This window comes from Arenibacter catalasegens (genome assembly GCF_002909235.1).
Taxonomy (GTDB): Bacteria; Bacteroidota; Bacteroidia; order Flavobacteriales; family Flavobacteriaceae; genus Arenibacter; species Arenibacter catalasegens.
Window position 1 is genome coordinate 1 of record NZ_PHQQ01000025.1, and the last position, 103,763, is coordinate 103,763.

The window sequence follows — 103,763 nt, forward strand, 5'->3', positions numbered from 1 at the left end:
CATTCCAAGGCTTCCTGACCATTTTTATCCGGCAAATCCAACCAAGGCCGGTTCTCCGAATGGCTCCGTAAAAACAACCTACTAGGGTCAATATCTTATACGTAGAGCACTTCTGCAACGGCCACCAACCATTAAAAGAACCATTATGAAATTTAACAAATTATTCTTGACAATCGCCATAACTATTGGAGTGTGCGTATCTAGTCAAAATGCATTTTCGCAAACTACAGAAATTGCGGTAGTGGATAGTACCTCCAAAACGGAAAATAGATTGAAATTTGGCTTTGGATTTGGACTAAGTTTTGTTGGGGGCACCAATATTAGCTTAGCTCCCAATTTAATATATGCTGTAAGCAATAAAGTGAGTCTTGGTGGTGGAATCCAAGGGAGTTATTCCGCTATTAAGGATTTACAGAATACAACCACATTTGGGGCCAATGTAATAACCCAGTATAGGCCTATTAAACAATTGACTACTTTATTGGAATTTGCAGAATTAAAAGTGTCCACCAAAACAGAAACCGACACTGGAAAAATCACTGATAATTATTGGGACTCAGCCTTGTTTGTTGGCTTAGGTTGGAATATTAATGAAAAAATATCTGTAGGAGCAAAATATAATCTACTTTATAAGAAAGATGAAAGTGTTTATACCAGCCCTATACTACCGTTTGTAAATATTACTTTTTAAATGGCTCATTACCACTCTATGTTTATCGAAACTTTAAGATGAAAGTATCATATTTGTTTTGAACTATGAGGTATACTTAAATTATTTAAAGGCACTAGCAACTTAATTCCATTATGATTAGATGTAGGAATTATTTAACCGCAAACAAGAATGAATTAACTTAATTGTACTCGATATTAACATTTCTATAAGATTCATTTTTATTCTAAGGATAAAATAGTACATAAATTGGAAAATCTACTTGTTTTAATAATAGATACCTCTCTATAATTTTGTACGTGTATTATTTAAAATACTTCGTTATGAAAAATATGAATTTTTATCCCAAGACTTGGCAAGTGGTTCCTCATATATCCGACAGGTACCAATTGGACTACGAAGGAAAATGTATAAAGGATTTGGTATTGCGCAATTCCTATTCCACGGATATGAAAGTGACGGAAATGTATTTGAACATTAATAGGTTTTCTGCCATAGATAATAAGGGGCAAGAGCATTTCATTAGTGACTTCCCTGGTCAGGCTTCAATACCCATTAAAGGGATGCATACCGGTCTTTTTCTAAAATCTAAAAGTGTGCTTACTTTGGAGCCAGGTACTTATGTTGCAATCCGATTTTATCTTGGTAAATCCGGTAACCGTATTATATATAGCGATCGCTTGGAAGAACGTGTGGACGGAATCAAATTCCTGGATTTTGAGATTGCGGACGAACTTATCATAAAAGGGGATGAGTCGCCGGAAGCTATTCTCCGATTTGATTTTGTACCTTTTAATCGAGGTGGACTTTTTAAATGGATTGGACAATTGGTACAAGGGCCGACTGCCTTTACAGGAAAGCTCGTCAACTCCTTGAGTCACTAATGGAAATGAATTTAGGCTATGGCTTTACTGATTAAAGTGGCCAATTAATTTAAATTTTCTAGTAAAAAAAATTTTATAATAACAGGAGTGAAGACCTTCCAAGTCGAAATTGGAGGCAGAAAACACTGTAAATATTTCTCTGTAATCAGAAAATAGCCTTTTTTATGGGGCTCAACTGAGTTCTAAAAATTAGAGGAAATAGAAAGTAAAGTCTACATAAGTTAACCCTCAAAACAAAGTTTTAATGTTTTGAGGGTTTATTATTTTATAACAAGCTCTTCATTTGGGAATGGACCAACTACTTCTCAAGTCGATATTTGTTAATTTTTTCCTAATAAAAACAGGCGAAACCTTCCATTTTAAAAACAAACGAAATCTTCCTTAATTACAATTGCTCATATAAAGGTTCTGGAGCACAAGGTTTTAAGTTAAATAATCTAGTAGACATCCCAAAATAGTATAAAAATTTAGGAAAGACGTTAATAGTCCTATTTTCTAAAAGATGATAATTCTCATATTAGCCTCCTTTATATATCAGGAGTTTTGCATCACAATACTAAAGAATAATATTATGATGAGATTCAATTTGAGCAGAATCGTAACAGGGGTTTTATTTGTGTTTTTACTTTTTAGCAACAGCCTTACGGCTCAAAAGTACTATGTATTAAATGGGGAATCGTCCTTATTAGTACTAGGTACTTCAAGTTTACACGATTGGGAAATAAATGCAGAAAACCAGTCGGGAGTCTTGATATTTAAAAATACTGAGACCGGGGAATTGGAACAGCTAAGTCTAGAGGTAGATTCTGAAAGCTTAAAAAGCGGAAAGTCTTCTATGGACAAAAACACCTACAAGGCATTAAAGACCAAGACACATAAAAAAATTGTCTTCCAACTGGTAGAAGTTAAAGAAGTAAAACCCAACGGTAACGGGAAATTCAAAGTAAATGCTCTTGGAGACCTGACAATTTCCGGCGTAAAAAAAGCTATTTCCCTGGATTTGGAAATGACATTGACAGGCAATAAGGTAACCCTTACGGGAGTAAAGAAATTAAAAATGACCGATTACAAAATTGACCCGCCCAAAGCATTACTGGGAACTATAACCACAGGTGACGACATCACTATAAAATTTAATACAGTCTTAACTAAATAGAATTATTATCAATTAAATATACGAATATGACATCATTTCTTAAAAATGTAATTTGTGCAACACTAGTAGTAACAGGAATAGGTCTAAATGCACAGGACCGTAAACTGGATAATTTCAGACAACCCGATAAAAGTGGGATCAATGTATTTGAAGCACCAAAGGATACAGTTTCTGTTTTCGATGGGGTGAAAGTAAGAATAGGAGGGTCATCCACCCTGCAATATCAGGCCGTAGATCATAGCAATTCAGGGGCTGTAGTCCTTAAGGATATCGGTTATAATTTTAATTTGGCTACCGCTAACTTAGATCTTGATGTTGCTTTGTATGATGGGATAAGAATGCACTTGAGAACATATTTGTCCTCAAGACACCATCCTGAACCTTATGTTAAGGGAGGGTACTTCCAAATAGACAAGCTGGATTTTATCCGTGAAGGATTTATGGAAAATGTTATGCAGTATGTAACTATTAAGATTGGGCATATGGAGAATAACTATGGGGACGCTCATTTTAGGAGAACAGATAATGCCCAGGCCATGTACAATCCTTTTGTAGGTAACTTGATCATGGATGCCTTTACCACAGAGGTAGGAGGGGAAGTATATTTCCGTAAAAATGGATTTATAAGTATGTTAGGTATTGCAAATGGTAAATTAAATCAGGCGGTCAACAAAACCGACGGATCAACTGGTGGTGCCTCCTTCTTGGCAAAATTGGGATACGACAAACAAGCCAATGACGATTTAAGATATCGGATCATGGGGTCTGTTTATACCACAGGTTATGTGCCAAATTCATATTTGTACAGTGCAGACCGTGCTGGATCTAGGTACTATTTTGTTATGGAAGATGAAACTGCTTCCACCAGCGGTAATTTCAGGTCAGGAAGGTATAATCCTAACATGAGGAACCAAGTAACAGCCGTTATGATCAATCCATTTGTAAAATATAGGGGATTGGAGTTTTTCGGAACTTTTGAGCATACAAGTGGAAAAGCCGATATTGAAACTTCCAACAGAACGGCAACTCAATACGCCGGGGAATTGATCTACAGATTTGGGAAAGATGAAAATTTATATTTGGGAGGTAGGTATAATATGGTAAATGCGGAGGAAAGCACTGGGGATGACATTGATATCTCAAGATTTCAATTGGGAGCAGGATGGTTTATGACGAAAAATATCCTCGCCAAAGTAGAATATGTAAACCAACAGTATGATGATTTCCCAACAACAAGTATCTTAAATGACGGCGAATTTAAAGGATTGATGCTAGAAGCGGTAATTAGTTTCTAAGTATTATAGAGTCTATCCTAAGACTTAAATGATATTATAGTTTGCCCGGGCACAAGAGTGTAATATGGCTCGGGCAAACTTTAAAAAGCAAATGACAAACTCCTAAATACAGATAATGAAAAAAGTATTGGGCTTTACTACAATTTTTTTATTACTTGCTTTTAATTTCAAGGACTCCCCTGTTAACGATTCGGTAGTTACTATTGCACCTGAAAGTAGCTTGACGATTTCGGGGACTACCAATATAAATTCCTTTAGTTGTGCTTTTGACATTGATAGAATAAAGGAATCTATTCCTGTTCATTATGAGAATATTGGTGGGAAATATATTTTTAAAAAGGCTGCTTTGGTATTGAACAACATGGGTTTTGACTGTGGTAGTAGAGGAATAAATAGGGATTTCAACGAACTTTTACAATCTGGAGATTACCCGCAGATATTGTTAAAACTAAAGGAAATTGATGGGAACATACTACAAGATTCATCATTAAACGCGGGAGTAGAAATTAAGATTGCGGGAAAAACCAATACCTACAAAATTCCAGTATCCATGGACGAAAATAAAACTACATGTGTTTCAGGTGCATTAAAAATAAGTTTGGGCGACTTTAAACTCAAAGCACCAACAAAAGCTTTAGGCCTTATTGTGGTCCATGACTCCATTACTATTAATTTTGATTTGGTATTACAAATGAACTAGAATACTTTATCTACTAATCGCCCAAAGAAAAAAAATGTATAGATAAGTTCCATGTTCCAATGGAGTCACTTTTATTCCCATTTCTCAGATATGTATTTACAACTTTTATAACCATTGGTGAGGACTGCAAAAGTTAACCCTCAAAAGTCTACATAAGTTAACCCTCAAAACAAAGTTTTAATGTTTTGAGGGTTATGTAATTATTATCAAATTGGTTGGAATGGAACAAATACCTTCGTGCCGTCGGGTAACTGATATATATCATTGTTAATCCACCACGATTGCCGAACTTTGATAATTGGTCTTATCCTAAAATTGTCAACTAAAAAGTGAGCATGTGGACAGTAATTTTTTTTAGTCTTTATTTATTAATCGCCATATCCATCATTATAAGTATCCTTTTGCATGGTGCCAAACCCTCTAAAAGTCTGGCTTGGCTTTTGGCCATTTTCACTATTCCTGTTGGTGGTATGTTTTTATATCTTCTTCTGGGAAGAAACCGCAGAAAGAATAAGCTGTTGAAATTAAAAAAGAAGGCGTTCCTAAACTTGCCAGAACCCTTAATGCAACATACTGCATCTATGAGCGGGAAGTACCGTAAACTAATGACCTTGGTTTACCGTAATTCACATTTTCCTCCCACGGAATACAATGAACTTGGATTGTTAAAAGATGGAAAAACAACCTTCGAATCTATTTTCGAAGCTTTGGAAAATGCCCAATACCGTATACATCTTCAATATTATATTTTTGAGGAAGGAGAACTTACAAATCGGTTACTACTTCTCTTTGAACGTAAAATTGCACAAGGGGTAGAGGTTAGAATGATTTATGATGGTGTGGGTAGCTTTTCCTTGAGCAAGGCCTATTTAAAGAAATTGATGGCGGTTGGGGTAGCGGTTTATCCATTTCTCCCTTTTAAGTTCGGGCGTTTTTTTTCATCCTTAAATTATCGAAACCATCGCAAGATCATAGTAGTAGATGGCATAGTGGCGTTTACAGGAGGAATAAATGTATCGGACAAATACCTGAAAGGAGATGTAGAATTGGGCAATTGGCACGACATGCATTTGAGGCTCGAAGGTACGGCAGCAAGTCATTTGGATTTTGTATTTGCAATGGACTGGTACCTGGTTTGCCAAAAGACCATATCATTACTACCCTTGGATCTACATTTGGATACCGATGGGCAAAATGTAGGAAAACTGGTCCAGATTGTATCCGGGGGTCCAGATGATGATTTTCCATCCTTGGAACAGACTTATTTTACAATTATAAATAAGGCGAAAGATTACCTTTTTATTACGAATCCTTATGTTATTCCCGGACATGCCATTATGCAGGCCTTACAGACTGCTGCATTGGGAGGTGTGGATATACGATTGATGGTTTCTGAGAATGCCGATAACAAAATAGTAAGCTGGAGTGTACGGTCTTATTTTGAGCTTATGCTTAAATCGGGTATAAAGATCTATTTATTTCCTGACGGATTTTTACACAGTAAGATTATGGTAAGCGATGATGCCATTACTACTATAGGTACAGCCAATTTGGATGATAGGAGCTTTGAACAGAACTATGAAGTGAATGCCATTGTTTATGATGAGCCATTTGCGAAATTGTTGAAAGACGATTTTCTAAAAGACGCTAAACTTAGTAAGATGCTCACCTATGAAGAATACCTTCAAAGACCTTGGGGAGAAAAACTAAAGGAAGGTTTTGGTAAGGTTTTTAGTCCTTTGTTATGAACTGATAATCTCAAGACCTAATTCGTTTTTACATACTTTGCCTGCTTCCCAACTATTAAGATTCTCAAAAGTAACCTCGGCTATATTGGTCAAAGCTTCCTTGGTTATGAAACCTTGATGCGGTGTAAGTAATACATTGGGTAATGACAATAATGTTTTTAATTGTTCATCTTTGATCCCTGTAACGGAATTGTCCCTAAAGAAGGTCCCCTTTTCCTTTTCATATACATCCGTACAGTATCCCCCGATTTTATTGTTCTCTAAAGCGATGATTAATTCCTTGGTTTCTACTAGAGCTCCCCGTGCCGTGTTGATCAGAATAACCTCTGCTTTCATGAGATCCAGTTTTTGTTTATCCATCATTAAATGATTTTCTTGGGTAAGCGGAATATGAAGGCTAATAATATCCGATTTTTCGCATAAGTTCTCCAATGAAGTGTAGGTAAGATCGTATAATTGAACCAGTCTGTAATCCGGTTTAATATCGTTGGCCAAAATTTCACACCCAAAACCATGCATTATCTTGGCCATAATACTGCCAATTCTGCCTGTTCCGATGATACCTACGGTCTTTCCGTTTAAATTGAATCCCATAAGATTGTTTTGCAGAAAATTATAGGAATGTACCTGCCTATCGGCCCATATTATCTTTCGATTAAGTGCTTGTAATAGTGCTACGGCATGTTCGGCAATGGAGTGGGGGGAATAATCAGGCACATTGGCAACCTTAAATCCGTATTTTTTTGCCGTTTTTAGATGCACGTTGTTATGCCCGGCCGAACGCAAAGTAATATAACGCACACCCAAATCCCATAATTTTTCTAGAGTAAGTGACGAGGCATCATCTCCTGAGAATATGGAAATTGCCTTATGACCAACTGCTTGGATTGCAGTTTCAGAGTCTAGGGCATCTGCGGTATAGGATACCTTGTGAGCATTCTTATTGGCGCTAATTAAAAAAGGGATTTCAAAATTTTTAGCACTATAGACCAGTAATTTCATTTTTTTCTTCTTTCATGAAAATTAAATCTTGGTCTTCCATGGCCAATACAACAAGCTTTATGTAATCTTTAATCGTTTTTTGGATGTTTTTGGGATCTGCGATATCTATACTACCTCTCCAAATCATTGATCTCTCCTTGCCCTCGCAGATGCAATATAAAGTGGTTTCAGCGTGGTAGACGGTAAATTTATCATAGTATCCCTGATCATAATAAATGTCTTGGTTGTTTAGATAATCATCATTGAATCTGCCTTGGTAATTATTCCATCTGGAAATGGATTTTAAAAAACTCTGCCTGTCCTCCGAACCGGTAATTTTAGTAAAAAGTATGGCATCAAAATCTTTGTCCAGTAAACTTTGTTCCACATCGTCAAGTTCTTTTTCCGTTTTTCTTGAATCGGTAAAGGAGACGTCAAAAACATCAAGACTACGCATGGCTTCAACATTCCTTTTGCTAAACTCATTCTGTAGGTTTGTCTCGAAATCTACCCTGGCTTCAGGGTTTTGGGCCATGCCTACAATCAAAACTTTATTGGCATGGAAAAGTACAATATCGGGGTTTTTCCAATTTTCTACCAAACTTGTAGAGGTGCAGCCTGTTAGAAGTATTGCGAGTAAAATAAATGCTTTTTTCATAATGTAATTTTTATTGGAATAATAGATGTATTATTTTCCAAGAGAACCAGGTAATAATTATTAATACGCTTTTAATTATTAATTAATATATGGAATGGTGGTGAAGATAACCGATGTGGTGAAGAAAAAATATGACGTTGGTCAGTTAGATCATTATTACCCTTCCGAGCTGCGCGTTTTTAAGATGCCTCCGGCATAATTGAAGATTTCTGATTTAAGATTTTGAAAATGTTCGAGGCACTCGTCCACTTCGGCCTGCAATTTATCACTTCTTTTGTTATCGTCTGAACCAAGAGTAGGGGTGGTACGGTCCCAATCGCCTCCCAAATCGTTTTCGTGGATGGATATAGCGGTTTTTATCTCTTGACTTCTTATATTCAGGCTCTCAATGCGGGTCCCATAGTTTTGAATCCGTTCAAACAGGTTAGGGGTGTTGGTCTTAAAAGCACTGGATTGTAATAACCGGGTTATAAATAAAATTTCATCTTCCATAAACTGAAGGTGTGATTTCCATTGCTGGATTCTCCAATGTAATTGGGCCAATTGTTCCTCTTTATCCATTATTATTTTAATTTTTATTTACGCTGGCTTTTGAGTAAAGTTAGCTACTATGAAAAAAGTAAGCAATGAGATTTGTCATCTCCTTTTATATCATTATTTCTTGTACTTCGTTTAATTTTGGCAGGTGTACCCTCCATCCATAAAAATCCTTAATTTTAACTCTAAAGGCATCCAATGAAGTAGGTTCGCCATGAATAAGGAATACAGTTTCAGGAATATTTTCTATGTCCTTCAACCAATGCATTAATTCGCTTTGATCGGCGTGGGCCGATAGACTTTCCAAATGATGGATTTTTGCCTTGACGGGATAGTATTTGCCGAAAAACTTAAGTTCATGGGCACCTTCCAATAGTTGCCGGCCACGGGTTCCTTCTGCCTGAAAACCAACCAACAAGACCGATGTTGAAGATACATCGATCAACTGTTTTAAATAGGTGAGTACCCTACCGCCTGTAACCATCCCACTACCGGCAATAACAATTTTAGGTCTTGGGTCATCAATGGTCTTCCAAGTGTCGGCATAGGATGTTATGATGTTGAAATGGTTGCACATGGCATGGTACTCGTTCATTGGTAGCTTATGCCAATTAGGAAATTGTTCAAAAACAGATAAAACATTATTGCCCATAGGGCTATCAATAAAAATGGGAATATTGGGAATTTTGTTTTTTTTGTACATCTGCCAAAGTAAGTACATAATAGATTGCAGCCGCTCCACGGCAAAGGACGGGATGATGAGATTTCCTCTTTCTTGAACAGTTGTTTTAATGAGGTTACTTAGTATACTTTCCACATCTTCCTTAGGATGTAATTTATTACCATAGGTGCTTTCCATAAATAGATAATCGGCCCATTTTGGGCGTTCCGGCACCTCTAATAGATTGTCCTTAAGTCTACCAATATCACCAGAAAAAACGAATAATTTTCCGAAGATTTCCAACTCTATAAAGCAAGCACCAATAATATGGCCGTTAAACCTGTATTTGAAGCGAATGTCTTCCGATAGGGAAATCCATTGGTCCTTGTCTGTGGATTTAAACAAATCAACGGTACGCTCCGCTTCTTTTATTGTGTAAAATGGCAATGCGGGCTTATGCTTGCTATAGTCCTCTTTATTGGCTTTTTCAGCTTCTTCTTCATGAATCTTGGCACTGTCCAATAAAATAATCCTTGTAACCTCCAAGGTAGGTGCAGTTCCTAATATCTTCCCTCTAAACCCTTCTTTTACCAATCTTGGTAAATATCCGGTATGGTCCAGATGACCATGGGTCAATAGGACCAAATCTATTTTACTTACATCTATAGATAAGGGAATCCAGTTTTGTTGCCGAAGCTCCTTTACACCTTGGAACATTCCACAATCGATCATAATATTCAAATCCGGTGTTTCCAAATAGAATTTGGAGCCAGTTACGGTTCCGGAAGCCCCTAAGAAATGTATTTTGATAGTATTCATAATCTAGTGATTACAGAGTTGTTTAATTTCATCCAGAATTTTTTCCTTTCTGGATTGGGAGATGCCTAAATGATCCAAATAGAATTTATCCTTCCATAATTGTCTGCATAGCACAATATCCCTACTCAACAGAAACTGTTTTTCCCTATTAGTAAGTAGGGCGGAGACCGTAATGGGATATAGCCCTAATCGATCAATGCGGTCCTTAAGTCCGTCCTTTAAAGGGAGGTCCCAACTTAAAAGATACAAGCCCGCGCATTTGCCATAGGCAATGGCGTCTCCAGTAAAACGGGTATTGGTTACTAACCAACCATTATCAAGTTTCCTTTTTTCATTTTTCTTGGTGGCCCAATGCGCTTTTACATCATTATATCTGGAGTGGATATAGAGGGGGATTTTAACATTGCAATTGCGACCCTCTTCTGAATGGAATTTACATTCGATGACAGTGACTGTTCCATTTTTTTCAGCAATTACGTCAATTTCATGGGTAACGCAGATGCCGTTCATTATTTCATCTACACGTGTCGTGTAACCCGAATATTCCAAGATGGCTGCCACAAAACGTTCAAAAGGAAACCCTGTAGGTCCCAATTCGTATAAGGCTTTTTTAAGTTTGTATTTTGAGGCAAAAATGGATTTGTTCTTTTTCAAAAGGGCATAGGCCCTATTGTATATTTCATTAGTGGAGATGCCTTCATAAAGTTCCTCTTTTACCTGGCCAACAATTTGTTCTACTACATTAAGGTCGGCACCGCTTCGTTTAAGGGAATTTCGAAGTTTATCTAGGGAAAACTTAGCTCGTTCTCCAGAGGATTTTAGAATTTCAATGTCCAATTCTTTTTCCATATCATTGTTTTAGATGAATATCCATTTCTGGTATTTTTAGAAGCTGTAGGGTGCTTGAGGCAAGCGTTACCTTACCATCTGTGGCGATAAGTTCTAGCACTATTTGCTCAAATAATTCATGCTTTGTAACCCGTCTTAATTTATAATCTGTGATATACCTTAAATTTATGGCTATCCAGTTGTCAGTTGGGCTAATGGCCAAGGTAGGGGCTAGTTTGGCATTTTCTATATAATATCGCTCCACCATTTCCTCCCATTTTGCCAAGGAATTTTTGGTATAATCCGATAGGAGTTCCGTAGCTTTTTCAAGAATCAGTTTCTTGGCCAGAGCAACATCCGAATCATAGGTTATAAGTATATTCAGTTCATCCCAAACAAAGGGAAAGTCCATGGAGTAATTCTTAATTGGGCCCTTAAAAACAAAGGCGTTACTGATTTTAACGATCCTGCCCGAATAATTGTCACTACTGACCCATTCACCTATTTCCATTAGCGTAGTATAGATGCTATCTATATCAATTACATCTCCTTTAATTCCGTTGATTTCAATACGGTCTCCAGGTTTATAGACCCGGACAAAAAAAATATAAAACGATCCCGCAATACTTAATATCAATTCCTGTAAGGTGAAAGTTATTCCTGCTGTAAACAAACCAATAATAATGGTGTAGTCTTTAAGGTTCTCAACTGTAAATGCCATTAAAACTAGTATGGCTATTAGGATGTAACCAATAATTTCCACTCCTTTCTGAGCCTTATATCTAACAGAGACATTTTCTATTCTTTTTTTTAGAATCCTGCGAAAAATGCCTATTAAAAGCACAATGGCCAGTATCCATATTAAAAGCTTTACAAACCGTAATATAACTGGGTCGCTAATGAAGTCCAGGGGACTACTCATGAGTAAATGATTTTATTAAGACCGCCAAAACAAAATTTGTTTTGGCGGTCTTTGAATTAATGATAACCAACTATTTATTTTGGGCAAAAAAGTCCCTAACCAAGGCTTTGGTCTGGTTTTCTGTCATGCTGTCCGCTTTGGTGACTGCTTTTAATTTATCCGCCAGCCCTTTATGGTGTTCCAATAATTCTTTTCTAAACTTTTCATTGGTATCCCCTGGGCCAAAAAGCGCGATGGCATCCGCATTACCTATGGTATCTGCAAGTTTTTTGAAATACGTTTTAAGTTGTGCTTTTTCCCTTTCCAAATAGGTGCGTTCATGCCTAACGTCCTGGGTAACCCCAGATTTGACCCTAGGTCCCGATGTACCCTTGCGATTAAAAAACTCGACTTCAGAAAAAATGGTTTCCAAGTTTTCTTCATTATTATCCAAACGGACGATATGGGCTTTTTCCCTATCTAACCAAATTCCAATATTTTTCATAATACATTGTTTTTAAGATTCGTTTAAAGCCAAAATAGGAACTGTAGCATCATAGCCAATTGCTTTGACCAATGGCTTAGAAAATATACTGTTAAAAAGGAAATGTTTCTTGTTGATGAACGCGATCATATCGCTGTTTCTACTTTCCACAAAGGAAGTTAATCCGCTAGCCACACCCTTACCCGATAGGGTATGGAAGCTATGGTCAACAATTCCCAGAATATCATTTAAGAGCTGTTTATTAGTCTCTTGATCTTCGTCTAGTGCAATTTCCTTTTTGAAGTGAAGCACACGTATAGCCGAATTGTGCATTTTCGCTATTTCAATCAAATAATTTAGTTCCTTATGCTTAAATGAGGATTTATAATTAGTGGGAAAGACAATTTCCTTCGGACTTGAAAAACGCACATCTTCCGGAATAGCCATTACCGGGCATTCCTTAATTTTCTCCATGGCATTTACCGTATTACTTCCAAAAATAACCCCTTTGGTACGTGTGGCTCCTTGGGTACCCATGATGACTAGATCTATCTCTTTGTTGGTTATGGTCTGTTTAATAGCCTCCGACAGAAAATTGAAAGTTGAAATAGTGTGATAGGTATGTTTGGGGTTGTCGTGGTGAAGCGCCAACATGTTTAATAATTTAGCGAACCCTTCCTCTGATTCATCTTTGGCCGTTTCATATTCCGCACTTCCCGGCTCTGGCATGGTCAAGGTATTGGTGGTGTAATTATCCAGATGGAAAATGTTTAAAAAGTAGAATTCGCAGTTGAGCTTTGCATAAAGATCCAAGGCATAGCGCGTAGCATTGATCGCGTTTTTAGAGAAATCGGTAGGAATTAATATTCTTTTGTCCATAACGAGTTTATTTTAGATTGCCTAACTAAATATAATATGCTACACCCACAGTTACTATGACAATTGTCATTCTAGTGGGGGAAGGATTAAAAATGGAATATCGGAATACATGCTTAAGTCTTTCACTATGGGTTCACGGGTGAGTTTTTCAAAAAGGTTCCGTTTTTCGTGCACCATGGCGTACATATCTACTTTTAGTTTTTCCAAAAAAACATCTAATACCTTGGCCTTATCGTCATAGTTCTTTATCCATTGGAAGGAATGTCCTAAGGTACTTAGAACTTTCTCCAAATTTTTTCTGTTCTCCTCCTGGGTCTTGTTCAAAATATGTTGTTCATGAACGTGCACAACCCTAATGGATGCTTGGGATAAGGACGCAATGTAAAGCAGCGGGGCAAGTGTTTTTTGGTCACAATTCTTTCTCAAGTCGGTCACAAAGGCGATTTCCTTTGGTGGGTGGAAATCCATTTCCCCAGGAATGGCCAACAATGGGCATTCCTTTAGATTATCGGCCACCTTTATGGTATTGCTCCCAAAAAATATGTCGGCAGTATCTGTTAGCCCTTTATTCCCCATGGTTATCAGGTCAATATTGAGTTCTTTGACCTTTTGCTCTATGATATCGACCAAGTCTCCTTTTAGGGAAATAGTTTTAAAGGTGTGTAGGGGGTTTTCGTTGTCCAAGACTACTTTGTGCTTAATATGTGTAATCTTTTCCTGGGATTCCAATTCCAGTTGTTTCAAATATTTTTTAATCCCCAAGACCGGAAACGTTTTATCTGAAGAAATGGTAAGCTCCGAATAGGTGTTCAAAATGTAAAATGTACAGGACTGGGATGCTAAAAGTTTTGATGCATAGAACAGGGCGCAATAGGCATTGTTAGAAAAATCGGTCGCAACTAGTATATTTTTCATTCTCTATTATTTTAATTGTGGAATAACCATAAAAGGTATGGTGACATGAAAACCAATTTTTTTAATAACGGGTTCAATAAAAAGTCGCTCGAAAAAAGTATGTTTGTTCTGGACCATGACCAAAAGATTAATTTTTTCTTTGGCTTGGAAGTCATTGATGGCATTTATAATGTCATTGCTGGGCACATCGTGGAACAGCGCCTTTTTTGCTAAAATCTTTTGAAGTCCATTCTTTTGTTTTTCTTGATCTGCAGTCAGCTCATATCCTGTGGATACATGCAGTACATTAATTTGGGACCCATGCTCCTCTGAGATGTCTAAAAGAGGCGCTAACAATTCCTTATTGTATCCTATTTCAAAATCTGTTGGGAATAATATTTCCAATGGTTTCTCGTACTCAAAATTAGGGGGTATAACGAGAACGGGACAATTGGCTTTTTTTAGTACATGTACGGTATTTGTCCCAAAAAAAATTTCCTCCGCTCCGGTGGCTCCTTTAGTGCCCATAACCACTAGACCGATGCCTTCGGATTCAACGGTTTCCATAACCTCGTTCAAGAGGGTATTAAAGGCTGTATGTACGATAAAACTATGCTTGGAATTATTATATTCCTTCTGCAGACGATTTTTTAGTTTTTCCAGTTGCGTCATAGATGTTTCCTGCATTACATCGCCCAGGCCTATTAGTCCAGGGCTTCCAATTAAATATTCGGCGTTGTACACTGGGGGTAAATAGGTATGCATGAGGTAAAAAGTACATTCTTTATTTTTGAAACTTTGCAAAGCGTAATCTATAGCCTTAAAGGAGTTATTGGAAAAATCGGTGGGCAGCAAAATCCGTTTCATAATATTATTTATTCTTTAGTTTTGTAAAGCTAAATCAGAAGATTATCGTAAACCATGATATTGGTCAGTTCGAGTTTCTCTTTGTTTTGGTAATTTTACTTGTCAATAAATTAAATTATGAAGAATAGTTTTAGTAATATCATCAACTCAGAAACGCCAGTTTTAGTCGATTTTCACGCCGATTGGTGTGGCCCATGTAAAATGTTGGCACCAATTCTGAAACAGGTCAAGGACGAAATGGGCAACGCTATAAAAATTGTGAAAATTGATGTGGACAAAAACCAAACTCTAGCCAGCACCTATCAAGTAAGAGGAGTACCCACTATGCTTCTATTTATAAATGGAAAACAGGTATGGCGGGAGTCTGGCGTGCTACAAAAGAACGACATCGTAAATGTTATTAAGCAGCATAGTTAATTCAAGGTATTCCTTGTGCAACGTTTACTCGTGTACTATTAGAAATGGAATCTTGGTGTGGTAACTAATTTTTTCTACCGCAGGTTTAAAGAGAATTCGCTCTAGGAAGTTTAAATTTTTCGCAACCATCACAAGCATGTCTAAGTCCCTGCTTTCTACAAAAGCTTGTACGGCATCATCCAATTTTTTTTCGGTAAGGGTATAAAAGGAGTGCTCGGTTTCCCTGAAATAGTTTTTCAAAAATTCTTGATTTTTCATCTGTATCTCGCTAAGGTCTTCTCCTTTTTGGGCAACATATAAGAACCGTAACGCTGATTTATGCATAACGGTAAGTTCCTTTATTTGGTCTAAGACTTTTATATCATAGTTTAATTGGAAATCTGTAGGAAATCCTATTTCCCTTGGGGAATTGTACTCGGCATTTTCTGGGACGGCCAGGACCGCACATCTTACCTTGGTGAGTACATTGCCAGTATTGCTTCCCAAGGAAACAGCTTTAAGGCCAGTAGCTCCTTTGGTTCCCATGATAATCAAGTCGATATTTTTTTCATTAACTATTTGTTTTATGTGATCTGTGAAAAAACCATACCGTGCAGAGGTATGAAAGGTATGTTTGGTGTTAAGAGGCAAACGTTCAATATCCTTAATTAAATGGTCCAATTTTTCTTGACTTTCCTTTAATAGAGTTTCTTCCAGTAATTCTGGTGTTATATACATAGCAGCTTCACCACCGGAATTGTAGGAAATGGGATTAACATGAACGATATGAAAAGTGCATCTGGTTTTATGGTACATTGCCGTTCCGTATTTTATGGCGTTCCAGGCGTTGTCAGAAAAGTCCGTGGGTATTAATATATTTTTCATGATAGTTTTATTATTAATTCAATTCCAATGATTAAAAGTAGAGGCTCTGCAACTGTTTCCAAATGACAAATATCATGTTGGTCTAATTTGGTGTAAAATGCTATTCCGGATCTAGGATGCTATCAGAGGGAAGATTAAAAACGGAACTTCCGTGTTAAAGGCCACCCTCTTGATAACATTTTCCTTGATAAGCTTTTCAAAAAAACTATGCCAATAATTGACCATGGCGATCATACCTATATTTTTGTGATCACGGGCATAGCTATTTATGGCGCCAGAAATATTGGAATACCCATTAATCTCTTCAAAACTGTATTTAATTCCACGAAATCTTTCCGATATAAGATCCTTAGCTGTTTTTTGATGTGCCAATAATTCCTTCCCCGTATTTATATGAACAATGGCAATCTTGGAGTTCCATAATTTAGCCAAACTTATGAGTGGTATCAATTCTACCTCACTGTAGATATGTTCAAAATTTGTGGCAAAGGCTATCTCATCGGGAAGGTCAAGATTGTAATTTTCAGGTACGGCGATGATAGGGCAGAAGTCGATATTTTGTATCACCTTAACCGTGCTGCTGCCCATAAAAACTTCTTTCAAGGCCGAAGAGCCTTTGGTTCCCATAAAAATGTATTGTATTCCTTTATTGACAGTGGTTTTACCGATAGCGTTTACTAGGGGATCAGCAATACTTAATCCATCAAAGGTGTGCAGGCTATTTTTATTGGACGATTCCAATTGGCTTATTATTGATTTTATGTCTCTTTCGGATTCCTCCTTTATTGCCCTAAATAGACGTGTGTCCTTTGCTTTTCCCATGGTGCTGCTCAGACTGGATGCACCTACTTCAAAGGCATGTAAAATGTGGAAAACGCATTCCTCCTTTTCAAAGAGGAAAATGGCATAATCTATGGCATTACGTGCATTGGCCGAAAAGTCTGTAGGTAGTAGAATATGTTTTGCTTTCATCTTTCTATAAATTTAAAATAACATTTAGGCTATATTGGCAGGGATTGTTGCGGAAGGAACAATACGGGCACCTTGGAATGAAATGCAATTTTTTTAATTACTGGCTCACCGATAATTCTTTCCCAAAAACTATGTTTATACCTGGACATGGTCAATAGGTCTGCCCGTGTTTCTGTTACATACTGCTCTACACTCTGGGCTATGTTAGCCTCAAAAATTACCTGGTGAAAGGAATATTCCGTTCCACTTAGACGCTCTTCTAAAATTTTGATGTTTGTTTTCTGTACATCACTGAGTCTAAACTCAACGGCCACGTGGATCACTTTTATTGCGGATTTCCAAAGTTTTGCAAATTCAGTCATAGGTAGTAGTTCAAACTTTTGGTACAATCTGCTGTAATCCGTTGGAAATACTAAAGACTTTAATTCTTGAAAGTTATAGTCCTTGGGCACCACTAATATGGAATTATTTTTTATTTGTTTAAGGACTTTCACTGTATTGCTCCCTAAAAAGAATTCTTTGGCACCGGTAGCGCCTTGGGTACCCATAACAATAAGGTCTACGTCTCCAGCAGACACCAATTCCTTAATGGATTCCTCTAAGGTGCCCAACTTGGAAATCCTTTGAAAAGTATGGTTTGGGTTGTTGTGATTTATATTAAGGTAGTCCAGTATCTTATCTAGTTCCTGTACTGAATACTTTTCCAAGGAGTCGTAAATGACTCCTAATCTTTGTTGACTTTTCTGTCCTAGTTTATTCAAGGCACTTGGTTCATAAGCATGAAATATGAGAAATTTGCACTTCACATGGGCATAGAGTTTTAAGGCCGTAAAAATGGCATTCCATGCATTATCGGAAAAATCGGTGGGCAACAAGATCTTTTTCATGTTTTATCTTTTTGAGGGAGACTTATGCCAGTATCAGGTATTACCAAAAAAGGAATCCTCGAGTGGTATCCAATAGCGTCTACCGTAGATCTGGTAATTAATCGTTCTAAAAATGAATGCTTACGATTCATTATGGCCAAAAGACCAACCCTATGTTTCTCTACATATAGATGGAGGGCATTGGGCATTATTTCGCCCTTAACCTGCTCAAAGCAATGATTCACTGGTTTAAGAAACACATCCAGCGCTTTTTTATTTGCCTGTTGATGCTCATTCAACACAAAATCGTCTTTTACATTCAACACGATCAATTTTGCCTTTAACAACTTGGACATATTTGCGATGAAGCCCAATACCTGCATGTTATAGGGTGTACCATAATCCGTTGGAAAAACTATGGTATGGATGGCTTTAAAGGTATAACCGCAGGGGATGGCCAACACTGGTATACTCGCTTTTCTAATGACATGGACGGTACGGGTTCCTAAAAAGATTTCTTTGGCTCCAGTTGCTCCTTGGGTTCCCATGGCAATCAGGTCTATTCCTTCTCGTCCGGTGACTTCTTGAATCTCATCGGTCAAAATATTAAAGGAGGATAGCGTTTTGAACTGATGGTTTTTATTGGGATAGTTATTTTTTATATCTGTGAGCGTTTTTTCCAGACCTTCTTGTGCCAATTCAACGTCCTTATCAGGGATGGCACTATTTACAGGACCGCCCATCATATAATCTACCCTATAAAAAGTAGGGGTAAAGGTGTGTAAAATATAGAAAAGACACTTTTCATCTTTAAAATAGTTGAGTGTATAGTCTATGGCATTACGGGCATTATCGGAAAAATCGGTAGGCAATAAAATTTTTATCATCTTTGGGTCATTATGGTTTATCTAGGCAGATTCTGCAATACTAAAAAAGGAAGTTTTAACCGTAGTCCAATTTCGTCTACTGTAGATCTATAAAGCATGTCCTCTAGGAAAGAATGTCGGGAGTTCACCATGACCAAGAGGTGCATATCGTTTTTGTTGATGAAATCCATGATGGCCTCTGCCTTGTTTGTGGTAGGACATCTTTCAAAATATAATAAGGCGTTTGCCAAAGTTTCCCTTAAAAAGCGCTGGTTGTCTATTTGTCTTGGGCTTAAATCTTCAAAGTCTGAAATGTATAGGCAGTGTATTTTCGATTTAAATTCGGACGCCAAGGTGTCCAATAACTTTAATTCCCGACGCTTGTAGGGCAGCATATAATCTGTTGGAAATAGTATTTTCTTTGGTTGATGAAACTTGCAATCCAAAGGAACAGCCAATACAGGGCATTGCACATATTTAAAAACTTGTACGGTATGGCTACCGAAAGTAATTTTTTTGCTGTCGGTTTGCCCTTTGGTGCCCATAATCACGAGGTCCACATTTATTTTATTGACCCAATCGTTTACCGCATCAACTAGAGTGTCAAATACGGATAGTGTTTTATAGGTGTGTTTTGGATTATGCTCCCTTGCAGCCAGGTTTTGGGTTAGGTCTTGCAGGGATTTATCTATATTATTTTTAAGAGTTTCCTTTTGATGTTCAAAAGTGGATTCCCCATTGGTCTTATAGGGGCCATAAACTTCGTCGGCATAAGCATGTAAAAAGTAGAAATTGGCCCGTTCACATTTATATAGATTTAAGGCATAATCAATAGCATGCTTGGCACTGCTGGAAAAATCTGTAGGAATCAAAATGGTTTTCATAGGTTTTCTTTTGGATTCCTACCAAAGTTATTGGTAGTGTCCTATAAAATCTATGACATTTATCAGTAGCTCGCAATGAAGGTGTTGGTGATAGGTTACTCGTGTAATACCAGCAACGGAACACTAGTTTGAAAACTAATTTTTTTTATGGCAGTGTCCAATAGTAATTGTTGTAGAAAATTTAGATTTTTGGCCACCATGATAACCATATCGATATTCTCGCTGGTTACAAAACCCGCAATGGCGCTTTTGACACTTTCATCTTTAAGCTGATGCATAGTATGCGATTTCTCATGTACTTCAAGCAAATAGTCCTGTAAATAAATCATGTTCTGAATTTGAGCAGTATTTAATTTTACCTTGGGCTTAGAGACATTTACAACATTTAATCGGGCTTTAGAGATACGAAGTATTTTTGTCATGGCTTCCAAAATAGAGTGCGAATAGAAAATATTATAATCTGTGGGAAAGGCAATATTTTCAGGGATAGCCGGCTCGGCTTTTTCCGGTATCACCAAGAGATTACAGGGTACTTTGGTTATGGCATTTCCAGTATTGCTACCTACTATGGCACCTTTAATCCCAGAAGCCCCTTTGGTTCCCATAACTATTAGGTCAACTTTTTTGTCCAATACGGTCTTTCGAATTATATCGATTAGGTTTCCGTAATCATGTAGGGTAATAAAATGATGTGCTTTGTTCCTACTAATTGTCTGGATAAGTCTGTGGGTATATGTTAGATTATCTTCAAGGGTTATATCTAAAGTATTGGTAGAGATAGCAAACGAATTGTGCATTAAGTCCGATTGGATTAAAGGGTCCACATGGAGTATGTAGAAATTACATGGGACGTCTCTGAATAGCTTTACGGCATATTCCATGGCGTTCCATGAATTGTTGGAATAATCTGTGGGAAGCAATATGTTTTTCATTCATTCAATTAACTACATTTCTACAAAATTAGAGCTATAGCTATAATTGAAATATGACATTGGTCATTTTATGGGAAAAGATACTTTAAGAATCCAAATCAATTCTAATTAATAAATTGAAGGGCCTTTAATTCCTTGATACGTATATTTCGGCCTTCAATCTCGATCAAACCCTCTTTTTTAAAGCCGGAGAGGGTTCGTATAAGGCTTTCCGTGGCAATACCCGCCACACTGGCTAGGTCGTTACGGGAAATTTTGATAGGGTCTTCTGTTTTAGTATTCATGACTTCTGCAAATTGCAATAAGGTCTGTGCCGTTTTCTTTCGTACAGAACTATAGGCCATTTGCAACAATTGCTGTTTAATATCCTTTATATTCCCTGAAAGAAGTTCCATTAGTTCAAAGGAGATATTATGGTTATTCTCTAAAACCTGTTTTAAACTTTCTTTTGATATTCCGGCAACTTCTACCTCTTCAATGGCCGTAGCCGATTCCTGATATGGAATATTGTCTATAAAAGAGGTGAATCCCAAGAAATCATCTGCTCTATATAAGGACGTAATCAGTTCCTTACCATCCTCATCCATGGAATGGGATTTAACCACTCCCCTTAGGATAAGGTAAATTTTATGGCAGTATGAACCCTCTTGGTATATAGTACTGCCCTGTGTAAAAGTTGCAGGCTCACCGTTGTCGTCAAAAAAGTTCTTTAGCTCGTTTAAGGTGCGTATGGGATTTTCTGAGGCTTGTAGATTTAATAATCCTTCTTGCGAGGTACGCCTCAATAGTTCCACTTTCGCCATTCGACTCTCAATGGCACTTATTAAATCCTCTTCTTCAAAAGGTTTGGTTAGATAGTCGTCCGCACCCAGATCCATTCCCTTTCGTATCTCTTTGTGTTCTGTTTTGGCAGATAGGAATATAAACGGAATATGTTTGGTCTTTTCATCAGAAGACAGATCTTTTAATACTCCATAACCATCTACCTCTGGCATCATTATGTCACATACCACAATATCTGGTAATTTTTCTTTGGCCATTTGAATACCAATTTTTCCGTTTGGGGCCGATGTTACCGAATAACCAGAAAGTTCCAAAAGCTCTTCTGTGTTTTCGCGTAATGCCCTATCGTCCTCGATCAATAAAATAGTCTTCATTGTTTTCTTAAGTTTTGTGTTCAAGTGGGATAATTATCGTGAAATTGGACCCTTTATTTTCTTCACTGGTAAATTGAATAGTGGCTCCTAGATTCTCCAAATGTTGTTTGGCTATGTTAAGGCCTATGCCTGTACCTTGGTTCAATAAGGCATTTTCGGCTCTAAAATAACGATTGAAAATATGTTTTTGGTCTTCAGCAGGAATCCCAATACCATGATCAATGACCTGTATTAGAATATTACCGGCACCATTACTCACAACCAGGTCTATGGTTGAATCTTCTGGAGAGTATTTAATTGCGTTGTGGATTAGGTTGGACAAGGCTAATTCCAAGGTTTTTTCATCAAAATCGATGAAAATGTCGTCGATGTTTTCTGGATACGAAATTTTTTGTCCCGACTTAAGTAGCATATTGGCGCCATAAACCACTTCGTTTATTATTTTACTCAGCGGAAAAATTTCTATTTTGTAATTTATCTTTCCTGAATCTAAACGTTCTACTGAAAGAAAATCGGTTAGGATGGTATCCAGATACCGTACTTTGTTCTTTATAGTATCTACGTGCTTGTCACGTTTTTCCTGCTGGTTTCCCTCAGTGTATTTTGCCAACAAAGTTATAGAGGTAAGAATGCTGCTTAATGGGGTCTTAAATTCATGGGAAACCAAGGAAAGGAAACGTGTTTTCAATTCGTTCAGTTCTTTCTCCTTTGCTAGGGCATCTGTAAGTTGTTTGGTACGTTCCTGCACCGTTTTTTCCAGTTTTTCCGTATAATTTTTTCGTTCTGTTATATCAAGTATAATAGCAACAAAAACTTGTCTTTCACCAAGAATGGATAATTGAAGGTGTACCTCTACTGGATAAACTGAGCCATCTTGCCGTTGGTGGTCAGTTTCAAATTTAACCTTATCCAATTCCCCTTTCAATAATGGCTCTATTAGTCGCTGAAATTGTGCTGTATCCATATGGGGTTTAATATCCAATGGAGTCATGGTTTTAAACTCTTTGAGATCATAGCCCATATTTCGCTGCGCCTCTTTATTGACATTCGAAAAATGTAAGGAAATTGCATCGAACACATAAATCTCGTTAAGTGACTCATCAAATATCCTGGCCCAATGGCTAAGTTCCTTTTCCTTGATCTTACGTTCCGTAATATCAATAATCAGGGCCATTACATAGGTTTCATCATAAAGTTTAAAAGGATTAAGTCCAGCTTCCACAGGAAATTCCTCTCCATTCTTGTGGACCCCATGTAAGTCCCTTCCTTGGCCCATTTGCCTCCGTTGACTTTTTTCAATAAACTGATCTACATGTTGACCATGGTTATGATGATACCTCTGCGGTATTAAGGTATCCAAGGGTTTTCCTAAAAGTTCTCCCTTATTGTATCCAAACATCCGATCGGTAGAGGAATTGGTGGCAACAATTAATTGTTCGGTATTGACAACTATAATACCTTCAGATACACCTTCGGCAAGGAGATTGAATATTTCGCTGTTTTTTTGGAAGGAATGCATTAGCCAAAGATAAAATTTTAAAACTGATAATTGTCATAGAACTTAAATAGGTCGTTTTCTAAATTTAATCAATGGATTCAGGCACAAATTAAAATATAAAATATGATGAAAACAGCTAAGACGTTCTATGAAAACTTGGGAAAATTGTTCTATTCGGTAGCTATGGCAGACTCCCGGGTCCATAGAAATGAGATAGTTAAATTAAGAGCTTTTATTCGCCAATTTTGGCTAGATGTGGATGAACTTGAGGATGAATTCGGTACAGATGCCACCTTTCAGATAGAATCGGTGTTCGATTGGCTAATGGCTAATGATAAGGACGGGAATGAGTGTTTTGAGGAATTCAGGGAGTTTTATAAGGAGAATGCTACTATTTTCACCCCATTTATTAAAGTCTTGATTATGGATACGGCCAATGCAATTGCCAATAGTTTTTCAGAAAAAAATAAAGCCGAATTGGTAGTGTTGGGAAAACTGGAACTTTTATTAAAGCAATAATACGGCGCACCTAGTCCAATATTCCAATACGTAATCAGATCTTAAATGTCAATACTGGTAATCTAGTGTGGTTGGCAATATCCTCACCAATACTTCCGAGCAAGAAATGGTCAATACCTTTTCTGCCATGCGTAGGTAGGGCCATTATATCAAATTTTTCTGTCTTAGTGAAATTCAGTAAACCGCTTTCCACACTATGATCATTGTAAATTTCCACTTTATAGTTGGTCTCCTGGGTCTTCGACATAAAATCTGCTATACGTTTCTCGGCTTCAGGGGTACTTAAGAAATCCTCAAAGGGGGTATTGATGTATACCAATTTAAGTTTTGAGGAAAATTTATGCGCTAGTGACTTAACATTCCTATAGGCCAATACCGTATCCTCAGAAAAACTACAGCCAAATAGTATGTTCTTTATAACAAAATTGGAATTTTGCTGCTTTATTATCAAAACGGGGACATCGGAAGTGCGTACTACCTTTTCGGTATTGGATCCTATGAAAATCTCGTTGAAACCAGTACTACCATGGGAGCCCATTACGATTAGATCTATATTTTGTTCCTTGACAACATTGTTAAGTTCACTAAATACCTTATAGTTTTGCACTATTTTATGTATTGTAATATCCTTTAAATAAGGCTTGTCCAAGAAACTTTTAAATCTTTTTTTGGCCAGTCCCATGAAGTATTTGGCTTCCTCGTACCCTAAAAATTCCTCCTCGGCTATAACCGCCTCCGAAATGCCCATCATATGAATTGCGGTAATCTTGGCATTCTGCTGTCTTGCTATACTGGCGGCAACCTCTAGCGCATTCGCGGAATGTTTTGAAAAATCTACAGGAACCAATAGGTGCTTCATCTTAGGAGTCTTTATTATTTACTATAATACATGGTCGCTTTGTACGGTCTTTGCCATCTATTATTAAAGGCATTAATGGCTCTATAAGACTTGGATTACAGTGCCTTGTTCCCATTTAAGTATTAGGAACAAAAGTAAAGAGTATCAAAAACACCTGACATGATATTGGTCATTCGACATGGATTTTAATTCGGATTTCTTTAAGAATCTATAATAGCAAGGAAAGCTTCATTCCAAATAGCTATTTAAAAATTCCCTTCCTCACAAGGGAACATTTTTTTTGGAATTAATAATGCTGATTAATTATGGGTTACTGACATCGGTCATTTTATAATGATATTCTGTAGCCTACTTTAGAGGACACTAAAATTCAAAGTCATGAAAAAATATATTATTACGGCATTATTCGTAATGCTTATGCTTCCCAACGTATTTTATTCCCAAACTATTAAAAACATTGATGAAATAGCTCCCTTTAGCGAGGGCTTGGCCGCTATTAGACAAGGTAATCAATGGGGATTTATTAATGAAGAGGGCACAATGGTTATTAATTTCCGAAGCGATATTTATTGGAACAAGGATGCGGACACCTCTAAAAAAGATATTTCTGGGGTACGATATCCTATGTTCAATGAGGGTAGGTGTCTTATAACCAAAGAGGTAGAGGAGGGTGTTCCAGTTTTTGGGTTTATAGATGCCAAAGGAAATGTGGTGGTTGAGCCCCAGCTACTAAATGTTTATCCCTTTAAAGATGGTTATACCACTGGCGTTCTTTTTGAGAAGTCCTTGAAGGGCGAAAATGAATTCAGTCTTAAGATCTACGAGTTCAAATTTCACGATGTCATGATGGACACCTCAGGGGAAATGGTTGAATATTTCAATAAAAGGGACAATATCCAAATGACCAAAAAAAGATATCAGATGCCTGCAATCGGGGTAAAAAAGCTTTCGGATGGCCTAGTTGCCGTCTATACCAAGGACCAAGGTTGGGAAATTAGAAAAATAACATTAAATAAATAAACATGGAACGATTGAAGGATAAAGTAGCTATAATTACTGGCGGTGCAGGAGGAATAGGAATTGCCACAGCAAAAATGTTTTTGGAAGAAGGGGCCAAGGTGGTTATTGTAGATATAATCAAGGAAGTTCTGGAAAAAGCCAGCTACGAGTTGGATCATGAGAATCTGTCCTATTGTGTGGCCGATGTTTCAAAAGTTAAGGACACCGAGAAATTTGTAGAAACAACCCTAGAGGTTCATGGAAAGATCGATATATTCTTTGCCAATGCAGGTATAGAAGGTACTTCCAAACCCATTGCCGAATATCCGGAAGAGATTTTTGATAGGGTTATTGCCGTGAACCTAAAGGGGGTATGGCTGGGATGCAAGCATGTAATCCCGAAAATGACGGAGGGCGGTAGCGTTATTATTACTTCTTCCGTGGCAGGTTTAAAGGGTTTTGCCGGACTTGGGGCATATGTTACTAGCAAACATGCTGTGGTGGGTATAATGAGGGTAGCGGCGCAAGAAAATGCGGCAAGAAAAATTCGTGTTAATACCGTTCACCCGGGCCCTGTCAATAATAATATGATGAGACGTCTAGAAAAGGATATGTCTCCTGGAAGTCCTAATGACATCATGAAGGGCTTTGAAGCCGCTGTGCCCTTAAAGCGATATGCCGAATCTAGCGAGATTGCCGCTATGGTCCTTTTCTTGGCATCGGACGAAAGCAAGTATATTACAGGTACCACCCATGTGGTAGATGGAGGTATGCTCAGTTCATAAGGTACCTTGTTAATCTTATACTAAATCCCGACGGAAAACTATGGTTTTTGGTGCTGTGGTATTTGCTAATTAAGGTGTTGACCGACAACTGCATTCCTACCAACATATGATATTTGTCATTGTCAAAGTCGGGCTACGGGAATATCTTCATCAAAATATTAGTTATGAAGGGTTTTTTAAAGTTAGGCAAAGTTGCAGGGATACAATTGGAGGTACATTGGACATTTGCCTTATTGTTGATTTGGGCCGGATTTGTTGAATTTCAGAATAGCGGTAACTTCGAAAGGGTAGCCATTAATCAGGGATTTATTTTGGTGTTAATGGCTTGTGTAGTGCTCCATGAATTGGGACATGCGCTGACTGCCAGAAAATTTAATATAAAGACCAAAAGAATTATTCTTTTGCCTATTGGTGGAGTGGCAACTTTGGACAAAATGCCAGAAAAACCAGAGCAGGAATTACTAGTGGCCTTGGCAGGTCCTGCAGTCAATGTTGTCATTGCTATTATTTTATCTTTAATAATTCCTCTCAAGAGCTATTTTAATTTTGATAATGTGGTTGTGGAAGAGATGCTCTATGAACCCAACTTGCAAAATTTCCTTTTCTATTTGTTTATTGCAAATGTCATGTTGGTAGTGTTTAATCTTATTCCAGCTTTTCCGATGGATGGGGGCCGGGTATTAAGAGCTTTATTGGCATTTAGATTAAGTAGGGTGCAGGCTACAAATATAGCCGCAGGTATCGGCCAGACTTTGGCCGTTGTATTCTTTATTTTAGGCTTTTTTGTTAATCCTTTTTTGATTTTGATTGCTTTTTTCATATTCTTTGGTGCGTATGGTGAGAACCAAATGGTGAAGCGAAACTCCTTGTTACAGGGGCACTTGGTAAAGGAAGCCACCTTGACCAAGATTACGGTATTACGTCCCGATAATAATGTACAAGAGGTAATAGATATCCTTTTAGCAGGAACTGAAAAGGATTTTGTAGTAGCACTGGACAAGGAAATACTAGGGATAGTGACCCAGAATGATGTTATTAAGTATGCCAAGAACCCCTCTATTTTAGTCAAGGACATTATGGATAAGAACTTTACCATTATTGATGAATCCACTGAAATAACCAAGGTTCTAGAACTTGTAGGCAAGGAAAGGAAGCACTTTTTTCCAGTGACAGGTAATAAAAAGTTGATCGGAGCCATTGACATGGTAAACATTAGCGAGTTCATTTTATTGAAATCAGTATCTTAGAACAAAATAGATAATTCATGATTATTCATAGCTTAGGGGAAGGTAATTCACTATTGAACAAATTTGTAGCTGAAATTAGGGATACCAATACTCAGAAAGATAGCATGCGTTTTAGGCGCAATATAGAACGTATTGGAGAAATACTCGGCTACGAGCTGAGTAAGGCGCTAAGCTATAGGAACTGTACGGTGCAAACGCCTTTGGGGACCAAAGAAATGTCTTTACCGGCTGATGATTTGGTACTGTGTTCGGTTTTGCGTGCGGGACTCCCCTTGCACCAAGGGCTTTTAAATTATTTTGATGACGCTGAAAATGCCTTTATTTCCGCCTTTAGACACCACCGTGGAGATGAGGATGCTTTTGAAGTGATTGTAAAATATTTTGCGGCTCCCTCCTTGGAAAATAAGACCTTGATCTTAACAGATCCCATGTTGGCCACAGGAAAAACATTAGAAAATGTTTTAAAGGCCTTAAAGGATCATGGTGAGCCAAAGCAAATCCATATTATTTCTGTGATAGGATCCCAATCGGGAATAGAGCACCTTATGGAAGTTTTTCCCAAGAATACACATTTGTGGATCGCGGCAATCGACTTCAAATTAAACCATAAGGGGTATATAATACCAGGCATAGGAGACGCAGGGGATTTGGCATTTGGGGAAAAGCTATAGAGGCTTACTATTTATTTGCCTTTCGCCCTTTTCACCAATTTCACTATTTCATACCATAGTACAGAGATCATGCCTACAAAGACAGAAATTCCCAGTTGCTGCCCACTTAACCTTTCAAATTGAAAGAAATTGGTCAAAGGAGGCACAAAGAGCAATAGGGTGGCCAAAGCTAAAGTAACGCCAATAATTATTGGCACTAGATTGTTCTTATATTTTAAGGTGGTCCAAACGGAATAATAGAAAGAGCGGTTTACCAAGGTTAGAAAGATATTGGCAGATATCAAAACCATAAATACCATAGTCCTAGTAGTGGATTCATTAGATTCTTCAAAAACAGCATATTGATAAATGAATAAGGCTCCCAAAGTAATTACTAAACCCTGTATGACACTGGTTATCAACTCCTTGAATTTGAAAAATGAGGTTGTAAACGGCCTTGGTTTTTTAATCATCGCATTTTTTTCCATGGGTTCGTTTTCGTAAATGATAGAGCAGGTAGGCCCCATAATCAATTCCAATAAAATAACATGGGAAGGCGAAAATATAGTAGGGTAGGCCCATCCCAGGGCCAAGGGAATAAATACGGTTAAGATGATAGGGATATGAATTGAAATGATATACTGTATGGCCTTTTTTAGATTGCTATAAATTTTTCTACCCATCGCAATAGCATCGACCATTTTGGAGAGGTCGTCATCGACCAAAATCAGGGATGCCGCTTGTTTTGCAATTTCGGTTCCTTTTTTACCCATAGCAATACCGATATGCGCGGCCTTAAGCGCTGGTCCGTCGTTGACTCCATCACCGGTCATAGCTACTATTTCATTATTGGCCTTAATGGCATTTACGATTCTTAGTTTCGCTTCGGGGAACATACGGGTAAAGACTTGGGTAGACTTTACCTTTTTTTGCAATTCAGTGTCTTCCAATAGCATAAGTTCATTACCGGTCATTGTTTTTTCGTAGCCAAGAAAGTCTATTTGCTTAGCTATGGCCATTGAAGTGACAGTATTGTCGCCTGTAACTAGTTTTACTTGGATTCCTGCCCTGTCAAAATCTTTAAGCACCTCTCGAATATTTTCTTTCGGAGGGTCATAAAAAGCCACAATTCCTTTAAAATTAAACCTAAAATCCTGCTGTATCTTGGGGAAGTCAAACCCTTTAAAATCTGCTTGTCCAACTCCAAGAACGCGGTAACCTTGGCTTCCCAAATTGTTTAAGATGTCCGTTAGCTGTTTTTTTTCGGCCTGTGTCAATTTAGAAACTTCCATTATGGCTTCAGGGGCACCTTTGGCGGCAATAATTCGATTCCCGCTCATATCCTCGAAAATATGGGTCATCATTGGCGGTTTTCCACTCAAGGGATACTCGTGAACCATTTTAAATTGTGGCCTTAGGTCCACGGGAACTACCTTGGCATAGGCCCCATGCAAAGCTTTTTCCATTGGATCGAACGGTATGGGCTCGCTTGCCCACATCGCCATGGTGACCAGTTGTACCTCTGATGTGTCCCCCTGGCCATCTGCAGGACATATCTCTCCTGTTTCCAAGGTGAAAAGTTTGGCCAATTCCATCTTGTTTTGGGTTATGGTACCCGTTTTATCGGTACAAATAACAGTAGCAGCGCCTAAAGATTCAACTGTTTTCATTTGTTTTACCACGATACCCATTTTCATTAACCTATAGGAGCCTAAAGCCATAAAAGTGGTAAAGGCTACCGGTATTTCTTCGGGCAGAATACTCATAGCCAAGGTTAGGGCTTTTAACAAACTGTTTAATACCTCGTATGTTTGGAAATAGTTTATTCCCCAGACCATTAGAAATATGATACCTCCCCAAATAGACATATTTTTAACGAAACTGGAAATCTGTCTTTCCAAAGGTGTCTTTTCTTCTTGGATACTTTCCAAGCTTTTTCCAATTTTACCCAATTGGGTATTGTTGCCAATTTCGGTAACGGTGGCAATGGCAAGGCCACTAGCTACTGTTGTGCCGCCAAAAATTTTATTGTCCGATGTTGAGCTATCTTTAAAAACAGAAAGGGATTCACCCGTGAGTATGGATTCATCAATGGAGAAATCGTTGGAATGCACAATGGTTGCATCCGCTGGAATAGTATTGCCTTCCTCAACCATCAGACTATCACCTACAACCAACTCCTCACTCGGTATTTCTAGGACCACTCCATTCCTAATGACTTGGCTATTGGGTTGGGTGAGGTTTTTTAATTTTTCCAAAGCCATTCTACTTTTGGAATCCTGATAAAGTGAAATTGAGGCCACCAAGACAATGGCAGAGACCATAAATATTCCATCACCATTATTTCCTGTTATAAAGTAAATGGAGGCAGCCACCATCAAAAGGATAACCATAGGCTCCTGGGCAACACTTTTTAGGGCATCCAAAAAACTATTTTCCTTTTTGTAGCTCAGGCTATTTTTTCCATGCTGCTTTCTGGAGTGCTCTACAGCCTCATCGGATAGTCCTTCAATACCAAAATCACTAGGGTTGATCATATAATCTAAATTAAGAAATTAATAAAGAATCAAAGTAAGTCCTCATAATCCAACATAACTTCCTTAATAGGGTGACTTAAAAAGCCCATTTTAAGAATTTCAAGAAGTGAAAAATCTATAGGGTTTACTTGGCCATTAGTTGTCAACGGCTAAGTATTTATAGAAAAACCATTCATTGCCTCTAATTCAGCTGCTAATAGTAATTCAGAGGAAAGGGTACTTTCTTTCAAGGCTTTCGAGGCGGCCGTATAGCCCAAATGGAAAATGCTATCAATGTTCTTTAGGGAGAACATACCATAACGATTTATATTTATGGGACGTATCAGTAAATCACAGTCAATAAATTTAAGGCTTGTTTCGTTGGACATCATAACATGATACGTCCGCTCCAAGACCTTGTTTACATGGTTGAGGTCATCTATGTTTACTTTATTGAACGGATTTACATAAACTCCTACAATTCGATCACAATTCCTTCTTATAAGGTCTACCGGAAAATTATTAAGGGTACCTCCATCTATATAATAACCATTCTCGATTTTCATAGGTGCAAATAAACCGGGAACGGCAGCAGAGGCTAATACCGGTCTAATGAGCTCACCACTATCAAATACCTTTAAGGTGCCATCAAGTAGGTTGGTTGCCGTAATATAAAGTCGTTTTTCCAGTAATTCAAAACTGTCATGTGGCAGGTAGGTTCTAAATTGATCATAGAATTTTTCAGTATCCAAAAATCCTGGTTTTCCCATGGCGTAATTGTTTAAACTGAATATCTGCGTGGTCTTAAAAAAATCTAACATTTCATTACATGAACAACCTGCTGCATATAGTGCGCCAACTATTGCACCTGCGCTAGTACCTGCAATTTGGGAGGGATAAATACCATATTCTTCCAAAGCTTTTATGGCTCCAATGTGGGCAATGCCGCGAATACCCCCACCGGATAAGACCAAACCTGTAGTCATAAGTCTTCACTTTTAAAGTTAAACTCAAAACTATTCTAAATATAGTAATCCGGACATGACCATTATCAGGTTTTAACGAATCAAGGCCTATCTTATGATCCATATCTTTTCGATTAACTAAAGTGACTTTACATTTGCAGAACTTGTAAGTTATCGCGCAAAAGGAATATACCGTAAGCTAGGGACAAAATATTATCGGGTCGGGCTTTCCATTTACTTTTTGATATGGGCAATTTTGGAACTTTATGACAAAGATGTTTACCAAGACAAACCCAATGGTGGAATAGGAATTCCCTTAGAGGATTTTGCAGTTATTATTGGAATGGCTACCGAAACGGCGATCCGAACTTAGTCAGATTTTATGAACGAAGTTTTAATGACCACCGATCACACACAATAGAAGGATTATTATTTGAAACCAAAAGTGACTGAGAGCTGTAGCGGATTTTTAATTTCGTTATTTTGAATTTATTTCAAATTTAAGACTCTCGCCTCCTGTTAAAAATAGCCTTAAGCTTTTTTATAGCAAAGGTCAATAGAATCTTCTGAAAGCTGCCTTTCAGGCTTCCTGCCAATTGCAAAGGTCGAAGATTTGACTTGGCCTGGTTGAGGTTTAATTTTAAGCTTTCGATTTCAATTTTACGCTGTAATTTTAAGACCATAAGCCTTTCATCAATTTCCTTAAAAGAGTTGTACTGCATCCCCATAATTTTAATCAAAATAATGTTTGGAAAATTTGCGGAGTAAAGGCGCATTGATCCTATCCCTAATAAAATAACATATGGCCGCAATAAGGATATAGCCCGTACCTATAAACAAAAACCCTAGGTAGGCGCTTTCCATGACTTCATTGAGCGCATTGGATGCTGCCCAAGATAATAAAATCAAGGCTAATAGGAGCAAAGCCCCTATTAAAAGAGTTAGTGCAAAAGTGGTCACAAGCTCCATTAGTACCTTAAATATTTTTAGCTTGGCATACTCCTCGCTATTTTCTAGATAAGACCTTACATCGGCTTCTGCTTCTGTAAGGTCTTTCTTAAGTTCAGTCAAGGCCATATTACCTTATTTTTGGAATTGTGCGTTTTTCTTTTTAAGGTCTTCTAATTTGTGCTCCAAGCTAGCAATAATGTCATCTGCCTTATAGCTCATTGTAGAGATGGCTTCATCCAGTTTACGTTCAAATGCATCTTTTTTCGCGTTTGCAGTTTTAGTAAGTTCCTCCTTGGCATGTGAAATTCTGTCCGTTAAATCGTGGGTAGTTTCCCCCACCTTTTGTTTAATTTTGTGCCTTGTTTCTATGCCCTTGTCGGGAGCATATAAAATTCCTATTCCTGCACCTATGGCAGCCCCGGTCAATAAAGCCAAAAGAATATTTCCATCGTTGTTTGTCATGATTATTAATTTTAAGTTTATTATAGTGTTTATTTAATACCTAAAATTAAACTGATCTAAATCTATTTCAAATGATTTTAATCATATTGTAAAAGAAAATTGATTTTTAAAATTAGGGACATCTGCAATTATGGAGGATGGATAAGGGGATTAAAGCAATATTGGTTGCAATTAACAAGTAATCATAATTAAGAGAGGTAGAAAGGTCGGGTTTGTTTTGTACAGATGATATTAATCATTTTATATGAGGGATTAAATTCGCACTTTTGACACATAGCAATACTTAAAATATAAGGACATGGGAGAATCTGTAAATATTTATCAAAGGCAAAGGGAATTTCACTTATTTGTGGCCAGTAAGTTTTCTGATTTATTAGGCTTTAAAAAGGAAGGTGATGTATCATCCTTTAACAATATTTTGTTAAAGGCTATGCCAGCCGTGAAACGATATATTCAGAAGAATCTGAACCGTGCCTTGGCAACAAATAAAATGGATAAGAACAAGTATAGGGCAGATGATTTTATCGACCAACTTTTTATAGAGGTATATGACCATATCGACGAGATTAAAAATGAAAAAGAATTGCACCTTTGGATGTTCAAAAAGGTAGATGAATTGTTAGGGGATATTATGGTAGAAGAAGAATTTGATTCGATTTTTTTTGAGAATATAGACAACTATTCCAAACCGGAATGGGATGCAATGCAGGAAAAATTTTCTACCGACGGCGATGGTGATTTGGTTATGACCGAGGAATTGGACGATATTTCCTATGCCAAGAACGATTATATTCTGAACCATGTTTTTGTTGAGGATAATGACCAAAAGATGATGGATCAATTAGATAAGGAATTGGATGTTGAAAACATTAGAAAGCATTCCGAAATGGTGTTGCATCAATTACCCATACCAATGCAAAAAGTCTATGAACTTTTTACCGAACACCAGTTTGATGTGGCGGAAATTGCCAAAATACGCAAAAGTACCATTAAAGAGGTGGAATCAATATTGGAAGCTGCCAGAAAAAGTTTGCGCACTAGTTTTTTAAAAAGATATGTAGGCTAATCAAGGTATAATTTAAAATATAAACTAATGAAGGCCAAATCATCAGGTTCAAAAAAGGAATTGATAGTGGACGAAACATTGGACGCGTTACACCAGGAAAGTAGGGAATGGCTGAATACCATTGCCTTTTGGCAAGACGAGTCGAAATTTTTTACTGATTTGTTGGATAAGGAACAAATAAATACTTCCAAATACGGACAGATGCTCCAATATCTTGACAAAATTCATGAAACCCTATTTGATTATTTGGCGGAAAATATTGTAGCACATGAAAAGGAGTTGTCCCGTTTAATAAGTGGTGATAAAGGTGTGTCCGATCAGGACTACCGGAAAAAACATGCCACCCTAAAGGAGCAAATGGATTTATTTACCAACGACTTTAAGGAATTTAAAAAAATGGTATTTGGATACGCCAAGAAATTGTGATTATATCTTTTACGGATGTACAGCAGTTAAGTACTAGACAAAAAACAACGAAATATTTACAGATTTAAATCAGTGAATTACAAAATTACCTTAATGTCTCCTCGAGCACAGTGGAGAGGTAATTATTTTTGAAATCAGTAAAAAAATAAGGTCTCAACTCCGCTGGACCGGACACTAAAAAGAGTCTAATAATTTATGTCAATTAATAAAGTGACATAGACTAAATACACATGAAAGTTATGGAGATCTCAATTTTTAATTCGGACAATAGGACTATAGACAGTATTGCCAATTTTTTGGATTTCTACTATAGTTTTCGCTTAAAGCATTTGGCCAGTGATCTGCTGGAACAAGGCTTATCTCCCGAACAAATCACGGAAGCCGTGGTCAAGGCCATGACCGTTGGGGGATCTTCGGGTTTGGAAATCGATCAACACTTTAGGCCCGTATTCACAGGGATAGAAAAGCATGTGGTTAGCGACTGCAAATTGTCACATCTGGCATATGGTTTGGTACTAATGAACGCGGATGCCGGCCTCCAGGTTGTAGGGAATTTTCAGTTAAGTGTACTGCAACAATATTTAGGGGATCATGGAGCCTTTTAAGATTCTATTTCCATGGCTATAGGGCAGTGGTCCGATCCAAAATATTCCGATAGAATTTCAACGGATTTTATACGTTCTACCAGTGATTTGCTTACCAAAAAATAATCTATACGCCAACCGGTGTTTCTTTCCCTCGACTTAAATCGATAACTCCAATAGGTATAGGCGACTACATCCGGATGAAAATGTCTAAATGAATCTACAAAACCGGATTTGATAAAATTATCCATTCCATCAATTTCAATTTGAGTGTATCCTGCCGTTTTGTTATAATTACTCTTATCGTTCTTAAGGTCAATAGCTCTATGGGCCACGTTAAAATCTCCGCAAGCAATTACGGGTTTTGTCTGTTCAAGGTTTTTGAGGTAGTTTAGAAAATCGGCATCCCATTGCTTACGGTAGTCCAGACGGTCTAATTGCTGCCCTGAATTAGGCACGTAGACGTTTACCAAAAAGAAGTCATCGTATTCCGCACATTGTATACGACCTTCGGCATCATGTTCGGAAATATTCATATCACTGGAAATGACAATAGGGGCTGTTTTACTCAAAATTGCGGTACCAGAATATCCTTTTTTATCGGCCGAATTATAATTTCTGTTGTAATGCTCCAATTTGGAAAGGGTCTCTTCAACTTCGTGGTCCTGAGCCTTGGTTTCTTGAAGGCAAAGAATATCAGGGGCCATTTTTTTCACAGTTTCAAAAAAGTCTTTTTTTGCAATGGCCCTAATGCCGTTGACGTTCCATGAAATTATTTTCATCGCTTCAATTTTAATTTGGAAATGGGCCGTTAAATAGTGCCGGGAATAAAGATAATAATTAGGTCCTGTTTAAAAAAACCGATAATTGAAAGTTTTTAAAATCTGACATAGACCATGGTATGGCATATAGCATGGTTTGTTGTTATAGCAATGCAAAATTTAATTTGTCGGTTCATTCTTCTTTATTCCTATGAATGGAAATCAATATAACTAATCCAATAATTGCGGAAAGGATAAAACCTATGGCACCCAATACCGGTATTCCACTAATCTTTGGAGGCATATCTGCCATTACCAAAAGGGCAGAACCTATAGATAAGGCAGCAATAATAACGGCATAGACCAAACGGTTAAAGGCTGTCTTAAGGGTTATTCTAAATTCATTGAGGCCTTTGTGTTCATGGACAATGACCAATTTCCCGTCTTTGATCTTATCTACAATTTCATTAATGTCGGCAGGTAATTTGTCCAAAAGCGAATTGTAATCTTGAAATCGATTTAGATTTTTTTGAAAAAGTCGTTTTAACCCAAACCGTTTGCGGGTTATTTTGGCCATATAGGGTTTTAGATTATCCGTAATGTTGAATTCTGGATCTAGTTTTAGGCCTACACCTTCAATAATGACCAAAGCCCTAATAAGTATATACAAGTAGTGCGGTATGGTAATCCTGTTCTCGTAAAGAACATTTTTAAATTGTTCCAAAGTAATTCCCAACTTAATATTTCGAATAGATGTATTGCTAATGCCTTCCACTAATTCATATAAATCATATTCCAACTTTTTTTCATCCGGGATATCATTCTTTAGGGCAATTTTTTTAAGAATTGGAATTATTTTCTTTACATCTTTTTTTAAAAAACAAAGGAGAAGTTCCATTAATGCTTCCTTGTCATTGGGCATTATGGTTCCCATCATCCCAAAATCTATAAAACAGATTTTTTGAACCTCCGGGAGTACAAATATATTTCCCGGATGCGGATCGGCATGGAAAAAGCCATGTTCCAAAACCTGTTCCAAATACAAGTCAACCCCAACTTTTGCCACTGCCCTGGAATCAATATTTTGTTCTCTTAACTTTTCAAGTTCGGATACCTTAATTGCGTCAACCCAGTCCATACAAATAATCTGGTCAGTGCTCAGTTCGCGATATGCCTTGGGAACATATATGGCATTGTTACCCTCAAAATTTTTGGCAAAATGTTCCAAATTATCCATTTCCCTTAAAAAACTAAGCTCTTCTGTGATGCTTTTTTCAAAGGATTCTACCAATTTTAGAGGCTGAAAGGCCTTTACTTGGTCACTATATTTTTCTAAAGCCATGGCCACTTCTTTCATAATGGAAATATCGGAGGCAATAACTTCCGATATGTTTAGTCGCTGAATTTTTAACACAACCCAATTGCCATTGAGCAGCTGCGCCTTATGAACCTGTGCCAAGGAGGCGGCTGCAAGTGGTTTGGGTTCAATGGACAGGAAATATTGGGAACAATCAATATCCAGTTCTTCCGAAATTATTTTTTCCACTTCAAAATTTGGCAAAGATGGCGCTTGATCTTGTAGTTTTTCAAGCTCTTTAATAAGACCTGGTGGTAACATATCGTCACGGTTGCTCAGAATCTGCCCCATTTTCACATAGGACGGACCTAGTTCTTCCAGCACCATTCGGATTCGCTCAAAAGTAGATACTGATAACAGTTTTTCGGTCTCAGGATGTTTTGCTAAATAGTTTTTAGGGATGAACTTTTTGGCTTTACTGCTGGCCATAATATCCTCAAAACCATATTTCGTAAGCACCCCAAATAGAGTGTTGTATCTTTTGAGGTTTTGTTTCTTGGGAAGTTTTATTCCAAACATATAAATTATAGATATTGGGTCAAAAATCGGAAGAAGTCTCTTTTAAGTTCTGCATAAATCTGTTCTTGTGTCTCCATTTTTTTTCTGAACTCCATGTGCTTTTTTACCATGCTGGTGTCCATGGCATCCTGTCCCGTTAGGTCTTGTCCGGCCAGGCGGGTTTCGTGGATTTCAATAGCTTCCAGCATATCCTCTATTACTCCTCCGTGTAGGATGAATTCGTTTTGAAAGTGTTCCAATTGTTTCAGTACCTCTTTTTTGGTCCACCTAGTGACCAATTCACTAAGCCTATTATTGAAAAATATCAATTCATCGTTCCAAAAAAGGAGTTCGCGTCTCCAAATTTCGTGTTCAAAATGCAGGCTTGAATTATATATAATTTCTTTTTCCATGTTAATTTATATTTTATACGATGAGGTAGATTCCAAATTTATTTAAACCTAAGGACCTCTGAAATGATATATGTCATTTGAGGACGTATTTATATCCCTTTCCTTTGGAGTGTTAAATCGAATATTTAAAAAATTGGGAAAGGTGTTGGAGCAGTAGTCTTGTAGTGTAGACCAATTCCTATCCAAATAAAGTGTTTAAAATTGAATCAACCATAAAAGGAGTATCAGAAGCTATACAAAGTTGCTTGTTGACTCTTTATTTAATGTCTAACTTAAATTTATAATTATGAAGAAAAACATGGGTAATTTAGACCGAACCTTACGATTTGTAATCGCTGCGGCATTAGTTGCACTTTATTACAATGGTACTATTTCTGGAATACTGGGCATTGTCCTAGTAGTTTTGGCCATTGTCTTTTTCCTGACCAGTTTTATTGGTTTTTGTCCTTTGTACTTTCCTTTTGGAATAAAAACATGTAAAGTGAAAAAAGAGTAAAGGTTAGGCCTGTCATTAGTTTTTTTTGATTAGTACTAATAATCGGGAACGGTAAAAATTGGATTTCTCCGCTAATGGACTTGGAACATATCGTATTAAAATCCTTGATCTTGAGATAAACTATATGCCTGTTTCGCTATCTCCAACTCCTCGTTAGTAGGTACTACCAAAATTTTGACCTTGGCCATGGCGTTGCTAATTTCCCGGATGTCGGATGATTTTATATCGTTTTTACTGGCATCCAGGACTATGCCATAATACTCCATTTCTGAACATACAAGTTTCCTAAGTGTACTGGAATTCTCCCCGATACCTGCCGTAAAGACCAGGGCATCCAAACCGTTCATGGCAGCAACATAGGCACCTATATATTTCTTTATGCGGTAGGCGTTCATTTCCAAGGCCAATATACATTCCGGATTTCCCGATTCGGCTTTTGCTTCTATATCTCTTAAATCACTGTGGCCTGTTAGCCCAAGCATACCACTTTTTTTAGTGAGAAGAGTGTTCACTTTTTCCAAACTATATCCCAAACTATTTACCAAATAGAAAATTAGGGCATGATCTATATCCCCACTTCTAGAGCCCATGATAAGTCCGTTGGAAGGAGTGAAGCCCATAGAATGATCAACACTTATACCATCTCTTACCGCGGTCATACTGCAACCATGGCCCAAGTGGATGGTAATTATTTTGGAATTATTCAATTGTAGATAGGAAATGGCCTTTTCGGACACATATTTATGACTGGTGCCGTGAAAACCGTATGCTTGGATACGGCGATCGGTATAAAGTTCATCGGGCACTGCATATTTTTTAGCCTTAACCGGCATTGTATGATGAAAAGCCGTATCAAAAACAGCAATTTGTTTGGCAGTGGGAAAAACCTCTTCGGCCAATACAATTCCTTCCAGGTTATGTGGATTGTGCAATGGGGCCAAGACCGACAGTTCTTGTATTTTATCTTTTACCTCCTGTGTAATCAAGGTTGTTTTTGAAAAGGTATTTCCACCATGTACCACTCGGTGGCCTACAATTCCAATATCGTTGACATTTTGAATAACCCCTTTCTTGGGGTCCATCAATAGCTTTGCCATTTTTAAGAACCCTACATTGTGATTGGGTATTTTCTCTATTTCCTCAGATTCCACAGTATTGGATTTATACTTCACTGTTGAATTTTTTGAGCCAATGCGTTCTATCACCCCTTTACAGATCAATAGCTCCGTAGGCATTTGAATCAATTGATATTTTATGGAAGAACTGCCTGCGTTGATGATCAGTATGTTCATAGTTTATAATTTATCTTTTTAAATTAAAGGCCTTGTGCTTGTATGGCAGTTATTACAACAGTATTAAAAATATCATCCACAGTACAGCCACGGCTTAGATCGTTTACAGGCTTGTTCAGACCTTGCAACATTGGACCAATGGCCAAGGCGCCTGTTTCCCTTTGTACGGCCTTATAAGTGTTGTTTCCGGTATTGAGGTCCGGAAAAATAAAAACGCTGGCCTGACCGGCCACCTCAGAATCCGGCAGTTTACTTTTGCCCACATTTATATCTACTGCGGCATCGTACTGAATAGGCCCCTCCACTTTTAGATCTGGACGTTTCATTTTTATTATTTCTGTTGCCTTGCGCACCCTATCCACGTCCTCACCAACCCCTGAGGTACCAGAGGAATAGGAAAGCATGGCAATTTTGGGTTCAATACCAAAAGCGATACTGGTAGCAGCCGAAGAAATAGCAATTTCTGCCAATTGTTCTGCTGTAGGATTCGGATTTATGGCGCAATCCCCAAATATGGTAACTCGGTTGGGGAGACACATAAAGAAGACCGAGGAAACTATGGAGACCTCTGGCCTGGTTTTAATAAATTGCAATGCCGGCCTAATGGTATGCTGGGTGGTATGAATAGCTCCGGAGACCATACCATCGGCATGGCCTTTGTAGACCATCATGGTTCCAAAATAGGAAACATCCTCCATAAGGTCTTTCGCCATGGCAAGATTAACATTTTTATTCTTGCGCAGTTCGTAAAGGGTGTCGGCGTAATCCAAAAAATTGGGAGACGAGGTGGGATCTATGATAGTGATGCTGCTGAAATCCAAATTAATATCCAACTCCGTAATTTTCGCCTTTATTTGCTCAGGGTCACCTAACAATGTAATGGTAACGGCATTGGTATCTATTAGTTTTTTGGTAGCGAATAAGATGCGATCATCCGCTCCTTCGGGAAGAACAATATGCTTTTTGGCTGATTTAGCCCTTTTTAGAAGATTGTACTGGAACATCCGAGGGGTAATCCCCTCCGCCTTAAAAGTAATAAGACGTTCGGCCAATTCATTAATCGGTACATATTTCTCGAATTCCTGTATAGAGGTTGTTATTTTCTCCTTGTTTTCCGCATATATTCTTGGTTTAATGGTGCCTATACGGTTGGTTACCGAAAAAGTACCGTCAGCTACGGATATTATTGGAATTATATCGGAGAGTCCTTCAATAAGTTTAATGATAGATTCCTCTGGCAACAGACCGCCCGTTAATATTATGCCTGAAAGATTTGGATAATTGGTGGAGATATTGGCCTGTAATGCACCTAAAATTATATCTGCCCGATCCCCAGGAGTTATCACCAAGCTGTCCTTTTTTAAATGGGTGAGATAATTCCGGAGTTGCATGGCTCCCACACTAAATTCTCCGGCCTGATTGTTTATAAAATTCTCACCAAACAAAACCTTGCCAGAAAGTTTCTGTGCAATTTCCTTTACGGTAGGATTTCCCAATATTGGGTTAAGGGGAATAGCCCCAACCAAAACTTTTTCCGGCAATTTTTTCTTGAGACTTGAGACCACTAAATCTATGTTCTCAGGCTGTACTTTATTGGCTACCGTCAATAGTACTTCCACACCTTTTTCTTTAAAGGAATCATAGGCCATGTATACATTTCCAACTAATTCTTGTAGGGTTTTGCCCATTCCGTTGGCAATGATGACTGCGGGAATCCCCAGGTTTTTTGCAATTAGAACATTAATGTCCCACTCTATAATGGCACCTTCCCCAGAAAAATCGGTTCCTTCCACCAAGACAATATCGAAACGATCTTCAATAGCTTTATACTTATTGATGATTTTACCTATGATTTCATCATCCTTGTCCAAATTTTTGAGTTGTACTACCTCACTTCGTGTATAAGCAAAGGAATCCTCGAATTTTTGGTCCACCTCAAAATGCTTTAGTATGGTATCTATATGGTCGTCTACATTGTTCTTTTCAAAGTCATCTATAATGGGCCTGAAATAGCCCACTTTGGCCGTTTTTCCCAATAATAGTTGCATAAGGCCCAAGGATACGATCGATTTTCCGCTATTGGGTTCTGTAGTGGCAATATAAATGGCTTTACTCATAAATCAAGTGGATTTCTTATACTTTATAATCTAACGAATTATTTTCTGACCGCGAAGTTCGGGCTTAGAAAGATTACCTTATATGACAGAAGTCATTTAATGCTCCAACAAAAAGCCCTAATTTTATTGAACGAACTTTATCCCACAATCAAATTTGCTGTTGGAGTAAACCATCTAATTAGGAATACGGTATAATGTCTAATAATCAATCAGCAAGTTTAATCTATAATATTTCAATAAATCTTTAAAATGAAAACACTGCTTTATGCTACGGATTATTCAGAAAACTCAGCCTCTGCTTTGAAATATGCATATGCTTTAAGTAGATTATTAAGTACTCGAATGGTTGTAACCCATGTTTTTGAAGACTCCAATATTATTGATATGGAAGAACTTGATGATCAGCCTCGTTTGGAAGGGAATATATTTAAATTACACCGGTCCAAGTTGGAGCTATTCTGTAGTAAACACCTGGGTAGTAAATGGGACAATCCTACTATACAATTGGAAGCGGTACAGAACAAATCAGTGATAAAGGGGATTATTTCCAAGGCAGAAGATTGGCATGCCCAGATGATTTTGGTGGGTACTAAAGGAGGAAGCAGTTTAGACGAATTAATTTTAGGCAGTACCACCAAGAAGCTCATTGAAAGGGCCCCATGTCCAGTATTGGCCATTCCAGCCGACGAGGACCGCATTAATATCCGTACCATAGTCTATGCCACAGATTTTGAGGAGGAAGATATACATGCCATCCATAAACTAACAGAAATTGCCAAGCCTTTATCGGCTAAGATCAAGGTGGTGCATATTTCCACAAATGAGGAATATACGGGGGATTTGTTGATGGAGTGGTTCAAGGAAATGCTCAAAACCAAGGTGGATTATCCAGAGATTGAATTTGAGCTATTGTTTTCGGCGGATGTATTTGAAACCCTGAGAGTATATCTTGGTGTAGTAAATGCGGATATTATTGTTATGTTGGAAAGGGAAAAGAAGGGATTTCTTAAAAAATGGTTCCATAAAGACCTTGTTAAAAAAATGGAGGACTACGGAAGGGTGAGTTTGATGAGTTTTAATGAGCACAACCATCAGACACTACATTTTTAAACTTATTCAAAATACCGTTTATTATGTCCCTAACCAATTCTTAATAGGGTCATAATTTCCATTGTTCCTAATCCTAGCGAAGTGCCATAGCGCCAAAATAAGCGGCTCCAAGGAGTGCCGTTTTTTCATTAAGGATAACTTTAACGGGCACCTTTTCCAAAAGTGAGCTTAAACGCCCGGACTGGATAAAATTGTTATAAAAGACTTCCCTGTTAACACCTGTTAGGATTTTCGGCAAGATGCCCCCACCTATATATATTCCACCTGTAGCCTTAAATTTTAAAGCTAACTGCGCAGCTTCTATGGCCAAGAACCGTATGAAAAGGTCCAAGGTTTCTACACAAACAGCATCTTTTCCTTCCAATGCAGTCTTGGTAATAGTGGCAGAAGGATTTTCCTGGGATATTTGATCACTCAACCATTGCGGTTCCTTTATGCCGCTTATTCCCCGTAAGAACAAATAAAGTGCTAAGATTCCAGGACCAGATAACAATCTCTCCCAACTAACATGACCATATTTTTGTTGAAAGTGTTGTAAAATTTTAATGTCCAATTCACTGCGTGGACTAAAATCACAATGACCTCCCTCACAGGCGAAAGGGTGGTAGTGGAATCCGTCCCAGAACATCCCCGCTTCCCCAAGTCCTGTACCTGGAGATATCAAGGCGGCATTGCCTGGTATTTTGGATCCGTATTTTAGTGTTTCAAAGTCTTTTTCTTGGAGTGCTGCCAGACCATAGGCATTGGCCTCCATATCATTTATCAAAGAAACGGAACTGATATGTAGTTCCTTACTAATTTCTTCGCTGTCTATGGCCCATGAAAAATTGGTACCAAATACTTTGCCTTGGGTTACGGGGCCGGCAACTCCTAAACAAACCCCATCTATTCTGGGTAATTCTTTAGTATGAAAGGCAGCCACTATCTCCATAAAGGATTTATATTTTTTGGTGGGATACGATTTTTCCTTTAAAGGTTCTAGATCCCCGGCCTCGATTTGAAAAAGGGCTAAATTTGTTTTTGTACCACCAACATCAGCGGCCAAAATCACCCCTTTGTCGTGGGATGCTTTGGTGTTCATAAATGCCAAGGGTATCTGGCCTTCATGGATAGCGGGTAACGAGAATTTTTCAATGTTCTGCATGCTATTTTCTTTTAGGCAATGATTATGTTATCGTCCAATTTAATGTTATGAATTAGAGGAAGCAATTTAACTGCTTCTAAGTGGTTTATTTTTGTGTCTTTTGGATCCATTTGTACAACATGTCTGCATCGTCCTTATTGCACAATTGTGTACCTTCATGCATGGTAGCTGCGGTACCGCAGGCTACACCATATTTTACCATCTCGCTATAGGTTTTGCCCTGAAGCAGACTCACTATCATACCTGCTACCATGCTATCACCCGCTCCAATGGTACTTTTTTGCAGAACAGTGGGTGCGGGAATATGCTCCATTAGGTTTTTAGTCGCCAAGAGGGCTCCTTTTGCCCCCAAAGAGACAACAAGTATCTCACAATCATGTTCATCCAAAAACTTTTTGGCAAGTGTTTCCAGTTCTATCGCGGATATGGATTTTACTCCGCACAAGGAGCTTAGCTCGCCCAAATTGGGCTTCAACATAAAAACTCTGGATTTTGTTGCCTTTACCAATGCCTCTCCCGAAGTGTCCAAAACAAACCTAATTTTTTTCTTTTTGGCTACTTCGGCTACCTGTACGTAAAAATCATCCGGCATTCCCGGGGGTAATTTACCGCTGGCTACTAAATAATCTCCTTCATTTAATTTTTTTTCCAATATCTCTAATACAACTTCCCATTCCTTTTTTTCAACCTGTGGCCCCGGTACCCCAAAGCGGTATTGTAAATTGGTTGTGGTATCGGTAACAGCAAGATTATCGCGTGTCCATCCCTCGATGGGAATCGCTAATTGGTCAATACCTGTCTTGTCCAATAATTGCTTTAAATGTTCACCGGTAGGACCGCCTGCGAGATATATACAGAGTGAATCCATACCCAACTTTTTAACGGCACGGGATACATTGATGCCACCACCACCTGCATCATAGGTAGGTGAGGAGCATCGTAATTTTGTATTGGGGCTAATGCCCGCCACTGTTACACTCTTGTCCAGTACTGGGTTCAAAGTAAGTGTTACTATTCTATGGTACATGTTAATCGAAGTTTTATTAGTTTTAGAGGACCTCGTTTTTACAGGGAAGTCCCTTTTCAAGACAATCCAAATTCTCTATGGTCGTTTCGGCAATATTTTTTAGGGCGGTATCGGTTAAAAAAGCCTGATGACTAGTAATCATTACATTGCGCAAGGTCATTAATCGGGCAATCATGTCATCCTGTAGGATGTCTTCCGAATGATCTTCAAAAAACAAGCCTTCTTCCTCCTCATAAACATCCATTCCATAATACCCAATTTGTTGGGATTTAAGGCCATTAATAACATCTTGGGTATTTACCAATCCTCCTCTACCGGTATTGATCAGCATTACCCCCTTTTTCATTTTGGCGATCTGGGCTTCGTTTACCAGATAATGTGTTTGTTCCTTCAAGGGGACATGTAAGGAAATAATATCGGATTGGTTACACAGGCTATCCAAATCGGTATAGGTTGCCTTGCATTCTTCCACTAGGGTTTGGTCTATCACCGTATCGTATGCCAGAATATGACATCCAAAACCATGTAGAATTTTAGCCGCGATTCTGCCAATTTTCCCAGTACCAACAATACCGACTGTTTTTCCGTTCATATCAAAACCTACCAATCCGTCCAAGGAATAATTCATTTCCATAATGCGATAATGGCTTCTTATTAACTTGCGGTTTAGAGCTAGAATTATTGCCACTGTAAATTCAGCTATGGAATTGGGCGAATAGTCCGGAACACGGACAATTCTTATTCCCAGGGATTTGGCGTACGGTATATCCACGTTGTTATAGCCAGCGGAACGCAGGGCAATGTGTTTTACTCCAATCTCATGCAGCTTGTCCAATACGGGAGCAGAACCGTTATCTTGTGTGAATATGCAAATGGCTTCACAACCCTTGGCCAAAATCGTGGTATCTATATTAAGATAGGAGTCCAATAATTTTAGCTCATGTTTATTGTCGTTGGCATCTACTAAATATTCTTTCTCAAATTTGTGTGTATTAAAAACAGCTACTTTCATTATTTGTATTATGAAACACATTAAGGTGTCCTAGTTGCAATTCCAAAGGAAGTAATTATGAAGGTGATCTAATATGATATTGGTCATTACCCTATGGTAATATCCATTCTATTACAGTATGGATAAAAAGGGTCAAGGCCTGTATTTATTTAAGAATAAATAGCCAATGAATGAGGTTTGTTTCAATTTATGCGAATGTCTTGGACAAGAGGTTATTCAATTTTCAATGGAGGTCCCACTACCTGCATTTCATTTTCTGCAAATAGTTGCTTGATCTCTTCTAGACTAGGCTCATGATCCAAAGCGGACATAGAAACAAAAAAGTTCTCCAATTTACCGGCGGGCTGAAGTGTTACCATCATTTTACCTTTTTCAGATACCTGGCTCCAAGCATGTGGAACTTTTCTAGGTAGAAATATGCTATCACCAACGCTTAGATTATAGGTTTCATCCCCGACCTTGAAATAGTATGCCCCTTCTAGAACATAAAATATTTCGTCCTGTTCCAAGTGTATATGCAAAGGAGTTCCTTTTCCTTGGGAAAGAGAAGTTTGTTCAAATATAGCTAGGGAATTATCGGTATCACTACCGGATATTTTCACATCCAAGACATTAGAGTTTACTCCCTTTAATTTTATATGTCCATGTATTCTACCTTCCCCTGCATTAATTTTAAAACCTTTGTTCTTTCTTTTTAATACTTTATCCAGTGATGAAAATGAGAGTAAGGGCAGAGCGGTGATTGTAGATAGGACTGCGATGAAGCTGTTTCTTTGCATATTCCACAAATTAAAGATGAATAGGGGCAGTGGGAACATACCTTGTAGTTCCTATATCTAAGTTACGGAATAAGTAGATCGAATAAGAGAATTTATTAGGATAAAAAAATAATATAGGTGTAGGTTATGACGAAGCTGAATTTTTATGTTTTACTCAATACGGACATACAAATATTATAGCCTTACCTCTTGGTAAATTGCTGTAAAAAATAGGGAACCATTTCAGGTGTTCTCGTATTTTAAGTTTCTTTTCTTTTTCCAGTAATCTCCAATATTTTAATACGATATACTGTCGGATTTCCGCGAGAGTACAATTTGCTTGAAAATTCACTTATAAATTCTGTTTCCCTATGCTCCTTCCGCAGAATAAGACTTTTAACCCCTTCCGTAAATTGGTGCAATTTAAACTTGGCATCAGTACCTTGTAGTTCTTCAAAGGTTCCATGGGCCATAACGGATTGCCAATTTTTTGAGGATATAATTTCTTCCACCAATAAGGAAACCGAATGGTTATTACGCATGGCTTCTATTTTATGTCCTTCTGAGGAATAACTTATTATTGAATGATCTTCTTTGTCATAATAATAGGTGATGGGAAGAACATAAGGCTGGTGTTGGGATATATATCCCAGATGGCCCGTGTAGTTGTCCATAAGGATACGAATACTCTCGTTAGTTGTTAAATCTATCATGGGTTATAGTTTTGTAAATCTGTTATTAAGGACCATTGGTTCTGAGGTGTACCTTTTCATTTAAGTCAAATCTATACCCTTCCGTACAGTTAAAATATGACAACGGTCAGTCTATAAATTTTTAGAGAATGACATCTATTTAATAATTCCTTTACAATTGGTTATTGGGCCAATATGCTTGGGATTTAGTTGAAAGTGAATGAATCATGACTTTCCTCATATTCTTCATAGTTAAATTACCTTTAATTTGAACTATCCTATAATTCATATCAATGAGGAAATTCTTTTGGATCTGTTTTCTATTTCTTTTCGTATCCTGTGGAAGCCATCAAGAAAAGTTGCTCCCCCAAAAAAGGCATTTAACGGAATCCGTATATGCTTCCGTAATCGTGCAACCAGATAGTTTATATCAGGCCTATGCGCCTGTAGGCGGTATTTTGGATTATAATTTGCTGGAGGAAGGCGATTTAGTAAGAAAAGGAACGCCTATGGTTCAGATTGTTAATAATACACCTAAACTTAATTCGGATAATGCCCGTTTGGCATTAGAATTGGCGAAGACAAATTATAGTGGAAGTTCGGCGATTTTAAGTTCGTTGGAAGATGAGATCCAATCAGCAACCTTATCTTTTAAAAATGATTCCATGAATTATTTAAGACAAAAGAGGCTATGGGATCAGAATATAGGGTCTAAAATTCAGTTCGAGAATCGTAAACTTGAGTTTGAAATTTCCGAGAATAGGTTGAAGCAGCTTAAAAGTAATTATGTCCAGACCAAGAATGAACTCTCTACCCAAGTAAAACAAGCTTTGAATAATTATGCTACCTCCCAGATCACTACACAAGATTTTACTGTTACAAGCAAGATAAATGGTAAGGTTTATGCATTTTATAAAAATCCGGGAGAAATCGTCAATACCATGGAACCTCTAGCATCGGTAGGTAGTGATTCTGATTTTATTATTGAATTGCTAGTAGATGAGGTCGATATTGTAAAACTAAATGTTGGTCAAAAAGCCCTTGTCACTTTGGATGCCTATGGGGATAAGGTTTTTGAGGCGAAAATTAGCAAGATTTACCCTAAAAAGGATGAGCGCTCCCAGACGTTCAGAGCAGAGGCCACTTTTGATGATCCACCTAAAGCACTTTACCCTGGATTGGCAGGGGAGGGAAATATTATTGTTGCCGAAAAAGACAATGTCTTGACCATTCCTAAGGAGTTTTTATTAGATGGGAATAAAGTGATGACCAATGATGGTCTTATCGATGTAATCATTGGCCTGCAAAATTTGGATAGGGTCGAAATCTTGGATGGTATTAGTGAGCGCACAGAAATTCTAAAACCAGAGGAATGATCAATTGGAAAGTTATATTGAACATCGCCAAAACCCATCTACTGACCAAGATGAAATCAACGGCCACAGCTTCCTTGGGCGTTACATTTGGCATTGGGGCTTATATAACCCTGGTGAGTTTTATGACCGGACTTAATGAAATGCTGGACAGTCTTATTTTAAACCAAACGCCGCATATCCATATCTACAATGAAATAGAGCCCTCGGATAAACAGCCCATTGCCTTATATCAAGAATTTGAGGATGCTTTTAATGTGGTTAGTTCTGTAAAGCCTAAGCAAAGCCAAAAGAAAATTCACAATGGACTCCCCATCCTTAATTATTTAAAAAAGGATAAAAATGTATATGGTGCCACCCCTCAACTAAGAGCTCAGATTTTTTATCTCTCGGGATCCATAGAGCTAGGGGGGAACTTACTTGGTGTAGATATTATGGAGGAAGCGCGAATTTCAAATATTGGTGATTATATTATACAGGGTAGGCCGCAGGATTTAAAAAACAGTGAAAATGGAATTCTTTTGGGAGCTGGCCTAGCAAAAAAAATGTCGCTCAAAGAAGGAGACCGTGTACAGATTAGCACCATAAAAGGAGACGTGTTTCCGCTTAAGATTGTAGGGATATATCAAAGTGGTATTGCGGAAATAGATAATATTCAAAGTTATGCCAATCTAAAGACGGTGCAACGCATCTTGGGAGAGCCCAAGAACTACCTAACGGATATCAATGTAAAATTAAACAATATTGGTGCTGCCACAACCATGGCAAAAGGTCTGGAAAAACAGTTCCAAATAAAGGCAACTAGCATAAACGAGGCAAACGCCCAATTTGAGACTGGATCCAATATCCGTAACCTAATTACCTATGCCGTTTCAATAACCTTATTGATTGTGGCTGGCTTTGGAATATATAACATTCTCAATATGCTTATATACGAGAAAATGAAGGATATAGCCATTCTAAAGGCTACAGGATTTTCGGGAACCGATGTACAACTAATATTTATGAGCCAAGCCATGATTATTGGTTTAGTAGGTGGTGTACTTGGACTTGTAGTTGGATTTGTACTTTCCAAACTAATAGATAATGTGGCCTTTGAAACAGAGGCATTACCTACAATTACCACTTATCCTATTAATTTTAATGTGTGGTATTATGTAATCGGGATTTCCTTTGCTCTAATTTCAACTTTTGTTGCTGGCTGGCTACCTTCCAATAAAGCTAAGCACATAGACCCAGTGCGTATAATTAGAGGAACTTAAAGTACATCTATGAATTTAGTCTTAGAAGCAAAAAATATAAATAAGCATTTTTTAAAGCCTAGGGATTTTCACGTGCTCAAGGATATTTCATTTGGTATAAAGTTGGGCGAATTTGTCTCTATTATGGGTAAATCTGGATCAGGAAAGTCTACCTTACTTTACATACTATCCACTATGGATACGGACTATACAGGTGAACTTTATCTAAACAATACATTAATTACAGGACAAAAACATCAGGAATTATCGCGAATACGTAATAAACATATAGGCTTTGTATTCCAGTTTCATTATTTGTTGTCCGAGTTTAGTGTACTGGAAAATGTAATGCTACCTGCCAAAAAATTGGCAGAGAAGTCGTTGGCCGAAATTGAACACGACGCTATGCAAAAATTAATAATGTTGGACATAGAAAAGTTGGCCCATCAACGAGCTTCAAGGATATCAGGTGGGGAAAAACAACGGGTGGCCATAGCGAGAGCGTTAATAAACAATCCATCTATTCTGATGGGCGACGAACCAACTGGGAATTTAGATAGCCATAATTCCGAAAACGTCTTCAATATATTTAAACGTCTTAAAGAAGAGGAAGGTCTCTCCCTTTTGATAGTAACCCATGATGAGGACTTCGCCAAACGTACCGATCGCATTATCCAGATGGAGGATGGTCGTGTTTTGGATTAAATATCCCGTACTATAAACAATAAGAGCTTATTATAGGTCTATCTAAAATCATTCGGATGGGGATGTTTCCAAGGAGCACGATAATCCCTTTGTAAAAGTGCCGTTGCCTCCGCATCATTTACCACGATAATATTTTTAGGATCATAGATTAAGGGCCGTCCTGTGGCCATGGCCATATTGGCCAAAATGCAACTAGCAGTAGATACATGTCCTTCACGGATATCAGCAATAGGTAAAGTTCCTTTGTCAATGGCGGCAAGGAAATCCAACATATGTAACCTAGTAGCTGGAGCCGCATTTAATTCTATATCTTTTTCGGTGAGGTCCTCGGGATATTTATCTTTTTCATAAATAACGTCCAAATGTATCTTTTCGCCATTCCCATGCGGAACAAAATCGGCTCTCATAGTGCTGCCGGACAATGTTCCTTTTTCTCCATAAAGTTTAAAGGACCATGGGTAATCGGGGTCGGTAGGGGTTCCCCAGCTTCTATGTTGCCATACGCAGTTGAGGTCTTCATATTCAAATATGGCCGTTTGGGTATCCGCAATATTGGATTTACCATCTTTTTGTACATAGATTCCTCCTGTAGAACTAATTCTTTTGGGCCAATCCAGCTCAAGCATCCACCGAACTGTATCGAACATATGTACGCACATATCGCCCATAATTCCATTGCCATACTCCATAAAGGTCCGCCACCACCGTCTGTGGGGAAGTCCGTCATAAGGGCGCATGGGTGCGGGCCCGGTCCACATTTCATAATCCAAATAATCCGGAGCCGCTGTTATAGGAGGATTCCCATTGGCACGCATATGGTAATAACAACACATCTCTACATGGGAAACCTTGCCTAATAAGCCTGCGTCCACAATATTTTTTTTGGCATCAATAAGATGTGGAGTACTCTTACGCTGGGTTCCCACCTGAACGACCCTGTTATATTTTCTTGCGGCTGCGACCATAGCTTCGCCCTCAACAACATCAACACTAATAGGTTTTTGAACGTATACATGGGCACCCGATTTTAAAGCCTCTATGGCCTGTAGGGCATGCCAATGATCAGGGGTGCCAATTAGCACAATATCCAGATCCTTCTCGGCAAGCATTTTTCTATAATCCCTATAGGTCCTGGGAGCTTTTCCTGAAGATTGTCTAAGTTGTATTAAGTTGGCGGCTTCCTTAAGCAAACGTTCATCCACATCACAAATGGATACCACATTTACCTTGGTTACCTGCATAAGCCTAAAAAGGTCACTTTTTCCATACCAGCCCGTTCCGATCAGTCCAACCCGCAGCGGTTTTTCGCGGTAGATGAGTTCCATACCATAAGAACCAAAGGAGGAAAGTGCCAAAGATGCCGCAGCCCCCTTTAAAAAGTGTCGTCTATTAATGTTAAAAATCTTGGTGTCCATGGTTGATTGATTATTTGGTCGGTTTTTTAAATTGTTCTCAAAAAATACGAAATATCTTCACTATTTAGGATAAATTTTTTAGTATATCCTAAATATTAGAGTTTTTATCTAAACAACCCTTAGCTTTTCTGTTTCTTTATTTGGTTCATTATGTCCTCCATCATCTCCACTTGTATTTGCTGAATGTTTAATAGTTCTTGTTGTTGATGAATTATAAGGTGGTCCAATTTCTCGTGAAGGATTCGAATTTCCAATTCCGCTTTTAAATTGACCATATAATCTTGTTTGGATCGTTCCCTGTCTTTTTCCTCCTGCCTATTTTGGCTCATCATTATCACTGGGGCTTGCAAAGCAGCCAAACAGGATAAAATTAAATTCAAAAGTATAAAAGGGTAGGGGTCAAATCCTTTATCCATTAGAAAAATAATATTGATGACCATCCAAATAAAAATAAAAATGCCAAAAATAATTATGAATCTCCAACTTCCGCCGAAGGTGGCCACTTTATCTGCCAGGCGTTGTCCAAAGGAATATTCAGTAGCTTCATCCAGACTTTCATTTTGGGTAGTAATTATTTTTTCCTGTTGGATCGTCTTCAGCACATCTTCTTCCAATGTAGACAATTCACCTACCTCCTGGATGAGGTATTCGGAAAGGTATTTTTGTCTATACAAATTGAGTTCGGATACGGAAATAGATTTTTTGGAATTTATTTCTGGATGTTCCTTATGAATAAGATCCATAATGGATTTTCGAATTGTTTTTACAGGAATCTGTTCACTGACCGGATATTCTTTAAGGGAAATGGCACTTACAAAGGTCTTCATGGGTAAGGTATTTTATATCTTAAATGTAATGTATTTTATGGCCCTTTTAAACATATGGTTCTTGATTTACACCTATCTTTAATCAAGATTTCTTTTCTCTAATTATCATCCCATGAAGAAAAAATTGAATCAATTGGAAGCCACGGCCATATGTGGAAACGATATTAGCTCATCCTGTCTATATGTTTCGGCCTTGGCCATAGTCTATTCTGGCCAGTATGCCTGGATTGCACTTTTGGTAGTGGCCTTTGTATTGTTTCTTTTTAGAAAAATCTATGGAGAGGTGGTCGGGGCCATACCTTTGAATGGAGGTGCCTACAATGCCTTGTTGAATACCACTAAAAAATCAACGGCATCCTTGGCAGCGGCATTGACTGTTCTTTCTTATATGGCAACGGTGGTAATATCTGCAAGTGAGGCCGTGAAATATGCGTATAGCATCTTGAATTTCATCCCTATCCTACCAGTAACCATAATCTTAATGTTTTGTTTTATGGGGTTGGTAATCGTTGGTATTGGTGAATCTTCCAAGGTGGCAATAATCATTTTTATATTTCATCTACTTTCATTGACATTATTGTGCACCTTTTGTATTTTCTACTTTGCTGAAAATGGTTTTGAAACCTTGTTCTCCAATTTCAGAAGGCCCGTAGAGGGCGGTGTATTTAGCGCCTTGTTTTTAGGATTTTCAGCCGCGATGTTGGGGATAAGTGGTTTTGAAAGTTCAGCTAACTATGTAGAGGAACAAAAGGGGGGTGTATTTCCGAAAACCTTGCGTAATATGTGGGTGGTAGTTACTATTTTTAATCCGTTGATCGCGTTTTTAGCGCTGGCCATTGTCCCAATTCATTTTATTGAATCCAATCAAGATGCCCTACTCTCCAAAATGGCAGAAGTTTCCGGAGGCAATTGGCTTTCCTTACTTGTGGGTATTGATGCAGCTTTGGTTTTAAGTGGTGCCGTGCTTACTTCCTTTGTAGGGGTTGGTGGACTTATGGAGCGAATGGCACTGGACCGTATTCTACCCAAATTTTTATTGAAAAAAAATAAGGCAGGCAGTTCTTATATGGTATATACCGTATTCTTTTTATTGTGTGTATCCATTTTATTGGTAACTCAAGGTAATTTGGCAAAACTGGCAGGTGTTTATACAATAGCCTTTTTATCGGTTATGGCATTGTTCGGGGTCGGCAATATGATGCTCAAAATAAATAGGGCAAAATTACCACGCCCCGAAAGGTCAAGTTGGTTGGGTCTTATTATTGCTATACTTGCTGTCATGGCTGCGATGGTCGGAAATATTATTCTAAACCCATCCTATTTGGCAATCTTTATTGAATATCTAATTCCTACGCTAATGGTAGTGTTTTTTATGCTATACCGCACCTATATTTTAAAGGGATTTCTAGCAATCCTTAGCTACATCTTTCCCGATAAAGGACATCCTTTTAAAACATTGAACATATATACTAAAAAATTACTGGCAGGGATTAATAAACAGCAATTTGTTTTCTTCACCAATCATGACGATGTTGCTACCTTAAATAAGGTGATGCTTTATATTAAAAATAATGAATCAACAAGGATTCTTAAAATTGTTGCAATTATTAATGAGGAGCACGCCATTGTACCCAATTTAAAGATGGACATAAAGGTGTTAGATCGTGCTTACCCAAATATTCATATTCAATTTGTGGAAGAGCAGGGCGTCTTTGGTCCGGATAAAATTAAGGAACTGTCCAAGCGATGGGGAATTCCCGTTAATTTTATGTTTATAGGTTCTCCTGGCGATAAATTTCCTTATAAGATTCAGGAGTTAGGCGATGTAAGATTGATTATTTAAAAATGTTGAGGTATTCACTTTAAAAGTTATGACAATTATAAGTTCTGATCCTTCTTGTTTTTTGTACATTTATATAAGGCTTACTATATCTTAATAAATTAATGGGATTTAAGATGAATGGGGCAACTTTCTATTTTTAATAAACAGATAGTAATTATGAGCTTTATATCAGAAAATGTAATTCCAGGCAATCATGGAAAGGTATTTGGAACAAATGCAAAAGAAGCAAGTGACTTAAAGTGGATTGAGGAGAACTTAGTAAAACTTGATGGCATAAAGGATATAATTTTCAAAGATGGCTATCCCGTCGAATTTACAGTGCATACGACAAAGATGGTAGAAATAAAGGAAATTGAAAAATTAGTTAGGGCATTAGGGTTTCATGCTATTCCCAAGGGACTTTTTGCTTTATAATCACATAAATAAAACCTGTTTTATTGCTCATTAAGAGTCTGCTTCAAGGTTAAGGCTATTTCACTTTCAATTTTGTCCAAACCGTAATCTGCATACAGTTTAATAATGGCCGCAACGGACCAAGCCTGATGAATGCATCCCTTTCCTACTTTTGGACTGTTACCGTTAAAAACCTCGGAAATGCAGTGGATACCGTTGTGGGAATAGAAGTGCTCTTTTAATTGCCCTAGTTCGAACAGAACCTTTTTTTTAATCTTCAAGGAAGTTCCATATATGTTAAAATAGGACTGAAAATATTCATAAAGCAAAAAAGGCCAAACCGTTCCTTGATGATAGGCATGGTCACGCGACCATTGATTACCTTCATAAAGTGGCTTATATTCAGAATCATTCTGGTCCAAGGTGCGAAGTCCAAATGGTGTGTATAGCTTCTCTTTCACAGCTTCAAAAATTGATTTTTGTTGATCAGTACTCAAAACTGTAAATGGTAGGCTTAGGCAATACATCTGATTGGGACGGAAGGAGTTGTCTTGCGAAATCCCCGGTATGATTACATCAAATAAAGTACCTTGGGGGTTGGTAAAATAGGTAGTGAAATTAGATTCAAACTTGCTAATTAAATTCAAATAACAATCTTCATTTGCGACTCCCATAATTTCACAGAAATACTCATATATTTTAAGAGCATTATACCATAGTGCATTAATTTCTACGGGGCAGCCAATTCTCGGGGTAATTACCTTTCCACTTACTATCGCGTCCATCCATGTAAGCTGTACATTGGCCTCCCCACCATAAAGAAACCCTTCCTCTGTAACGTGAATATTGTAGCGGGCACCTGAAATATGGTGGTCCAATATGTTCTTCAATATTGTAATATGACTTTTTAAGAATGTAAGATCCTTGAATTTTTGATGGTAGTCATAGCTCGCTACAAAAAGCCATAAGGTGGCGTCTATGGTATTATAATGAACTGGGTCTTTGGCGTTATCTGGAAATCTGTCTGGAATCATGCCTTGATCAACACTTTTGAAAAAGGTGTTCAATATAGATTTGGATAGCTTTTTGTTACCTGTGGCTATCGTCAATCCACGCATGGCGATCATGGTATCCCTTCCCCAATCCGTAAACCAGTGATATCCCGCAATTATAGACATGCTATTGGTAGATTTTCTTTGAACTAAAAATTGCTCTCCGGATGCCATTAGGTCTTTGAGAAATCCGGCCGGAAGCTTGTCCTTGTGGGATGTTGTTTTTTTGTTTTTAGCAGACAGGATATTTTTTATTCCCTTATTCACTATTTCTTCTTCCATTGTAAAGTAGATAGTAATATCCTCTCCAGGAAGAAGCTTTTGAGCAAGATATCCAATTCTATAATAGTCGCATTGAGAGCCTAACCCCCGGGCTTTTCCTTTTGAAAGGATAATATTTTTAAACCAACAACGTGCTTCAAAATATTGTCCCGAGGTCCAGCCGGTATAAACCGGCCGACTTCCGTATTGTGGGAATGTTTTTAAATGCTCCTTATTGAATTCTGTATAAAAATTAAAACAGGAATCTTCTTGAAAAGTAGTATGAAAGTCATTGTAGGCATAGAGTGGGTGTAATTCCAAAACTACGGGTGATTTTCCATTGTTGGTATAGGTCACCACTGTAGTGTTAGATCCAGCTACCATTTTTACATTTTTATGGAGTTCCCAATTGCTATCGGCAAATTGCCAGGAAGGAGAGGGGTTAACATCAAAACTCTTTAAATAGTGACCACTCTCGGGAAAAACAACTTTGGGATATTGATTGGCAGAAAGATTATAATATTGGCCATTTACAAGAGCACGTTCTTCGATTTTCGCAACTATCACCATCCGATCGGTAGGCGGTTCAAGAGCAGCAACCAAAAGACCGTGGTACTGTCTAGTATTGGCGCCGTTGATGGCCCCAGAGGCATAACCGCCCAGTCCGTTGGTAGCTAACCATTCCTTTTCAAATAAATTTTCCAAATTAAAGTTATATTTCTTCCATTAAATTAGCAACCAAAGCGGTCCATCCGGTTTGATGTGAAGCCCCGACACCTCTACCGCTATCGCCATGGAAATACTCATAGAACAGGATGAGATCCTTAAAATGGGGGTCTTGGTATTTGTCTTTGTGCAAGAGGTGAATAGGCCTATTGCCATCTACATCTTTTTCAAAAAGTAGTATCAACCTCTTGCCAATTTCATCACTGATTTCCTTTAAATTCATCATGTTTTCGTTCCCGGTTGGATAGGTGAATTTCAGCTTGTTATCAAAGTAGCTATGATATTCCCTTAAGGAATTGATAAATAAATAATTCATAGGCATCCAAATTGGTCCTCTCCAATTAGAGTTTCCTCCAAAAAGGCCAGTTGAGGATTCAGCCGGTTCATAATTAATTCCAAAGGTTTCACCGTTTATGTTGATCGTGTATGGGTTTTCATGCACTTTAGAAAGAGACCTAATACCGTATTGGGAAAGAAATTCCTTCTCGTTTAAAAGGCTTCCAATTAATTTTTGTAATCGTTCCTTAGGTACTAGGGACAATAGTACATCTTGGTCTTCGCTGTATTCTTCCATCACCTGATATTTTACATTTTCAATACGATGTTTTCGAAACCATTCCATACTTTTTCTAAATCTTGGAAGTTTGTCCAGATACTCTTTTTTTATATTCAATACCGCTGTAAGCGATAACAACCCTGATATGGACCGTACCTTTATAGGGACTGATTCTCCTTGCGGCAAGATTAATTTGTCATAAAAAAAGCCTTCACCTTCATCCCATGACCCATTATAATCCTGACCTATATTGTTTAAGGCTTCCGCTATAAAGACAAAATGCCCAAAGTACTTCATGGTCATATCTTCGAACGACTCGTCTACAAGAGCAATTTCTAAAGCCATTTCCAACATGTTTAGGCAGTACAGTGCCATCCAGGAGGTTCCGTCTACCTGTTCCAGGATTCCGCCACCGGGAATACCGTGACTTCGGTCGAAAACTCCGATATTGTCCAGGCCTAGAAATCCTCCTTCAAAAACATTATTCTCAAGGCTGTCTTCCCTGTTTACCCACCACGTAAAATTAAGTGCCAATTTGTTGAACATTCGTTTTAGAAATGCTATATCTCCAATACCGGTCCTCTTTTTTTCCATTTGATAAACCTGTAGGGAAGCCCATGCCTGTACAGGTGGATTAACATCGCTAAAATTCCATTCATAAGCTGGAATCTGTCCGTTGGGCGCCATGTACCATTCCTTGGTAAATAACAACAATTGTTCTTTGGCAAAATTGGAATCTACAAGAGCCAGGCTAACACAATGAAACGCGGTATCCCATGCTGCAAACCAAGGATATTCCCATTTGTCCGGCATAGCAAGAATATCATGGTTTCTCAAGGTTTTCCATTCGCGGTTTCTGCCAAGTTTCCGTTCTTCTGGGGGTGGCATTTCTTTATGGTCACCCAACAACCATCTTTCCACTTCATAATTGTAATATTGTTTGGACCATAATAGACCTGCAATGGCTTGTCTTTGTATTTCTAGCCCTTCTTTGGAGGCTGTTTTAAAAGTGGCTTCCAAGAATTCTTGTGACTCCTTGATTCTTTGATCGAAGGTAATATCGAATTCTTCATTGAAAGGGGCATTTAAGGAAGCGGCAGTTAACCTTAGTTTAAAGGTTTTGGATTCTCCACCCTTTAGTTGCATCTCATACAATGGTGAGAATTTGGTGCCTTCTATTTTTCCTGTACCAAGCACATAATCATTGTTCAATACAGCCTCATGGAAAAGGTCTTTTTTATAGGGGTGATCATTGGGTTGAGCATAGATCTTTTCCATATTGGTCTCATTTTCTGTAAATAACAGTTTAGAAGCCTCTTCAAAATAAAAGTTATAGTCGCCTACATAGGCATGCGAAATGGAAGCATAGGGTGTGCCTTTATGAAATTCTTTTTTTATTACAGGTTTAGATGATACTTTTTTGAAATCCCAATGATTCCTGATCCAAAGGGTGGGCAACAGGAAGAGAGGTGCCGGCTTCGAATTTCTATTTCTGACGGTTATTTTTATTAGAATGTCTTCGTTGTCTGCCTTGGCATACTCCGTAAAGACGTCAAAATATTCATTGTTATCAAAAACACCGGTATCCAAGAGTTCATACTCCAATTCGTTTTTACCCCGCTTCCCATTTTCTTCCATCAGTGGTATGTACGGAAATTCATTCTGTGGATATTTGTAAAGATGCTTCATGTAGGAATGGGTAGGGGTATTTTCCAAATAGTAATACAATTCTTTCACATCCTCACCGTGGTTACCTTGTGGCCCGGTTAAACCGAATAGTCGCTCTTTTAATATACCATCCTTACCATTCCATAAAGTAATTCCAAAACAGATATTGCAATAGCGGTCAGAGATACCAGCTATACCATCTTCCCCCCATCTATAGGCTCTACTTCGCGAATCGTCATGGGAGAAGTAATGCCATGCATCCCCATTGGGACTATAATCCTCTCGTACTGTGCCCCATTGCCGCTCGCTTAGATATGGGCCCCATTTTAGCCAATCTTTGGTTTTCGATTGGTTATCGTCCAATCGTATTTGTTCTTTAGATGCTTTAATTTTAGTCATTTAAATATGGCCGTTTAAAAAGTTTAAAGCTGCTGACCTAAGGTGGTGTGCATTTTATAACCTCTTACTTATACAATTAAAGATAAGATATGTTTAACACATATGTGCCAACAAATAGTTGTCGTTTTGTAAATTATTTTCAGAAGGTAGACTACCAGACGCTCTATTTTGAACTAGAGACAAGTACAAGTAGTTTTAAGGAAATTCTTTTAATAGAAATATTGATTCGCTTAATACGAGTGTAGGGCAATAGCTATTTTGGATATAGCATGCGGTTAAGCTACCTCATTTACCTTTGAGTAATGGCTTACAATTATTCCTTTCTATTGTATGGTCTTATAATGAGGCCCAAAGGTCTGTCATAGGTAAAGTAATTGGACATCCAATCCAGGAAGGCAACGACCTTATTTCTATAACCAACCAAGGACATAATGTGGATCAACATCCATACGATCCAGGCAAATGTTCCGTGAAATTTCCATTTCGGCAAATCCACGACAGCCTTCTTTCTACCTACAGTGGCCATAACACCTTTGTCATGATAAACAAATGGCTGGAGGGGCTTGTTGTTGATTATATTTAATATGTTCTTTGCTAAATGTTCTCCCTGTCGTTGAGCTACTGGGGCCAACATGGGAAGGCCTTTAGGATTTATCGTGTCTATGTGCACTGCGACGTCACCAATGGCAAAAACACTTGTAGTATTTAATACCCTATTAAATTTATCCACCGAAATCCTATTTCCAGATATAATATTTTCCTTGCTTATACCTTCAATAGGCGCCCCTTTTACGCCAGCGGTCCATATCACGGTTTTAGTTAAAAAAGTGGTGCCATCGGCTAATTTGATTGTACTGCCGTTGTATTCATTTACCAAGGTGTTTAGATGCACTTGGACACCCAATTTCTGTAAATATTCCAAGCTTTTGGTCGAAGCGTTATCGGACATTGCAGAAAGCAGTTTTGGCGCAGCTTCGTATAAGTTGATCGACATTTTATCAAGATCAAGTTCCGGAAAGTCTTTGGGTAAAACATAGCGTTTCATTTCTGCCAGTGCCCCTGCCAATTCCAAACCTGCAGGACCACCTCCGATTATAGCTATATTCATAATTTCCTCCAGTGGTTCTCCATCAGTATTGGCCAATGCTTTTTCCAAATTTTGAAAAATGAAACTTCTCATGTTGAGGGCATCAGGAATCGACTTTAAAGTCAATAATTTGTCTTTAACGGGTTCAAAATTGAAAAAATTGTTTTGGCTCCCTGTAGCGATTATCAAGAAATCATAGGAAACCGGTCCTATTGTAGTCAACAATTGATTGTCCTTTTGTTCTATCGATGTCACTTCTGCCAATCTGAAAGAAATGTTGCTGTTAGTTCTGAATATCCTTCGCACGGGATAGGCAATACTATCCGGTTCCAACCCACCGGTCGCGACTTGATACATAAGGGGCTGAAAATTGTGATAATTATGTTTATCGATCAACAGCACATTTACTTTTTTATGTCTAAAGGACTTTGCTATGGCTATACCACCAAACCCAGCTCCAATGATTACTATTTTGGGTATATTATTGTCTTTCATTTGTCCTGAAGATGTAAAATATGAAGTAATCTGTGAGCGATCGGGGCAAAAATAACGGCAAAAATACTTAGAAAAGCTATTCCACTATACAGTGCGTAGAATGATGAAAATAGTTTGGCCCCGACCGTTTTCATTTCGTTCACAGGTCCCATGCCAGTCAGAATCATAGCCGCATTATAGAAGGCATCGACCATATTTAATCCGTTAAAATAATGATAGCCTATGGTTCCTAACCCCAAAGAAAAAAGAATTAGTAAGAATGAGAAAAGAAAGTAAGTCAAGACCCTAATTATAAATTTGCCTAAAGGCAATATTGGGGATGTTTTAGGTTCAAGTTGTATGGACATTATATAGGTGCCTTTAATTTTATTGGGGTACTTTAAAAGTACGGTTTATACTTTAAATCGAAGTATCCTAGATGAATTAACAATCGGTGAATTTCGAATAATATATTAAAATTTTGTCCACTAATGTTTAACATCTTTTTAACCTGACAATCACTTAATTATCAGTGCTGTTGGCATTTTTTTTGTGGTTGATAATCTAAAAAAAAGGAAGTTTAATTAAAATTCATTCAGATGAAAAAAATTGTGTTTACCCTTTTGTTAGGTTTTATGGTGACTGGATGCCAGGCACAGAACGACCGAACTAAAACCATAGATGATTTAGTAGAAAAAAAAACGGACAGTCTTGGTGTAGATGAACCAAAAATAAGCTGGAAAGTGGATAAAAAATATGACGAGAAGGGAAACGTTATAGGGTATGATTCCATTTATTCCTACTCCTATAACAATCTTGGCAACTTGGCCAAGGGGATGAATCTTGATAGTATTATGAATTCAATGAAGTTTTTTTCCTATGACAATTTCTCTTCCTATAGGGAAGACCAGTATTTAGGTCGGATTTTTAATGAGGATTCTCTGTTGAACGTCAACCCATTTTTTGATGATTTCTTTGAAAAGCAAAGGGCCAATAATTTTTCGGATATGCGGCAATTATTCCAACAAATGGACTCCCTTCAGAATATGATGATGGAGAAACATCGGAATTTTATGCCGGATGAAACCAAAAGTAAATCCAAAATATAGGGAAGCTACCGTATTGAGGGAAAGAATTTAAGGAGGCTATTTTTTGATGTAAAATAATTTAATCTCTGCTATTTTAAGATAATAATGAATATTTAACATAATTCATACCATTCTGTAAAAATGTACATTGTACGTTTCCAAATTAATCTCTATCTTGACCTCCCGTACTTGTCCTCAATATTTTTGAACAAGGTAATGCACAATTAATTTTTAACTTTAAAAACTAATCAAACAAGTAGAGCCATGACCAATATTAAAAATAGTAGAAGAGATTTTGTTAAGAGCAGTGCTTTGGTATCAGGGGCATTGATTTTACCTACCATGCAGATGAATGCTATGGTAAATGTAGCCAACGATAAGAAACTAAAGATAGCTTTGATCGGTTGTGGGGGTCGTGGTACAGGTGCGGCACAACAGGCCTTGCAAGCAGACCCCAATGTAGAATTGGTGGCTATGGCAGATGCTTTTGAAGATCGGTTGCAAGGCAGTCTTATGAACTTGCAAAAGGAATTTAAGGACACTAAAAAGGTTAATGTTCCCAAGGCAAATCAATTTGTTGGTTTTGATGGAGCTGAAAAAGCCATCAACCTGGCAGATGTGGTTATTTTGGCCACTCCTCCAGGATTTAGACCACAACATTTTGAATATGCTGTTAATGCAGGCAAGCACGTGTTTATGGAAAAGCCCGTAGCTACCGATATTCCAGGGGTAAGGAAGGTATTAGCTGCGGCACAGGTTGCTAAGGATAAAAAGTTAAATGTTGTTGTAGGTCTTCAAAGACATTATCAGGACAGCTATTTAGCTGCATTACAACAAATAAAAGATAATAAGATTGGAAAAATTGTGTCTGGCCAAGTGTATTGGAACAGTGGCGGGGTTTGGGTTAGAGAGAGACAGCCTGGACAATCGGAATTGGAATATCAGATGCGTAATTGGTATTATTTTAACTGGTTGTGTGGAGACCATATTTTGGAGCAGCACATTCATAACATAGATGTGGCCAACTGGTTTATTGGAGAGTATCCTCTTTCTGCCCAAGGGTTTGGAGGTAGACAAGTAAGAACAGGCAAGGATCATGGTGAAATTTTTGACCATCATTTTGTAGAATACACGTATCCAAGTGGTGCTGTAATCGCTAGTCAATGTCGACATATGCCTGAGACAATGAGTAGGGTAGCAGAAACTTTCCAAGGTACCAAAGGGACTATAGAAACTTACGGGGATAATGCTTTCATTAAAGATTACGATGGAGGAGAGATATTTACCCACCGTGGTAAGGATGATCCAAATCCTTATCAAGTAGAGCATATTAAACTTTTTGAATCTATCAGAAACAAGGGTGTAATCAGTAATGCCGAGAATGGCGCAATGAGCACTATGAGTGCCATTATAGGTAGAATGGCCACCTATTCTGGGCAAGTAATTAAATGGGAGGAAGCAATGACTTCCAATATTGATCTTGCACCGGATAACTTAACTTGGGATTCACCGGCACCGGTTCAGCCTAATGCGGATGGTACCTATAATATACCAATTCCAGGGAAGACGGTGGTAATCTAATTAGTAGGTTCAGTAATATTGAATCCCAATTTTTCTTAAGTGTTTAAGAAAAATTGGGATTTTTTATGTGACTCAAATAGTTATTTATTAACCAAGGTCGATTTCAACAACCTTTTTATTTACCGTTTTTGCCCTGATATTTTTTAAGGTCTTACTCTTATTGTTTTCCACATCCTGGATTATAATGGTATATTTTCCTTCATCGAAGACTTTGGGGGCAAAGGTATTTGTTGCCAATCTTATTGAATAAACCAACTGGTTGTTTTGATCAAAAACCGAAATCACAGGCCTAAGTTTGTCTGCAACCTTTATAAGGGGTAACCAAGCAACTGCTTTACGACCATAATTGTCTTCTTGTTTTATAGTGATAGGCCACCCTGGAAATTGCTCATTTTTATTGCTCATAGGGTTAGCATATCTTGGCCAACAAGCCGTTGTTATGGTTCTTTCCCTTTTGTTGAAGGTTACCAAGCCATAACCAGTTGCCCTATTGTGAACAATAGCAGGCTCAATACCAGTGTTGAAAGGATTACCTATGGCATGGACAGATATTTTATTCCCAAATCCGTCCTCATGGTCGCCAACATAGGCCGGATTTTCGTAGGTATGTTCCTCGCTTTTTACTTCGGGCCAGAATCTCCTGGGCCAAATATTGTTCAATGCCGGACCGGCAAAGGCGTAACCACTATCACAATGTTGTTCAATGCCATATTGAATAAAACTACCCAAATGCTGATCTCCGGCAATATGAAAAGCATAACATTTTCGAATGGCCCTTACAGCTTTATCCCTTTCATTGGCAGGCCAACCATTAGAATCCATGTCCGCGGTAGGGACATCTCCCAAAACATATTCTCCTTTTTGGGGAATAGGCAAGGAGGGAACCACATCATCGTTTAGGGCCGGTTTTGGCAAGGTCGCCACTGTGGCGAAATTGGTTTGGGAAAGGACCACTTTCATTTCTGCGCCATTGTTCCAATCTTGGGTCCAATGATCAATAAAGTCGTGCTGTCTTTTTCCCAAAAGAACGGCATCCAGATCCCGGTATTGTTTTATATCGAATTCTTTATTCTGTATCCATCCATTTCTTACCTGGGCTTCTGAAGGCAAGATGTGCTTGGGGGCCGATTTAAACTTTCTGTCCTCCAAAATGGCAAAACTAAGTCCACCGTAGTTCCAAGTCGTATAATAAACGCCAATATTCTGTTGTACAGGGCTAGGGTCGTAGGGATCAGGTAAGTGGCTGGTCTGTGTAAACTGAACCATATTCACCCATTCTGCAGGCATTTTATACCCCCCTGAATCCTGGGCCAGCATTCCATATCCTTCACTTGTATCGGCTTTTTTTCCACTCTCGCCCCATACATTGCCGTGATAAACATCATGGTCATCAGGGATTATGGCGCAGGGCTTATGTCTAAACAGTTCCCTATAAGACCAACCGAACATCATCCATTTTCGTAAATAATCCAGACATAGGTCGTCCATATCTGCGTCACGTTCTGCACCAAACCCCCCGGTGGCTTCATAAAATTGGTCTCCGAGGAAAAGAATAATATCAGGATTTAATTTGGAAACATTTTCATAAACGTCGTTGTCTGGAAAACCATAGTGAAAATTACAACTAAAAACAGCCGCGGAAACAACATCCTTATCCATAGGTTCTTTAGCTATGGTTCCTTCGTAGGTGTATTGATGGGTTTCATTTTTTAAGGGAATTTCTACCAAGATTCGGTAAGGAACATCTGCGTTGGTATTCCAGTTTTCTACTTCAAAGTTCACTGCTCTTCCTATATGCTTCAATTTGGCGTTTGTTCTGGTTTTCCAAATCCCCTGTTCTTTGAATTGCAAGATTACCGCATGATCTTTAATTTCTTCAATGGGAGCCAATTGGGCGGTTAGTTTCAGCTTATTGTTGTGGAGAGTGTACTGGGCAAAACAAATAGGGCCATATAATTGTTCTTTGTTTGAAATTAGTTGGTTTGAAGATATGCTCCAATGGGAAAAACCCACTGAGGGTTGGGATTGACTATTGGTTTTCGATTTTAAATCGGCGAGCAAAGCAAAATTGCCTTCAACACTTTTACCGTCAACTCCTATGTTTTCTTGGGCATGTATAAGTTGATCGGTTATGGAGTCCAGTATCAAAACCTTTAATAGGTATTTGTTTTCATAAGGCTTAAACTCTGCCACCAATTTGTAGTTATTCGGTATTTGGTTAAGGTTAGTTTCGAAGGTTTTATCTCCAACCTGTAGCTTACCACTAGGGTTAAGTCCTATATTCAACCCCTTGCCGAAAACAGCAGCCGAACGGTAATCGTCAAAAGGTCCTTTACAACCTAACCGTAATCCCAAACAACCTTCATCTAAGGGTACAATATTTTCATTCAACAAGTTTATTTCCACACTCACTGCCAATGGTGACAAATCATCCGTTTTTTGTACAGTAAGTAATTGTAAGGTTCTATTTTCAGCGGTAATGTTACATATAGCCATCCCATTTTTAAGTCGCCAATCCTGTAAGCGGTTTCCCCAATATTCGGGACCTACCCATTTCATCTCGGGCCAGTTGTGCCAATTGCTTTTAAACTGTATTGCTTCTAGCGATTTTTCTCGGCCCGCTATTCCAAATGGGAATGCAGATGCGGAAAAACTGGGCAATAAGGTTCCTAGGGCAATGGTCTTGATATATTTTCGTCTGTTCATGCTTTTTTTTATTCAGTCCTTCTCAGTTAATGGAGATATTAAGATATAGCTTTTACTTTCTAGAATAAAATTTAACACATCAAGGAATATAAAATAGACTATTCCATATCTATCTCCAACCTATTGATCAATTTGCCTGAAAAGGCTGGATAGTCCTTCGGATATCTATACGCACGAAAAATTGTCTTTTTTGGTAGCGGAAGATTGTATTTCCAAACGGTTTCTTTATCTGTAGTCACTTCATGTAACATACCCTTCATTCCCTCACATATTAATGTATTTCCATTTTTTAAGCGCTGTGCTCCAGATATTACATTACTAAAAAAGTCATCTTGTTGAAATCTCCATTCAACAGATATTGGACCATTCGTAGCATTCGCTGCCAATTTGAAGTTCCCATTTTCATCAATCGGAAGCATTATTTCATCAACCGTTGAATAAGCTCTGTCAATTGTGGCATCGCCATTATTAAAAAACATAAGATTGCCACCGTTGGAAGGGAGTCCATTCAACCATACGGCATCGTGTTGTAAAAATGATAATTGTTCGGAAGGCAATCCATTTTTGTGGGCTAGAGGATTGCCCCATCTATAGACCAAATCTCCTCCTTTGCCTCTTTTACCTCCTTCATGTGTTGCCGATTCCGCGGTTGTAGTTGAGTGGTCTATAAACCACAATTCACTATAATGGTGGGCACTTAAGACAATAAGATCGTGTTCTTCAATATAATCAATGGAATTAAAGTGGGTGATGTCCATATCAATACTTTGAGAAAAGTTGATGTCAATTAATTCAGGATGTGAAGTTACATTTCCAAAATTGTCTTTTTCTTCATCAAAGTCCTGAATAATATGATCCCACTGATGCCACTCCCAAACAATTTTTGCGCTAGAGGCTCTCGTTGGTTCAATTTCTATAATATGTTCTGGCCAAACCCCTTTCGGATTGATGTATTCCGGATTTTTACCAATTTCAAGCGCTTCTTGATCAGTCTTTATTTCCCAAGCAATTACCAAAATATTCCCGTTCGGCATTACTTCAATATCGTGATGTTGGCAAAATTGGTCAGAACTGTAGTTCCAGGCCCAGGTCAATTGCCCCTCAAAACTATATTTGGCTATTCTGCCTCCGTGTCCGCGATCGCCAGAGAATACTGGATTATTGCCAGTTTTTTCAGTTCTTAAAAGGCTCCCATCCTCCAATAAATACACTGAATTATTCGGTGTATACTCACTTGTCCACTTATTGACGATGTAACCCTCCATATCTATGAGATAGGTGTTTTTTGAAGTCAGCGGTGCAATGAGGGTATAACCGTTTTGAAATTTATTTGGTGAATACATTTCAATAGCTTCCTTTAATTCTGACATAATTATGATTTCCGATTCGGAATTTTTATTAATGTCATCATTTTCGCATGAGAAAATTATGGTGGTACCAAAAACAAAAAAGAGTATCCTATAAAGTTTATGTTCCATTATAGCGGGTAAGTTATTATTGATCTCGAAAATTAATATATAAACTATTTTAAAAGCTTAAAAAGTTGCATTGCGTCATTATTCTTGCCTACAATTATTCCTTTTGTTCTATTTTGATCTAACTGGATAGGTTCCATGCTTTTTACATCTCCACTAATGTATAATCCGTTTTTATATCCTGGTGATGGCGTAAAATGTCCTTTGCCATTTCCTATGAGTAATAATCCAAAGGCGGCATCATTTCTAGGGGTTTCAATTTCTGAAGAATATAAATTTCCAGCCAATAGAATGTCATTTAAACCGTCACCATTAAAATCATCCAATAAAATTTTATTCGATGAAGAATATTGCGCTTCATTCGGCAAGGGTATTACCTCAAACTTACCGCCTCCTATATTTTCCAGATAACTTGTTGCAAACGTCGTAGCACTATAATGAAGTGAATTTTGCAAATCTTCACCATATACTTCACCCAGAGTGGCTGCCCCAAAGGCGTTGTATGTTGGGAATTTATCCTTTATAAATGGCATCTGTTCAGAACTACACGACCTACCTCTAAGTGGATAGGCCTTTCCTAAGTCGAAATAGCTTAAAACTATATCCGTAGTGCCGTTCTTATCGAAATCAGCTGAATAAACTTCAAAAGGGGCATCAGAGCTGGCCTTATATTTATAATTGGTGCCCAAGTTACCAGCAATAAGATCCATATCTCCATCGTTATCCATATCCGCACTGGCGATACTATACCACCATCCGGTTTTATTGGATAAGCCAGAATAATCAGTAATATTTTTGAAGCCATTAGTAGTATTCTCAAATATAAATATCGGAGTCCATTCGCCAACTACTACTAAATCTTTAATGTTGTCACCGTTTACATCTACCCATTCCGCATCTGTTATCATTCCTAAATCTGATAGTTCTGGTAAAAGTTCTTGGGTAGCATCTGTAAAAACAATTGTACTATTTTTAGATTCATTTTTTAATAAATAACTTCTGGAGGGTAGAGGATAGTTGCCAGGAACCAATCTACCCCCTACAAATAGATCAATATCACCATCTCCATCAAAATCAAATGGTTTTACTATACTTCCACTTGTAATCATTTTAGGAAGTGAATTACCAGTTTTATTGAAAATACCGTGCCCATCATTTATATATAGACGGTCTTGAAGTCTTTTATCCGAAGGCTCAAATTCATTTCCTCCACTTACCACGTATAAGTCTAGGTCACCGTCCGCATCGGCATCAAAGAATGTTGCGCCTATATCCTCACTTACTGCATCCTTTTTCCAAGTCTCGTTGGGCTGTTTAGAGAAGGTGCCCTTATTGTTTTGAAGATATAGTTCGCCACTATACCCCTTGGCGCCTCCAACATAAAAGTCATCGAGCCCATCTTTGTTGACATCTCCAATTGCAATTCCCGGACCAAAATTGGACATTTTATGGGGCAGTAAAATTTCTTTTTCAAAATCATCATAATGGTTTTCAATATGGCGATAATCAATTTTAGCTTCATGAGTTGCATCTAAAAATAATTTGGAATTTTTCTCAGGAGTATCTTTTCCTAAAATGGCATCTTTATAGTCTAAGGTAATTAGTTGGTTGGCCTTTAGATCTTTAAGAGACTGTACCTTGCCATCGGGCCATATGACCTTAAGAAGATCTATTTGGTTCGCTTTACCTAATCCAAAGTGTAAAATTTCTGAAACCGAAGATTGGAATCCCCTAGTTAAATATTGTTCCAAATATTGATTTCTTTTTTCGGTGGACAATACTATTCTAGCACCAATACCAAAGCGATTTTTTTCTGGACCCTTTAATTTTATCTTGAGATAATGCCCCAACCCTTGCTCTACACTGTTGTTTTTATAAATAAAGGAAAAATCGTCAGAATTATTGACAACGAGGTCTACATCGCCATCATTATCAAGGTCGGCATAGGCAGCCCCGTTGGAACTAGTGGGTATAACATCTTTGTTGTTTAAGCCGATTGAGCTAAAAGTTAAATCTCCATTATTTTTGTAGAAATAATTTTCTTTTTTCCTTTTAGGCATATGGGCCATAATGTCATCTATAAAGGCCTTTTGATCAAATGTCTTTCCGTCTTTTTTAAATTGTATTATTTTTTCTTGTTGTTGCTTTCGATAGTTGATAAAATCGTTGTTTCGAAAATCCCCTTTTATACCATTGGAAATAAACAAGTCTTTAAAACCATCGTTATCCATATCAAAAAATAAAGGACCCCAACTCCAGTCGGTGCTCGAAACTCCTGATAGCTGGGCAATGTCTGAAAATCGTGGCAATGTACCATGGATTCCATTGTTAATTTGAAGAGCATTATACATATACTGATGATGTAATCCTAGATCTACGTGTTTATAAAACCTAGAGGGATTCATGCCGCTCATACTTGTTTTTATATCAAAATTATGTTCAGACATCATATCCAAGGAAATAAAGTCGAACAGGCCATCATTATTGAAGTCCGCAATATCATTTCCCATGGAAAAATTGGAAATATGGCTGGTGGTTTGCAGTATCACCTCTTTAAATGTACCATCTCTTTGATTTAAATACATATGGTCTTTTTCGGAATAGTCGTGTCCAACAATTATATCCGGCCAATTATCATTGTCCAAATCGCCAATGGCAATTCCTAAACCATATCCCAACATATTATTAATGATACCAGCTTCTTTTGTAACATCCTTAAATTTTCCATTATTGTTTTGAAAAAGCCTTTCTCCTCTATACTCGGATTCAGTTTTTAGGTATTCCTCTATAACTTGATCTGGATAAAGGGTAATTCCATGATTTATAAGAAACATATCCAAATCTCCATCCTTGTCATAATCAAAAAAAGATGCTTGAGTCGAAAAATGGGGCAGGTCTAGCCCATATTCTCTTGCATTTTCCTCAAAAACCGGTATTCCTTCTGAATTATTACCTTTATTAATATATAATTCATTTCTTCTTTTATCCGGGTCACTGAATTTTCCTGACTTACTTATATAAATATCCAATTTTCCATCACCATTTATATCAACAAATGTTACCCCCGTGGGAAAGCCATATTTTCCTTCAAGATTGGCTATATCGGTAACATCCTCGAATTTCATATCACCTTTGTTTAAATAGAGTTTATTGGAATTTAAATTGGATATAAAATAAATGTCTACTAAACCATCATTGTTCAGATCTCCCGCGGATACACCGCCGCCATTGTAATAATATTCATAAAACAAACCGTTCATTGTAGTGGTTTCCTTTAATATATTTTTAAAATTAATTTGAGAATTCTCTGGTGAAATTATTGAGAATAGCGAATCTGAATGTTGATCGTGCTCGGAGTTATCTTTATTGTTCACATCGGAACATGAAAGGACCGAGAGTACTACAAGACAAATTAACAAAGTATATTTTAGGAATAACATTTAGCTGCTTTTATATTAAAAATACCACAATAGGATTGGAGTAACAAAAAAATGAGGCCAGGATAAATATCCGACCTCATTTTTATAATTAAAGCTTTATATCATGGGATTATTCACCATAATTTGGATTTTGCTCCAAGGTATTATCGGGTAAATCGAATTGTTTTCCTGGGATCGGCCATAAATAATCTCTCGATGGATTAAATGTCCTTGTTCCACCTGGATCAACTATTCCGTTCATAACATCTTCTGCAATTCCCCATCGCCTTACATCTGAATATCGTTTTCCTTCCATGGCCAACTCCACTCTTCTTTCATGGCGAATAACTTCTCTCATTTGTGCTTGTGAAAGTCCGGCAGGAATATCCGGCATCATAACACTTGGTCTTGAGCGTAACTCTTTTAGAGCCGCATAAACACTGGCATCTGGACCAACCGCTTCGTTTTGAGCCTCTGCATAGATCAACAATATCTCAGCGTATCTTAGAATGATAACATTTAAACCAGTAGTGGTTGGGTAACCAGTCGGTGTTACATTGGTGTCTTCATCATATTCTGTATATTTTTTGAAAGCGAAACCAGTGTATGTATTTAGATCATTTAAGGGTACTCCATTATTGTAGGTAGATCCAGGTACAAATAAGGTTTGTTTTAACCGAGGGTCCCTATTTTCGTAGGGATTGGCAGGGTCATACAATGGAGAAGTACTTGTTGGTAAGCCGTCTACCATGTCATAATCAGCTACCAATTCCGGTAAAGGCATGATTGAGGCCCAGCCTCCTCCACCATCAGCTCCAATATATAACTCGTAGAAATTACCAACCTCTGGAGATTTAAATTGTGCGTCAAAAATCACCTCTTCATTATTCTCATTTTCTTCCTTGAACAAATCCCGGTAGGAGGGAAATAAGCTGTAGCCCATGCCCATAACCTCGTTAGCGGCAACAGCAGCTTCTGCATTTCGATTATTAAACAACAAAACCTTTGCTTTTAGAGCAATTGCAGCACCTTCAGTAGCTCTTCCAGTTTCGGATGCCGTTGTTTCCAACATCCCGGCAGCAGCGTTCAAATCAACGATAATCTGATCCACTACAGCTTCTTTCGTATTCCTTGGTAATGCTCCGTGCTCCAATTTTGGGGCTTCTAAAATTAGAGGAACTCCACCATAAAAATCTGTTAACTGAAAATAGAAATATGCTCTTAAAAATAAGGCTTCCCCTTTCATTCTGGTTTTTATGGCCTCATCCATCTCAACGGCATCAATATTATCTAATAATGTGTTTGCCCGTCCAATACCTTTCCAGAAATCATCCCAAAACCAGTCAATCGATCCAGGTCCCCGTGCATCATGTGTTCCATCTGCAATGGCTTTAAAACCCTCCCAAGGGTAATTGCTGTAAGCATTGTCCGCAACTGCATCCGTGTATAAATAATTTGATGCGTAACTTTGTAATCTGTTGTAAACCCCGTCAATCCCCAGTTTTGCGTCACTTTCAGTCTTCCAAAAGGTTTCGGCAGAAATCTGGGTAGTCGAACTTACCTCTAAAACATCTTTGTCACAAGATGAAACCAGGCCTAATACCAACAGTAAATAAATATAGTTTCTTATTGTTTTCATAGTTTATTTTTTAAAGTGAAATGTTAAGACCCAATGAATATATACTTACATTGGTGTAAGATCCCCTACCAGCTGTAACGCTCTTTTCCGGATCTAATCCTCTATAATCCGTCTTTACATATGGGTTTTGGGCGTTTACATAAACACGCAATCTGTCCAAACTTAATTTTTCTAGCAACTGATCAGGAAAGGAATAGCCAAGTTGAATATTCTTTATCCTGAGGAAGGAAGCATCTTCAAGAAGGAAAGAAGAATCTTGCCATGCATTGACGTTATAGTTGCTGGACCTAGTTAATCTTGGATAGGAATTATTTGGATTTTCTGCTGTCCAAGCGTTATCTTGCCAGAATGTTGGTATACCAGCTCCATTAAAAAAGGGTTTTTGTTCGTGTTCGGTAATAGCATCTACACCTTCAACACCTTGGAACAGGGCTGAAAAGTCAAAGCCATTATAACCAGCATCCAACGTTACACCATAAGTTAGCTTTGGAATTGAACTTCCTACTGCCTGTCTATCCCCTGCATCGATAATGCCATTGTCGTCAAAGTCTTCAAATTTAACATCTCCTGGTTTAGCAGTCGGTTGCGCACCATGAGCAGTTACTTCTGCTTCATTTTGAAAAATACCTATCATTTTGATCAAGTAAAATTCATCAATGGGGCTCCCTTCGGCTATTCTAGTATATCCACCAATGGCAGGGGCTGGAATCTTTGTAACTTCGTTATCAATAGTGGTAAGGTTAACACCGACACCATAATTAAAATCGCCGATGGTATTTTTATGAGTCAATGCAAATTCAAATCCAGAATTTCTAACCGAAGCCAAATTTACGGTTGGGGGTGATAATCCTCCAATAACAGAGGAAATACTAACCGGTCTTAAAATATCATCTGTCAATTTATGAAAATAATCAACGACTAATCCCAGTTTTCCACCAAAGGCCAAAAGATCAACTCCAATATCAGTTTGGGTAGAAGTCTCCCAGGTAACCTCTGTATTCGGTAAACTGGTCTGTGCAGCTCCACCTACTAGTGAACCTCCATAGGAATAATTTTGACCTAGAGCATACGTTGCGCTGTATTGGTTAGGGTCAATAGCCTGATTTCCTAGTTGTCCCCAAGAACCTCTTAATTTTAAGCTATTAACAATATTACTATCCCTTAAAAATGATTCTTCGGAAATATTCCATCCCGCTGAAACTGATGGGAAAAAGCCCCATTTGTTACCTGGTCCAAAATTAGAAGAACCATCGTACCTAAAATTGGCCTCCAATAGATACTTCTCCTTATAATTGTAGGTTGCCCTGCCGAAGAAAGATTGTAAACCGAATTCCACCAAATATCCTTCAGCAGTGGGGTCTATGGATCCAGCATTTATTTCTTGAAGGGCGTTGCTAGGAATTCCAGCTTTTGTACCTCTTAAATAATCAAACTTGCTTGTTTCTTGCTGAAAACCTCCTAATAATCCTATGTTATGGTTTTCTGCAAAGGTTTTATCGTACGACAATGTACTAATAAAAGTTAGATCAGTATCCTGTAAAGCTCTATTATCGGCAGATAGGGCAGAACCACCAAAACCTAATGGTCGAGCCTCAAAAGTTTTTGGATCGTAGGTGAAAATTTCCGGTCTAAATATTTTTTGGAATTGATTTCTTTTGGATACACCTACTGTACCTCTATATTTAAAGCCTTCTAAAATCTCATATTCACCGGACAAGTTCAATACAATATTATCTTCACCGATATGATTTTTTCCATTCTGGGCAGCTGCCAATGCATTTTGAGAAGCACTTCCGATCCATGTATCACCATATCTACCATCTTCGAGAAGAGCGGTGTAATATGGTTTCGCTCTATTTACCCATCCGGTCAAAGTTCCTGATCCCATAGGAGATTCATATACATCATCATGTCTGCCGGATATTTTGACAGAATAATTGAATTTTTCCGATACTTTTGAATCCAAATTGAACCTAACGTTGTACTGTTGGGCACTAGTCCCCAAGAGCACCCCATCTTGATCTAAATAACCTACGGAAAAGGAATATCTGGTACTTTCATTACCACCGCCTATTCTTACGTTATGTGAATTGATTTGTGCAGTTCTATACAAAAGGTCATTCCAATCTGTGTTAGGATAGATATAAGGATCTGTTCCAGTTCTAAATTCACTAATTTGAGCCGATGTAAAAAATGGCGAGGCCGTAGGATCTTCATTTTGAATGGCAAGATTATACAACTCCATCATGTCTGCTGAATTTGTTACATAATCCGTTAATCTTGTTGCATTTTGTACACCAGAGTAAAAGTCATAAGCAACGGTAAGTTTACCTTCCTTTCCTTTTTTTGTTGTTATAAGTATAACACCATTAGCTGCCCTGGACTGGACCCATAAATTGAGGTTGATGCTGCATCTTTCAGAACAGTTACACTCTCAATATCTGATGGGTTTACATTACTTAAAGATCCAGCCAATCCATCGATTAATACTAAAGGATTGTTATTACCTAGTGTTCCAACACCTCTAATTCTAATGGCGGCATCGTCTCCTCCTGGTCTACCTGAAGTTTGCGAAACCGAAACTCCTGAGGCCAATCCAGATAATAACTGTGTTGCACTGGTAATAGGTCGATTCTCTATTTCTTCTGCATTAACTGTAGTTATGGCCCCGGTCAGATTAATTTTCTTTTGGGTGCCATATCCCACTACAACTACTTCATCTAACTGACTTGCATCTTCTTTTAAAGACACGTTAATTGAATTTCTACCATTTACTGGTACTTCTTGGGTTAAGTAACCCAAATAAGAAATGGATAGCACATCGGAATCTAAAACATTAATGGAATAGTTTCCATCAAAATCCGCAATAACCCCCTTTGAGGTTCCTTTTACTGTAATGGAGGCTCCCGACAAGGGAACTCCCGAAACATCTGTTACAGTTCCCTGCACTTCACTGTTTTGTGCTTGAATTGAATAAGTGAGCACTAACATGAATAGGATAAATCCTTTTGAAATTAGTTTTTTCATTGATTTAATTTAAGTTAATATTTAGTTGATCTTAAAGTTTAATAAGTGTTTAACAATTAATAAGGTTTACGTCATAAGGGGCTTTTGTTTTGGGTTATTGATTTTTTGTCTGCAACTATTATAAATATAAAATCATTAAATACTATTTAGGTTTTCAAGTGGATTGGGCTAGATCTTTAGTTGGATAACCCATTCCATTTGCATGGAACGGGTCTTTAAAAAACAACTAACTCAAACAACTCAAAATATCATTAAATGGTGTAATAACCAATGTTTAATACGTGTCCTTAATCCAGTTATATGGCTTTCTCTTAATCCAAGTACCTCTGGTAAAATCAGGGAAATCCTGTGGTTCACCATTATTTTCAATGGATAGTTCAGATAGCGGGGTAACAGCACTCCAGGCAGCTGCATCGTATGCATCCATAGGAGGTGCGATATTCTCCTTGGCAGATTCTATAAAGGCGTTCATAACATAGAAATCTATTCCTCCGTGACCGGCTTCAGTGGCGCTACTGCCAAATTTTTTCCACAAGGGATGATCATACTTTTCCAACCAGGTATCCATATTTTCCCAACCATGGCCTTCAGTGGTGCCCTCGATATGGATTCGTTGTGTGTGATAGTCGAAATCCGTAAGCCCTTGTGCCCCTTGAACTTTAAATCCTAATGAATAGGGGTGGGGGTTATTTACGTTATGGGTAACAATAATTGTTTCTCCATTGGAAGTTTCTATGGTAGAGGTAATGATATCTCCCTGTTTAAACTTTAGTTTCGCATTGGGATGATTTTCGCCAGCGGTATCTACAATATATTTATGCAAGCCAACACCTTTTGTAGCATGTGATGTAAGTGATAGAAATCGATTTCCTCGATTGATATCTGCCATAACGGCTATTGGTCCCAAACCATGGGTAGGATAGACATCGGCGTTTCTTAACAGGGAATGTTGTGTCCTCCATGCCGATTCTGAAATACCTTTGTCTCCAAATTCGGCACCTTTGCCATATGCCGTTTTCCCGTCATTAAATTTCACCCCTCGTAAATCGTGCTGATAACCACATCTAAAATGCAATAGTTCACCAAAAACATTTTGCTTTACCATATTCAAAACGGCAAGTACATCGCGTCTATAGTTTACATTTTCCAATATCATTAGATGGGAACCAGTTTCCTCATGAGTGTTTACAAGATCCCAACATTCCTCTAAGGTATTGGCAGCCGATACTTCAATACCGGTATATTTACCCGCTTTCATGGAATCTACTGCCATTTTGGTGTGCCATAACCAAGGGGTGGCGATAACCACTGCGTCTATCTCCTGTAGCGCCAACAGATTTTTATAATCGTGTTCATTCTTTCCAAAAGCCTTCGCTTTCTTTCCTCTTGCTTTTTGTATATGGTCTTGTGCAATATCAATACGGTTTTGGTCTATATCACAAATGGCAGTTACAACTACATCATTTCTCCTTAAAAGATTGTCAAGGTGATTGGTTCCTCTTAGCCCAACACCAATTACAGCTACTTTTAATTTTTGTAGGTCTTTGGCCAAAGAATTGGTCCAACCTAGATTGGGAAGTAAAGCAATACCGGCACCCGTAATGGCGGTTTTTTTAATAAAGTTTCTTCTATGATTCATCAATCTAGTTTTAAGGGTTAATTAATGTTAAACAAATATTAAAATTACGTATATGATAAAAGTGTATATTTTTTGCTTTGTAGGGGTAAATTTTTGGAAAAAGAGCCATATTGCCGAATATTTACACCTTTTAAGTAAATATTCCTCTTTTACAGTGAGGTATTTTTAGGGTACATTTGTTAAAGCTCTATAAAAGCGTTTATTGGGATTATATCGAAATATATGAGAAGGGAAGGTATTATTTTGAAGACATGGATGTTCCTGATTTTGGGAGTGCTTTTTAGTCCCCATGTATTGTCCCAAAAAGGTGCTAATTTCATTCATTTACCCTTTAGATTAGAGAACCAGGGTGTAAAAGTGACCCACACTGTCCAAGACAGTTTAGGTTTTGTTTGGTTGGCTCACGAAAATGGGGTTTCCAAGTATGATGGTTATAATTTTGAGTTTGTTCCTTCCTCCAAAATATTTAAAGATAAAAATTCAACAGACCCTGTAAAAAGAATAACTAAAGATAACCACGGTACTATTTGGGTATTGTCCTTAAATGGACAATTATCCTATTTAGAAAGAAATGGTAAATTTTCTTCCATTGATAATAAAGTACAAGGTTTTCAGAATAGACATAAAACGTATCTGACACAAAGTGTTGGAGAAAATCTTTTCTTGGCAACGCAAAAAGGGTCTGTTTTCGCTTACAATCATGTCCATGCTCGGATGGATAGTATAACAACTATTCCCAATATTTCCCTGGATGGATCCCTAATTATATCCATGGTTGTCAGAAAATCCAAGGAATTAATTTTAAGTACCTACTTAGGACCTATTTATTCATACTCCTTAGATAATCGTAAGTTGGATACCCTAGATGTTCTTTATGATTATATGCTTCCCGAAAGCGCTCTTTTAACATTGGACAATAAAGATAGGCTTTGGATATGTTCATCATATGCAAGCTTTGGTTTGCAAGTTTATGATTTTGAAAAAGATAGCTTTGTTCAGGACGAAATCTTTCAAAATAATACGGCATCCCAGTTGAATGAAGTTTTTATGGCCATTTATACTGATTTCAATGGTAATATATGGTTAGGTACGGATGGAAATGGTCTCTATAGAATTGATCCAGAATTAGGCAAAATAGACATCTTTAAGAATAATGTTTTAAATGACTTTTCGCTTAGCAGTAATACTGTAATAGACATAAATGAGGATGTTAATGACAATTTGTGGGTGGTTACTAATTACGGAAATCTCAACATTTTAAGGAACGAGAATAGCCAGGTGCATTATCATTCTGGATCTAAACAAGACAAACCTGCTAGAGTTTTATCTACATATAAGACAAAAGAGGGTACTTTATGGATAGGAACCGATGGAGAGGGTATTACCAAAATAGCACCCAATGGTGAAGAGGAACAGTTCTTTGAAAATTCCATCGATCATAAGGGATATTATATTCATTCCATAAATGAGGATCATAAGGGTAATATATGGGTAGGGACCTATAAGAACGGATTATGGGTGTACAACGACCTGAACCATAAGTTTTCTAAAGTCCCGCTGCGGAATTCAAGAAATAATATGGTCTTGGACGTTCGTTTTATTTTCAAAGATTCTAAGAAAAGAATGTGGGTGACAACAGACCTGGGGGTATACATATATTCGGATAATTTTACCTTGTTGGCCTATTTTGAAAATGGTACTGCTGGATTAATTGGGTCAATTTCACAGTCCGTGGTAGAAGATTTCTCGGGTACTGTTTGGCTTGCTTACAATGGAGGTGGATTATTTAGGTTTAATGAAAATATAGATAACCTATCAAAGTCAAGGTTCACTAGGTTTTCTGATCTTAACGATAATAATGTTGCCAACAAAAATCATGACATTTGGTCAATGGCATCTGATGGAGAGAATACTATTTGGATGGTTACCGTGAATGGGGATTTGGTGAAGTTTAGTATTGCTAATCAAAAATTTGAACATATTAGGATTAAGGGAACTTATGACAACACCATATTTAGGTCTGTTTTATTGGAAAATAAGGGTAATTTATGGTTGGGTTCAACCAATGGCATATGGAATTTGAATGTTAGGGATTCAATCTCAAGGGTTTTTAAAAAAAGTGATGGACTTCAGGATGATTCCTTTATGCAACGAAGTGCCCATAAAGGACAGGATGGAAATTTCTATTTTGGGGGATTAAATGGGGTGAATTATTTTAAGCCTAGTGAGATCGTAAAGAAGGAGACTATTGCTCATTTATTTATAGAAAAAATAGATATTTTAAATCAACCTGCCAATTCCGTTATTCCAGATCAAACCAAAGTAGGGGTTGAAATGATAGAGGAATTGAAACTGGATCATGACCAGTCCTCATTTTCTTTTCGCTTTTTGGCAATAGACAATGTACTTTTTGCCAATTACAACTATGCCTACAGATTAAAAGGATTCAATGATCATTGGATTTTCTCCGAAAAGGAGCGCTTGGCCACCTATACAAACATACCTCCAGGAAATTATACTTTTGAAGTAAAGGCCAGTTCTGGAAATAGTGAATGGGACATTGAACCGAAATCAGTAGGTATCTATATTTCACAACCATTTTGGAAATCTCCTCTGGCTCAATTTTTTTATACACTTTTATTAATTGGTCTAGTATACGGTATCATAATCTGGATTAGATTTAGAAATAGAGTAATTGCCGATGAGCTGGAACACCGACATGAAAGGGAGCTATATGCATTAAAAATGGACTTCTTTGCCAAAATGTCCCATGAAATTCAAACGCCATTGACCTTGATATTGATTCCCTTGGAAAATATGTTGGACCGGGCTAGGAAAAGCGGCAATGTTCTTTTACAACAACGTCTTCGTTTAATATCCAATAATGCCAATAGATTATCAAGGATCGTTTTCGAACTTACATCACTACGCGATAAGGAACTGGAGAAGTTGACATTGAGACCTACAGAAAATAATCTTGTACAAGCTTTAAAGGATATTTCCAATTCTTTTGAAGAACAGGCGGCGTTTAAAGGGATCAGTTTTAAATGCAGCTATCCCAGCGAAGAGCTGAAAATTTGGTACGACAAGGATAAAATGGAACATATTTTTTTTAACCTCCTGTCCAATGCCTTCAAATTCACCCCCAAGGGTGGGGCAATAACTTTGGATGTAATAGTAGAGGATTGGGAAAGAAATGTAAAAATATCTGTAACCGATTCAGGTCCTGGAATTCCAAAGGAGGAGCTAGAAAATATTTTTCAATTGTTTTATCAGGCCGATTCAGGTAAGCAAAAAGTAGGTACTGGAATAGGTTTGGCCCTGACAAAAGAACTGGTTGATTTACATAACGGTAAGATCGATGTAAAATCGGACACCTCAAAAGGCACATGTTTTAGTGTTCGATTTCCTCTTGATGAAAATAGGAAGGACAGTTTACAAAGCGATTTAATAGTTGCGGATGCCATTATTGAAGCAGAGGATATTGACAATGAAATAAAGGAGGAAATCTATGCAGTAGGGAATACGAAACTGGCCAAAACTATATTAGTGGTAGAGGATAACTATGAACTGCAAATATCCCTGAAGGATATTTTTAGTAATTACTATAATGTTCTCTTAGGGGAAAATGGGGAAGAGGGCTATGCCTTGGCATTGGAGCACAACCCAGATTTGATAATTAGTGATATTATGATGCCAAAAATGGATGGTATAGAAATGAGTGCCAAGCTTCAAAAAAATGAGCATACCACTCATATTCCTATAGTACTCCTAACCGCAAAAAAAACATCAAAAAACAAAATACTAGGATTACGTACTGGTGCCATTGAATATATAAATAAGCCTTTTAATATCAACGAGCTAGTGTTAAAAGTAAATAACATCATCACAAGAGGTGATCGATTGATTTTAAAATATAAGAACGATCTTATAAGTACCCCAAAGGGTGGGCCAGGTAAATCCCAAGATGAAATTTTTCTTGAAAAATTGGTTGGTCTAGTTGAAAATCAGATGATTAATCCTGATTTTAAGCTGGAGAATTTGTCGAGCGACCTAAACATGAGCTATTCTGCGATTTATCGAAAATTCCAAGCTTTGACTGGCAAGAAAATAGTAGATTTTGTTAGGACCATGCGGCTTAAAAAAGCAGCTATTTTAATTGCCGATTGTAATTATTCCGTATCAGAGGCCGCATTTTTGGTAGGCTTCAACGACCCTAAATATTTTTCGAAATGTTTTAAAAAGGAGTTTGGTAAGAATCCGAGAAGGTTAAAGGGAAAAGTAGAGGGTAGTGGGGTATCGGATTTATAGCGTTTAGAATTTAGTTAGATACTAACAACTTTTACGACCATAATTATTAAACTGACGCAAACAAATATTTTGGAGTTAAGGTTTCCAAAAGAGTAGCAAATAATATTACATAACGGTATATGGGATATAGGAATAGTATTGGAATATGTTTTTTATTATTGGTTTGGTCCTGTACCACTTTGGCCAAACAAGATGTTCCCGAAGAAATTGTTCAAGAAGAACTAGTTTTTACCGAAGCGATAAATCCCGGTGGGAATAGCTGGGTAGTAAATAATGTGGAGGAGAATCAAGAGCTTATTTCCGATAAGGGGATACGGAATTGGAATGATGGGAAAACTATTATTCGCACCTATTTTAAAACCGATAAAACGGGTCCATTGAATGTTGGCTTAATGCTTAAGGTGTCTAATGGAATCTCAAAACTTAAAGTTTCATTGAATGGTATCGTAAAGGAGATTGAAGTTTCCCAACAGGAGAATAAAATAGTGGAGGTCGGAGTCTTTAAAATTACCCAACCAGGGTATCACTATGTGGAACTGCAAGGTTTGGAAAAAACAGGAAGTACTTTTGCGGAAGTTCAGGAAGTGCTTATGGGTGGACAAGCTGCAAATGGCAATCTTACCTATGTGAAAGAGGATTTTTATTGGGGTAGAAGGGGGCCATCGGTACATTTGTCCTATGCCACTCCGGCCGACACGGACATTCAGTGGTTTTATAATGAAATAACGGTACCCGAAAATGAGGATGTAATAGGATCATATTTTATGGCCAATGGTTTTGGAGAAGGCTATTTTGGAATGCAAGTAAATTCGGAAACGGAAAGAAGAGTACTTTTTTCCGTGTGGAGTCCGTTCGAAACCCAGGATCCCAAAAGTATCCCTGATGAGTATAAAATAATTTTACGGGGTAAAGGGGAAGGAGTAACTACGGGGGAATTTGGGAATGAAGGTTCTGGTGGACAAAGTTATAAGGTGTTTAACTGGAAAGCGGGGAACACTTATAAATTTTTATTAAAGGGTGAACCTTCGGTAAATAGTTCTACGGATTATACAGCCTATTTTTTTGATCCGGAAACTGAGAAATGGAATTTGATAGCCAGTTTTAGAAGACCACATACCAGTACCTATTTGACCAGGCCACATTCCTTTCTAGAGAATTTCATGACTGAGGTGGGCCACATATCCAGAATGGGGGAATATACCAATCAATGGATTTACGACACTAAGGGCACTTGGCACGAACTTACCAAAGCCAAATTTACAGCAGATGCCACGGCAAGAAAAGGATCAAGGGAAGATTATGCAGGGGGTGCTATAGGGAACAAATTTTTCATGAAGAATTGCGGTTTTTTTGATGAAAAAACTGCCATGGATACCTTCCATGAAAGAACGGCCAACGGTGTAGCTCCGAATATCGATTTTTCATTATTGGAGAAACCAGTGCAATAGCAATAAATCCATTAGGAAATGTGTTAATTTGAAAATTGGTAAAGGAGCTAAAGGGAATTGAAACGGGCAATTGATATTAAAAATATTGATTGCTTAGAAGCCAGAAGCCATATAAAAAGAGAAAAGAAAATAGAATTAAGACAAAAAATAGAATCAAGACTTTAGTTATTAGATTAAAAAGGCGTCAAGCCAGAAACCAAAAAAGATACAATGAACAAATTAATTACTCTAATTTTAATTCCATTCACCTTTTTATCCTGTAAGGAAGAAAAAAAAGCAGAGGCCATCTTGGCTCAGAACTCCAAACCCAACATCATCTACATTTTGGCAGATGATCTGGGATATGCGGAATTGGGAGCCTATGGACAGGAAAAAATTGAGACCCCTAATATTGATGCCCTGGCTAAAGAAGGTATGTTGTTCACACAGCACTATACCAGTGCCCCTGTTTGTGCTCCTGCTAGGTACATGTTACTTACCGGGACACATTCTGGACATGCCTATATTCGGGGCAATGAAGAATGGGGAGAACGTGGTGATGTATGGAACTACAAGGCAATGGCCAAGGATTCCGTTTTGGAAGGACAGCGACCTATGCCGGACAGCACCATTACCATAGCCAAAAGGCTAAAAGGAGTTGGGTATAGCACGGCCATATTTGGCAAATGGGGACTGGGAGCTCCGCATACCCGATCCATTCCAACAAAAATGGGCTTTGATTACTTTTTTGGATATAATTGTCAACGCCAGGCGCATACTTATTATCCATTGCATTTATACAAAAATGAAAACAGGGTACACTTAGATAATGACACCATTGCACCCAATACTAAATTGGCCAAAGAGGCAGACATAAACGACCCGGAAAGTTATGCCCCCTTTACATTAAACGATTATGCACCGGACCTTATGTTTAAAGAACTACAAGGTTTTGTGGATAGAAACAAGGAGAATCCGTTCTTTATTTATTGGGCTACACCAATTCCCCATGCAGCCATTCAAGCTCCTCAAAAATGGGTAGATTATTATAAGAATAAGTTTGGGAAGGAAGAACCCTACCTAGGTGAAAGAGGCTATTTTCCACATCAAAACCCCCATGCCGGTTACGCTGCCATGGTTTCTTATTTGGATGAAAACATAGGGAAATTAGTAGCGAAGTTGAAGGCAGATGGTCTATACGATAACACCTTGATTGTTTTTACATCGGATAATGGTCCCACTTTTAATGGAGGTTCGGACTCCCCTTGGTTTGATAGTGCCAAACCATTTAGAAGCGAGCTGGGTCGTGGAAAGGGATTTGTATATGAAGGCGGAATTCGGGTGCCTATGATAGCTTCATGGCCCGGACATATAAAGTCAGGAACCACCACTGATCATATTTCTGTGCAGTATGATGTTATGGCCACCTTGGCAGATGTAGCAGGTTATGAAAAACCAAGTTATACGGATGGGGTAAGTTTTCTGCCTACCTTACTTTCAAAGGGAGATCAAAAGGAGCACGATTTTCTATATTGGGAGTTTCCTGAATATGGCGGGCAATTGGCTATTAGAATGGGCGATTGGAAAGTGGTGAAATCCCATCTGAAGGATAATAAAAATAAACCAAAATTGGAATTGTTCAACCTAAAGACGGATATTAAAGAAACTACAAACGTTGCGGATCAATATCCAGAAATACTTGAAAGAGCTGCCAAAATATTGGAAAGTCAGCATAAAGAACCTTCCATTGAAAAATTTAAGATTCCGGCCCTAATTGAAGGTCTGTGAAGAAATGGATTTCATAATGGACCTATTATTAAGTAGCATATATATCTGCTCAGTATTTCAAATTAAATATATTTAATTAACCATAATTAAAAAATGAAAAACATTATAATTATTTTGCCCGTGGTTTTATTATGGGCTCTTTCAGGTATTGCACAAAACACAGGAATAATTCCACAGCCTTTGAGGGTAGATATGGAAGAATGGGAGTTTATTATTACTTCCAATACGCCTATAATAGCTGACCGCCCCAACCAAGAAAATGCAAGCTATCTCCAAGAGTTATTGAAAGTGGAATATAAGAAAGAATTGCAAATTAAAAGAAAAGGGGGAAAAGGAATCATCCTTAACCTCAACCCTAGTTTGGCCCAGAAATTAGGGAAAGAGGGATATACCTTAAAAGTGGGTAAAAGTGCCATATCCATTTCTGCAGGGACAACTACAGGTGTTTTTTATGGTATAATCTCCCTTAGACAGTTAATCCGGACGGTAGAGGACGGTAAAAATAGGAACCTATCAATTTCCGGTATGAGCATTGAAGATCGTCCACGATTTAGCTGGCGTGCTTTTATGCTGGATGAAGGCAGGTATTTTAAAGGAACTGAACAGGTAAAAAAACTACTGGATCAGATGTCACTTCTAAAGATGAATGTTTTCCATTGGCATTTAACAGACGACCAAGGGTGGCGATTGGAAATAAAAAAGTATCCAAAATTGACCCAAGTAGGATCCAACAGGAGCAATTCCCAAATTGGAGGATGGGATAGTGCAGAAAGATCTAACACCCCTCACTCCGGATATTATACCCAGGAAGAGATTAAGGATATTATTGCATACGCCAACGAAAGGCAAATTACTATTATTCCTGAAATCGAAATGCCCGGTCATGCATCCGCAGCTATTGCGGCATATCCTTGGTTGGGAACTATTGGAGATCTTAATGAGGTACCTACTGTTTTTGGAAAGCTCCCAGACTCCTTTAATGTGTCCGATCCACGGGTTTATGAATTTCTTGAAAATGTACTATTAGAAGTTATGGAGTTATTTCCTGGTAATATAATCCATATTGGCGGGGATGAAGTAAAATTTGATGCATGGAAATCTTCAGTGGAAATTCAAAATTTTATGTTAGAAAACGGATTGATATCTCCAGCCGATTTGCATATTTTTTTTACCAACAGAATATCAAATTATTTAAATAAAAACGGGCATCGAATGATGGGCTGGAATGAAATTTTGGGAGAAAATGTTCATGAATGGCAGGAAACTACGGACATTGAGGTCAAAGAAAATTTGGCAAAAAACACACTGGTTCATTTTTGGAAAGGGAATTTAGACCTGGTGTCGAAAGCGGTTCGTGAGGGATACGAAATTGTAAATTCTTATCATGAATATACCTATTTGGACTATTCTTATAAATCTATTCCCTTGGAAAAGGCCTATAGTTTTGACCCCATTCCTGAAGGATTGGAAGAAAAACTTCACAATAAGGTCATTGGAAGTGGATGTCAAATGTGGGGGGAATGGATTCCTGACACTATTGACATGGATAAAATGGTATTTCCTAGATTGGCAGCTTATGCCGAGGTTGGCTGGACCTCTAAAACAAGAAAGGATTATCCAGTTTTTCGTGCCAACTTGAATCGATTATTGGTGGGATGGAAAGATCGGGGATTTACATTGCCAGAGAAATTTGAAAAAGAGGATTTTAAAGAAAATAGATAAACTTAAACATCATATGAAAGTATTAATTGCTTTTTTTTTGCTGGGTAGTTGGATCAATATTGCGGTCGCTCAGGAAAAAATTACAGGGGATGAGCTAAAAGAACACATTACCTATTTAACGGCCGAAAAAAATGTAGGTCGGTATCCAGGAGGAAAAATCAATAAAAGGATCGTTAGCTACATAGAAAAGCATTTTAAAGAATCCAATATCCCTCCTTATTTGAAATCCTATAAACAACCATTTATGGCCCAATTAAGGGTTAAAAAAGGGGATAAACCTAAAAAGGCCGTTAAGACTTGGAACATTATAGGTTTTATTGAGGGAAATGATCCTATTTTAAAAAATGAATTTATAGTGCTTGGAGCCCATTATGATCATTTAGGTCTGGGTGGTGGCCCCTCCTCAAAATCTGACAAGATAAGCATCCATCACGGTGCAGACGATAATGCCAGTGGAACTTCTGCCTTAATGGAAATAGCCGAAGAGTTAATGGCGAATAGGGCCGAGTTAAAAAGAAGTGTTTTATTGGTTGCTTTTGGCGCTGAGGAGCAAGGGCTATTGGGGAGTAAATATTTTGCGGATAATCCGGTTGTACCATTATCACAGATCAAACTTATGATAAACATGGATATGGTAGGTAGATTAAACGAAGCCAAACAGGTTTATATGGGGGGAGCGGGAACCTTTCCGGGAGGTGTGGAATTAATGAAGGAGTTGGGACCGCCTTTGGGATTATCACCTGTGGTTCATGCCGGCTCTGTAGGAGGTTCAGATCATGTGTCTTTTTATAAAAAAAACATTTCGGTTCTGGGAATCCATACTGGGGGCCATCCTCAATACCATACCCCTGAGGATACGGTAGACCTTATTAATTTTGAAGGTCAGAAACAGGTCTGCGAATATATTTTCAACGCTATTATGAAAGTGGCTTCAACAGCTTATGCTATGAAATTTATTCCCCAAGGGGAATAGAATCACTTTCGTTCTTTACATTTGCAGAATCATAAATTATTTAGAATGCAATATTATAAGCTATTAAGTGCCCTTCTATTGGTGGGATTGTTGATTCAGTGTAAGGACGAAAAGAAGTCAACCGTTGAAAAAGAAGTTAATGCCCCGATTTCAGAAGCAATGGAATCCAAAATTGATACCACCCCTATTTTAGTGGAAAAACCTGTGAACATACAGGCACCTAAAGGAATGGTGTGGATTCCAGGAGGGGAGTTTACACAAGGTGCTGTACCCCAGGATAAAATGGCTATGGATCATGAAAAACCGGCCCACAAAGTAAAGGTCAATGGTTTTTTTATGGATATCACAGAGGTAACCAATGCGCAATACGCAAAATTTGTAAAGGAAACTGGATATATTACTATTGCGGAACGGGCAATAGATTGGGAGGAAATGAAAACCCAAGTTCCTGAAGGCACGCCAAAACCGCACGATTCCATATTACAGCCAGGCTCCTTGACATTTAAGAAGACCAAGGCTTCAGTTCCCAATCTTTATGATTTCTCACAATGGTGGAACTGGACCATTGGGGCTAACTGGAAGCAACCTAATGGACCTGGTAGTTCCATAAAAGGTAAAGATAACGACCCTGTTGTGCAAGTGGCCTATGAAGATGCCTTGGCATATTGCCAATGGGCAGGTAGAAGATTGCCCACAGAGGCAGAATGGGAAAGAGCCGCAAGGGGAAATAAGTCGGAAAGTATCTATTTTTGGGGTGATGACGATTCTGTCTTATCCCAAATGGCAAATACATGGGAAGGAGAGTTTCCTGTAAATAACAGTAAGGCGGACGGCTTTGAACAGCGCGCGAGAGTAAAATCTTATCCTGCAAATGATTTTGGATTGTATGATATGGCAGGTAATGTTTGGGAATGGACAAGTGATTGGTACAATACCAATTATTATAATGAATTAAACGCTTTAAATGGTCCAGCGGTAAACCCTCAAGGAGCTACAAATCCTTATAATCCCAATATGCCATACGCAAGGGAGAAAGTAATGAGAGGCGGTTCTTTTCTTTGCAATGCTTCTTATTGCGCCAGTTATAGGATATCCTCAAGAATGGCGTCGAGTTTGGATTCCTCTTTAGAACATCTAGGATTTAGGACTGTAGCCACTGTACCTATGCTATCAGAGGAAAAATAATAATCGTTATCACTTAATTTTATAATCCTCTGGGTTTCTGCTTAGGGGATTTTTGTTTTAAATGTTGTCTAATTTTGGTCATGTAAGAGGTGGCTGCCGGTTTATAAACGTAATACTTACGTTTATAAAAGTATTTTGCTATATTTGTGGTCTAATATCACTTTGACATATGTCTTTTCCAGAAAAATTTGTCCCAGAGCTTGTTATTGAATCCCCCGGAAGGATCAATTTGATTGGAGAGCATACGGACTATAACCTTGGTTACGTATTACCAACGGCCATTGAGAAAAAAATCACCTTTAAATTCAAAAAGAATAATTCCAAAACGGAATGTAATCTTTATAGTTTAGGTTACAACACTGGTTTTACGCTGTCTTTGGATAAAATAGCCAAGAGCAATGTAGAGTGGGAAAATTACATTCTAGGTGTTTTAAATGAAATACTGTTAAAGACAGATAAATTACGGGGTTTCGATTGTACCATTGAAAGTAAATTACCAATGGGTTCTGGTCTAAGTTCTTCTGCAGCCTTGGAATGTGGTCTGGCTTATGGTCTTAATGAACTGTTTGGTCTTGGTCTTTCGAAAATGGATATTGTGTTTCTTTCGCAAAAAGCGGAACATAGCTTTGTAGGAACACAATGTGGTATAATGGATCAATTTGCCTCTGTAATGAGCGAAAAAGGGCATGTAATCTTGTTGGATTGCCAGTCTTTGGAACATCAGCAGATTCCTATACAAATTGATCCCTATAAAATAATAATGCTGAATACCAAAGTTGCCCATAATTTGGCATCCAGTGAATATAATACAAGGAAACAGGAGTGCGAAGAGGGTGTTGCCATATTAAAGAGACATTATCCGGAGGTTACTTCTTTGAGAAAATCCACTAACGAAATGTTGGAAGCTTGCAAAGGTGAAATGAGCACCACTATTTATAAAAGATGTTCTTTTATCATCAGGGAAAATGAAAGGGTCTTGGCCACTGCCAATGCCTTACGGAACAATGATTTAAAACTATTTGGTGAGTTGCTATATGAGGCACACGACGGAATAAGTAAATCCTACGAAGTTAGCTGTCCGGAATCCGATTTCTTGGTCGATTTTTCCAAACAATACGATGCAGTTCTGGGAGCTAGACAAACTGGCGGCGGATTTGGCGGATGTACCTTGAACATAGTGCATAAAGACATGGTAGATGAGTTTATAAAAGAAGCTACCAAGGCATACAAAGCAGCTTTCAATATAGAATTGGATGCATTTGAAGTTAAACCAAGTGCTGGTACCTACATACAGAATTAAACGTGATGGCAAATAGTTTTAATAACAATCCGCATAGAAGGTTAAACATCCTTACAGGAGAATGGATTTTGGTATCCCCTCATAGAACTAAAAGACCTTGGCAAGGTAAGACCGAGAAAAGTGCAACCACGGACCTGCCAGTGTTTGACCCGTCTTGCTACCTTTGTCCGACCAATGAAAGAATGGGAGGAGGGGTTAATCCTAGTTACGATAAACCTTATTCTTTTGTCAACGATTTTTCGGCACTTTTACCAGATGTTGAAGTTGAAACATATGAGAATGGTCTGCTTTATGCTGAAGCTGAATCCGGTATTTGTAAGGTGGTTTGTTTTTCCCCGAATCACTCCCTTACATTGCCCTTAATGTTAGTATCCGATATTACAGCTGTAATTTCACTTTGGCAAGAAGAATATAGGGAATTGGGGAGTAAGGAAAGCATTAATCACGTTCAGATTTTTGAAAATAAAGGTGGTATAATGGGATGTAGTAATCCCCATCCCCATGGTCAAATATGGGCGCAGAATAAAATACCGCAAGAGGTACAAAAGAAAATAGGCAACCTAAAGGCCTATTGGCAAAAGAACAATAGAAGTATATTGGAGGATTATATTGAACAGGAATTGAAGTTGGACGAGCGTATTATATTGGAGAATGAGCATTTTGTGGCTCTTATTCCTTATTGGGCGGTATGGCCTTATGAGACTATGATCGTTCCCAAAAGAAAATTGGCACATATCGGTTTACTTTCGGAATCCGAAAAGATATCCTATGCTGAAATCCTTAAACAGCTGACCATCAAATACGATAATATATTCAACACCTCTTTTCCGTATTCTTCAGGGATACATCAGGCACCAACAGATGGTAATGACCACCCTGAATGGCATTTTCATATGTCGTTTTATCCGCCATTATTGCGTTCGGCGACCATAAAAAAGTTTATGGTTGGATACGAGATGTTTGCAAATCCACAGCGTGATATTACGGCAGAACAAGCTGCAGAAACAATGAAGTCTTTGCCCAATACACATTACAGCCTGTTAGAATAATAGATTTAAAATTGAAATCTTTTATAAATGCTCAGGACCAAGAAGGGTTTCAAGACCAATGTTACTTATAATAAGTGTGTATTTGGTAGGGAATAACCAACTCTGCCCAATTCTGTTTTAGCTTTGTCCAACACAAACGGGTTGTTGTAAACAATTGATATTGTTTTGTTTATAATGTCAATGTCCAAAATTCTCAAATCCAAAATCCGACTGAGGTTTCTAGTAATTATATTTTTACCTTCTTCGGAATTAAGCTGTTCAATTTTAATCAATGTTGTCATGGGATCAAGGTATTGGGTTACTACTTTCAAAATTAAAAATCCAACACTTTATGTGAAATGATTTAAATCAGTTGCAGTTTTTTTTTCAATTTTATGTTTTTGAGCTCTAATGGGGAGATATCTTAATTTGAACTTTTAGACTTTAAGGGAAACCTATAATGTTGATTCACAAATCCATTCTTACTCCATCTGTACTGATGGGCTTATTCATAGAGATCAAGCCTGTTTTTGAGATGGGTGATCTCATCCTGCATTTTTTCAATTCTATTAAGGAGTTGGGTTATAACCGATATGCCTTCCAAATTGATGTCCAAATCGGAATAGAGCCTAATTATTTTTTCTGCTTTTGGCAATTGCTTAATGGGGAGGTATTGAACGTTTTCTTTAACAACGATGTCTACTAGTCCAAATTCATAAAGTTCCATTACAAAATGGGTTTCAATTTTATGACTTAAACAGAAGTCGGTTATTAGTATATATTCCTGTTCCATGTTATTAAATTTGGTGATTTTATTTACTTGAGGCCATAGATCAAGTTTCTTTATCCACTTACATTATTCTTTCTTAGCGCTGTTAGTTCTTTAAACAGTGCTTTTTCTTTCGGTGTTAAATTAGTCGGGGTAACAAGGTTATAGGTTATATATAAATCCCCGTAAACATCATTTTTTTTATAAACAGGGAAGCCTTTGCCTTTTAATTTAATTTTGGTACCGTTCTGCGTTTCTGGTTTAACATTGAGTTTTACTTGTCCGTCAAAAGTATTTACCATTATTTCTCCACCCAACATGGCTGTGTATAAGTCTAGGTCAACGGAAGTGTAAAGGTTGTTTCCGTCCCTTTTAAAGGCGGTATCGTTTATGATTCCAAAGCTAATATATAGGTCACCATTTGGCCCTCCTTGATGTCCAGGTCCACCATGTCCGCTAATCTTTATCGTTTGCCCATTTTCGATTCCGGCAGGAACCGTAATCCTAATATTTTTACCGTTTACTTGGAGTGTTTGCTTGTGGGTACTAAAAACATCCCTAAGATGTAATTGCAACTCCGCATTTAAATCCTGCCCTCTAAAACCTGTCTTTCCCCCTCCCGAAAAATTACCGGACCCTCCAAACATAGATTCGAAAAAATCTGAGAAATCGCGTTCTCCATAATTTTGTGAAGAGCTTCTCTGGCCTCTACCACCGGCGGAACCCTGTGAAGCCCTTGCCTTTTCAAACTCTTCAGCATGTTGCCAATCCTTTCCGTACTTGTCATATTTTTTACGCTTTTCCGGGTCGCTAAGTACTTCGTTGGCTTCATTAATTTCCTTAAATTTCTTTTCGGCCTCTTTGTCGTTGGGGTTTACATCTGGATGGTGTTTTCGTGCAAATTTTCGATATGCCTTTTTAATGTCGCTTTGGCTGGCACTTTTGTCCAAACCCAATATTTTGTAGTAGTCTATAAAATTCACCTGTCCGTTGTTTATACTTTACACTTTATTGCCTGTTCAATCAAGAATATCAAAAGCATTGCAATTGCAATACTTTCTTTTACATTTTTGAATAAAATAATTGAGCAATCTGCATGTCGTAAAATTATTGAAATCGATCCTAGAAAGAGCTGATTAAAATCATATCTCGCTTCATATTTTTGCTTAAATTTAATAGAAACTTAATAATAATCGCTATTGGAAATTATTTTAATCAAGTTAAACAATAATTTATTCCATTGGTAGATTTTTAGGATGTATGACATTTAGGTTAGAAACCTTGGTGCCAATTGACTTTTGATAATCTAAATATATTTTCGAATGAAAAATATTTTAATACCCACAGATTTTTCGGATAATGCATACAGAGCAATTTCCTATGCCGTGCGTTTGCTTAAGAATGAGGATTGTAGTTTTTATTTGTTGCACACCTATACACCGGCCATTTATCAGTCGGAGTATTTGTTGCATAGTCCAGGGCAATTAGGCCTTGGAGATATATACCGTGCCGATTCAGAAACTAGATTGGAAGAATTAAAATCAAAAATAATTTCAAATTATAACAATCCCAGACATCAATTTATTACACAAAGTGCTTTTAGCGTATTAATGGAGGCCATAGATGAAATTGTGGAGCGTAAGAAAATAGACCTTATAATTATGGGGACCCAGGGAGCTACGGGAGCAAAGGAAATATTTTTGGGCAGTAGTACAGTGCATACCATTAAAAGAGCTAAATGTCCAGTACTGGCCATTCCCTTTGCTTATGAATATGAGACTCCAAAAAGCATTTTATTTCCAACAGACTACGAAATTGATTACAGTTTAGCCTTACTGAGAGAAGTATTGCTTATTTCGGAAATTCATAAATCAACTATAGATATAATGCATGTCTGTACCAGTTATGAACTTACCGATAAACAGGAAAGGAACAAGAAAAAATTGAACGCATTGCTTTCAAAAACGGAACACCGGTTCCATGAACTACCAGATCAAGGAGTTATTGAAGCGATCAATAATATTCAATCTGAGCAGCATGCCCAACTTCTGGTCATGGTTAAGAATAAGCATAGTTTTCTAGAAAATCTATTTTTAAAACCGGTCATAAATCAAATTGGGTTTCATACAAGTATACCGTTCTTAGTCTTGCCATTTCATTGATTGGGATAGCTGTATAATTGACAGATTTTAGAAAATCATTATTTGTTAAATGGATTTGGCCTGCTATAACCGAGAACACAAGTATGGGTAAAGGGAGTAAGTAGTCTTGTAGAATACAGGAGTGAAAAAGTTTATTTTTGAGCAAAGATTCGCAGAATTGAAAACCTTAGATTGTATTTTGGAATTTGTTTTTTGTTTTCTTCAGTGGAATCAAATTTCAGAAGTTTTCCAATTTCACAACAAATACATAGGTTTTGGTTATATGCTTTAACTAACCATAGGTTAAGCCACTACTTTTATAATAACTTTTTATAACTTTTGCTGTAAGTTTTTTATTGAAAATCCTACTTTTGCTTTCTAATAAGTAATGAAGACATTGATTATGGCAGAAAAAGTAGAACGTTTAAAAACGTTGATTATTGGTTCGGGACCAGCAGGATATACTGCGGCAATATATGCGTCTAGAGCAGATTTAAAACCGGTATTGTACACAGGAATGGAACCTGGGGGGCAATTGACTACTACTACAGAGGTTGATAACTTTCCTGGTTATCCAGACGGGGTCGACGGCCCAACGATGATGATACAATTACAGAAGCAGGCTGAAAGATTTGGTACTGAGGTACGCATTGGTATGGCCACTGCTGTGGATTTTAGTGATGAAGTAGGTGGCATACATAAGGTTACCATAGATGACAACAAAATTATTGAAGCAGAAACCGTAATTATCTCCACTGGGGCTACAGCAAAATATTTGGGTATTCCTAGCGAGCAAAAGCTACGTGGCGGCGGAGTATCGGCATGTGCCGTATGTGATGGTTTCTTTTACAAAGGACAGGATGTAGCCATTGTTGGGGCAGGTGATACTGCCGCGGAAGAGGCGTCTTATTTGGCCAATATTTGTAAAAAGGTTACCATGTTGGTAAGAAAGGATGAAATGCGCGCTTCAAAAGCTATGCAACATAGGGTAAATAGCTTGGACAATATTGAAATCCGTTATAATACTGAAGTGGATACCGTTTTGGGTGATCAAGTGGTAGAAGGCTTAAGAATGGTCAACAATGTCACTGGAGAAAAAGAGGATATTGCTATTACCGGTTTGTTTATTGCCATTGGTCATAAACCAAATACGGATATTTTTAAGGGACAATTGGAAATGGACGAAACAGGGTATTTAATTACCCAAGGTAAATCTACAAAAACAAGTAAACCCGGAGTTTTTGCCAGTGGAGATGTTCAGGATAAAGAGTATCGACAGGCGGTAACGGCTGCTGGAACAGGTTGTATGGCGGCCTTGGATGCTGAAAGATACTTGGCTACGGTAGAGACCCATCAAGAGGTTTAGTCCAAAATTGATGCTTGGAAATTATTGAATACGCCCCTCCACTTTAATTGGGGAAAAACAAAAACAATCTGTATTTGGAATTATTATCCACCTACAGATTGTTTTTTATTTGGTACCATGTGTACCGCATATCTAAGATCCTCTATTGAAATAGTTTAAGGTGCAATATTAATTTAAACGCTTATAATTTTCGGAATTAATACGATTTCCATCTGCATCAATAAAGATTTGGCTGTAATTATCACCTTCCAATTTGAGTTCCATGTGCCATTCCATATTTTCATTGGCAACTTTTCTCATAGAGGATGACATGTATTCCAATTTTTCTGTCAATGTACTGTCCGTAGCGACATAGGAACCATAGCCAAACCATTCAATGGAATCCGTTGGAACATAGCGTGTCCACATAACTTTTCCTTTATAATACATTTTAATTTGACGGTAACCTTCCGTAGGAGGAATGGTCTTTATTACATCGTTGCCATCGTAATTGTTAAAACTTACTAGTTCCCAGGTACCTTCAAGGGTATTTGGGCTTTGAATTTTTGTAGAAGCAATTTTGGTGGCGGACACCAAAAATAGCATCAAGAAAACTATTCCAAGTATTTTTTTCATGACTATTTTATTTATGAGTTTAGATACTAATAAGTTACGACTTTTTTAGATTATTAACATATTAAACTAAAACTATGTTAAAAAAATCCTTAAAAGAATTGGATAAAATTAGTTAGGAGCCTTATTGGGCTGAAAATATTTTTTTAAATAAACCGAGGAAAAAGACTTTGCCAAATTGTCTAGGAATTTGCGACCAAAATCTTTAATGTACTGTAAATTGGGCCAAAAGGGGAGGGGCTAAAGTTAATTTGTAGAAAAGGGGTATGGGTTGGCCGTTTATTTTTAGAAATATGAATTTATAAGATTACAGAGCAAAAGGATATCCTCTTTTTTGTGATGGGCACTGATTACAATTCTGCTCATAAGTTTAGCATCTACATCTGGGTAACGAAAACTGGTCACCACTATCATTTGTGCCTTTAGATATTTGGTAAACTCTTCATCGTTAAAACTGAAGGCAGGATGTTCTTTCATAAATTTAAATCTATCCAGCGCTTTAATGTGCGACCTGAATAATTCAATATTATCTTTGAGCATAGCCCTTTTTTCATTGAAGAGTTCACTTCCGTTTATAAGGCTGGCCAAGGCGGCAGGTGTTGCTGGACTGGCTCCACCAAAAAAAGGGGTGTCCACCAATTCTTCCATTCGAATTTTAGATCCAAAAATGGTACCTGCCTGAATACCGAAACCTTTACCCAATGAGCAGCAAACAATCAGTTCTTTAGGTTTTAACTCTCGCAGCATACTATAAACACCACCCCCATTTTTGCCAACTATTCCGATCCCGTGTGAATCATCTACCACTAGAATGATTTTTTCCAATGGCAGCATTTTTAATCCGTCGAAATCGGGATAGTTGGATCCAGAAAAATCGATGGCGTCTAAAAGAACTACTGGTATGGTACTCTGATCGACTTTCAAATGAGCTCTGATGGCTAAATTTAAGGCAGTGAAATTTGGGTATGGTTTAAATTGTTCATCAGATAGGCTAGGGGAATAAAGGGCAGTATGGGTGTTGGGAGCATAGAATAGCTTATTTGTCTTGGTATCCAGAGTTTGTCTCACGAGTTGTCCGGCCAAATACCCGGACGATAAACTGATGCACGCCTCGCTTCCCACTAAATGGGATAAATGCCGTTCCACCTCCTCATAAATGGAAATTCGAATATTGGATTTTCTAGACGCTCCGTAGTTTGTGCCGTATTTCCTAATGTTGGATATGAAAATATCCTGGAAAGCTTCATCTGTCTGAAGCCCCAGATAAGACGTGCCTCCAAAATACAAGTATTTCTTCTGGTCCAACTCTATTTCCCTGCCAGGGAAGCCATCGATATAAAAAGTCATTATCGTAAGCTTATTCCACTACCACCTAAGGTAGGAAAGATTACTTTTCCATCCTCCTTAATAATAACCCCATCGGCAATGTCTTCTTTTAGCAACATGGCGCCGTCCATATCTACATAATCCAATTGTGGAATTAGTTGGGCTATGGCCGAAATACCTACTGAGGATTCCGTCATGCAACCGACCATTACTTTTAGACCTAATTCCTTGGCCCGTTTAATCATTCGTCTTGCAGGGGTAAGGCCACCGCATTTCGTAAGTTTAATGTTGATGCCATTATAATGAAACGCGCATTTATCCACATCGGATTCTACTATACAGCTTTCATCGGCCATTATGGGTAGTACACTTTGGTGCATCACTACTTCCATACCTTTCCAATCATCCGCTTTTAGGGGTTGTTCAATAAATTCCACTCCCAATTCCTTTAAATAAGGGGCATTTAGGATGGTTTTATCGGCTGTCCAGGCACAATTGGCATCAACCCTAAAGATGGCATCAGTATGCTTGCGCAGTTCCCTTACAATAGCTACGTCCTTATCAGTACCTAGTTTTATTTTATATATGGGCCATGGCATCTCTTTCATCTTATCTACCATTTTATTTATGGAATCCAACCCTATGGTATAATTGGTAATCGGATAAGTACTGTTGTCCGTATCCCATAATTCATATAGAGGTTTGCCCTGTATTTTTCCATACAGATCATTGGCAGCAAGGTCTAATGCGCAAATGGCAAAATTACTTAGGTTCTTCGAAACCAAAAATGCATGGAAGGCCTCAGGGGTCTTTATATTAAATTGCTCAATATCTTTTCTCACATGTTCAATCTCCGCCTGCATAGTTTCAAAGCTTATCTGGTAATAAGGGTTGGATGTAGCCTCGCCATAACCCGTTTTATCATCCTGTGTCAGAGAAACGACCATGGAATCTTGAAAATCATGGGATTCCCTAGAAATACTGAAAGTGTGCTTTAAAGGGAGTACAAATTTTTTAATCTTTAACTTCATAACAATAATTATAGGACGAATATAAAGAAAGATGATGTATTGGAAAATCAAAACCCATTGAAATCTCAATGGGTTTTATTAACATTTGAATGCCAAGGCGTGTACTATGGCCAGGCTGGAGTTTTATAATTTGCTTACGCTGCCTGAACTGGATTTTTTGTGTTCAACTTTCGCTGCTCCGGTATAGCGAATATCTCCACCGCTACTAGCTTCTGCTATTAAGGATTCTGATACGTTTACAGTAATTCCCGCCCCACTACTGGCGCTGGCATGGCACTTTGATGTGATTAAATTTTCAGCCTTTATTCCTGACCCACTGCTGGCATTGCTGTATAGGGTTTCAGTTTCACCAACGACTTTTATGTCGGCACCACTACTGGAGTCCGCAGTTACTTTTTCGGCCTTTAGATCCTCGATTTGAAGTCTGGAACCACTACTAGCGCTTAGTTCAATATTTTGTGCCCTAATGGCATTCTGGGTAATTAGGGCAGCACCACTGGACGTCTCCAAAGCGGTTATTACAGGTAGGGTTACGTAAACCTTTTTGGTAGCCCTACCAATATTTTCAATGGCATGAATTCGCAAAGTTCCATTTTTGACGTCTGTTCCTATAAGGTCTATTACATTTTGGTCAGCTTCAACTACAATCTGGAAATCATTGCCTTGGGTAACATAAACATCCAAACCCTCCGAGGCTGAAATTAATGTAAAATCAGAGGTTATGGAACGGTGGTCTTCTTCAACAATTCCATTTCCCTTCTTTCCGTTTCCAAAATTAATATCGAAACCGCAGGAAGAAAACAAAATTGCTAGGATAAGGGTGATGGTAATTCTTGCTAATGTTGTCATGATTGTTGTTTTTTGTCTTGAAACAAATTCCTGGGGGGATAGGGTAGTTCAAGGATTGATTAATGATGTTATTTAATGATTATCTAAAATTATTAATTAGGCTACTTTAATCATACTACAATTTACTGAATTGTTATTAGGGCTTACTGAACTGTATCTTTTTTTAGTTCTGTATTTTTACTGTCCTTAGTTTGGAACTGTACACCATTTTCATCGATTTTGAGTTTAAAATTATCCTTGCCCCCTTTTAAATCGATATCCACACCGTCTTCATTAATAATAATTTTGCCATTATTATCATCAATTTCATCATGCTCTTCCTCATCCTTTGGACAGTCCAAACATTGCAATTCCCCACTGTCATCCATTTGCCACAGGTATTTGGTAATCTCACACCCGTCCATATCCTTATCGTTATTGGCTCTTAATATCCAACAGCTTTGGGGCGATTTGTCAAATTGCAGCTGCGTACCAATGGGCAGGTATAGATAGATTCTTACCTCTTGGTCCCTGTATTTATTCTCTTTGGCCGTAGTCAAAAAATCGTCGAATATTAAAGTGTTGTTTTGAATGGAATAATTGTGGTTGATTTTACCGGCGGTCTCTGTGGCATTTTTAAACGAGTTACCATTCGCATTTTTACGTATTTCGATTCGGGCAATAGAGTCTTTGGACATTTTTAAGCTTAAACGCACATCCTCCGATACCAGAACCTCTTCACCATTGTCGGTGTAATCCAGCACAACCCCATTTATACCTATATTATTGCTGTTATTATCATAGGGAGATGACTTTAAACTGATTTTTATGGGTTGGTTGGGCTGCTGTATTGAAAGTTCCTTCTCAACAGAGACATTACCGGAGTAGGCATGGGCAGCGGCTTGGCGTATGCCAAAAACAGTCAATAAGATAACAGCAATCAACCACAATCCTAAAAGTGTGAATTTGGCAATATTACCGATCGATTTCAAGTTGTTGACCAAAATCTTAAGGCCAAGATACATGAGAAAGAAAAATGGAATCCCAATGGCAAAAAAGCCTAAAAGGGACACTAACCATACCGGGGTATTTGTGGAATTCACCATATAGTAAAAATCGATTCCTGGTAAGTGAATAATATCCAAAATGCCCACCGTAAAAAGTCCCACGATCAAGGCAACAATTCCTGCGGCACCTATTACGATCAGGATAATCCCAATGAATTTGCCAATGATCTTAAAAAAAAACATAATTAAGTCCGCAATAGCATTAAAGAAACTGCGACTACTATCCTTTACCTTGTGCCCCATTTTTTCATAGTCCACATTTTTTACTTTTTCAGCTACGTCATCAAAGCCTTCCTTTACTTTTTTTTCAATATTGCTGATATTTACTTCTTCCCCACGCATATCCAGTTTTTGGGCCGTGGTTAGGGCTTCTGGAATAAGGATCCATAAGAGACCGTAAATAAAAATAAAGCCTCCCCAAGTAAATATGGTCAACAAGATCCATAACAGTCGTACCCAAAGGGCGTCTATCCCAAAATAGTGGCCTAAACCAGCAGAAACACCACCGATATATTTATGGTCAATGTCCCTGTATAATTTTCTTACCCTTCCCGTATTTTTAGCTGCCTTGGGGTGATCTTCAAAAATATCTTCGTCGACCATATAATCTTCAGGTTGCCCCATGATGCCAATAACCTCGTCAACTTCCTTTTCGGTTATTACTTGTCTTTCGTTTTCCATTTTTTCATGGAACAGTTCGGCAATTCTAGCCTCAATATCCGCTATAATCTCCTCGCTACCATTTGTATTGGCAAAAGAACGTTTTATGGCCTCTAAATAGCGTTGAAGCTTACTATAGGCTACTTCATCTATATGAAAGAATAAATTGGCCAGATTTATATTTATTGTCTTGTTCATTTTAGTTGTTTTTTGTTTTGGTTACGAGGTTCGTCGCATTTCTTAATTCATCCCAGGTTGTATCCAATTCTTTTAAGAAAAGTTTACCTGTTTCTGTCAATTTGTAGTATTTCCTAGGTGGACCTGAGGTAGATTCTTCCCAACGATAATTGAGTAGCCCCGCATTTTTTAGTCTTGTTAGCAAAGGATAAATTGTACCCTCTACTACTAGCATTTTAGCGTCTTTTAGTGTGTCCAGAATTTCCGAGGTATATTTATCCTCCCCGTCTAGAACTGAAAGTATGCAATACTCCAAGACTCCCTTGCGCATCTGTGCTTTTGTGTTTTCAATATTCATAGTTGCATGATTATTATAATTTAACTGTTCGTTTTTTTCGATGATTGCATTTTAGCATTTCTCTTTTGATTGATTTGATGAATAAACTCTGGAATTAGTGTGATGAGTACTAATTTTATACTGTATTATTTTATAAATGTTATGCTTATGGGATACTTAAAATCCTGCCCCTCACTGGTACGAATGGTGGCTAAGATGGTGTAGACTATATTTACTAAAAATAAACCGAACTGTGCAACACCTGCTATTCCTAAAGGCCAGAGTAGTTTGCCCAATTTAAGAGGGTTAAAATCTAAATCAAATCCATTGAAGTTGTTGAATTGGTTAAAACCTAAATTTCCCTGATGAAAAATTTCCGGTATAGCTCCAATAAAGAAAGGAACAGTGAAAATTCCTAGTACAATGGAATAGAGTAGAAGGCTAATCTGAAAATTAAGGGCACGTTTGCCATTTTGGTCTACGAAACCATAATCCTTCTTGTTGGCTGTCCAAATTATTAATGGCAGGAGAAAATTCCCAAACGGAATAAAGTATTTAGAAAAGGTGGAGGCATGTATTATTGCCGATAAATTTTTTTCGTGTTTGCTTAGTGTTTCGGTCATGGCTTTATAATTGGTGTTCTAAAGTTTCTCTATTTGTTGTCAATTCTAAATGGCAACAAGCACAATTTCTATTTAATGCAAGGATCCGATTTATGTCCCAGAGCTATTTGATTTTTAGAGTTACATCTACTACGCATAATAACTTCCTATGCAAATATATATCTAAAAGAAGGTACTATGCAAAACAAAGTACTAAAAATTAACAATATATTAACATTTGTAAGCTCGTGTATTTTATATACTTTTGAATAAAATGAACTACCTCGAGGCAGAGCCATCGAGGTATCAAAATAAACGTAATTGATTCTTATGTATCACGCTATATTGAGATTTTCCCTGGTTTTGGAGGTATTTCTTAATTACCTCTTCATTCG

At 37.9% G+C, this 103,763-nt stretch carries 90 protein-coding genes; 34 read left to right on the forward strand and 56 right to left on the reverse strand.

Annotation, left to right across the window (positions count from 1 at the left end; translation table 11 throughout):
• Positions 1-145: 145 nt before the first annotated feature.
• The 6 genes from CWD90_RS17480 (at position 146) to cls (ending at position 6,453) form a co-directional block, all read left to right on the forward strand.
• The gene (locus CWD90_RS17480) at positions 146-691 is read left to right on the forward strand and encodes a porin family protein (RefSeq protein ID WP_103477362.1); all 546 of its coding nucleotides are present in this window, start codon (positions 146-148) and stop codon (positions 689-691) included.
• A gap of 302 nt (positions 692-993) precedes the next feature.
• Positions 994-1,554 (forward strand): hypothetical protein, encoded by a 561-nt coding sequence (locus tag CWD90_RS17485; protein ID WP_103477363.1) that lies wholly within the window; start codon positions 994-996, stop codon positions 1,552-1,554.
• A gap of 571 nt (positions 1,555-2,125) precedes the next feature.
• Positions 2,126-2,710 (forward strand): YceI family protein, encoded by a 585-nt coding sequence (locus CWD90_RS17490; protein ID WP_239986555.1) that lies wholly within the window; start codon positions 2,126-2,128, stop codon positions 2,708-2,710.
• A gap of 26 nt (positions 2,711-2,736) precedes the next feature.
• Entirely contained in the window at positions 2,737-4,005 is a 1,269-nt protein-coding gene (locus CWD90_RS17495; protein ID WP_103477365.1) for a hypothetical protein, read from the forward strand.
• Between the two features lie 115 nt (positions 4,006-4,120).
• Positions 4,121-4,705: a YceI family protein gene (locus CWD90_RS17500; RefSeq protein WP_103477366.1), complete on the forward strand. Its 585-nt coding sequence runs from the start codon at positions 4,121-4,123 to the stop codon at positions 4,703-4,705.
• A gap of 335 nt (positions 4,706-5,040) precedes the next feature.
• The gene (cls, locus tag CWD90_RS17505; protein ID WP_103477367.1) at positions 5,041-6,453 is read left to right on the forward strand and encodes a cardiolipin synthase; all 1,413 of its coding nucleotides are present in this window, start codon (positions 5,041-5,043) and stop codon (positions 6,451-6,453) included.
• On the opposite strand, the gene CWD90_RS17510 is transcribed toward cls, so the two are convergent.
• The 10 genes from CWD90_RS17510 to CWD90_RS17555 form a co-directional block, all read right to left on the reverse strand.
• On the reverse strand, positions 6,448-7,455 hold the full coding sequence (locus tag CWD90_RS17510; RefSeq protein WP_103477368.1) for a 2-hydroxyacid dehydrogenase: 1,008 nt from the start codon (positions 7,453-7,455) through the stop codon (positions 6,448-6,450). The two genes, cls and CWD90_RS17510, sit on opposite strands and share 6 nt — an antisense overlap.
• Entirely contained in the window at positions 7,436-8,092 is a 657-nt protein-coding gene (locus tag CWD90_RS17515) for a hypothetical protein (RefSeq protein WP_103477369.1), read from the reverse strand. Before CWD90_RS17515 ends, CWD90_RS17510 begins: the two co-directional genes overlap by 20 nt.
• 156 nt (positions 8,093-8,248) lie before the next feature.
• A complete protein-coding gene (locus CWD90_RS17520; protein WP_103477370.1) occupies positions 8,249-8,653 on the reverse strand; it encodes a hypothetical protein in 405 nt (134 codons plus the stop codon).
• A gap of 85 nt (positions 8,654-8,738) precedes the next feature.
• Positions 8,739-10,109, reverse strand: coding sequence for an MBL fold metallo-hydrolase RNA specificity domain-containing protein (locus CWD90_RS17525; RefSeq protein ID WP_103477371.1), 1,371 nt, complete (start codon positions 10,107-10,109; stop codon positions 8,739-8,741).
• 3 nt (positions 10,110-10,112) lie between these two features.
• A complete protein-coding gene (locus CWD90_RS17530) occupies positions 10,113-10,958 on the reverse strand; it encodes a restriction endonuclease (RefSeq protein ID WP_103477372.1) in 846 nt (281 codons plus the stop codon).
• A gap of 1 nt (position 10,959) precedes the next feature.
• A complete protein-coding gene (locus CWD90_RS17535) occupies positions 10,960-11,859 on the reverse strand; it encodes a mechanosensitive ion channel family protein (RefSeq protein ID WP_103477373.1) in 900 nt (299 codons plus the stop codon).
• Positions 11,860-11,929: 70 nt separating this feature from the next.
• Positions 11,930-12,343, reverse strand: a complete 414-nt coding sequence (locus CWD90_RS17540; protein ID WP_103477374.1) for a hypothetical protein — start codon at positions 12,341-12,343, stop codon at positions 11,930-11,932.
• Positions 12,344-12,355: 12 nt separating this feature from the next.
• Positions 12,356-13,201 (reverse strand): universal stress protein, encoded by an 846-nt coding sequence (locus CWD90_RS17545; RefSeq protein ID WP_103477375.1) that lies wholly within the window; start codon positions 13,199-13,201, stop codon positions 12,356-12,358.
• A 66-nt stretch (positions 13,202-13,267) separates the two neighbouring features.
• Positions 13,268-14,116 (reverse strand): universal stress protein, encoded by an 849-nt coding sequence (locus tag CWD90_RS17550; RefSeq protein WP_103477376.1) that lies wholly within the window; start codon positions 14,114-14,116, stop codon positions 13,268-13,270.
• A gap of 6 nt (positions 14,117-14,122) precedes the next feature.
• Positions 14,123-14,962: a universal stress protein gene (locus tag CWD90_RS17555; RefSeq protein WP_103477377.1), complete on the reverse strand. Its 840-nt coding sequence runs from the start codon at positions 14,960-14,962 to the stop codon at positions 14,123-14,125.
• 117 nt (positions 14,963-15,079) lie between these two features.
• On the opposite strand from CWD90_RS17555, the gene trxA reads away from it, so the two are divergent.
• Complete coding sequence (gene trxA, locus CWD90_RS17560) at positions 15,080-15,379, forward strand: thioredoxin (RefSeq protein WP_103477378.1); 300 nt, start codon at positions 15,080-15,082, stop codon at positions 15,377-15,379.
• 24 nt (positions 15,380-15,403) lie between these two features.
• On the opposite strand, the gene CWD90_RS17565 is transcribed toward trxA, so the two are convergent.
• From CWD90_RS17565 to CWD90_RS17600, 8 genes are all read right to left on the reverse strand, one after another.
• Positions 15,404-16,243, reverse strand: coding sequence for a universal stress protein (locus CWD90_RS17565; RefSeq protein WP_103477379.1), 840 nt, complete (start codon positions 16,241-16,243; stop codon positions 15,404-15,406).
• A 111-nt stretch (positions 16,244-16,354) separates the two neighbouring features.
• On the reverse strand, positions 16,355-17,215 hold the full coding sequence (locus CWD90_RS17570) for a universal stress protein (protein WP_103477380.1): 861 nt from the start codon (positions 17,213-17,215) through the stop codon (positions 16,355-16,357).
• Positions 17,216-17,244: 29 nt separating this feature from the next.
• Positions 17,245-18,102 carry a universal stress protein gene (locus CWD90_RS17575; RefSeq protein ID WP_103477381.1) on the reverse strand — a complete coding sequence of 286 codons (858 nt, stop codon included), beginning with the start codon at positions 18,100-18,102 and terminating at the stop codon, positions 17,245-17,247.
• Complete coding sequence (locus tag CWD90_RS17580) at positions 18,099-18,968, reverse strand: universal stress protein (protein ID WP_103477382.1); 870 nt, start codon at positions 18,966-18,968, stop codon at positions 18,099-18,101. Before CWD90_RS17580 ends, CWD90_RS17575 begins: the two co-directional genes overlap by 4 nt.
• Positions 18,969-18,985: 17 nt before the next feature.
• Complete coding sequence (locus tag CWD90_RS17585) at positions 18,986-19,831, reverse strand: universal stress protein (RefSeq protein WP_103477383.1); 846 nt, start codon at positions 19,829-19,831, stop codon at positions 18,986-18,988.
• Positions 19,832-19,926: 95 nt separating this feature from the next.
• Positions 19,927-20,763, reverse strand: a complete 837-nt coding sequence (locus CWD90_RS17590) for a universal stress protein (protein ID WP_103477384.1) — start codon at positions 20,761-20,763, stop codon at positions 19,927-19,929.
• 104 nt (positions 20,764-20,867) lie between these two features.
• Complete coding sequence (locus CWD90_RS17595; RefSeq protein ID WP_103477385.1) at positions 20,868-21,920, reverse strand: response regulator; 1,053 nt, start codon at positions 21,918-21,920, stop codon at positions 20,868-20,870.
• A 7-nt stretch (positions 21,921-21,927) separates the two neighbouring features.
• Entirely contained in the window at positions 21,928-23,439 is a 1,512-nt protein-coding gene (locus CWD90_RS17600; protein ID WP_103477386.1) for a sensor histidine kinase, read from the reverse strand.
• A 102-nt stretch (positions 23,440-23,541) separates the two neighbouring features.
• On the opposite strand from CWD90_RS17600, the gene CWD90_RS17605 reads away from it, so the two are divergent.
• Positions 23,542-23,937 (forward strand): hypothetical protein, encoded by a 396-nt coding sequence (locus CWD90_RS17605; RefSeq protein ID WP_103477387.1) that lies wholly within the window; start codon positions 23,542-23,544, stop codon positions 23,935-23,937.
• Positions 23,938-23,971: 34 nt separating this feature from the next.
• Here the strand turns inward: CWD90_RS17605 and CWD90_RS17610 are convergent, their stop codons facing one another.
• Positions 23,972-24,796 (reverse strand): universal stress protein, encoded by an 825-nt coding sequence (locus CWD90_RS17610; protein WP_103477388.1) that lies wholly within the window; start codon positions 24,794-24,796, stop codon positions 23,972-23,974.
• A 378-nt stretch (positions 24,797-25,174) separates the two neighbouring features.
• On the opposite strand from CWD90_RS17610, the gene CWD90_RS17615 reads away from it, so the two are divergent.
• The 4 genes from CWD90_RS17615 to upp all read left to right on the forward strand — a co-directional run bounded on the left by CWD90_RS17615 (position 25,175) and on the right by upp (position 28,498).
• On the forward strand, positions 25,175-25,816 hold the full coding sequence (locus tag CWD90_RS17615) for a WG repeat-containing protein (RefSeq protein WP_103477389.1): 642 nt from the start codon (positions 25,175-25,177) through the stop codon (positions 25,814-25,816).
• A 2-nt stretch (positions 25,817-25,818) separates the two neighbouring features.
• A complete protein-coding gene (locus CWD90_RS17620) occupies positions 25,819-26,580 on the forward strand; it encodes an SDR family NAD(P)-dependent oxidoreductase (protein ID WP_103477390.1) in 762 nt (253 codons plus the stop codon).
• A 164-nt stretch (positions 26,581-26,744) separates the two neighbouring features.
• On the forward strand, positions 26,745-27,827 hold the full coding sequence (locus CWD90_RS17625) for a site-2 protease family protein (protein ID WP_103477391.1): 1,083 nt from the start codon (positions 26,745-26,747) through the stop codon (positions 27,825-27,827).
• Between the two features lie 17 nt (positions 27,828-27,844).
• Positions 27,845-28,498: a uracil phosphoribosyltransferase gene (gene upp / locus CWD90_RS17630; RefSeq protein ID WP_103477392.1), complete on the forward strand. Its 654-nt coding sequence runs from the start codon at positions 27,845-27,847 to the stop codon at positions 28,496-28,498.
• Positions 28,499-28,509: 11 nt separating this feature from the next.
• Here upp and CWD90_RS17635 read toward each other — a convergent pair whose 3' ends face one another.
• The 5 genes from CWD90_RS17635 to CWD90_RS17655 form a co-directional block, all read right to left on the reverse strand.
• A complete protein-coding gene (locus CWD90_RS17635) occupies positions 28,510-31,014 on the reverse strand; it encodes a cation-translocating P-type ATPase (RefSeq protein WP_103477393.1) in 2,505 nt (834 codons plus the stop codon).
• A 149-nt stretch (positions 31,015-31,163) separates the two neighbouring features.
• The gene (locus CWD90_RS17640) at positions 31,164-31,979 is read right to left on the reverse strand and encodes a patatin-like phospholipase family protein (protein ID WP_103477394.1); all 816 of its coding nucleotides are present in this window, start codon (positions 31,977-31,979) and stop codon (positions 31,164-31,166) included.
• Positions 31,980-32,458: 479 nt separating this feature from the next.
• Positions 32,459-32,680, reverse strand: coding sequence for a DUF6327 family protein (locus CWD90_RS17645; RefSeq protein ID WP_157941264.1), 222 nt, complete (start codon positions 32,678-32,680; stop codon positions 32,459-32,461).
• A 10-nt stretch (positions 32,681-32,690) separates the two neighbouring features.
• Positions 32,691-33,035 carry a hypothetical protein gene (locus CWD90_RS17650; protein WP_103477396.1) on the reverse strand — a complete coding sequence of 115 codons (345 nt, stop codon included), beginning with the start codon at positions 33,033-33,035 and terminating at the stop codon, positions 32,691-32,693.
• A gap of 6 nt (positions 33,036-33,041) precedes the next feature.
• The gene (locus CWD90_RS17655; protein ID WP_103477397.1) at positions 33,042-33,371 is read right to left on the reverse strand and encodes a YtxH domain-containing protein; all 330 of its coding nucleotides are present in this window, start codon (positions 33,369-33,371) and stop codon (positions 33,042-33,044) included.
• Between the two features lie 298 nt (positions 33,372-33,669).
• Here CWD90_RS17655 and CWD90_RS17660 point away from each other — a divergent pair, with 298 nt between their 5' ends.
• The 3 genes from CWD90_RS17660 to CWD90_RS17670 all read left to right on the forward strand — a co-directional run bounded on the left by CWD90_RS17660 (position 33,670) and on the right by CWD90_RS17670 (position 35,468).
• Positions 33,670-34,437: a sigma-70 RNA polymerase sigma factor region 4 domain-containing protein gene (locus tag CWD90_RS17660; protein ID WP_103477398.1), complete on the forward strand. Its 768-nt coding sequence runs from the start codon at positions 33,670-33,672 to the stop codon at positions 34,435-34,437.
• 27 nt (positions 34,438-34,464) lie between these two features.
• Positions 34,465-34,863 (forward strand): hypothetical protein, encoded by a 399-nt coding sequence (locus CWD90_RS17665; RefSeq protein WP_103477399.1) that lies wholly within the window; start codon positions 34,465-34,467, stop codon positions 34,861-34,863.
• Positions 34,864-35,102: 239 nt separating this feature from the next.
• Positions 35,103-35,468, forward strand: coding sequence for a hypothetical protein (locus CWD90_RS17670; RefSeq protein WP_192878041.1), 366 nt, complete (start codon positions 35,103-35,105; stop codon positions 35,466-35,468).
• Here the strand turns inward: CWD90_RS17670 and CWD90_RS17675 are convergent.
• The 3 genes from CWD90_RS17675 to CWD90_RS17685 form a co-directional block, all read right to left on the reverse strand.
• Complete coding sequence (locus tag CWD90_RS17675; protein WP_103477401.1) at positions 35,465-36,229, reverse strand: exodeoxyribonuclease III; 765 nt, start codon at positions 36,227-36,229, stop codon at positions 35,465-35,467. The two genes, CWD90_RS17670 and CWD90_RS17675, sit on opposite strands and share 4 nt — an antisense overlap.
• Positions 36,230-36,401: 172 nt before the next feature.
• A complete protein-coding gene (locus CWD90_RS17680; protein WP_103477402.1) occupies positions 36,402-38,084 on the reverse strand; it encodes an ABC1 kinase family protein in 1,683 nt (560 codons plus the stop codon).
• A gap of 5 nt (positions 38,085-38,089) precedes the next feature.
• The gene (locus CWD90_RS17685; protein WP_103477403.1) at positions 38,090-38,476 is read right to left on the reverse strand and encodes a hypothetical protein; all 387 of its coding nucleotides are present in this window, start codon (positions 38,474-38,476) and stop codon (positions 38,090-38,092) included.
• 286 nt (positions 38,477-38,762) lie between these two features.
• On the opposite strand from CWD90_RS17685, the gene CWD90_RS17690 reads away from it, so the two are divergent.
• A complete protein-coding gene (locus tag CWD90_RS17690; protein ID WP_103477404.1) occupies positions 38,763-38,972 on the forward strand; it encodes a YgaP family membrane protein in 210 nt (69 codons plus the stop codon).
• Between the two features lie 95 nt (positions 38,973-39,067).
• Here CWD90_RS17690 and CWD90_RS17695 read toward each other — a convergent pair whose 3' ends face one another.
• A complete protein-coding gene (locus CWD90_RS17695) occupies positions 39,068-40,264 on the reverse strand; it encodes an acetate/propionate family kinase (protein WP_103477405.1) in 1,197 nt (398 codons plus the stop codon).
• 23 nt (positions 40,265-40,287) lie between these two features.
• Positions 40,288-42,381 carry a phosphate acetyltransferase gene (gene pta / locus CWD90_RS17700; RefSeq protein WP_103477406.1) on the reverse strand — a complete coding sequence of 698 codons (2,094 nt, stop codon included), beginning with the start codon at positions 42,379-42,381 and terminating at the stop codon, positions 40,288-40,290.
• 249 nt (positions 42,382-42,630) lie between these two features.
• Between pta and CWD90_RS17705 the strand changes: the two genes are divergently transcribed.
• A complete protein-coding gene (locus tag CWD90_RS17705; protein WP_103477407.1) occupies positions 42,631-43,491 on the forward strand; it encodes a universal stress protein in 861 nt (286 codons plus the stop codon).
• Positions 43,492-43,564: 73 nt separating this feature from the next.
• On the opposite strand, the gene glk is transcribed toward CWD90_RS17705, so the two are convergent.
• The 5 genes from glk to CWD90_RS17730 form a co-directional block, all read right to left on the reverse strand.
• Positions 43,565-44,635: a glucokinase gene (gene glk, locus CWD90_RS17710; protein WP_103477408.1), complete on the reverse strand. Its 1,071-nt coding sequence runs from the start codon at positions 44,633-44,635 to the stop codon at positions 43,565-43,567.
• A gap of 85 nt (positions 44,636-44,720) precedes the next feature.
• The gene (locus tag CWD90_RS17715; protein WP_103477409.1) at positions 44,721-45,662 is read right to left on the reverse strand and encodes a 1-phosphofructokinase family hexose kinase; all 942 of its coding nucleotides are present in this window, start codon (positions 45,660-45,662) and stop codon (positions 44,721-44,723) included.
• Positions 45,663-45,684: 22 nt separating this feature from the next.
• Positions 45,685-46,674, reverse strand: coding sequence for a 2-hydroxyacid dehydrogenase (locus CWD90_RS17720; RefSeq protein WP_103477448.1), 990 nt, complete (start codon positions 46,672-46,674; stop codon positions 45,685-45,687).
• A 212-nt stretch (positions 46,675-46,886) separates the two neighbouring features.
• Entirely contained in the window at positions 46,887-47,453 is a 567-nt protein-coding gene (locus CWD90_RS17725; protein ID WP_103477410.1) for a cupin domain-containing protein, read from the reverse strand.
• A gap of 239 nt (positions 47,454-47,692) precedes the next feature.
• The gene (locus CWD90_RS17730; protein ID WP_103477411.1) at positions 47,693-48,145 is read right to left on the reverse strand and encodes a pyridoxamine 5'-phosphate oxidase family protein; all 453 of its coding nucleotides are present in this window, start codon (positions 48,143-48,145) and stop codon (positions 47,693-47,695) included.
• Between the two features lie 272 nt (positions 48,146-48,417).
• On the opposite strand from CWD90_RS17730, the gene CWD90_RS17735 reads away from it, so the two are divergent.
• The 3 genes from CWD90_RS17735 to CWD90_RS17745 are packed head-to-tail and all read left to right on the forward strand — an operon-like array spanning position 48,418 to position 51,443.
• A complete protein-coding gene (locus CWD90_RS17735; RefSeq protein ID WP_103477412.1) occupies positions 48,418-49,500 on the forward strand; it encodes an efflux RND transporter periplasmic adaptor subunit in 1,083 nt (360 codons plus the stop codon).
• Complete coding sequence (locus CWD90_RS17740; protein WP_103477413.1) at positions 49,497-50,759, forward strand: ABC transporter permease; 1,263 nt, start codon at positions 49,497-49,499, stop codon at positions 50,757-50,759. Before CWD90_RS17735 ends, CWD90_RS17740 begins: the two co-directional genes overlap by 4 nt.
• Before the next feature lie 9 nt (positions 50,760-50,768).
• Positions 50,769-51,443: an ABC transporter ATP-binding protein gene (locus CWD90_RS17745; RefSeq protein WP_103477414.1), complete on the forward strand. Its 675-nt coding sequence runs from the start codon at positions 50,769-50,771 to the stop codon at positions 51,441-51,443.
• A gap of 38 nt (positions 51,444-51,481) precedes the next feature.
• Here CWD90_RS17745 and CWD90_RS17750 read toward each other — a convergent pair whose 3' ends face one another.
• Both CWD90_RS17750 and CWD90_RS17755 read right to left on the reverse strand, forming a co-directional pair.
• On the reverse strand, positions 51,482-52,858 hold the full coding sequence (locus CWD90_RS17750) for a Gfo/Idh/MocA family oxidoreductase (protein WP_103477415.1): 1,377 nt from the start codon (positions 52,856-52,858) through the stop codon (positions 51,482-51,484).
• 119 nt (positions 52,859-52,977) lie between these two features.
• Positions 52,978-53,685 (reverse strand): DUF1003 domain-containing protein, encoded by a 708-nt coding sequence (locus CWD90_RS17755; protein ID WP_103477416.1) that lies wholly within the window; start codon positions 53,683-53,685, stop codon positions 52,978-52,980.
• Between the two features lie 112 nt (positions 53,686-53,797).
• Between CWD90_RS17755 and CWD90_RS17760 the strand changes: the two genes are divergently transcribed.
• Positions 53,798-55,528 carry an APC family permease gene (locus tag CWD90_RS17760; protein ID WP_103477417.1) on the forward strand — a complete coding sequence of 577 codons (1,731 nt, stop codon included), beginning with the start codon at positions 53,798-53,800 and terminating at the stop codon, positions 55,526-55,528.
• A 156-nt stretch (positions 55,529-55,684) separates the two neighbouring features.
• Positions 55,685-55,942 carry a hypothetical protein gene (locus CWD90_RS17765; RefSeq protein WP_103477449.1) on the forward strand — a complete coding sequence of 86 codons (258 nt, stop codon included), beginning with the start codon at positions 55,685-55,687 and terminating at the stop codon, positions 55,940-55,942.
• A 20-nt stretch (positions 55,943-55,962) separates the two neighbouring features.
• On the opposite strand, the gene CWD90_RS17770 is transcribed toward CWD90_RS17765, so the two are convergent.
• The 4 genes from CWD90_RS17770 to CWD90_RS17785 all read right to left on the reverse strand — a co-directional run bounded on the left by CWD90_RS17770 (position 55,963) and on the right by CWD90_RS17785 (position 62,512).
• Positions 55,963-57,939: an amylo-alpha-1,6-glucosidase gene (locus CWD90_RS17770; RefSeq protein ID WP_103477418.1), complete on the reverse strand. Its 1,977-nt coding sequence runs from the start codon at positions 57,937-57,939 to the stop codon at positions 55,963-55,965.
• A 7-nt stretch (positions 57,940-57,946) separates the two neighbouring features.
• A complete protein-coding gene (locus tag CWD90_RS17775; protein ID WP_103477419.1) occupies positions 57,947-60,583 on the reverse strand; it encodes an MGH1-like glycoside hydrolase domain-containing protein in 2,637 nt (878 codons plus the stop codon).
• A 313-nt stretch (positions 60,584-60,896) separates the two neighbouring features.
• On the reverse strand, positions 60,897-62,165 hold the full coding sequence (locus tag CWD90_RS17780) for an NAD(P)/FAD-dependent oxidoreductase (RefSeq protein WP_103477420.1): 1,269 nt from the start codon (positions 62,163-62,165) through the stop codon (positions 60,897-60,899).
• Positions 62,162-62,512, reverse strand: coding sequence for a hypothetical protein (locus CWD90_RS17785; protein WP_192878042.1), 351 nt, complete (start codon positions 62,510-62,512; stop codon positions 62,162-62,164). The genes CWD90_RS17780 and CWD90_RS17785 overlap by 4 nt, the downstream gene beginning before the upstream one ends.
• 231 nt (positions 62,513-62,743) lie before the next feature.
• On the opposite strand from CWD90_RS17785, the gene CWD90_RS17790 reads away from it, so the two are divergent.
• Both CWD90_RS17790 and CWD90_RS17795 read left to right on the forward strand, forming a co-directional pair.
• The gene (locus CWD90_RS17790; RefSeq protein WP_103477421.1) at positions 62,744-63,253 is read left to right on the forward strand and encodes a membrane lipoprotein lipid attachment site-containing protein; all 510 of its coding nucleotides are present in this window, start codon (positions 62,744-62,746) and stop codon (positions 63,251-63,253) included.
• Positions 63,254-63,496: 243 nt separating this feature from the next.
• Positions 63,497-64,813, forward strand: a complete 1,317-nt coding sequence (locus CWD90_RS17795; protein WP_103477422.1) for a Gfo/Idh/MocA family protein — start codon at positions 63,497-63,499, stop codon at positions 64,811-64,813.
• A gap of 87 nt (positions 64,814-64,900) precedes the next feature.
• Here CWD90_RS17795 and CWD90_RS17800 read toward each other — a convergent pair whose 3' ends face one another.
• The 7 genes from CWD90_RS17800 to CWD90_RS17830 all read right to left on the reverse strand — a co-directional run bounded on the left by CWD90_RS17800 (position 64,901) and on the right by CWD90_RS17830 (position 78,718).
• Positions 64,901-67,519, reverse strand: a complete 2,619-nt coding sequence (locus CWD90_RS17800; RefSeq protein ID WP_103477423.1) for an alkaline phosphatase D family protein — start codon at positions 67,517-67,519, stop codon at positions 64,901-64,903.
• A 98-nt stretch (positions 67,520-67,617) separates the two neighbouring features.
• Entirely contained in the window at positions 67,618-68,997 is a 1,380-nt protein-coding gene (locus CWD90_RS17805; protein ID WP_103477424.1) for an aryl-sulfate sulfotransferase, read from the reverse strand.
• 44 nt (positions 68,998-69,041) lie between these two features.
• Complete coding sequence (locus tag CWD90_RS17810) at positions 69,042-72,434, reverse strand: VCBS repeat-containing protein (protein WP_103477425.1); 3,393 nt, start codon at positions 72,432-72,434, stop codon at positions 69,042-69,044.
• 109 nt (positions 72,435-72,543) lie between these two features.
• Complete coding sequence (locus CWD90_RS17815) at positions 72,544-74,052, reverse strand: RagB/SusD family nutrient uptake outer membrane protein (protein ID WP_103477426.1); 1,509 nt, start codon at positions 74,050-74,052, stop codon at positions 72,544-72,546.
• Positions 74,053-74,062: 10 nt separating this feature from the next.
• Positions 74,063-76,459 (reverse strand): SusC/RagA family TonB-linked outer membrane protein, encoded by a 2,397-nt coding sequence (locus CWD90_RS17820; RefSeq protein ID WP_103477427.1) that lies wholly within the window; start codon positions 76,457-76,459, stop codon positions 74,063-74,065.
• Positions 76,405-77,079 carry a TonB-dependent receptor plug domain-containing protein gene (locus CWD90_RS17825; RefSeq protein ID WP_103477428.1) on the reverse strand — a complete coding sequence of 225 codons (675 nt, stop codon included), beginning with the start codon at positions 77,077-77,079 and terminating at the stop codon, positions 76,405-76,407. The genes CWD90_RS17820 and CWD90_RS17825 overlap by 55 nt, the downstream gene beginning before the upstream one ends.
• 274 nt (positions 77,080-77,353) lie before the next feature.
• The gene (locus CWD90_RS17830; protein ID WP_103477429.1) at positions 77,354-78,718 is read right to left on the reverse strand and encodes a Gfo/Idh/MocA family protein; all 1,365 of its coding nucleotides are present in this window, start codon (positions 78,716-78,718) and stop codon (positions 77,354-77,356) included.
• Positions 78,719-78,940: 222 nt separating this feature from the next.
• On the opposite strand from CWD90_RS17830, the gene CWD90_RS17835 reads away from it, so the two are divergent.
• From CWD90_RS17835 to CWD90_RS17870, 8 genes are all read left to right on the forward strand, one after another.
• Positions 78,941-83,029 (forward strand): ATP-binding protein, encoded by a 4,089-nt coding sequence (locus CWD90_RS17835; RefSeq protein WP_103477430.1) that lies wholly within the window; start codon positions 78,941-78,943, stop codon positions 83,027-83,029.
• 119 nt (positions 83,030-83,148) lie between these two features.
• Positions 83,149-84,477 (forward strand): DUF3472 domain-containing protein, encoded by a 1,329-nt coding sequence (locus CWD90_RS17840; protein WP_103477431.1) that lies wholly within the window; start codon positions 83,149-83,151, stop codon positions 84,475-84,477.
• A gap of 210 nt (positions 84,478-84,687) precedes the next feature.
• Positions 84,688-86,244 (forward strand): arylsulfatase, encoded by a 1,557-nt coding sequence (locus CWD90_RS17845; RefSeq protein ID WP_103477432.1) that lies wholly within the window; start codon positions 84,688-84,690, stop codon positions 86,242-86,244.
• Between the two features lie 93 nt (positions 86,245-86,337).
• Positions 86,338-87,966 carry a beta-N-acetylhexosaminidase gene (locus tag CWD90_RS17850; RefSeq protein WP_103477433.1) on the forward strand — a complete coding sequence of 543 codons (1,629 nt, stop codon included), beginning with the start codon at positions 86,338-86,340 and terminating at the stop codon, positions 87,964-87,966.
• Between the two features lie 13 nt (positions 87,967-87,979).
• Positions 87,980-88,939, forward strand: coding sequence for a M28 family metallopeptidase (locus tag CWD90_RS17855; RefSeq protein WP_103477451.1), 960 nt, complete (start codon positions 87,980-87,982; stop codon positions 88,937-88,939).
• A gap of 45 nt (positions 88,940-88,984) precedes the next feature.
• Complete coding sequence (locus tag CWD90_RS17860) at positions 88,985-90,124, forward strand: formylglycine-generating enzyme family protein (protein ID WP_103477434.1); 1,140 nt, start codon at positions 88,985-88,987, stop codon at positions 90,122-90,124.
• A 169-nt stretch (positions 90,125-90,293) separates the two neighbouring features.
• Complete coding sequence (gene galK / locus CWD90_RS17865; protein ID WP_103477435.1) at positions 90,294-91,424, forward strand: galactokinase; 1,131 nt, start codon at positions 90,294-90,296, stop codon at positions 91,422-91,424.
• 5 nt (positions 91,425-91,429) lie between these two features.
• Positions 91,430-92,473 (forward strand): UDP-glucose--hexose-1-phosphate uridylyltransferase, encoded by a 1,044-nt coding sequence (locus tag CWD90_RS17870; protein ID WP_103477436.1) that lies wholly within the window; start codon positions 91,430-91,432, stop codon positions 92,471-92,473.
• Positions 92,474-92,957: 484 nt separating this feature from the next.
• Here the strand turns inward: CWD90_RS17870 and CWD90_RS17880 are convergent, their stop codons facing one another.
• Both CWD90_RS17880 and CWD90_RS17885 read right to left on the reverse strand, forming a co-directional pair.
• The gene (locus tag CWD90_RS17880; protein WP_103477438.1) at positions 92,958-93,245 is read right to left on the reverse strand and encodes a chaperone modulator CbpM; all 288 of its coding nucleotides are present in this window, start codon (positions 93,243-93,245) and stop codon (positions 92,958-92,960) included.
• A gap of 50 nt (positions 93,246-93,295) precedes the next feature.
• Complete coding sequence (locus tag CWD90_RS17885) at positions 93,296-94,204, reverse strand: DnaJ C-terminal domain-containing protein (protein ID WP_103477439.1); 909 nt, start codon at positions 94,202-94,204, stop codon at positions 93,296-93,298.
• Between the two features lie 339 nt (positions 94,205-94,543).
• Here CWD90_RS17885 and CWD90_RS17890 point away from each other — a divergent pair, with 339 nt between their 5' ends.
• The gene (locus CWD90_RS17890; protein WP_103477440.1) at positions 94,544-95,383 is read left to right on the forward strand and encodes a universal stress protein; all 840 of its coding nucleotides are present in this window, start codon (positions 94,544-94,546) and stop codon (positions 95,381-95,383) included.
• A 382-nt stretch (positions 95,384-95,765) separates the two neighbouring features.
• Entirely contained in the window at positions 95,766-96,728 is a 963-nt protein-coding gene (gene trxB, locus CWD90_RS17895; RefSeq protein ID WP_103477452.1) for a thioredoxin-disulfide reductase, read from the forward strand.
• A gap of 168 nt (positions 96,729-96,896) precedes the next feature.
• On the opposite strand, the gene CWD90_RS17900 is transcribed toward trxB, so the two are convergent.
• The 7 genes from CWD90_RS17900 to CWD90_RS17930 form a co-directional block, all read right to left on the reverse strand.
• Positions 96,897-97,343, reverse strand: a complete 447-nt coding sequence (locus CWD90_RS17900) for a hypothetical protein (RefSeq protein WP_103477441.1) — start codon at positions 97,341-97,343, stop codon at positions 96,897-96,899.
• 282 nt (positions 97,344-97,625) lie between these two features.
• Complete coding sequence (locus CWD90_RS17905) at positions 97,626-98,687, reverse strand: pyridoxal phosphate-dependent aminotransferase family protein (RefSeq protein WP_103477442.1); 1,062 nt, start codon at positions 98,685-98,687, stop codon at positions 97,626-97,628.
• Positions 98,687-99,697 (reverse strand): dipeptide epimerase, encoded by a 1,011-nt coding sequence (locus tag CWD90_RS17910; RefSeq protein WP_103477443.1) that lies wholly within the window; start codon positions 99,695-99,697, stop codon positions 98,687-98,689. The genes CWD90_RS17905 and CWD90_RS17910 overlap by 1 nt, the downstream gene beginning before the upstream one ends.
• A 123-nt stretch (positions 99,698-99,820) precedes the next feature.
• A complete protein-coding gene (locus CWD90_RS17915) occupies positions 99,821-100,546 on the reverse strand; it encodes a head GIN domain-containing protein (protein WP_103477444.1) in 726 nt (241 codons plus the stop codon).
• 143 nt (positions 100,547-100,689) lie between these two features.
• Positions 100,690-102,450: a PspC domain-containing protein gene (locus CWD90_RS17920; protein WP_103477445.1), complete on the reverse strand. Its 1,761-nt coding sequence runs from the start codon at positions 102,448-102,450 to the stop codon at positions 100,690-100,692.
• A 1-nt stretch (position 102,451) separates the two neighbouring features.
• Positions 102,452-102,787: a PadR family transcriptional regulator gene (locus CWD90_RS17925; RefSeq protein WP_103477446.1), complete on the reverse strand. Its 336-nt coding sequence runs from the start codon at positions 102,785-102,787 to the stop codon at positions 102,452-102,454.
• 125 nt (positions 102,788-102,912) lie between these two features.
• The gene (locus CWD90_RS17930) at positions 102,913-103,389 is read right to left on the reverse strand and encodes a DUF4870 domain-containing protein (protein WP_103477447.1); all 477 of its coding nucleotides are present in this window, start codon (positions 103,387-103,389) and stop codon (positions 102,913-102,915) included.
• Positions 103,390-103,763 lie beyond the last annotated feature (374 nt).

Coding starts and splice junctions, on each gene's coding strand:
- CWD90_RS17850 (WP_103477433.1), top strand. CDS start 86,338: ATGAAAAACATTATAATTATTTTGCCCGTGGTTTTATTATGGGCTCTT.
- CWD90_RS17910 (WP_103477443.1), bottom strand. CDS start 99,697: ATGAAGTTAAAGATTAAAAAATTTGTACTCCCTTTAAAGCACACTTTC.
- CWD90_RS17725 (WP_103477410.1), bottom strand. CDS start 47,453: ATGCAAAGAAACAGCTTCATCGCAGTCCTATCTACAATCACCGCTCTG.
- CWD90_RS17580 (WP_103477382.1), bottom strand. CDS start 18,968: ATGATAAAAATTTTATTGCCTACCGATTTTTCCGATAATGCCCGTAAT.
- CWD90_RS17605 (WP_103477387.1), top strand. CDS start 23,542: ATGATGAAAACAGCTAAGACGTTCTATGAAAACTTGGGAAAATTGTTC.
- CWD90_RS17620 (WP_103477390.1), top strand. CDS start 25,819: ATGGAACGATTGAAGGATAAAGTAGCTATAATTACTGGCGGTGCAGGA.
- CWD90_RS17650 (WP_103477396.1), bottom strand. CDS start 33,035: ATGGCCTTGACTGAACTTAAGAAAGACCTTACAGAAGCAGAAGCCGAT.
- CWD90_RS17525 (WP_103477371.1), bottom strand. CDS start 10,109: ATGAATACTATCAAAATACATTTCTTAGGGGCTTCCGGAACCGTAACT.
- CWD90_RS17600 (WP_103477386.1), bottom strand. CDS start 23,439: ATGCATTCCTTCCAAAAAAACAGCGAAATATTCAATCTCCTTGCCGAA.
- CWD90_RS17670 (WP_192878041.1), top strand. CDS start 35,103: ATGGAGATCTCAATTTTTAATTCGGACAATAGGACTATAGACAGTATT.
- CWD90_RS17535 (WP_103477373.1), bottom strand. CDS start 11,859: ATGAGTAGTCCCCTGGACTTCATTAGCGACCCAGTTATATTACGGTTT.
- CWD90_RS17565 (WP_103477379.1), bottom strand. CDS start 16,243: ATGAAAAATATATTAATACCCACGGACTTTTCTGACAACGCCTGGAAC.
- CWD90_RS17585 (WP_103477383.1), bottom strand. CDS start 19,831: ATGAAAACCATTTTGATTCCTACAGATTTTTCCAGCAGTGCCAAGCAT.
- CWD90_RS17925 (WP_103477446.1), bottom strand. CDS start 102,787: ATGAATATTGAAAACACAAAAGCACAGATGCGCAAGGGAGTCTTGGAG.
- CWD90_RS17540 (WP_103477374.1), bottom strand. CDS start 12,343: ATGAAAAATATTGGAATTTGGTTAGATAGGGAAAAAGCCCATATCGTC.
- CWD90_RS17810 (WP_103477425.1), bottom strand. CDS start 72,434: ATGTTATTCCTAAAATATACTTTGTTAATTTGTCTTGTAGTACTCTCG.
- CWD90_RS17645 (WP_157941264.1), bottom strand. CDS start 32,680: ATGCAGTACAACTCTTTTAAGGAAATTGATGAAAGGCTTATGGTCTTA.
- cls (WP_103477367.1), top strand. CDS start 5,041: ATGTGGACAGTAATTTTTTTTAGTCTTTATTTATTAATCGCCATATCC.
- CWD90_RS17750 (WP_103477415.1), bottom strand. CDS start 52,858: ATGGACACCAAGATTTTTAACATTAATAGACGACACTTTTTAAAGGGG.
- CWD90_RS17625 (WP_103477391.1), top strand. CDS start 26,745: ATGAAGGGTTTTTTAAAGTTAGGCAAAGTTGCAGGGATACAATTGGAG.
- pta (WP_103477406.1), bottom strand. CDS start 42,381: ATGAGTAAAGCCATTTATATTGCCACTACAGAACCCAATAGCGGAAAA.
- CWD90_RS17720 (WP_103477448.1), bottom strand. CDS start 46,674: ATGAAAGTAGCTGTTTTTAATACACACAAATTTGAGAAAGAATATTTA.
- CWD90_RS17775 (WP_103477419.1), bottom strand. CDS start 60,583: ATGACTAAAATTAAAGCATCTAAAGAACAAATACGATTGGACGATAAC.
- CWD90_RS17570 (WP_103477380.1), bottom strand. CDS start 17,215: ATGAAAGCAAAACATATTCTACTACCTACAGACTTTTCGGCCAATGCA.
- CWD90_RS17805 (WP_103477424.1), bottom strand. CDS start 68,997: ATGGAACATAAACTTTATAGGATACTCTTTTTTGTTTTTGGTACCACC.
- CWD90_RS17495 (WP_103477365.1), top strand. CDS start 2,737: ATGACATCATTTCTTAAAAATGTAATTTGTGCAACACTAGTAGTAACA.
- CWD90_RS17740 (WP_103477413.1), top strand. CDS start 49,497: ATGATCAATTGGAAAGTTATATTGAACATCGCCAAAACCCATCTACTG.
- CWD90_RS17800 (WP_103477423.1), bottom strand. CDS start 67,519: ATGAACAGACGAAAATATATCAAGACCATTGCCCTAGGAACCTTATTG.
- CWD90_RS17755 (WP_103477416.1), bottom strand. CDS start 53,685: ATGAAGACCTTTGTAAGTGCCATTTCCCTTAAAGAATATCCGGTCAGT.
- upp (WP_103477392.1), top strand. CDS start 27,845: ATGATTATTCATAGCTTAGGGGAAGGTAATTCACTATTGAACAAATTT.
- CWD90_RS17490 (WP_239986555.1), top strand. CDS start 2,126: ATGATGAGATTCAATTTGAGCAGAATCGTAACAGGGGTTTTATTTGTG.
- CWD90_RS17665 (WP_103477399.1), top strand. CDS start 34,465: ATGAAGGCCAAATCATCAGGTTCAAAAAAGGAATTGATAGTGGACGAA.
- CWD90_RS17675 (WP_103477401.1), bottom strand. CDS start 36,229: ATGAAAATAATTTCATGGAACGTCAACGGCATTAGGGCCATTGCAAAA.
- CWD90_RS17830 (WP_103477429.1), bottom strand. CDS start 78,718: ATGAATCATAGAAGAAACTTTATTAAAAAAACCGCCATTACGGGTGCC.
- CWD90_RS17550 (WP_103477376.1), bottom strand. CDS start 14,116: ATGAAAAATATACTAGTTGCGACCGATTTTTCTAACAATGCCTATTGC.
- CWD90_RS17735 (WP_103477412.1), top strand. CDS start 48,418: ATGAGGAAATTCTTTTGGATCTGTTTTCTATTTCTTTTCGTATCCTGT.
- CWD90_RS17685 (WP_103477403.1), bottom strand. CDS start 38,476: ATGGAAAAAGAAATTATATATAATTCAAGCCTGCATTTTGAACACGAA.
- CWD90_RS17510 (WP_103477368.1), bottom strand. CDS start 7,455: ATGAAATTACTGGTCTATAGTGCTAAAAATTTTGAAATCCCTTTTTTA.
- CWD90_RS17790 (WP_103477421.1), top strand. CDS start 62,744: ATGAAAAAAATTGTGTTTACCCTTTTGTTAGGTTTTATGGTGACTGGA.
- glk (WP_103477408.1), bottom strand. CDS start 44,635: ATGCAGAACATTGAAAAATTCTCGTTACCCGCTATCCATGAAGGCCAG.
- CWD90_RS17640 (WP_103477394.1), bottom strand. CDS start 31,979: ATGACTACAGGTTTGGTCTTATCCGGTGGGGGTATTCGCGGCATTGCC.
- CWD90_RS17760 (WP_103477417.1), top strand. CDS start 53,798: ATGAAGAAAAAATTGAATCAATTGGAAGCCACGGCCATATGTGGAAAC.
- CWD90_RS17615 (WP_103477389.1), top strand. CDS start 25,175: ATGAAAAAATATATTATTACGGCATTATTCGTAATGCTTATGCTTCCC.
- CWD90_RS17590 (WP_103477384.1), bottom strand. CDS start 20,763: ATGAAAAACATATTGCTTCCCACAGATTATTCCAACAATTCATGGAAC.
- CWD90_RS17825 (WP_103477428.1), bottom strand. CDS start 77,079: ATGAAAAAACTAATTTCAAAAGGATTTATCCTATTCATGTTAGTGCTC.
- CWD90_RS17520 (WP_103477370.1), bottom strand. CDS start 8,653: ATGGATAAAGAGGAACAATTGGCCCAATTACATTGGAGAATCCAGCAA.
- CWD90_RS17715 (WP_103477409.1), bottom strand. CDS start 45,662: ATGTACCATAGAATAGTAACACTTACTTTGAACCCAGTACTGGACAAG.
- CWD90_RS17880 (WP_103477438.1), bottom strand. CDS start 93,245: ATGGAACAGGAATATATACTAATAACCGACTTCTGTTTAAGTCATAAA.
- CWD90_RS17695 (WP_103477405.1), bottom strand. CDS start 40,264: ATGAACATACTGATCATCAACGCAGGCAGTTCTTCCATAAAATATCAA.
- CWD90_RS17530 (WP_103477372.1), bottom strand. CDS start 10,958: ATGGAAAAAGAATTGGACATTGAAATTCTAAAATCCTCTGGAGAACGA.
- CWD90_RS17745 (WP_103477414.1), top strand. CDS start 50,769: ATGAATTTAGTCTTAGAAGCAAAAAATATAAATAAGCATTTTTTAAAG.
- CWD90_RS17515 (WP_103477369.1), bottom strand. CDS start 8,092: ATGAAAAAAGCATTTATTTTACTCGCAATACTTCTAACAGGCTGCACC.
- CWD90_RS17545 (WP_103477375.1), bottom strand. CDS start 13,201: ATGGACAAAAGAATATTAATTCCTACCGATTTCTCTAAAAACGCGATC.
- CWD90_RS17660 (WP_103477398.1), top strand. CDS start 33,670: ATGGGAGAATCTGTAAATATTTATCAAAGGCAAAGGGAATTTCACTTA.
- CWD90_RS17815 (WP_103477426.1), bottom strand. CDS start 74,052: ATGAAAACAATAAGAAACTATATTTATTTACTGTTGGTATTAGGCCTG.
- CWD90_RS17765 (WP_103477449.1), top strand. CDS start 55,685: ATGAGCTTTATATCAGAAAATGTAATTCCAGGCAATCATGGAAAGGTA.
- galK (WP_103477435.1), top strand. CDS start 90,294: ATGTCTTTTCCAGAAAAATTTGTCCCAGAGCTTGTTATTGAATCCCCC.
- CWD90_RS17915 (WP_103477444.1), bottom strand. CDS start 100,546: ATGACAACATTAGCAAGAATTACCATCACCCTTATCCTAGCAATTTTG.
- trxB (WP_103477452.1), top strand. CDS start 95,766: ATGGCAGAAAAAGTAGAACGTTTAAAAACGTTGATTATTGGTTCGGGA.
- CWD90_RS17785 (WP_192878042.1), bottom strand. CDS start 62,512: ATGTCCATACAACTTGAACCTAAAACATCCCCAATATTGCCTTTAGGC.
- CWD90_RS17835 (WP_103477430.1), top strand. CDS start 78,941: ATGAGAAGGGAAGGTATTATTTTGAAGACATGGATGTTCCTGATTTTG.
- CWD90_RS17845 (WP_103477432.1), top strand. CDS start 84,688: ATGAACAAATTAATTACTCTAATTTTAATTCCATTCACCTTTTTATCC.
- CWD90_RS17780 (WP_103477420.1), bottom strand. CDS start 62,165: ATGAAAGACAATAATATACCCAAAATAGTAATCATTGGAGCTGGGTTT.
- CWD90_RS17500 (WP_103477366.1), top strand. CDS start 4,121: ATGAAAAAAGTATTGGGCTTTACTACAATTTTTTTATTACTTGCTTTT.
- trxA (WP_103477378.1), top strand. CDS start 15,080: ATGAAGAATAGTTTTAGTAATATCATCAACTCAGAAACGCCAGTTTTA.
- CWD90_RS17730 (WP_103477411.1), bottom strand. CDS start 48,145: ATGATAGATTTAACAACTAACGAGAGTATTCGTATCCTTATGGACAAC.
- CWD90_RS17795 (WP_103477422.1), top strand. CDS start 63,497: ATGACCAATATTAAAAATAGTAGAAGAGATTTTGTTAAGAGCAGTGCT.
- CWD90_RS17595 (WP_103477385.1), bottom strand. CDS start 21,920: ATGAAGACTATTTTATTGATCGAGGACGATAGGGCATTACGCGAAAAC.
- CWD90_RS17480 (WP_103477362.1), top strand. CDS start 146: ATGAAATTTAACAAATTATTCTTGACAATCGCCATAACTATTGGAGTG.
- CWD90_RS17840 (WP_103477431.1), top strand. CDS start 83,149: ATGGGATATAGGAATAGTATTGGAATATGTTTTTTATTATTGGTTTGG.
- CWD90_RS17575 (WP_103477381.1), bottom strand. CDS start 18,102: ATGAAAAAGATCTTGTTGCCCACCGATTTTTCCGATAATGCATGGAAT.
- CWD90_RS17870 (WP_103477436.1), top strand. CDS start 91,430: ATGGCAAATAGTTTTAATAACAATCCGCATAGAAGGTTAAACATCCTT.
- CWD90_RS17905 (WP_103477442.1), bottom strand. CDS start 98,687: ATGACTTTTTATATCGATGGCTTCCCTGGCAGGGAAATAGAGTTGGAC.
- CWD90_RS17690 (WP_103477404.1), top strand. CDS start 38,763: ATGAAGAAAAACATGGGTAATTTAGACCGAACCTTACGATTTGTAATC.
- CWD90_RS17610 (WP_103477388.1), bottom strand. CDS start 24,796: ATGAAGCACCTATTGGTTCCTGTAGATTTTTCAAAACATTCCGCGAAT.
- CWD90_RS17930 (WP_103477447.1), bottom strand. CDS start 103,389: ATGACCGAAACACTAAGCAAACACGAAAAAAATTTATCGGCAATAATA.
- CWD90_RS17485 (WP_103477363.1), top strand. CDS start 994: ATGAAAAATATGAATTTTTATCCCAAGACTTGGCAAGTGGTTCCTCAT.
- CWD90_RS17705 (WP_103477407.1), top strand. CDS start 42,631: ATGAAAACACTGCTTTATGCTACGGATTATTCAGAAAACTCAGCCTCT.
- CWD90_RS17900 (WP_103477441.1), bottom strand. CDS start 97,343: ATGAAAAAAATACTTGGAATAGTTTTCTTGATGCTATTTTTGGTGTCC.
- CWD90_RS17655 (WP_103477397.1), bottom strand. CDS start 33,371: ATGACAAACAACGATGGAAATATTCTTTTGGCTTTATTGACCGGGGCT.
- CWD90_RS17860 (WP_103477434.1), top strand. CDS start 88,985: ATGCAATATTATAAGCTATTAAGTGCCCTTCTATTGGTGGGATTGTTG.
- CWD90_RS17635 (WP_103477393.1), bottom strand. CDS start 31,014: ATGATCAACCCTAGTGATTTTGGTATTGAAGGACTATCCGATGAGGCT.
- CWD90_RS17920 (WP_103477445.1), bottom strand. CDS start 102,450: ATGAACAAGACAATAAATATAAATCTGGCCAATTTATTCTTTCATATA.
- CWD90_RS17890 (WP_103477440.1), top strand. CDS start 94,544: ATGAAAAATATTTTAATACCCACAGATTTTTCGGATAATGCATACAGA.
- CWD90_RS17680 (WP_103477402.1), bottom strand. CDS start 38,084: ATGTTTGGAATAAAACTTCCCAAGAAACAAAACCTCAAAAGATACAAC.
- CWD90_RS17555 (WP_103477377.1), bottom strand. CDS start 14,962: ATGAAACGGATTTTGCTGCCCACCGATTTTTCCAATAACTCCTTTAAG.
- CWD90_RS17855 (WP_103477451.1), top strand. CDS start 87,980: ATGAAAGTATTAATTGCTTTTTTTTTGCTGGGTAGTTGGATCAATATT.